Here is a 115,343-nt window from a genome sequence, read left to right on the forward strand (position 1 = left end):
CTCGCCGTCTTATTTACTTAATCGCGAAGTTACAAAAAACAATCACAGAACGGCTAGATTATATAGCCGATAAGGAATAAATTCAATTTTCCTTGTGCAATAATAGTTTATGGTTATTTTTTAACCTGTTCTATGATGCCCGTCAAACTTTAGTCGAATGCCTATTACAATTTAATTAGAAATTGAGGTAGAATGTCGGCAGTTCGATTTACCCAAGTTAAGTCAAAAAAAACTGATTATTTTTCCAATCTTCTTGTAAATAAGAGCTATTCTTATCTACCAGTTATAACCAGATAATCAGTACACAAATTGTACATTAAAAAAAATAGGGGATAAAACATATGGCTGATTCAAAAGCCTCGCTAAGTATTGACGGTAAAGAAATTGCCGAACTGCCTATTCTCAAAGGCACTGCAGGTACCGACGTAATTGATATTAGAACCCTGGGAAGCAATGGCTATTTCACTTATGACCCAGGCTTTTTAGCAACGGCATCATGTGAGTCATCAATCACTTTTATAGATGGTGGTAAAGGCGTTTTACAACATCGCGGTTATCCTATTGATAGCCTAGCAAAAGAAGCTGATTACTTAGAAGTTTGTTATATCCTGTTAAACGGTAATGCACCGACACAAACGGAATATGATGAGTTTAGAGGTGTTATCACAAACCATACTATGGTTCATGAAAAACTTGCTCACTTCTTCCATGGTTTCCTACCTGATGCGCACCCAATGGCAATGCTTTGTGGCGTTGTAGGAGCTTTATCATCTTTCTATCACAGCGATTTAGATATTACTGATCCTGAGCAGCGCAAACGTAGTGCTCATCGCTTAATCGCTAAAATGCCTACCATCTCAGCTATGGCGTATAAATATAGTGTTGGCCAACCTTTTGTTTATCCACGTAATGATCTTACTTACGCAGAAAACTTTTTACATATGATGTTCTCTGTACCTGCAGAAGAATATGTTGTTAGCCCAACAATTGCCAATGCAATGGATAGAATCTTTACCCTGCATGCAGATCATGAACAAAACGCCTCTACATCAACCGTACGTTTAGCTGGCTCATCTGGTGCAAACCCTTATGCTTGTATCGCTGCAGGTGTTGCTTCACTTTGGGGACCTGCACATGGCGGCGCTAATGAAGCTTGTTTAACCATGCTTGAACAAATTGGTAGCTTAGATAGAGTTGATGAATTTGTTGCTAAAGCAAAAGATAAAAACGATCCTTTCCGCCTGATGGGCTTTGGTCATCGTGTTTACAAAAATTTTGATCCACGTGCAACAGTAATGCGTGAAACATGTCATGAAGTACTTAAAGAGCTTGGTATTAATGATCCTTTACTCGATGTTGCTATGGCATTGGAAAAAGTAGCGTTAGAAGACCCATATTTTATTGAGAAAAAACTCTACCCTAACGTAGATTTTTACTCAGGTATCATCTTAAAAGCTATTGGCATTCCAACCAGTATGTTTACTGTGATTTTTGCTATGTCTAGAACTGTTGGCTGGATTTCACACTGGGATGAAATGTTATCTCAACCTGGACAAAAAATTGGTCGTCCTCGTCAAAAATATACCGGTGAAGTTGACCGTGAGTTTGTTTCCTTATCTAAAAGATAAAGTAGCCTAAACGCTTAAAGTAGGTTTTAAACATCTACTTTAACTCAAAAAGCGTATATTATTAGGTTAGTAACAAACCAAAAAGGTAGCATTTGCTGCCTTTTTTTTGCATTTTTTATCATACCTTGGCCAAGTTTTGGCAACAATTTACCATTGTTACCTAAGTATTTTCTCGCTAATCCATTTATTTATACGAAAAAGCGCTATCAATTTATTGTTTTTTCTTCTTGTCTGCCACAGTAAAACCACCAAAAATAGGTCAAAAAACACACAAAACAGCGTATTTCGACTATACTTTTTATTTAAAATAACAATAACTGGTATTCATAAAATAAATACTAAAAAGCTAATTTCATCGATAATTTACCTTAATAGGAGAATTTTTGTCGATACCCCTTAGGTGTTAGTCCGGTAAATCGCTTAAAAAGTTGTCTAAAACTGCTAATATCTTCATAACCCACAGACCAGATAATCTCATTAATAGCATCTGTTGTTTTCTCTAGTTTATCTTTTACCAGCTCAACACGAATTCGTTGCAGATAGTTCAATGGATTTTCATTCGTTGCCTGTTTAAACCTACGTTTGAAGGTGCGCGTCCCTAAACCCACTTTTTCCGCCAACTGCTCCATAGAGATATTATTTTTATAATGCCGTTCAAGCCAATCCTGCGCCGCTAAAATTGCTTTATCTTCATGTTTCTTCTGCGCTTTAAAAGAAACATAAGGTGACTGTTTTTCCCTGACGGGATCAAAAACCAGTAATTTTGCACAATCCGAACCGACTTCTTTGCCAATAAATCGTTCGATTATATGCAATGAAAGATCAATATAAGATAATGAACCTCCAGAGCAAATAATATCGCCGTTATCAATAATCAATTGTTCACAATCTAAACGGACATATGGAAAGACTCGACGAAATAAGTCGGCACTGCGCCAATGAGTAGTCGCTTTTTTCCCTGCAAGTAATCCTGTGGAAGCTAGAAGAAACGCACCGGTGCAAAAACTGGTGATCACTGTGCCCTGCTGCTGACAATAAACTAACCACTGCTTAATATGCTCTTTATCAGTGAGATCAATATCATCACCACAACAATCAATAACCACCTCAACAGAAGAAGATACCACAATAACATCAGGTGCATCTTTTGTGTCTAACAGCTGGGTAGGTTTTATTTCGATACCGTTATAGGCTGTCACTTTTTGATTATCTATGGTGACAATTTGACAATCTAAATTATCCACACCACCACCATATCGGCGTTTAATACAATAATTGGCGGTAGAAAATACATCTAATACCCCATATATAGCAGACACCATACAATGATCCGTAGCCAAAATTAATACCTTCATACTGTCTCCTAATTTTATTGCATACCAATGGCATGTCATGTCACTTTTAGCATTAAGTATGGCAAATATGCCACCATTAATTTTACGGTGCAAGGGTTATTATAACCTTATAGACAAAAGGCAATCATTTAATGAAGGATACTCTCATGATAAAAACTATTAGGTTATTTCAGCTTGTACATTCACTGGCATTAACAGCGTTATTTTTCTTATTGGCAATAATCCCATTTATTATTGTTATTGACGTCATTACAGCCTTTGTTGTTATACCGCTTTTATTTATTATATTGTCTGTAGTAAGTGTTATTATCGAGCAAAAACTGCTTTCTTTAGCATCAAAGCTCGCTGCCAGTAATAGCAACCAAGCATGTACCAATAAAAAATGCATACTTAGTCGCTGTTTTTGTTGATAACTCAGTGCATTTGTCAGCTAATTTACTTTTATAGAATCAAGATTACTCGTTATAATAGCGCCAATCTCTTTTTAAACTTCTATTCTTGGTAACTATGTCTGATTACTCGTTAAGATTCGGTGGTATTGCCCGCCTTTATGGTCAACCCGGCGCTGACATTCTTCAAAATTCACACTTTTGTGTTATTGGTATTGGCGGTGTTGGCTCTTGGGTAGCTGAAGCACTTGCTAGAAATGGCATAGGGCATCTGACATTAATAGACCTTGATGATATTTGTATTACTAATATAAACCGCCAAATTCACGCCTTGGATAACACGATTGGTGAAAGCAAAGTTGAGGTAATGGCAAAGCGCATCAAGCAAATTAATCCACAATGCCAAGTTTCTGTGGTTGAAGACTTTATCACTATCGATAATTTGCGTGAACTATTAAGTCATAACTATGATTATGTCATTGATGCGATAGACTCGGTTGATATTAAAACTCGATTAATTGCCCACTGCAAACGAAATAAATTACCCATTATCACTATTGGCGGTGCTGGAGGCCAAGTCGATCCTAGTAAAATAGCAATAGTAGATCTAAGTAAAACCTACCAAGATCCCTTACTAGCCAAGGTGAAAAATCAATTAAGACGTGAATTTAATTTTCCTCGGGCGGATTTAGCCAAGGTCAGCAAGCGAAAATTTGCCATTGATGCGGTTTTTTCCACCGAGCAGTTACGTTATCCCACTGATGTAGGCGGTATTTGCTTAGCAAAACCAGAGGTTTCTGAGGATAATAATTCGCCGATGCGTTTAGATTGCAGCGGCGGTTTTGGCGCAACAACCCATGTTACCGCAACGTTTGCATTTTTTGCGGTTGGTAAAGCAATCGAAAAGTTATTAAAAAAACACAGTTAATACTAAGCACAGGAAAGTGCTTTTATTTTATCTACAATCGCCAAAGCCCCATTGCCCCGAGATGGGCTTAAATGTTGTAATAGACCTAAGCTTTCAAAATAACTGTTAACATCTACAGACTGTATTTGTTGCTTAGTTTTATTATTGAAGGCCGCGAGTACAATCACTAATAAGCCTCGAATAATTTTAGCATCACTGTCTGCTTGAAAATGATAATGCCCTGTTACCGATGTTGATGCTTTTACCCATGCCAAACTTTCACAGCCATGAATCAATGTATGTTGGTTACGATAACATGGATCTAACCGCTCTAACTTCTTACCTAATAACATAATTTCTCGATGACGCGCATCCCAGCTTTTGATGTTCGAAAATTTTTCAACAATAGCGTCACTTTCAACAGTCGCAGACACCTCAAGGTTTGTTGTATTAACGCTTGTTTCTTGTTTTAGTATTTTTTTGAGCACATTGATAAAGTAATCAATTTCAGCAATAGTATTATACGGCGCTAAAGATACCCTTAAACAACCCGATATATTCAAATAATCCATTAACGGCATTGCACAATGATGACCACTGCGAAGGGCAATACCATAACTATCTAAACTGGATGCAATATCGTGATTGTGGTGGTCGTTAATAGTAAAAGCGATCACTGTTATATCAGGCGCTTGCTCAACAATAAACGTCACTCCGGGGATTTGTTGTAATGCTTGGTAACAGTACTGAGTTAACTGTTGCTCATAAGCAGATATTTCAGCACTATCATATTGGCGAATAAATTGGATACCTTGAGCAAAGCAGATAACACCTGCAATATTTGGCGTGCCGGCTTCAAACTTAAACGGCAGTTCATTAAAAGTAGTTTGCTCAGTAAAACTCACCGTTTTAATCATTTCGCCACCTGATTGATAAGGTGGCATGGCTTCAAGTATTGCTTGTTTGCCATAAAGTACGCCTACGCCTGTGGGCCCATACATTTTATGAGCAGAAAACACATAAAAGTCACAATCAAGTGCTTGAACATCAACCGGCAAGTGCGCAATGGCTTGTGCGCCATCAATAACGGTCAGCGCACCTACCGTTTTTGCTTTAGCAATGATGTCAGATATGGGATTGATTTTAGCCACAACATTCGACACATGTGAACAACAGACAATTTTCGCTTTATGGGTAAGTAACTGCTCAACCTGATTGAGATCAATTCTGCCATTAGCATCAAGCGGTAGTGTTTTTATTACTGCACCTGTTTGAGCCGCTATCAACTGCCAAGGCACAATATTAGCGTGATGTTCACTTACCGCAATGAAAATTTCATCTCCTGGTTGCAGTATTGTTTTGCCAAGAGTAGCCGCCAATAAGTTAATACTTTCTGTGGTGCCTTTTGTCCAAATAATTTCTTTACTACTGTTAGCATTAATAAAGTGTGCAACTGTTTCTCTTGCCTGCTCAAACGCTGCCGTTGCTTTTGCACTTAACCCATGAGATGCACGATGTACATTTGCATTTTTAGCTTGATAAAAGTCATGGTAGCTTTCAATAACACAAGCTGGTTTTTGCGTTGTTGCACCATTATCGAAATAAACTAAACCCGTTTGCTCTAGCCTCTCGTTTGTTAAAATAGCAGTATTTAACAAATGGTCGAGGTTTTCTTGATTGACAATCAAAGGAAAATGCTGACGAAATGTATTTGGTTCAAAAGGCTTCATTGATAATGTTCTAATTAAAAAAAATTGTAAATAATCATCTGGTTGTGCTTTGAAGCAGCCATAGATTAAAGTGCTAACATTATACCCTATCTTGTTAAAGACAAAAATTAATTCTAGCCAAAGCGATTAAACTAATTTTACTCCCTCTACTTTTACTCTATAATAAGAAATCAAGTACGATGGATTATACAAGAGGGTTATATGGCACTTTACTCATGGTTTACAAGGACAAACAAAAAACCAGTAATTAAACATGTAAAAACTAATAAAGCTTTAGTTAATAATGCTGAAACAGAAAAATATATAGAGCATTATACTATGTGGCCTACTGCAAAAATCAAACCGACAAATGAAGTAAATATGCCTAGTTTTGGTAAAGTATCATCTGAGCCATCAAATTCCGCACTGCCAATCAGCACCGAGTTAGCAATCGTTAAAAGTTAATTTTCCTTGCTCAATGTAGCTTTATCAGCAGGTATTAAATCAATATCAAAACTGAAGGTTAACGCAAAGGTTAGAACTGCCCTAAACGCGTTTTCTTCCGCCTGAAGTGATCAACTTCCCTCACAGCTGATTGCTTAAGCCAATAATGAGCTAGTGCTATGTTATCTTGTTTGAAATAGGCTAACGCAATATTGTAATGAAAACTCGGCATTAAATATTTCTGCTTATGGGTTTGCAATAGCTGTAAATACAAGGAGGGAAAATCTAATGCATAATATTGCAGTTTGGTTCGTTGGTACAAAGGTTTAAAAGCGGAAAAATTAACGCTGGTCCGTTCAGTAGTGTTATCACATGTTTGCGCAGTAAACAGCCCTACTTGGTTTTTAAATGCCTCTGGCGTTCCTAATTGCCAATATTGTTGCCCATGACTACTAGTTGTTGGTTGTAAAATAGGGGTAGTAGTTTTAATTTGTTTGCCCCAACTGATTTGCTTTAATACCCACTGACGTACAGCCACTCTATCGCCTTGATAGCGTTTTTTTAACACGGCAATATTAGATGAAAACGCCTCTTCTTGACTAGACTGACACCTTGCATGGTGTTCATTTAGGGGATACTCATCAACAAAGCCCAATAAGTGGCTAATTTCATGGGTAAACACATCAATGTTATCCTCTGCATCAAAATACAGAATACCTAAATGCACATTAGCGCCCCCTTGAGGTAACATTAGGCCAACGTAACGGGTATCTATTGTGTCTGCCAAGGCTTCCCAGCTCAGTTCATCACAAGAAATAGCTTTATTTGCTGTGGTAGAACAGTCAATGGCTGTTTTGGGTAGGTAGCGCACAGGCGTAAAACACAAGGAGCGACTTAATGGTTGCGTTTTAAAATCGTCTATCAATTGCTCAAGTGCGTTTAAATGTTTTAGATTGGTAGCAAATAACTGAATACTATTGTCGCAGCTGATCGAATCAGCATTTACAGCTACAAGCCTTTTTTCAAAAGATAACACCTGGTATTTTTTGATATTAGTTAGCAGTGCCTGGCCTGCAACTGTGGTTTGCAATTGCCCCTGATAATTTGCAATAAGTTGGCTTAGTTTGTTTAGATTTGCTTGATGAATAGTAAGTTGTATTTCTAACATTAATGCTTCATTGGCTAACGTATCAGTCAACTCTGTTGGCAATTGTGCTAAAACCGCTTGTGCTTTGTCGAACTGCTGCTGTTGAAAGTACAATTGAGCCAACGCTAAAAATGCTGGGTGATGGTTAAGTCGAATAGCATTTTTGTACCAAAAGATAGCTTGGACTGGCTGCTCTTGGTCATCCTTTTGGTAAACCTCTTGGTAAAATAGGGCCAACTGGTACGCTGCCTCTCCCTGAGTTTTGGCTAATTTTGTTGCCAATACTACCCACGGTTCACTGTGGACAACTGTTTGTTGCCAGGCCACACTAAGCGCTGTGAAGTTGTTTTGAGCCAAGGCATAATCAAATTGTGCCTCACTATAGTTTTGGCTGGTAACGAGCTTGGTTAGATGAGCATTTAAAAAAAATGAGCTTGATGATACCCCGATTAATAGGAATATCAGCAAACTCATCATCATTCTTTTATCTTTCATTTATGCGATCATTTATTCGGTGATTAAGTACAACCCTTAGCGCAGCAAAATGTTCTTTATTGAGGAGTGGTGGTGACTTTTTTAGTACGCATCAGATCTAATTCAAGTCTGGCATATCTATGTTCAACAAATTCGTAAACATTGGTACTTAAAGATAATTTAAAAAAGTTTACCGCAGCCCCATAATACCCCTTACGTTGATTGTATTTACCTAGATAGAAATACCCTTCACATAGGCGATCCGTTAATGCTTTATTTGATTGTACATTATGAGTTAACTCACTAATAAACTGCTCAGGTGAAATTTGTCCTAAATAAAGATAGATAATTTGTTTGGCCCAAGTACTTTCATTAACTAACTTAGCTCTTTGCTGCAAATTTTGCTTAGCTGATATAGCATCTAGCTCTGCCTCAGCTAAATATAACCATAACAAACGATACGGATCATCGCTTTGTTTATGATGAAAATCATTAAAGTCTTGTGCTGCTAATTCAGGTCTATCACCATAATACAAAGCAATACCTCTGTTTAAATGCGCATATTCGTGATCTGGCGCCAACTCTAATACAGAATCAAACTTTTCATAGGCCTGAGAGAATTCTTTTAACTGAGTAAAGTGAATCCCCAAAAAGTTATAGGCGTCTATCAAATCTGGCTTTAACTGCAAAGCACGGGAAAAGTCTAACCGCGCGAGGGAGCGTAACCCAACACTGTCATATAACACACCACGATCATAATGCAGTTGTGCACGTTGTTCATCAGTAATTTTTACACGGTTCATTACTTCCGATAAACGAGCTATGGCTATTTCACTTTTAATGTTAATCGCCAAAGGCTCTGCAATAACTAGCTGATTCAATGCCGATGAGTGAGCATTATTTATCAGCTTACCTTGAGATACACAACCTTGTGTAAGCAATGTTAGGCAAAGAACTAACAGTAACATGATAGGTTTACAACTACCTGTAGAGAAGAGTAGATTCACTAATTGACCTTAACAGTAAAATAATAGTAATGATTGTACTTGATATAAAAACAAAAAAGGAGCCATAAGGCTCCTTTTAATAGACTAAATTGTAAATTACTTAGCCATTATGTAAAACGATTACTCAGCAGCAGGCGTTTCTTCTGCTGGCTTGTCCATCGCTTCTTTAATACTTAAACGTACACGTCCTTGACGATCAACTTCTAATACTTTCACTTTTACTTCTTGACCTTCAGATAACACGTCACTTACATTGCTAACACGCTCTTCTGATATTTGTGAAATATGTACTAAACCATCTTTACCTGGAAGTACATTAACGAATGCACCAAAATCAACAATACGTACTACTTTACCTGTGTAAAGTGTGCCTACTTCAATTTCTGCCGTTAATGACTTAATACGATTAATAGCATCTTCAGCTTGCTCACCTGAGGTTGCAGCAATTTTAACAGTACCGTCATCATCAATTTCAATAGTGGTACCCGTTTCTTCCGTCAATTGACGAATAGTGGCTCCACCTTTACCGATAATATCACGAATTTTATCTTGGCTAACTTTCATCGTATGAATACGCGGCGCAAATTCAGAGATGTCATCTCTGTGACCTCCGATAGCTTCATCCATTACAGATAAAATATGAGTACGTGCAGCTTTTGCTTGGTTTAACGCAATTTGCATGATCTCTTGCGTAATTCCTTCAATTTTAATATCCATTTGTAGTGCAGTAATACCACCTGTCGTACCGGCTACTTTAAAGTCCATGTCACCAAGATGATCTTCATCACCTAAGATATCTGAAAGCACAACGAAGTTCTCGCCTTCTTTAACAAGACCCATAGCAATACCTGCTACAGAGGCTTTAATAGGCACACCAGCATCCATAAGAGCTAATGAAGTACCACAAACTGACGCCATTGAAGATGAGCCATTAGACTCAGTGATTTCAGACACAACACGTACTGCATACGGAAATTCTTCAATTGTTGGCATGACGGCTAACATACCACGTTTGGCTAAACGGCCATGGCCGATTTCACGACGTTTTGGAGAGCCAACAAAACCAGTTTCACCCACACAGTATGGAGGGAAGTTATAATGAAGCATAAATGCATCAGTTTTTTCTCCCATAATGGTATCAAGGCGTTGTGCATCACGTTGTGTACCTAAAGTAGCAGTCACCAGTGCTTGTGTTTCACCACGAGTGAACACCGCAGAGCCATGAGTACGCGGTAAAACGCCTGTCATAACGTCTAATGCACGGATTGATTCAGGATCACGACCATCAATACGAGGTGAACCTTGAGTGATACGACCACGAACGACTGTTTTTTCTAAGTCATGGAATAAATCTTTAGCTTCTTGAACATTTAATTCTGCATCTGCTTCAAGCAATTGCTCAAGCACTCCATTACGGATTTCAGCAATTTTTTCATAACGAACTGCTTTTTCAGTAATTTGATAAGCTTCGTTTACTTGAGCTTCTGAAAGTTCAGCAATTTTAGCCACTAACTCAGCATTTTTCTCTGGAGCAGTCCAGTCCCATGCAGGCGTGTTGACTTCAGTTTTAAATGCTTTAATGGCATCTACTGCAACTTGCATTTGCTCATGACCATATACTACCGCGCCAAGCATCACTTCTTCAGATAATACATCAGCTTCTGATTCAACCATTAATACCGCTGAATCTGTACCTGAAACCACTAAATCTAATTGGCTGCTTGGTAATTCAGATTGCAGTGGGTTTAGGATGTATTGACCATCTGTATAACCAACACGTGCCGCACCAACAGGACCGCTAAAAGGAACACCTGCAATGGCTAGTGCTGCAGAAGTACCTATTAATGAAATAATATCAGGGGCAATTTCAGGGTTAACTGAAACCACGGTAATAATAACTTGAACTTCGTTGTTAAACCCTTCTGGGAATAATGGACGAATTGGGCGGTCAATTAAACGCGCAATAAGTGTTTCTTCTTCTGAAGGGCGACCTTCTCGCTTAAAGAAACTACCTGGAATTTTACCCGCTGCGTAAGTACGCTCTTGGTAGTTAACAGTTAAAGGGAAAAAATCTTGACCTTCTTTGGCCTCTTTTTTTGCAACAACTGAAACAAATACACAGGTATCGTCCATGCTTGCCATGACAGCAGCAGATGCTTGACGAGCAATAGTACCCGTCTCAAGTGTTACGGTATGTTTACCGAATTGAAATTTTTTAGTTACTGGATTAAACATTTACTATGTTTCCTTAATTTTTTACGTTTTGTTTTTTAAATCAAAAACAAACACGCATTTATCTTTAATCAATCTGTACAATTATTTATTCACTTATACGCTAACGATATGGCTTAAGTAGAACAAAAAATTATACAGTTTGATTGATTATTTGCTTAATATTTTTCACGGCTGTCATACAAAAATATAGCAGCGTTAATATCAAGCAGGCATATTATACTGACCTGAACATTTTTTGCTAGCAACAATAGTGTCTTATGCTATTTTTGAAAACAAAAAAGGAGCCAATTGGCTCCTTTTGCTTAATAACTCATCAAAACGAGCTATTAACGACGTAGACCTAACTTACCGATTAAGGCAGTGTAACGTTCAACGTTTTTACCTTTTAAGTAATCAAGTAATTTACGACGTTGAGCAACCATACGTAGTAAACCACGACGTGAATGGTGATCATGGATGTGCTCTTTGAAGTGACCTTGTAAGTGGTTGATTTGTTCAGATAACAAAGCAACTTGAACTTCTGGTGAACCAGTATCACCTTCTTTTTGAGCATATTCAGCAACAATTGCTGCTTTTTTAGTAGCATTTAAAGACATTATAAATCCTTAGTGTGAACACTCTTTTTCATCAAGAGAAAGAGTTAAAATAACAACCCAAGCCAAACACTAATCCAGCCGAGGTTACGAAAGAGCGCGTATTCTAACAGGCAACAGTTAAAATGCAACCACTATCGACCCCCTTATTTCGCTTATGGGTTAACAACCACAATACGCTTAGGTGCTACTTGCCCAGAATCATCAATTATACCGACACCAATAAATTCAGCTGCATCATCATGCTCATCTTCGCCAATATAAACCTGCACATTACCGTCAGCAGGTGCTTGATAAGCTTGAACAGGATTTCCATGGCGTAAAAAGTGAGCTGACATCTCATCAACATACACTGCTGGCATCCCATCAACGGCACTTTGCATTGGCAATAATAAAGGGTCTAATAACTCTGAAGGACTTATTTCTTCTGAATTAGCCTGTTCAAGCAATGCTTCTAATTGAGGTAAAGTGACCATTTTATCGATTGGGTAATTGCCTACAGCCAACCTGCGTAGATCAGCAACGTGTGCGCCACAACCTAGCAATTCGCCCAAATCATCAACGATAGTGCGAATATAGGTACCTTTCGACACATGAATTTTCAGCTCTACTTCATCATGTTCAAAACGTAATAACTCTAAAGAATACACAGTAATATCTCGTGATTCACGCGGCACTTCAATACCTTCACGTGCATATTTATACAGAGGTTTACCTTGGTATTTTAACGCCGAATACATTGAAGGTATTTGCTGAGTAGTACCACGAAAACTGTCAAGTGCCTGGGTTAATTGCTCATTTGAAACCGAAACAGCTTTTTCACTCACCACGTCACCATCTGCATCACTGGTTGTAGTGCGAATACCTAATTTTGCTGTCACTTGATAACGCTTATCTGTATCAAGCAAAAACTGAGAAAACTTAGTACCTTCACCTAAACAGATTGGTAGCATACCTGTGGCTAGCGGATCTAACGCCCCTGTATGTCCTGCCTTTTGAGCAAAATAGATTCTTTTAACCGCTTGTAAAGCATGATTTGACGACATTTCATAAGGTTTATCTAATAATAACACGCCATTAATTGGACGGCCTTTTCTACGCTTTGCCATGCTTTATTCGCTCTTTTCACTTTCGTCTGTTGCCTCATCCCCATGATCATGGTGGTCACTGGCAATAGCTTTATCTACTAATGCGCTCATGCGCACACCTTCAGTCATTGAACTATCATATACAAAACGTAAATGCGGCATAATGCGTGCACGTAGGCGCTTACCTAGCAATGAACGAATATAGCCTTCTGCTTCAGCTAATACTTCAAGCGATGCTTTAATTTCATCAGCATTATCGTTAAAAAAAGTCACAAACACTTTTGCATAAGCCAAATCACGGGTTACTTCTACCGCTGATACTGTGGTCATACTCAAGCGAGGATCTTTGATTTCACGCATCAGAATAACAGCTATTTCTTTTTGGATTTGCTGACCAACACGGTCAGTACGGGCATATTCTCTAGCCATATAAAACTCCTAACAAAAACGGAGGCTAAGCCTCCATTTCTATTTAAATATATTTTTGAAACATTTTCTATCTATTGCTTTAGATTGAAGCTAATTACTTTGAGAGCAAAAAGGAAGCACGGAGTTGACGAACGTCAATGAGTACTTCCGATGCAGCTATCGGCGTAATGAGCAAAAATATTAGGCTATAGTGAACGTTTAACTTCAACTGTCTCAAATACTTCAATTTGATCGCCTACACGAACATCATTGTAGTTTTTAACACCGATACCACATTCTGTTCCGTTACGTACTTCTTGTACATCGTCTTTAAAGCGACGTAACGACTCAAGCTCACCTTCGTAAATAACCACGTTTTCACGTAATACACGAATTGGTGCACTGCGCTTAATTGTACCTTCTGTCACCATACAACCAGCAATTGCGCCAATTTTAGGTGATTTAAATACATCACGTACCTGAGCAAGACCAATGATTTCTTGTTTAAACTCAGGCGCAAGCATACCACTCATTGCTTGTTTAACTTCGTCAATTAAAGCATAAATAACACTGTAGTAACGAAGATCGATGTTTTCAGATTCAATCACTTTACGTGCTGAAGCATCTGCACGGACGTTAAAACCAACAACAATTGCATTTGAAGCAGCAGCTAAGGTTGCGTCAGTTTCAGTAATGCCACCAACACCCGAGCCAATAATTTTCACTTTTACTTCATCAGTAGATAGTTTCAATAATGAATCTGAAATCGCTTCAAGTGAACCTTGAACATCAGATTTAAGCACTACGTTAACTTCAGAAATTTCACCTTCAGCCATGTTAGAGAACATGTTTTCAAGTTTAGACTTTTGTTGACGAGCAAGTTTAACATCACGGAATTTACCTTGACGATATAAAGCAACTTCACGTGCTTTTTTCTCATCTTTTACTACTGTTGCTTCGTCACCTGATTGTGGAACACCACTTAATCCAAGGATTTCAACTGGAATTGAAGGACCCGCAGATTGAATTGGTTTACCATTTTCATCACGCATCGCTCGTACTCGGCCATATTCTAGACCACAAAGTACTATATCACCTTGATTTAGCGTACCTTCTTGTACAAGTACTGTAGCTACAGGGCCACGACCTTTATCAAGTTTAGACTCGACTACAACACCACTTGCCATTTTATCAACAACCGCAGTAAGCTCTAACACTTCTGATTGTAGTAAAATTGAATCAAGTAACTCATCAATACCTAAGCCTGTTTTAGCAGACACATGACAGAATTGAACATCACCGCCCCAATCTTCTGGGATAACATCATGTTGCGATAATTCGGTTTTCACTCTATCAGGGTCAGCTGTTTCTTTATCCATTTTGTTTACAGCAATGATAATTGGCGCTTCAGATGCTTTCGCATGTTGAATGGCCTCAATTGTTTGTGGCATAACACCATCATCAGCTGCAACCACAATAATAACAATATCCGTTGCTTTGGCACCACGAGATCGCATAGCTGTAAAAGCAGCATGGCCTGGCGTATCTAAGAAAGTGATCATGCCATGACCGGTTTCTACATGATAAGCACCAATATGCTGTGTAATACCACCGGCTTCACCATCGGCTACTTTCGCTTCACGAATATGATCAAGTAGTGATGTTTTACCATGGTCAACGTGACCCATAATGGTAACAACTGGAGCACGAGTAATTGCATCACCTGCATCGCCTCGATCCGCTAATACCGCTTCTTCAAGTGCATTTTCTTTAACTAAAACAACTTCAAAACCCATTTCTTCTGCAACAAGTGCCGCAGTTTCTTGGTCAATTACTTGGTTAATGGTTGCCATTGCACCCATTTTAAACATGGCTTTAACAACTTCAGCACCTTTCTTAGCCATTTTATTGGCTAATTCCGCAACAGAAATAGTTTCACCAATGCGGATATCTTGTTGCTTAGTTTCAACTGGTTTAGTAAAACCATGTTTTAAACTCTGCGGGGCTGATAATGTCGCCTTACGGTTACCGCGGGTATTTTTAGCACCGCGAGCCGCATTTTTATCTTGAGCCGCTTTTTTCTTCTTGCGACGTCGGCCAGCGCCTTCATCTGCCGCATCTACTTTGTCTTCAGCTTCTTGCGCATAAACTGAAGAAGTAACATGAACGACTTCTTTTTCTTTCGCTTTGCGCTCTTCTTCTTGAGCTTTCCAACGCGCTTCATTTTCTTCAGCTAGTTTTCTTGCTGCATCAGCTGCTTCTTTAGCTTCAGCTTCAATTTTTGCTGCGGTTTCTTTTTCTTGTGCTAAACGAAGTTTCTTCGCTTCTTCACTTTCTTCAACCTTAACCACAGGTGCTTTATCAGCATTTTTAGCTTTATCTGCTGCAGCTTGTTTTGCTTTTTCAGCTGCTTCAGCTTTTGCTTGTGCTTTACGCTCAGCTTCAGCTTCAGCTTTAACCGCTGCAACTGCTCGTGCATTTTCAGCTTCTTTTGCTGCTAATTCTGCTTTTGCTGCCGCTTCTGCCTCTGCTTTGGCTTGAGCCTCAGCTTCGGCTTGTTGTGCCGCTTGAGCCGCTTGTTGCTCTTCAATATCACTACGTTTGACATAAGTACGCTTTTTACGTACTTCAACATTTACCGATTTAGCTTTACTGCCGTGCCCCATGGTCAAAGTTGACTTAGTTTTACGGTTAAGTGTCAGTTTGCTAGGTTTAGCTGCTGAATCATCGCCATGTTGTTTTTTCAAAAAGCTCAATAATGATTCTTTTTCTTCTTGCGAAATAGCATCATTTTCCGATTTATTCACGCCTGAGTCAGCCAATTGGCTCACTAAACGCTCCACCGGTGTGCCAATTTCTTTGGCAAGTTCTGCTACAGTTATATCTGCCATATACACTATTCTCCCGGTGCTATTTATTCTTCGTTAAACCAACAAATGTTACGTGCGGCCATTATTAGCTCACCCGCTTTGGTTTCAGTTAATTCTTCAATATCGCTAATTTCATCAATGCCTTGCTCTGCTAGATCTTCTAGTGTGCAAATACCTCGGCTTGCTAACACAAAGGCTAAATGACGCTCTAAGCCCTCAAGTGCTAATAAATCAGCGGCTGGCTCTGCGCCTTCTAACGTTTCTTCACTAGCCAATGCTTGTGTTGTTAATGCTTCTTTAGCGCGTTCACGTAATTCTTCGATAATTTCTTCAGTTAAGCCATCAATTTCTAGCATTTCAGCCACTGGAACATAAGCAATTTCTTCTAGTGAGGTAAAACCTTCATCGCTTAATAAGGTGGCAAAATCTTCATCAAGGTCTAATTTTTCAATAAACAAGTTTAATATCTTGTCATTTTCAGCCTGATGCTTTTCTTTCATATCAGCTACTGTCATTACGTTTAGCTCCCAGCCAGTTAACTGACTAGCTAAACGAATATTTTGACCACTACGACCAATCGCCATGGCTAAATTACTTTCTTCAACAGCAATATCCATAGTGCCTTTGTCTTCATCAACAATAATTGAGGCAACTTCGGCCGGTGACATGGCATTAATAACATATTGTGCAACGTTATCATCGTATAACACGATATCTACGCGTTCACCACCTAACTCTGTCGATACTGCTTGTACACGTGAACCACGCATACCTACACAAGCACCTACTGGGTCAATTCGCTTATCATTGCTTTTCACCGCTATTTTAGCGCGTGAACCAGGGTCACGAGCGGCCCCTTTAATTTCAAGCATTTCCTCGCCAATTTCAGGCACTTCTACACGGAAGAGCTCAATTAACATTTCAGGTTTGGTTCGGCTAACAAATAACTGTGCACCGCGTGCTTCTGGCTTGATTTCATATAACAAGCCACGCACTCTGTCGCCAGGTCTAAAGCTTTCTCGTGGTAACATATCATCACGATATATGATCGCTTCTGCATTATTACCTAAATCTAAGATTACGCTTTCACGACTCGACTTTTTCACTACCCCTGTAACAAGCTCACCCACTTGTTCTTGGTAAGCTTCTACTACTAATGCACGTTCAGCTTCACGGATCTTTTGAACAATCACTTGCTTAGCTGTTTGGGTAGTTACTCGGTCAAACTTAACAGATTCAATTTGTTCTTCAACATAGTCCCCTGCATTCAATTCTGGGTCATCGTACTGTGCAGCTGCTAAAGTAATTTCAGCATATGGATTTTCCATATTCTCATTACTTTCTTCAACCACTAACCAACGACGAAAAGTATCAAATTCGCCTGAAATACGGTCAATACAAACACGTACGGCAATATCACCTTCATACTTTTTCTTGGTAGCAGTTTCTAAAGCGGTTTCCATTGCTTCAAATATACTTTCTCTAGGTAATGCCTTTTCATTTGATACTGCATCAACAACCAGTAATATCTCTTTACTCATGTCTTTTTAGCCCTAATTTTTGGGTAATCATTCTCTTAAATTGCTGCATTGTATAATCAAGGCAACTTAAAGGAGAACAGTTACTGCTATTAAACTTATCTAGTTATTTTACTTACAATTTTCGTACAAAATTTTTACTTAGTTTAAAGTTGAGCAACCAGGTTTGCTTTATCAACATTGCTCAAGGAAAGCTCGTAATCAATACCGTCAACGTCTACTATCAAGGTATTGTCTTCTATAGCAACTAAGGTTCCTTTAAATTTTCGGCGACCATTTAAGGGCATAGACAATTTAACATTGACGATTTCTCCAACCACAGCTTTAAAATGAGACATTTCAAATAATGGTTTATCAATACCCGGTGATGAAACTTCTAAATTATATTCACTACTTATTGGGTCTTCGACATCTAAAATAGCGCCTACTTGGCGACTTACTTCAGCGCAATCATCGACATTAATGCCATTTTCATGATCTATAAACAAACGTAAAACTGAATTATTACCCGCGCTAATAAACTCAACACCAAGTAACTCTTTGCCGGTTTCTTCCACTGCAGGGCGAAGCATGTCAGTTAGTTTTTGTTCAAATTTAGCCAATCGTTTTCTCCTGTTTTATTTAAAAACTAGTTTAAATAAAAAAATTAAGGTACAAAAAAAGGGCATATAGCCCAGCATATTTTTTGCTGTGTGTTTTGTGTTTAATACTTATTATTGTGAAGAAAATAAAATCAAAAGTACTAAATACAAAAAAACCCCATAATAGGGGTCTAAATCACTGACCCCATACTTGTGTATTAACAATAGGTAGTCAACACAAAAGTACCAATAACAAGAATAGAATCTGATGAAATTCTCATAACTGAGTCAATCTGCAAATTCTTCAGTGACATCTTGCTAGCTGCTTAATTTCAACAGAGTAAATTAAGCAGTGCGTATTATATAAGGGCGAAAGCATAAGCGCAAGCGCGATTGGCAATTATAGTGAAAAAACACGCGGTAATTTTAATAGAATATTGCTCGATAGCTAAGAAAAATTAACTTATTTTTTACAATAAGTTAGTATAGATCGAACTTTCGTGCTATAACCTTTTTATAGATGTAATTTTTTAACTTTGGCGTGCTTTTTTATTTTTTTGGAGCAACTTTACTTAATATGTATACATTTCCTCAGTTACTATTACGACATGCGCTATTAGCGACCATTTTCATTATGTCAATTAGTGCGGCGTCATTATATTCATTATCGTTAGTACTTGAAGATAAAGCCGCTGCTCACGCGAATACGTTACCGTTATTAACTAATATTGCCGAATATACTGGTGATGAATTAGCCTATACTAGAAAAATTGGTGATGCACTCCAGCAAGCAACAAACTATCAACGTTTAACTATTACTAATTATGCAGGTAAAACTTTGTTTAACTTTAAACAAAATGACCCTGGCATTTCAATCCCTTTTATTACACCCGAACCTAAAAAAATAACATTAAGTAGCCCAGCGCTAAAAATAGAATACCAACTCAATTATGCTGTTGAATCAGGCCTTGTATTTACTATGATTCAGGCAACGGTTGTTTTATCACTGTTGCTCGTCATTCTTTCTGCAACCTTGAGTACTAAACGCTATAAAAATGTCTTCAAATTATTTGGTCAACAAATTAAAAGTGACTTTTCGTTGATAAAACTCAACGAAAGTGACAAAAAGTCCTCCGACAACTCTGCCGTTAATACGTTAGATATTCCTGAGCTTAAACAAGGTATCAGTGATATAAAAACATTCATCGAACAACAAATTAATAAAGCAAGCTCATTAGAACAAGAAGCTTATGTTGATCATTTAACCCAACTTGATAACCGTGGTCGCTTTGTACAGTTTTATGAAAGCCAAGTAATTCAAGACAGCCCAGTAAAATTTGGTGTTTTAATTATTACTCGCTGCTCCGAACTACAAACCATTAACCAAATACACGGCTACAAAGAAGGTGACAATTACATTCTGCAAGTAGCTCAATTGATGAAAAAAGCCGTTACTGCCTATCCTGATGGTAAGTTATTTCGTCTAAACAGTTCTGATTTCGCCTGTATTTTACCTAATATTGCTTTAAAAAAAGCAGAATCATTAACGCAAGAATTTACCGCTTTGTTCAATGAATATCAGCATAGTTCAGATCTCGATTCTGTAGCCTATTCTGGCTTAGTTGCCTTTGATAAGTCAAAACCATTAGGCGAGCTTCTTGCTCTAGCTGATACAGGTGTCAGTATTGCTCAAACACAAAGCTCAAATTCTTGGTACGCTCAAAAAGATACCGATCTTTTACAGCAAAATAGCAGTAATTATGGCAACCAAAATTGGCGACAAGAAATTGATAGTGTTGTAGAAAACCAACGTGTGACCTTGTTACTTCAGCCTATCATTCCCAGTGGGCGTAATAACAAAGTTTATGGTGAGGTGCTTGCTCGATTCTTGAATTCCAATGATGAAATGCTGCCTACCGCATCGTTTATTGCAATGGCTGAAAAACTCGATAAAATCATTGCCGTTGACAAACTTATTATTGAAACGACCATAAAAGCTATTATTAATAAAAATATGTTCGATCATAGATTTGGCGTCAATATCAGCTCGCGAAGCATCAGTAACGAACATTTTATGATTTGGTTAGAGCGTCAATTATTACGTGAACCTAAGGTCGCCACACGGCTCGTGTTTGAAATAACAGAGTATGGTTTACAACAAAACATTAAAACCAGTAAACGTTTAATTGAAATGTTACACCGCGTAGGCTCTAAAGTAACCGTTGAACGTTTTGGTGTTGGTTTAACCTCTTTTAAATTCTTTAGAGATTTAACGCCTGACTATATCAAAATGGACAGCTCCTATACCCGTGATATTGATGATGATAAAAACAACCAATATTTCTTACGTTTAATGGTAGATTTAGCCCATAGGTTAAGTATAAACGTATTAGCAGAAAGTGTTGAAAGCCAAGAAGAGAAGCACACCTTAGAAAAGTTATTTATTGACGGTTGCCAAGGTTTTTATATTGGCAAACCTCAACCTATTTGATTTATGTAAAAATTAGTTTCCTATCAACCGAGTTTAGCTTAACAACTCGGTTTTTTTTAGCTTTTTTCAAATCCCCTACTCACTGTAGTGTTGTTATATGTCCTAAAAAAAAGGATAATAGCGTTAATATTATAAAATTAACGCTCTGATATAAAACGCAAATGACCGATTACATTCTGCTTCTTATTGGCACAGTACTAGTAAATAACTTTGTATTGGTGCAATTTCTTGGCTTATGCCCTTTTATGGGAGTATCGTCTCGCACTGAAACAGCTATAGGAATGTCATTCGCCACCACCTTCGTAATGACGCTTGCATCGTTACTGAGTTATTTAGTAACTACTTATATTTTAGCTCCCCTGAATCTTGAATACCTCACCACCATGAGCTTTATTTTGGTCATTGCCGTGGTTGTTCAATTTACAGAAATGGTCGTACATAAAACCAGTAGCAATCTATATCGTCTACTTGGTATATTTTTACCCTTAATTACCACCAATTGTGCTGTACTTGGCGTTGCTTTATTAAACTTAAGGTTAGAGCATAATTTCTTTGAGTCTATTGTTTATGGCTTTGGCGCAGCCGCCGGCTTTTCTTTAGTGCTAGTAATGTTTTCAGCTATGCGTGAAAAATTAGCCAATGCCGATGTACCAACGCCCTTTAAAGGTGCCGCTATTGCAATGATTACAGCCGGTTTAATGTCTTTAGCCTTTATGGGCTTTTCTGGTCTAGTTAAAATTTAAGGTAATAATACTCATGATAATTAACAATTCCCAGGCATCCCAATTAGTATAATGAATATTTTAATTGCCATTCTTGTTTTAGGACTTATTGCAGCTCTTTTTGGCGCCTTATTGGGGTATGCTTCAGTGCGTTTTCATGTTGAAGGTGATCCCATTGTTGAGCAACTTGATGCCCTACTCCCCCAAACCCAATGTGGTCAGTGTGGTTATCCCGGTTGCAAACCATATGCTGAGGCAGTTGCCAACGGAGAAGCAATCAACAAGTGTGCGCCTGGTGGTGAAGACACCATTAAGAAAATTGCTGATCTAATGGGCGTAGAAGCTGAACCTTTAGATGAAAATCATGAATCCGACAAAGGCCCTAAGGTCGCCTTTATCATTGAAGAAGACTGTATTGGCTGTACCAAATGTATTCAAGCCTGTCCTGTTGATGCTATTTTAGGGGCTGCAAAACAAATGCACACCATACTTATTGATGAATGTACAGGTTGCGATTTATGTGTTGCGCCTTGTCCGGTAGATTGTATTGAAATGCGCCCCATCCCAGAAACCACCCAAAATTGGCAATGGGACTTAAATAAAATTGCTGTGAAGCAACTGGATTAGGAGAGTAAAGGCACAGTGGATTCTATATTAGAGCGCATCAATCAAAATAATTTTTGGCAGTTTCATGGCGGTATACATCCGCCTGAACAAAAAGCAATAACTGCTGCCAAACCTATTAGACAACTGCCACTCCCTAAGCAGCTGATATTACCTTTACAGCAACATATTGGCCGCCAAGGTGACTTAAAGGTCAAGGTGGGCGACAAAGTATTAAAAGGTCAAGCGCTTACTCGCAGCTCAAACCCAATGGCAGTGCCGATACATGCGCCTACTAGCGGTACAATTAGTGCGATAAAAAAATCTGTTATTGCTCATCCGTCTGGTTTAGAAGAGCTATGTGTATTTATTGATGTTGACTTTGAAGATACATGGCGAAGCAGAGACATTTGCCACGACTTCACCCAGCTTACCCACCTCCAGTTAATTAAAAAGATTGCAGATGCTGGTATTGCAGGTATGGGAGGTGCCGGTTTTCCAACCCATATAAAAGTTAATACTAAGCCCGACATTAATTTTTTAATCATTAATGCAGCTGAATGTGAACCGTATATCACTGCCGATGACTTATTAATGCGTGAACAAAGCGCTGCAATTGTTGACGGAATAAAAATACTGGACAAGTTGCTTGAACCTGCTTTTATATTAATTGGTATTGAAGATAACAAGCCTCAAGCGATTAAAGCATTACAACAAGCCACCAGAGATATTGACAAAATAAACGTCTGTGTACTACCCACTAAATATCCTATGGGTGGTGAAAAGCAACTAATCAAAGTATTAACCGGTAAAGAAGTCAAAAGCGGTGCTTTGCCAATTCATTCAGGTATTGTGGTACAAAATGTTGCCACGTGCTTTGCTATTAGTGATGCTGTTATTCATGATATCCCCTTAATCAGGCGTGTTGTCACTCTAACAGGGCAAGCTTTAAGTAAACCACAAAATGTTTGGGCTTTATTGGGAACACCGGTGAGCTATTTGCTCAAACAAACAGGTTTTACCAGTGAAACCCTAGCTGAGAACACAGCAACTAAACAGACAGCTCCACCGGTAATAATGGGTGGTCCATTAATGGGCTTTAGTCTACTTAACGACTCTGTACCCATTGTTAAGACGAGTAATTGTATTTTAGCACCCAGCAAAAAAGAGATGCCAAGTGCCTTTGATAACAATTCTAACGAAGTTGAATGTATACGCTGTGGTCAGTGCAGTGACGTCTGCCCTAGCCAACTTTTACCCCAAGAGCTGCAATGGAGCGCTAAAGCAAAAGACCATCAGCAATTAATGAAACTTAATCTATTTGATTGTATTGACTGTGGCGCTTGCGCTTACGTTTGTCCGAGCCAAATTCCATTGGTACAATATTATCGAGTTGCGAAAGCAGAAATTCGTCAACAACAACAACTTGATCTAAAAGCTGACAAAGCAAAAGCACGCTTCGAAGCCAGAAAACTTAGATTAGAAAAAGAGAAAATTGCGCGCGAACAAAAACACAAAAAAGCGGCTGCTGCCCGTAAAGCAAGCATGAATAAAAAAGCAGCAGATGGCAGCACGGCAAGTTCAGCAATAGCTGCTGCACTTGCGCGGGTCAAAGCTAAAAAGGCCGAAGCACCTGACTCCACAGAGAACACTAAACAAGCTCCTAAAGATGATAAGTCACAGGTGAAAGCAGCTATTGAAAGAGCTAAAGCTAAGCGACAGGCTAAAAATAATGATGCTGAGCTGCCAACAGCCACGAATGAAAAGACTGACAACGAGCAAGCTCCTCAAGATGAAAAATCACAGGTGAAAGCAGCTATTGAAAGAGCTAAAGCTAAGCGACAGGCTAAAAATAATGACGCTGAGTTGCCAACAGCCACGAATGAAAAGACTGACAACGAGCAAGCTCCGCAAGATGAGAAATCGCAAGTAAAAGCGGCTATTGCTAGAGCTAAAGCTAAGCGACAGGCTAAAAATAATGACGCTGAGTTAACTGCTTTAACCAATACAGAGACTGAGAGCACCTGTGTTGAAGCGCAAGATAACACCCTTAGCCAAACAAGTGATGTCGAGTCAACCTTAAACAATGAGCCACTTTCATCAAACTCAGTAGCCAATGATAAAGATGACAAGAAAGCTAAAATAGCTGCAGCGGTAGCAAAAGCTAAGGCCAAGGCAAACCGTAAACAAGGAAAAACGACTCAGAAAGCGGCATCAGCAAAAGATGGTACAACGCAACCAACCGATAGCTTAGATAAAAAAGCAAGAGTTGCTGCAGCGGTCGCTAAAGCAAAAGCAAAGGCTCAAGCAAAAAAAGAACAAACCAAACAACTGAAATCTACCAATGAAGAAACGACATAATTATGGCATTTTGGATCGCAAGCTCACCCCATAACCACAGCCAAGCAGAAACGTCATCGTTAATGCGTTTAGTTATTTATGCTGTTTTACCCGGAATTTTTGCCCAATGGTATTTTTTTGGTTGGGGCAATATGGTTCACATTGCCTTGGCTGTTACCACCGCCATAGTATGTGAGTTTATTGTCTTATCACTAAGAAGCAATAAAAGTCATATCAAAAAACAACTTTTTGATGGCAGTGCCATACTTACAGCAATATTACTTAGTATCAGCCTACCTGCCATAGCGCCCTGGTGGATATCTGTGCTCGGCACGGCTTTTGCTATTTTAGTGGTAAAACAACTATATGGTGGCTTAGGACATAATCCATTTAATCCTGCTATGGCTGCTTATGTAATGTTACTGATTTCTTTTCCAATACAAATGACATCATGGCAACCCCCTTTAGCATTAATGACAATAGATTTAGATTTTAACAACACTATTGCTACTATTTTTACCGGCTTTACCTCTGAAGGTTATTCTGTAGAGCAATTGAGAACCAATATCGATGGCTTTACCATGGCAACCCCTTTAGATACTTTGAAAACAAATTTAGGGTTAGGGTTAATTGTTTCTGAAACTATCACCACCACTATATTTACCAATAACTTACCGTTCGGGCTAGGGTTTGCTTATGGCTGGGAGTGGATCAATATTGCCTTTCTTGCTGGAGGTATAGTGTTAATTGCCAAAAAAGCAATCGCTTGGCAAACCCCCGTAAGCTTCTTATCCAGTTTATTTATTTGTTCTTTTATCGCTTATGCTATCAGCCCTGATAGTAGCGCATCGACCTTATTTCAATGGCTAACAGGTGGCTGCATGTTAGGTGCTTTCTTTATTTTAACTGATCCTGTTACGGGTGCTACCAGCACTAAAGGAAGAATGATTGTAGGTGCTCTTGCCGGCTTATTAGTGTATTTAATTCGCAGTTATGGCGGTTATCCAGATGGCGTTGCCTTTGCGGTATTGGTGTGCAACATGTCTGCTCCCTTAATCGATCAATATACACGGCCTCGTACCTATGGGCATTCTATTAACCAGCAGCCTACTGCTATGCCAGACAGTAAAACCACTCAGCAACGGGAGTCTAAATGATGTCAACTCCCTCACCAGATAAAAAGTCAGCTTTTGCTGTTCCAATACAAAAAAACAGCCAAATACTAGCCATTTTTGCCATTGTTTGTACAGCAATTGTTGGCTTAGTGTATGAGCTGACCAAAGACAAAATTGAAACTCAAGCACAGTTACAATTATTGAATACACTCCACAGTATTATTGAACCTAGCCGCTACACTAATGATATAACTAAAGATTGTGTGATTGTAAGCTCCCCCTTACTGATAGGCTCTAAACAAAATGCTGCACCGCAAACAGCCTATATTGCTAGAAAAAACGGTAGTGCGATAGCCGTTGCCATCACGAGTAATGCGCCTGATGGTTATAATGGTGTTATTGAACTTATTATTGCAATCAACATGGACAATAGCGTCAGTGGTGTACGCGTGTTAAAACATCAAGAAACACCAGGACTAGGCGATAAGGTTGAACTGAGAAAAAGTGATTGGATCACAAGTTTTAACGGCAAAAAGTTATTATCTGACAACGATAGCCGTTGGGCTGTTAGTAAAGATGGTGGTATGTTTGATCAATTTACCGGTGCAACCATAACCCCCCGTGCAGTAGTAAAAGCAGTGAAAAATGCCGTTTTATTTTTTAAAGATAACCAGCAATCATTATTAACCCTTAATAACAGCTGCAAGGCAGAGGTCGCTGAGCCACAGTCAGTAGTTGCAAATAACAAAGATGAGGCAAGTAATGCACAATAATGATGAAAGCCCAATAAACCAATCACCTGAGCTTGATACTGACATAGCAGCACAAACGGCAGAAAAGGCACTAGCTAAACAAGCACTCAAAGCTGAATATAAAACCCTTGCTATTCAAGGTTTGTGGAAAAACAACCCGGGGTTAGTGCAGCTTTTAGGGCTGTGTCCATTACTGGCAGTAACAGCAACTGTAACTAATGCCTTAGGATTAGGGCTTGCCACATTATTAGTATTAGTGTGCTCAAATGCGACGGTTTCTGCTGTTCGTCATTGGGTACCGAAAGAAGTACGTATTCCTATTTTTGTTTTAATCATCGCATCGTTTGTAACTTGCGTGCAGCTGTTAATGAATGCCTATACTTATGGTATTTATCAATCGCTAGGTATTTTTCTACCGTTAATTGTTACCAACTGTGCCATTATTGGCAGAGCTGAAGCCTACGCGTCTAAAAACCCTATCGCGCAGTCAAGTTTTGACGGCTTGATGATGGGCTTAGGTTTTGCTCTGGTGCTACTTGTGTTAGGAGCTATTCGTGAAGTGTTAGGTCAAGGCACCTTGTTTGATGGTGCAAACTTACTACTTGGTGAGTGGGCTAGTGTATTGCGAGTAGAAGTGGTGCAATTAGACTCTCAATTTTTATTAGCTATTTTACCACCAGGCGCTTTCATCGCAATGGGCTTTATTATTGCTTTAAAAAATGCCATTGATGCCAACGTAAAACAACGCCAACCTAAAGCACCCGAAGCAACGATTGAACGTGTTCGCGTTAACTTTGACTCGTGATCTTTTAACTAGCCAGTGTAAAGCAGCCCAATAGAGAAACGTCATGAACAAAGAGAAACGCTTAGCCATACTAACTCGATTACGCGATGCTAACCCTGAGCCAACCACAGAGCTAAATTTCACCAGTTCATTTGAGTTACTCATAGCGGTATTACTTTCTGCACAAGCAACTGATGTTGGTGTGAATAAAGCCACAGCTAAACTTTATCCCGTTGCAAATACCCCACAAGCAATTCTCGATTTAGGTTTAGACGGTTTAAAGTCGTATATCAAAACCATAGGTTTATTTAATACTAAAGCAGTGAACACCATTAAAACCTGTCAAATGTTGGTTGATTTACATGGCGGAGAAGTCCCTGAAGACAGAGCCGCACTTGAAGCCTTGCCCGGTGTCGGCAGAAAGACAGCAAATGTGGTACTTAATACTGCTTTTGGCTGGCCGACAATTGCGGTCGACACCCATATCGACCGCGTTTCAAACCGCACTAAATTTGCCATGGGTAAAAACGTGGTTGAGGTTGAAAATAAGCTTCTAAAGGTAGTTCCTGCTGAATTTAAAGTGGATGTACACCACTGGCTTATTCTTCATGGTCGCTACACCTGTACAGCACGTAAACCTAAATGTGGCGCATGTATTATTGAAGATTTGTGTGAGTACAAAGATAAGGCTGAATAGAAAAATATCTATTCTAGTCTTTTGGATAATCTATAATCGCTGCGTGTTTATCTTTTAGTGCCTGCTTATTCTGAGCAATAGCATCATTAGCATTAAATTGGCTTTCAATAAGAATAGGCAAAAGTGTCCCTACCTTTGCCTATGACTTGGATGGCTCAGTAAAATTATGAAGTTACGCTACTTTTCCCTTTAACCAAAAATTCGCCGTTCGATAGCTTTGCGTTTGTGTTGTAAGCAGGGCCATTACTACCTATAAACACGGGGAAAAGTCAATGTGAACTTTATTTATATTTTGGTAAGCATAAAATTTGCTTTCCGTCATTATTAACTCATTAATTGACGTTTGAATCACAACTATGAGATAAAGGACTTAACAATTTTCCATTATTCAATTTACTGCTATGATTAGTTAGTAATTACTGTACTTTACTATGCAACTGAACTTTACTATTTCATTACCTGTATTAATGTGCAAACTTCACCTTTACGGTGACAAACAGCCCTGTGGGACAATTTAGCGAGAATGTCATCTGCCACCAAATGCGTTGAAGTCGAAAACTCAAAAGTCGCCAATTTCTTTATAAACGCTCGCTCCTCTGGCGTATTTTCAATCGTCAGTTTTACGAGCATTATTTATATCATCGTTCTGGGCCTCACCTTTAAAGATCTATATAACTATATGGCCCCATGGATAAATATTTCCCAAGCGATTGGTGTAGCGATAATTGTACTTAACCTAGCGATTTACTACCGAAAACAAAATGTTCCCTTTGCGGCAGGTATTTTGCTTTTTTGTATGTTTGCAATCCATATGGTGAATGTGACATTTGCAGGCGGTATCGATACCGTTCACTACGCATGGATTTTTATATTCCCGGTTCTTGCAGGCGGCACAATGGCTTGGCGCGGCCAATTATTCTTTTGGTTTATTTGCATGCTTGGCACAATCTACTATTACATTTGGCCTGAGCAAATGGCCGAATTACCGTACGAAGGTGATTTAGAATACACACTTGCCACTCGACTTGTCTGCATCACTATTTTTAGTTTGGTAATGCTCACTTACCACTTTACACTTCGTGAAAAGATGGATCACGTTCACAAGGCGCTCAAACTTGCAACCTTTGAGGGTGATTTATTCGCAGGCGTCTTCAACTCTAGGGCCCAGAGCGTCATATTGGTTGATAGTAACGGCACTATCGAGCGCGCAAATGCAACCACTCATACCACATTTTCCTTTAATGATAGTCATCTTATTGGCCAACATATTGGTATTTTATGCGAGCATGCTGACCGCTTATTTGACACCAATCGACAACATCTAAGCGGACAAGAATTAGAAATTAAAACCCATAAGGGGAACAGTCTCTGGATAGAATTTACCTCTATTGAAGTAGAAGATGAAATTGGCAAGCGCCATACTCTGCTTACCATAGAAGACATATCGCAACGCAAGCGCTTTGAGTCCAAATTATCACACCTTGCTCATTTTGATCATCTCACCAACATTCCTAATCGCCTGATGATCCAAGATAAAATAAAAGAAATGATTGAAGAAGACACCACAGCCTCTTTTTATGTCATTTTCATCGACCTAGACAAATTTAAAGATATCAATGATATGCTTGGCCACGAAGCAGGTGACAAGGTACTTCTAGAGGTAGCTAGTCGGCTTCAAACCAATATTCGAAGTGGAGACTTTATTGGTCGCTTTGGTGGCGACGAATTTATACTGCTAACCCGTTCAGCTACCACTGAAGAAGAAACCAAGCAATTGATAAAAAGTTTGCAGAAAATACTAGCGCTACCTATTTATTATGAGAAAACTGAAAGTGTGGTGGGCTCTACAGCAGGTATATCAAGTTATCCAACCGATGGGCAAGCGGGCAATGACTTAATTCGTAAAGCAGATGCCGCCATGTATCGCACGAAAAAAAATCATAAAGGCGCCTTTTCATTTTACAACGTTCAGTATGACGCAGACTTACAGCGTAAACTGCACCTTAACTCTGCATTGAGAAATGCGATCAGCAATAATGAATTGAGCCTTTTATTTCAGCCTATATTTGACCACCACCAGCAATTATTAGGAGCTGAAGCATTAGTCCGTTGGAAGCACGGTGAGTATGGCGCTATAAGCCCTGATGAGTTTATTCCTATTAGTGAAGAAAACGGTCAAATTATTGAAATTGGCTTATGGGTGCTAGACCAAGCTTGCCAGGTTTTAAAAGAATGGCAAGATGAAGGCCGATTTGATCTCACAATGTCGGTAAATATTTCTTACAGACAGATTGTTGGCACTACCTTGGTAACCAGTATCGAAAATGCGCTAAAAAAACATGCTCTGAAAGGCGATAAACTCATATTGGAATTAACAGAACGCGTCATTGCTGAAGATTTAGACCTAGTCAATCAGAACCTGACTTTGCTAACCGCAATGGGCGTCCGCTGTGCAGTAGATGATTTTGGTATTGCCTACTCAAGTCTAAATTACCTACAAAAAGTCGATTTTGATATACTTAAAATTGATCGAAGCTTTGTTGATGGCATTGTGGATGACGAAGACTCATTAAATTTATGTAAAGGCATACTGTCTATGGCTCACAGCCTTGGCCTGTTGGTCACCGCAGAGGGTATCGAAACCGAAGCTCAGTTTAATTTATTGTGTTCGTTAGGGATAGATAAATACCAAGGATTCCATCTCGCGCGACCAATTGAGCGACGTAAGTTTTCAGAATTATTCACTTAAATCTACATGTGCGAACACATTGTTCATAGTTAATAACAAGTTAAAGAGATTTGATTTACACATATTATTGATCCTTTTTTACAAAACATCATGTTTGCTTGTTCTCGCTCTAGCTATTCAGTATTCACTTTTAACAAAAGAGTTAGTTCTTTTGTAATTGCTTCTTAACGATGTAGATAAAACATAATGGTTTTGGAGGCACTAACTATGCCTCCAAAATAGTCATGTTTTAATTCTAAAAAATTTTAACTTCCAAATTGAACACGAATACCGGCATTAACAGTAAAGCCGTCATTACGTGACCAAATATCTGTGGTCCAACGGCCGCTTGGAGCTTGCATTGGTAACAACAACGACTCGTCTTTTGTTTGGCGTACGTTAAGTAGGTTTTCTGCATTTAAGAAATAACTTACTTTGCCAACGGTAATTTGACCAAGTAACCCTAAATGCCAATATGCATTGCTTTTGTCGCGATGAGGGTTTCCTTCTAAGTGTTGTGTACCTGTGTAATAAGCCTCAAATCCAACGAGGTGGCTACCGTGTTCTTCCCACATAATAACAGCACCTGCCGAGTGTTTTGGCGTAAGTGCCAAAGGCGTTCTGCCAATACCTGATTGGCTGTGTTTAGTGGCATCGGTGTATAAGTAACTACCCGTTAGTTTGAGTTCACGCCAGCGATAACGAAGCAACAATTCAGCGCCACGAATCTCACTTTTACCTGCGGAATTCACCATACCCACTTGTTTGTCGGAAGCGTTGATATATGGAGCATTCAATTCAAGTTCTGTAACATTTTCAACATCAGAGGCAAACAAAGTCACACTAGTTTCAATACTGTCCATTAGGTAACTAATGTCAATAGACGCGGTAGTCGCCTGCTCTTCTTCAATGTTTTCAAAGGGTGCTAATCGCGATAAACCGGCGTCTTCAATATCTTCAACAAAGGGCGTAGGAGCAAAAAAACCTTTCCCATAAGAGCCACGAATAGTCAAATGTTCAGGACTATACAGCATAGAAATGCGCGGGCTAATTTGTGTACCATATTCACTGTGCCAATCAGCACGAGCACTCATTGACAATGAAAGTTTATCAGTTGCCTCATAATCAACTTGCGAGAATAAGCCCGGCACTTGGAAATTGTAGTTAAACTCTGAAAAATTACCGGAGTCAAAACGATCTGATTGGTAAGCAACACCCACTAGCCAAGCGGAAGTATCACCATAGCCTGACACGCTAGATTCAAGTAGGTAACTTTCATGAATATCTTTTTCTTGTATCAAGCCATTTACATGGTCGTGCTCTTGACGCATTGCCGAGCCACGTACATTCAGGTTAAGTACCTCACCTAGTGGTTGATCAAATATAAAACCACTATCAAGCCTTAATGAATCTTGACTTTGTATAAATGGATTACCGTTAGGTACTGTTGCCCCTTCTACGGTTCCTCCTTCTCGCTCTTCTTTCATAGCGCCAAACGTGAGATATAGGTTGGCACCATCTTCGCTCTCCCAATAAACTCGAGGGCGAATAGTTGCACGTTGGTAAGCGGCCATATCAAGCCAGCCGTCACTATCTAAATCTTGTTGCTCTTGATTGTGCAAACCAGCAGTTAACGATGCGCTGATTACATCATTAATCGGCGAGGAAAAATAGCTAGTGATATCTTGCCCATTTTTAGATGTTGCATTCAATAACACTTCGCCTTCAACTTCATCTGATGGGGTTCGAGATATTAAGTTAATTACTCCGCCAAGTGCTGAGCCACCATACAGTGATGATGCTGCTCCTTTAATGATTTCAACATTGGCAAGATCTGTCGGAGGAATTTGCAATAAACCAATAGAGGCCGTTTGACCACCATATAGCGGCAAACCATCACTAAGTAACTGTGTATAACGTCCGTACAAACTTTGTAATCGTATATTGGCACTGCCTAACGCCGGCGATGTATTCTGCACCCGTACTCCGCCAGTTTCGGCAACCAACATAGAAATATTACCAGGGCGCATTAAGGCTTTTTCTTGAATTTCTTCGCCATTGATGATCTCTGTACGGGTTGCTGACTCAGTCACAATTCGACCCAGGCGTGATGCGGTTACTTGGATCTTTTCAATCTTATCTTCGCCATGCTCATGATGGTCGTCGTGTTTCTCACCTTCACCAGCGTAAGAAATTGAAGGTGCTAACAGCACCGCAAATGTTATTTTAGAATATTTATTAAGCATTTTTACCTCTAATAATGCTAAAAACTGTGAAACTTTCACAATGAGTAAAGAAATTATACTGTTGTATAGGATTTGAGAGTTGGTGTGCTATGTGGTGAAAATTGGAGGCCGATAAAGCGATGCGGCAATAAAATATGTTGCTTTGGTTGCAAGTGTCAGTAGCGGATCGCTTAGAGCCATTGACTCTGTCAAAGGAAGATTGTTATCTATATACGCAATAGAAGCACATGCGTTCGCAGGGCAAATACATTGGTTTTCACAACACTCTACTTCACAACAATCATCATCTAATGCGTTGACGCGATCATTAACAATAATATCCACTTGTATTTTTGTAAAATGTTCTGAAAGAGTGGTATTTGACGAGATGAAATGATCCGCCATAGTTTGCCCTACAAAGGCAACCAAGAGTGTTATGGTAAGCAGCAATTTCAACAAGGATTTAGGCATATATAATTCTTATAAAATTCGCGCATATTGTAGATGATTTCAGCGGATAAATGAAGATAGAATAAAACATATTCCTTACTAAAAATAGCTGGTATCCTATAAACTTGATAGGTAGCTTCATGACCTTTAGGTTGGCCAGCAATAGCTATGAGCACCTATATAAACCAAACAAAATTTTCTGTGGGTAAACATACTAGAGATTGAGCAGAAATTACTTAAAGTGGTAGCTGCTGTGTTTAAACAAAAGATTAAAATCTAATATTTGGCTTAAGAAAATGAACGATAGTCTGATTACTATTTGGAATGCAAACTTTAGTGGGGCTACATCAACAGTGGTAATTCCCGATAGTTGCCGCGATTTGATAGTCAAAACCTTGGAAAATGAAAAACCAAATTGGTTAGTTTCACCACTCTACGATCGATCTGAACTTGTTCAGATCGAAACAAGCTGTAATTATACTGGGTTTCGCTTAAGTCCCGGTACTGAAATTAAAGAGCGTGAGTTATTAAACTATATTGAAAAAAAACAGCCCTATGTAGACGAAGTGAGTAATTTTTTAGAGGACTTTATTTCTACCCACAGCGCTATGAAGGAAACACTAACATGTTTTGCTAATGAGATGGGGTCGGTAAAACAAATTGCTGCTCAACTTGGGGTCAGCACCAGAACATTGCAACGACTCGTTTTTAGTAAAACCAAAAGAACACCTGGCTATTGGTTGCAATTAGCCAGGATTAGAAAAGCGGCCAGAAGTTTAAGCCAACATGTTTGCCTAGTTGATGTTGCGGAGAACTATGGCTTTGCTGATCAATCTCATATGAATAGAGAGTTTCAACGCTGGTTTGGGTTAACACCGTTACAGGTATTAAATTCTCCGGCTATACTCAGACAGCTAAATGACAAAGGCTATGCCTAAGAAGCGACAGGCGTACAAATTTCAACTAAAAAGCCATTGTTCTCGGTTACATAAGCTATTGTCTGCCCCCAAGGCATATCCGTAGCATCCTGCACGAGCAAAGCCCCCGCTTCAAGTGCTTTAGACAGTGCCATCTTTACATTATCCGTTTCAAAAGCTATCTCAAAAGAAGGGGCTTTAAAATTAGGTTTAGCAGGATTTTTTCCTAGTTCTTTCATTAGCTTGAGAGATGAAAATGAAAGTGTCGTATTACCTGTATCTAATTCTCCATAATCGCCACTCTCATGAAGCATTTTCTTTTTAAGGCCAAAGGCTTTTTCATAGAAACTGAATGTTTCAACAACATCATCCACATACAAGATTGTATATTTAAATTTCAAGGTGTTACTCCTTATTGGTTAAAGTACAAGCAAGCATATAGATTGATAATCAACCTGTCTTGAACAATTACGACAAAAGTTAAATTAAGTGTTCACCTATGACCGTAATAAAATCGGCTGGAGAACACTTCTGTAGTGGCGCATATTTAACGCCTTTTAAAGAGCCAACAAACATGGGTAAAATTGTACTCGGTGGTAAGAAAAAGCTTATACCTGTGTTGCACATAGCCTAAATGTGATTATTGCAATATAAAATTGGTATTCATCATTGGCTTATTATTCACAGCCGCTATAATTACCTTCGATGTAATCTCAAATGTGGTTCATGTAATATTGATGGTTATACCCATTTAACACAATAATTGAGTTAATTAATTTGACAACAAAGGCAGAATAATGAAATTTTTACACAGCATGATTCGTGTACATGATCTTGACGCGTCATTAGATTTTTTCGTCAACAAGTTAGGTTTAGTTGAAGTGAGACGTAAAGAAGTACCAGAAGGAAAATTCACCTTAATATTTTTAGCCGCAGCTGTCGGTGAAGCAGAAATAGAATTAACGCATAATTGGGGCTCTGAAGAACTTTATGATAATGGTCGCAACTTTGGGCATTTAGCATTTGAAGTAGAAGACATCTATCAAACATGCCAAAAATTACAAAACAGTGGGGTTATTATTAATAGACCACCGCGTTGTGGCCACATGGCGTTTGTGAAATCACCTGATAATATTTCTATTGAATTATTGCAAAAAGGTGGAGCCCTTTCTCCGCAAGAGCCATGGTTAAGCATGAAAAACACTGGCACTTGGTAAACCAAGAGCCAGTAGTTACTATACTTGTTAATAACAAGAAGCGTTACTGAGCTAACGCTTCTTTTAATGCCGCCAAACACAGTAACACGTTCTCATTGCGGGCGGCATACCCCATTAAACCAATTCGCCAAGCCGATCCAGAAAATTGCCCTAACCCGGCACCTATTTCTAAATTATATTCATTTAACAAAAACTGACGCACTTTCGCATCATCAATGCCTTGGGGGATATGCACTGCGTTCAATTGTGGTAAACGTTCATTCTTAGGTACAATAAAATCTAAGCCAAGGCTTTGTAAGCCCGTTGCAAGCTTTTCATGCTGGGTTTGATGGCGCTGCCAACTATTTTCTAACCCTTCATTTTGTAATACAACTAATGATTCATGCAACGCATATAAAGAGTTAACTGGTGCCGTGTGATGATAACTACGTTTGCCTTGGCCTGACCAATACTCCATAACTAGCGATTGATCTAAAAACCAACTTTGTACCGCACTACTTCGGTTTTTAATGACACTCGCAGCTTGCTCACTAAAACTTACGGGTGATAGCCCAGGAACACAAGATAAACATTTTTGACTACCAGAATAAACCGCATCAATACCCCAGTCATCAACATTTAATTCAACACCGCCTAAGGAGGTAACTGCATCAACAATAGTTAAACAGTTATGTTTACGCGCTATTTCACATAATACTTTTGCATCAGAAAGCGCGCCGGTTGAGGTTTCAGCATGCACAAATGCAACAAATCTAGCCTGCGGCGTTTGTTTTAAAGTATCTTCAAGGGCTTGTGGATCAACCGCTCTACCCCATGTACCGTCAACTACCACTACGTTAGCACCGATACGTTGAACATTTTCAATCATACGTGCACCAAACACACCGTTTCGACAAACTACCACAGTATCATCAGGCGTAAGTAGATTAACGAAGCACGCTTCCATGCCTGCCGAGCCTGGCGCGGAAATAGCCATGGTATAAGTGTTTTTTGTTTTAAATGCATACTGCAATAAAGATTTAACTTCATCCATCATGCCAATGAATGTTGGGTCAAGATGGCCAACTGTTGGTCTCGCTAATGCTGATAAAACACGAGGGTTAACATCTGAAGGGCCTGGCCCCATTAATGTACGTTGTGGCGGAATAAAAGATTGAATTGTCATAATAAACTCACAATAAAATATGGCTAGATAATATCACCATAGCACTTGAATATATATTTAGTAAATTTATCATGATTATCTCAGTTATTCAGTGTAAAAATATTATAACAAGTCACTCGGTAGCTGTTATCATGCTAGTTAACTTACATTCCCTCGTATAAAAGCAACATTACGCATGGCTCTAAAAGCAACTATTTATAAAGCTAGCATTGAACTGGCTGATATGGATCGTAATTATTACGATTCATTACAACTTACTTTAGCTCAACACCCATCAGAAACAGATCAACGATTGATGGTCAGGTTAATATGCTTCATTTTAAATGCCCATAACGATTTAAAATTTGGTAAAGGTGTAAGTGATGAAGAAGAAGCTGCACTGTGGCAAATTAATTACAGTGATGAAATAGCTTTATGGATTGAGTTAGGACAAATAGATGAAAAACGTATTAAAAAAGCGTGTAATAAAGCACAGCAGGTGAAACTGTATTGTTACGGTTCAAGTGTTGACACTTGGTGGTTACAATCAAAAAACGCCTTAAATACGTTTTCTAAGCTCACCATTGAACAATTTACTACCGACACCACCGATGCGTTAACCAAACTACTAAGCAGAACTATGGAATTTCAATGCAGTATTCAAGATGGTCAATTATGGCTTAATTGTGGTGATAATACACTGTTAATAGAAACAACCACCTTAAAATCGGCAACATGATTATTGTTAAATAAGAAAATTAAGCAGCGATCACCTCTAACGGGCAGCGCATTTGAAATTCAATCTTATTTTTACCCTCAATTTGAAAGCCATGACGTAAGTACAGTCCCCTTGCAGGGTTTTTCAGTAATACATTTAAGGTGATAGGCAGCTGTAATTGTAATGCTCTTTTTTTTACCACTGTGAGTATCTTACTACCTATGCCCTGCCCTTGGTATTCAGGCAGTATTTGTAACTGCTTTATATGTAAGCTTTTCTCTTCACCTTTAAGTGATACAACACCAAGTTTCAATAAGCCTATGGGTTTTCGCTCACGTAAGATTATATGCGACTCATAGTAACTGTCTTTTACACGCTCAAGGTGTTGTTCATTGGTTAATTTTATTTTAGCCCGAGCTAAGTGTTTAGCCATTGATTTTTTTCTTAGTTTAAGCAAAAAATCTAAGTCTTCGTGTTTTACCGCTCTAAAGCCAATGGTAATTTTCATTTAAATGATTGGAGAATTGATACGTTAATATAAGATAAGTATAACAACATTTGTCTTAAATAAAATTAGCTCACGCTAAATCAGATAAGTGAATACGCAGGGGTATTAAATGAGATCAAACAAATAAGTTATTACAATTATGAGCAAAACAACAATGAGTAAAACTTTAAACTTGGTCATGCTACTTTTTATTACATCACTTTGCGTTATTTTAGGGTAATTGTTAGTAGGTAGTTCTTTCTCGTTATTCAAGCAAGCTTGTTGTTTTTTGCTTATTCCTGGTTGAGTTTGTAAGTTATTATCAAAGGTGCTTGCATTAAGAATAGATGTTAACTCTGACATATATTCACTCTGTTCTATTTTTTCTTGAAAAAAATCTTGACTGATCCTTGAAATAGCATCATTTAATTGATTATACAATCTTGAACTTTCAGAAGTCTGGCTTTCATATGACTCATTTTTGATAATGATGATTGAGACATTATCCTTTGCCCCTTTTTCAAGTGTTTTTTGAAGTAAGTTATCGATAGCTGCTTGTGAGCATTGGTCTTGTTGTAGGATGCTATTTATTTCGGCATCATTTAATTCATTTGTTAAGCCATCGCTACATAGTAGAAGACTATTGCTGATATTTGCAGGAATTAATACATGATCAAAATATATTTCTTTGTGCGCTCCCACCGCCCTAGTAATCACATTTGACAACTTACTTTCCGCTGCTTCTGTTTTAGTAATTTGTCCTGCTTTTAGCAATTCTTCAATATGGCTATGATCCCAGCTTATTTGTTCAACATGATTCTTTTCAACTTTATATCCCCTAGAATCCCCTGCCCAAAGTAATACGCCAACCCCCTGACAAACAGTATATAGAACAATAGTAGAACCGATAGCTTTTCCATTCAATGTAACCTGTGAGTAATGCTGTAAGTCGCTATTAACCTTACTAATAGTAGCTTCAATTTGTAAAACCCTTTCAGCTAAAGTGTTGCTCAATTTCAAATTATTAAATGCGGCCACAAGCGCCTGACTTGCTTTGTCTCCTTGAGCATGTCCCCCCATACCATCGGCCACCAGCCATATCTTATCTACATCTGAGACATATATTGCATCTTGATTGACTTTTCGCTTAACGCCGACATCAGTAACGGAAAAACTACGCCAAAAATCTGTCATGTTTCTTCAGTTCCTCTTAAGAATGATGAAAAAGTCTCAACGGGTGGAAGATCGCTAAAATAGCGTTTTCTAGGAGTAAGTCCAACGCCACCTGAAGTCCACCATAACGTAATTTTCACTTTTTGCATGGTTAATAAGCTTTGTAAAAAAGTATCATTGCAGCGACTTAAATCATTTAAATCGTTGTCGATAATAGAGCCTATTTCTGCATATGAACAAGGGGGATAATGCGCCATTCCATAATATGAACTATCCCTACAAGAGGAGTATAAGTCATCTAACACTTGTTGAATTTCATCTAAGTTTGGCTTTTGTTTTTCTAACAGGCTTAAAACAAACTCTTCTACTTGTTTATGGTTAGCATCTAACTGCCTGGCAACAATAAAAGGATTTACCTGTGCGTCAAGTTCACAAATGACACTAAATGGGTAACAGCGTCCAGCTTTATCAACACTTGGCATCATAAAGCCCGATAAGACTTTGTCACAAACTGTGTTCTGACTGATAACAAAGCGCCATATAGGGCTATTAAAATAAAGCTGTTGCCATTCACTCCCAATCTGAGCTCTCGAATTTTCAATGGATTGCAAAAACCAATTATCCAGGTTTTTTATTATCTCAGGAGAAACATTTCGTTGAATGAAATCACCATAACTTGGTAGCTTGCCAAAGTATCCAACTTTCATGAATTATCCTTAAAAACGTCGCATACATTGAAACTGAGAGAGAAGATCGAAAACTAAAGGGTTGGCACCATGCTCAGCTTTTATCTCGTAAACCGCACTGTAGTTTTCAGCAGATAGCGTGACCTCAATCTTATTATTACTAATTTTTTTGATATTAGCTTTATCTAATAATCTAAATAAGGCAAAAGGACCATTTTCATGGATGATAGCTTCACTGCCATCTTTTCTGAAAAAGGTATAGGCCACACCTAAATCGGGATTTGCTGTAGGCCAAGTAATTTTAGTATTACTTGCCCTACCAAACTGATAGCCAAACCGTTTACCATAATGGTTTATTTCAAATTTTGCTGCTTTAGTGTCAAGAAAAATAGGTTTTAAGATAAGACTTAAATTCGGCACCCGCTCATCTATTAGGAACAGAGAGCTTTTAATACGATCAATTAGCTCAAAATACCGCAACACAGCATCAGATAAACCATTTCCTTTAGATTTTCGGTTTTTCCATCGCCAAGGATATGAACTGGTATTAACGAGAGATTTTATATTTTGATTGAAAAATTCAATTAAAATACCAGAATTAGAAAATAACTCTGACATTTCATTTAAAGAGATATTTCTTAGCGATTCCTTATTAAAAGGATAACTACTTTGCGTTAGATCGTTACAACGTGGCATAACTTCCTGTTGCCATAAAGTGACAATCTGTTTAACTTTTTCTTTTCTTATCAAATAATCAACATTACCATCAATTTCACCCAACCATTGACTAAGAGGAAGCGGCTGCTTAAAAGCAAAAGTGCGCAGAGGCTCCATTACTTTGTTTATCTCAAACGCGTCATTTGATTCGCTCAACTGAGATAACTCCAGAGCCAATTTAGAAAAAATAGTCGACATTTTTTCATATATGACTAGCTTTTTATCTTGACTCATAAGCTCGTGTAACTTGCTAAATTGAGACGATATAAATAATTCAGGCGAATCAGAAGCTCTTAAGCTTTTGAGTTTTTGAACACGGTTAAGTTTTGCTGTATAACGCCCAGAAGCATTACCTACTTTTTTCAGTAAGTCTTCATTTTGTAGCTGCGTATAAGTTGAAACTGTTTCCAATAAATATATAATCGGAGAATCTACCGCACTTGACACATTTAAACTGTCTATCCCACCTTGAATACTATCAAACTCACTGATACTAACTTTAGCTAAGACGCGTTTCCATTGTTTAACATAATCATTGGAATACACTTTGATAAGATCGCGGGATAATTTGTCTTTATCTGGTTGATTACTACTCCCTAAGATCCACTCCTCATTTGATAACTTTGTTATATATTGAGTAAGTAACTCAGATTTGATTTCCTTAAACGTTTCTGGAGAATAAAAATTTGAAACCCCTTCTAACTTAGTGCTGAATACACTTTGCCACTCTGTACCTGCTAACTGGGACATAGTCATCATATGGTCATTATGGCTATTATAACTGTGTTTAAATTGCTGATAATATAAATCTATTAGTGAGCCTTTATTAATATAACGTCGAGAGTTGGCTATCAGTTGTTCATTAAGGGTGCCGGCAGGGATTTCATCCTTAACTAACCGTTCAAAGTGAGCTATAAGATCGCCTTTATCTTCTGCTGTAAGGCTTCTGTCATTATTGAGAGAATTATCGAACCAATTAAAAAGGAACGCTTCATCTCGTCGCTCTTTATTCCCTAACATCAAATAGGCTTTAAGCGCTAAGTAATTATTCTTAGCGCCATTTTTTTGAATTAAATTATTTTCAATTTTTTTCTTTACGTAAGGTAAAAGTACCATTTTGAGTAAACGAGTGTAACTGGCATCAAACGCTTCATGTAGTGCTGTGGATTGGTCTAACCCAAATCCTGAGAAACTTGCTTCTTTTTGTTCAACTAACAATTGTAAATTTTTGGAGAAACCACCTAAGGCCGGCAAATAGCTTTTAATATCTGACTTTAATGAAGAATTTTGATATTGGTCTTGCCAGTTTTTTACAGCCAAAATACTAGCATCGATATTTTTAACATTATTCTGATAGCTAATATACCAGGTAATTAACAGTGATAAAGTCACAACGGAGGCCGCTAATATTATCGATTTTGCAATAACACCTTTTCGACGCTTATAACCTGCTAGCACACCAAATTGTTCAGATTCAGGAAAAATAACTTTTTGTAGCAAATCCGTGATGAAATAACTTCGTGAATCATTATTCCACATAACTTGAGCTGTACTTTTAAGTCCAAATTGTTGAGAAAAATTCGCCATTATTCTATCAATGGGTGCGCCTTGTTGGGTACCACTTGTAAAATACAAACCTCTTACAATACCGTTTGTACTGGTCGAGTCTTGTGTTGAAAGGTGTTCTACTAGGTTTTGAAGGTTTTCTTTAAGTGAAGCCAGCTGATTCGTATAACTATAGATTAAAAATTTTCTATTATTATCTCTTTCAAGCTCCATTCTAGGCCACTGACGCCGAGACAGTGACTTCATTAACTCATCAAATTGAAATGAAAATTGCTCAGCAACATTATTCTCGTTCTTTTCATAGTCAAAGGTAATTCCAAATGTTTGCTCTCTCTCTTTATGTGAGAAACTTTCATAAAACTCATTAAAACCTGCCAACATATCACATTTAGTTAAAATAATATAAACAGGTAACTTAGTACCAAAAAATTCGTTTAATTCTGATATTCTATTTTTGGTTTGAATTAATTGTTGCCCTATTTCAAACTCATTCATAGTGAGCAAATCAGAAATACTAAAGCTTGCAATAACACCGCTGATGGGCTTTTTACGGTACTTTTTTATTAGTTTTAAAAAGTTATTCCAACCTGACTCATCGACATCCTTGTGGCTATCTCTTGAGGTATACCTGCCTGCGGTATCAAGAAGTACAGCTTCATCTGTGAACCACCAATCACAATTTTTTGTTCCACCAACACCTTTAATGGCTTGATTAGAAAATTTTTCAAATAATGGAAATTTGAGACCAGAATTAGATAAAAGTGTAGTTTTTCCACAACCCGGTGAACCAATAATCATATACCAAGGTAAATCAGTAAATGAATTGCCGTTACCTTTTTTCTTTTTATGAAGAATACTAAATGCTTGCTCAAACTTATTTTTAAGCTCAACTGATTCAGCACTAATTACCTCTTCTATACCGTTATCGTCAGCGATATCTTCAACCATATCTTGTTGGAGTTTAGCTGCACGATGGTAAGTTACAAGCTTAAAGATAGCAAAAACAAGGAGAACTAAAACAATAGCTGTAATTCTTGAACTTACTTCAGCCAAAGGATAGTAACCAGCAAACGCAAAATATGGGCCGGTAAACCATACTAGAATTGAAATAAGAATGATTATTATAAAAGGTACAAATAATGAGCTTTTAACTATTTTTTTTATCCATTGCATTATTGTTAATTTCCTTTCATCACTAAAGTAATTTCCACACGGCGATTTAAGCTTCGGTTATACGCGGTCTCATTATTGATGACTGGCTGTGTATCCGCCACACCTCTTGTAACGATGCTATCAAGTTGATTATTTGATTTCCGGAGCCAGGAAGCGATAGCCTGAGCTCTTCTACGAGAAATCACCCAATTAGAGTCGGGCTTACCTGTTGAGTCAGTGTGGCCTATCACTAAAACACTATCAGAATATGGCTTAATAGCATTGACCAATTTATTTACATTTGGTAAAGCATTTTCATTGACCTGAGTATTGCCTGAGCTGAACAAAGTGGTGTTGCTAAACCTAATCGTTACCATATTGTCACTGTTGACAATAACATCAAGCATTTTATCTGATATCTCAATTGACAGAACTTCACGTAATTCTTTTAAAACTTGAAGTGAATTTTGAGGTTGCTCCTTAACGTTTAGAGCAAAATCCTTCCAACCTACCGACTCCAAATTTTCATATACAGGGTCAACTTTCGATTGTAAGTTGAGTAAAAACCCAATATAGGCGCCAGATAAAATAAATAGAAAGACAAAGACGTAAACAAAGAGGGGAATATTAGTTACTGAATTCTTTTCCTTTGCACTGATCCCTTGCCATTTAGGTGATAAATCTGGAAAGACAGGGCGGCATTGGCTAATTTGGTGATAAATAGATTCTCCAATATTAATAAGTTCATTGTTTCTTTGATGAGAAACTCGGTACTTGCCAGAAAAACCGATTGCAATACATAAATAGCAAAGCTCAATTAGATCTATGCTACGTTGTGGTTGCTCTAATAATTTATTAACAATCAGAAAAAATTTCTCTCCTCCCCATGTTTCATTATGGTATTTAACCAGAAGCGTTTGGTGACTCCATTCACTTTCACTGCCCCATGGCGTTGATAAAACGAGTTCATCGAGCAAGCAACAAATGATATATCTAGACGTTAATACAACCTCTTTGCTAACACCACTTTCAGTTAATGAATTAGTGTACTTTTCAATCAATAACTCAACATCTTTTCTAAGTGACACTATTGTTCTATTAGGCTCCAATGAGCGGATGTTACCAGCTAACACTAGTATTTCATGACTTAAGGATAATAAAATATTTTCGCCCTTAGGAACTCGAATATTACTCTGGTTGTATTGTTGTGAAGATACATTAGGCTGAGAAGGTACATTATTACCATTACCTGGTGTTGCTTCGTTAACATTGGTACGCCGACCGCCAGGGTTTGGAATTATCATTGTACTTGATAAGCCATCATCATCATCATTCATTCACCTGCCCCCCGTATAGCCCAGAGCTCCATTGATAAACCTGGAAAATTAGTACCAATATGAATTGCTATACCGCCAGAATTAACGAGTGCATTCCAATATTCACCTTTAGGTATTAATTCAAAATAGACAAAATTCCTTTGGTAAGGGATTTCTCGAGGAGCTACAGCAAGGTTATTCAACAAAATGCCCGGTAACTGCACATTAACCAACTCTTTGATTTGTTCAACAGCACCAATTTTAACCTGTGAAGGGAAGTATTTCCTTATTTCTTCTGGTTTGATGTCTGCGCTGACAGCTAGAATAAACGAGCCTGAGTTAAATACTGTTTTGTCTGCAACTACTCCTACCCTAATGCCGTATTTTTTCTCTACCAGAGGAATATTTATTGAGTTTTGCTCTAAAACAATACTAAAAATTTGTCGTAATTCATGAATAATAGTATCGAAGATAGCTGTTAAGTTATTATGATCATAAAGCGGTAATTGCGGTGATTGTTTGTCCGCTTTAATAAAAGTCGACATTTCAGCTATTAAAGAGGTTAACTGTAAATAAACATCAAGAGGATGGATACATTCTGTGTTTTCAAAATACCGAATTAATGGCTGATTTCTATTGAGTGCTTGTAACATTAGAAAATCTGTTACTTCTGTTGTAGTTGCCTTTCCTGCGATAGTCACTCTCGCGGACAACGAATCAATTCTATGATTTATCAAATTAACTAATTCAGATAAAAAGCTACGAAGGTAAAAATTACTTTTAACATTGATATAAGGAGGAATAAAATTTTCTTTTAAACTTACCTTACCACTTGAAGAGATATTTTCGATAAGCCCAATTGGAATACAGCTAAATTCATCTAGGTTATCTAATTCAGTTAACAGGCAAAACTTATAGCCTGACACCTCAATCGATTGTTCAAGGTTTGAGTGTCCAGAAACATCTCTGACATTTAACTCTTCAACGAAATAGCGATAACTCTTATTATCATCTGAATCTCTACAAACCTCGGTATTACCATGATGTCTAATATTAAGGCACAGATAAACCATTTTGTTTAGCAAAGCATCTGTAACATCTAAAGCCAGTGGCACGCCGTCAATCTCGGGGATATTAAAGTAACTGCCATCAGGCAAAACACCCGTAGCAGAATTCACACAAATTTTACCGGTATTAAGGTGAGAATTATCAATAACTATAGAGCCAATTCCCCAGTGGTAAACATTAGCAATTTGAGACGTATTTCTAATTTGACTATCAAAATAGCGAGACTGTTGTTGAAAATGTTGGGGCTGAAGTAACATTCCTTCAGACCAAACGATACGTTTTTCCCAACTCATAAATATTCCTTTTTAACGTTAATCTTTTACAATTCGATGACTCGTACCGATAATGTATCAACTTTAATTTCGATCCCAGAATCATTCCAAAAATGATTATCAGGAACAGCAATAACTGCTCTCCAATTAACCATATCTATACTTCTATACCCAACAGCAATACCAAGATATTTAACATTCTCAGATATTTCTAATTCGACTGGATTATTAGTGCCAGGGTGCACCAAATATTCATTAATACTAATAAACTCGGCCCCTAAAGCAGTATGTACATTATCAAATAAAGCCTCATAAGGTGCATTTTGAAAATTCACCTTATTTGACAATTGATAAACTCGAACAAGTACAGGTGATGGTTCGCCATTAATATTAGGGTTGATATCTTCACTCGCTGTGATTTGATATTTAAAGTCAACATTGCTTTCACCTTGTTGCATTGAGCAGCCTGAGCTTAGTACAACGAGGATAAAAGTAATTATAAATATAGATGGTGTGCGCATAAAAGTAGCCCTTATTTCAAATTATCTTTAATACTATCAATTTGTGCTTGGTATGTATCGGCAAAATATTTGCTCAGCACATCATTCAGATTTTGTCTTACATTACTCGCAAGAGCTTTTTGTTTTTCGGAATAAAGCTTCCAAGCTTTAGATGACGTGTTTAGCCCCATAAAGCTTTTACCTAATTGAGCAGCCTCTAACTCAATTTTCTCAGGCTCTAGTTCATTTAGAATACCATTTAATGTTGCTTGTAAACCAGCGAGAAATGCCATTTGGTGTGATTGAATATCACTAATGGCTTCTTTATAGGAACTTTGAACATCCATATATCCGGCTTTCTTTTTCAATAACAACATTTCTAATGAATCACTTGGATCAATTGAAAACTTTAACGGGTTGTTGGATCTAGGTTGGATTGATGTTAAAGACAGTCTTGACTCTTGTTTGAAAACAGTTCGACCATTTAGCAACGACATTAGCCCTTTGGTTGACGATAAGAGAACGTCCGCAATTTCCTTAGCAAAAACCTCTTTATCAACACTATGCAAGTATTGATTTGGTAATTCTAGGTGTCTGTATAAAGTTTCAAAAAAAATGTCAGGTGCTTTATTTTGTATTTCTTCAATCGCTACAGCAGGTGGCGCATCCTTTAAAGGAACATCTTGTTGTTCATTACTAGTAGCAAAATTTGTGGGTTCTTTAATCGTCTTTTCTTCCTTAGAGAGTTCTTCATTTTTTGTAGGAACAACTTGATCTAAGTGTACTTCTTTTGGTGGAATAGCAATTTCTTCAATAGACTCTTTTTGTGTCAAGTTCTTTTCTTCCATTAGCTGTGAAAAAGATTTCTGTGCTAAAGGATTATCGCCATTTGCTAGGTCGTCTAAAACAGAGACTTCTTCCTTGCTATTTGCTTCCCTGTCAATGTCTTCATTAGATATCGCTGGCATAATGCCAGATAATTCCCAATCTAGCGGAATTTCATCACTTTTACTTTGTTGGTAAAGATTAGCATCATTTAACGCTTCACTTTGGGTTGAAGCAAATGATTCACCACCAAATGTGATTTCTGGTTGTTCGGGCACTCTGTAGTCAGAAGAGCTGACTTTTGATTGGGGCTCAACATCATTGACTGGATTATCTAAAATATCATTTAAGCCCAGACTTTGAGAGTGTTCATTAGCACCAGAAGCATTATTTTGAAACGAAAGTGGATCAAAATCATTGTTACTTTTTTCTGAAGGTTCAGCCCCCATCACTAAATCTAATAGGTCATTATTGGAACTTGATTGCGAAATATCGCTATTTAAACTTATGTCATCGACGACAATTTGATACTCACCAATGATCAGTAACTCGCCAAGCTTCAAAATATGACTGTTGCCACTACCGAGTAAATTACCAGTATTATTTATAAAAATACCGTTGGTACTTGTATCTGAGACATAAAATTGATTATTCTGAAAAAATATTTCTGCGTGCTTTTTAGAAATAAACCGTTCTTGATCAAATAATGTCCAATCACATAAATCTGATCGGCCAATAGAACCACCCTGGGATGAAAACTCAAACTGTTTAAGGTGTTGACCATTGTTTTGGGAAGTTAGCTTCAAACGAAGATGAGCCATAAGAGTAAAAACCTATTTTTTTGTTATTTTAATTTATTAAATAACCACATGTTTTTGTATATATCTAGATAGAGTATTATAAATAAAAAGATTGTCAAACAAAGCGACTAACAAAGTTGTTTTTTGGCTATATATAATTTTAATTGTAGACTAAACTATAGTTAACTTTATTAAATAAGGATTTTAAAATGCCTCCAGCAGCTAGATTAACAGATATGCATGTTTGCCCAATGGTAACGCCAGGTACACCGCCTATCCCTCATGTTGGCGGACCTATTGTTGGCCCAGGCATACCCACTGTTTTAATTGGCATGATGCCAGCTGCCACTTTAGGTGACTCTTGTGTTTGCGTTGGTCCTCCTGACACGATTGTTATGGGTTCCACTACCGTGATGATTGGAGGGAAGCCTGCGGCCCGTTTGGGTGATCCTACCGCTCATGGTGGTAAAATTGTTGTGGGATGTCCTAATGTGATGATTGGAGGTTGATCATAGTGTCTAAAATACTGCTACCCTATTTTTATCAATAAAAAATTGTGCTTACAAGTAATAGATCACAACATAAAACTTGTACTAACAATCAGGGTTGGAATCTAGTCTGAAAGAATATTGGATTTTAATACAAAAATGATCGCGCCAATGATAGAAACAACAAACATAATAACCATAAAATAGGCTAACAAAGGAACGCCTTTAGCAGTGATAAGTGCTGCCTCTGCATGATTTGTGGGGTTGTAATAAACATTAACCTTATTACCCTTTAAATATTTTGTCATTAATTCGTCTGCTTCAGCCTTATTAACAACCATTTCTGGTAAGCCAGCCATTATTCTATGACCAGAGAATTCAACCTCATTAACGATATAGTTATATTTAACATGTACCTTGTATTCAATCGTACTGACGCTACCAGTTTCTTGTTGAAGGGGCCCGTTGTATAAAGTTTCAATGTTCGATTCTACAATATAACCACTGACATTATCCCAATTATCGCTACCTTTAAACTTGTGCAAGCCATAAGCAACTACACCTAAAGTCAATACAATTGATACTACCCAAAATAACATGTTCATTTTTTCACATCCTTTCTATTAACGGATAACAATCCATTGTTTGTTTATATTTGCAAAAAACAAGGGTATACCGTAAAACACTTCTTCATCAGTATCTTCAAATAGAATTGCTGGCGCTCCATCTTTTCTAGAAACCTGCACTATATGCTGCCTACCCACAATTGAAAAATCTAAATCGTCTATTGACACACTATGTAGTTTAAGACCTTGTATGCTTGTCATAAACTGCCATAATTCTTTTACCGCTGATTCAATTTGATTTAAGGGTTTACTCTCAAGAATTGCTTCATCTTGATATTTCAGTCGTAAAAATTTAAATGCCTCATCAAAATTTCGATTACGAATTAGGTCAGGTACATGCCTAATTAAATTATAGATTGATAACTTAGCACTCTCATCAACTGTCTGGATAGCACTTGTTTTGTACCATAATAACGATCCCAACGTTAATGGAATTATTTTATCAATTTTTATCGACCAATTGTATGGGAATGTCTGTTTCACATCAGTTAAAGGCCATTCAAAAATAGCAATTTCCTTAGCTATTTTGGGGGAATCTGAGCTTTGGTCATGAACAAAGAGAATCACTTGAGCTTCTTCAGTTTGATTTTCTTCTGAAACTACTTCTGGGTGAGTAAGTTGTACATGTAAAGAATTTTCCTTATGCATCAACCAGTAATTCACCGGGATCGTTTCTTGAATACCAAAGCCTTCAGGCTCTTCGACTAAGGGCACGCCATTTAAATAGACTTTAATCCCCAAGCCATTTGCTTTAACTTGAAGAAAATATTTTTCTTTCATTGCCTCTTATCCTATATAACCTATGTTTTGCGTGAGTTAAGAAAAATCGACCAATACACGCTTTTTGCCTTCCCAAATATTTTTGTCTTTTTTCCATAATTTCCATACTTTTGATTTACTTTTCGAAAAAATAACAAATGCCTTTGTTTTCACTGATACGGTAACCTCTATTGGTTTTAGCGCCAACTTAGGCTGGAAACTAAGTTCGTCTCCATTGATATTAAATTCATTTTCATTTGCAATGGTGACTTTTCCTTCACCTTTTAGTGCAATAGAAATAATGTAGTCACTGCCCGCTCTTGCAGTTAAAGATATAGCAAAGAAACCTTCGAAAGTACCAACAAGTTTACCGCTGCTCTTGGTCATTCCAGTCGTATAAACTTTGCGAGATAAACTACCTTGTAATTTTAAAACGACGCCAATTTCAGCACCAAAAATGATATCCGCAACATGCTTTGCTAACATCTTAGCAACAGGGGGAGGAACGCCAACCGCGCCGTATGCACAAGTCCCTAAACTAACCTCTATAGCTACTTTAAATCCAAATAATGGATCTAAGCCAGCTTCAACAAGCCATTCGTGATAAACTAACCAACTACCGCTTTCTTCAGCCCAAAACTGTTCTGCTTTCAAGTACCCTACAGGAGCATCAATAGTAGGTTTAACCTCTATAGGTGACCACGCAAAAGCTTTTTTAGCAAACGACTCCCAAGATTTATTAAATTTTTCAGAAATATGTTTTAATCCGGCAACTTTTACCGTGTAGCTGTATTTATCACTAGGGTATTGCTCTATTTTACCGGATTTGGAGCCTGCAACAGTTTGACCTTGAACAATGTAAGTTTCGGGCTTGGCTTTGCTAAGCTTTAATCTAGGTGTTGCCTTCTTTTTAGCATTAAAACTTTCAACTTCTAACGTTTCATTACGAGTTGCTCCCGCTTTCCACTCGCCGCTAAATGCACCACCGATTATCTTGATTTCTTCCTGACAACCTCCGCCAGATAAGAGTTTTATTGATATATTATCGCTACCACAATAATCTAAAGATTGCTCAATTTGTACATTGACGTCATCTGTTCCAAATGTTTTAGATTCTTTTATAAATTTTCCAGGTGACGCTACTATTTGCAAGATATTAGTTGAACTAGCTTTACGCCCATGCCCACAAGTTAATTCGAGTTTATCAATGGTACAAGGACATGGCTGAGCCGCGCTCTTAATTTTCTTTTTGTTTTTCATTTTCGCCATAACTACAGTCGATCACTTCTAATTGAATAATTGTTTCTATATTAAACACTTCAAATTTAATTATGAAATACAAACGTTGGGTATTGTGCAGGTATCATCAAATCGAGCTGTTCCAATTTTTCACTACCTAATAAATTATCATTATTAAGCACCTTTGCTGCCCAAGAGTGTTTTGTGTCAAAATTTATACCCAACTGAACAGCATAGACAATGAATGCCTGTACGTCATCTTCTGTGTCAATACCAAAAGCTTCTGCTTTTTCTATTGAATTAGCGATAAACATCTTAAGTTCAAATTCACTTTGATTCTCAATTGCATCAAAAAAGAATTCGGTCAGGAATGATATCATTCTACTTTTAAACCTTTCGATTGAAATATCTTGAAAAGCTTCTAATTGTGCTTCATTGATAGTTAACAAAAAACACCTCTTTTTGTTTTTTATTCTTAGGTTAAATAGGATTTCAAAATTTCCAGCATGTCAGGTATTAAAGTCTAAATTAAATACGTTTGTTTACTCTTGTATCCTAAATAAATTATTTAGTTAGTAAAAAAATGCTTCTTCGAGTAAGTCTTCCTCTCCCCAGTCAATACCGAAAAACTCGCCGTATGATTTTCTATTTGCTAATGACACACCTGCACATTTAAACATTGTATTTACCCATGCAGAACAATTGTTATTAGCTAAACTATATTTTATGTTCTCTGCTTGTGTTTTAACTTTAAAGGCTGTTGCCTGTTTTACTAAAGTTTCAGCCAACCGCTGCTCTGAACCTAACGGTGGTGTAACTCTATGCTTAGCTAAATCTAAATCAGAAAACCAACCTCTTTTCTTGGGATTTATAAATTCTCTAACTGACTGTACGTCTGAAGGTTCATTCTCCCGAAATTTCAAACTTCCGCCAACATTAAAGGCCCCTAATGTCATAAACTTGATTCCCTTTTCTTCTAGAGGCGAGAAAGGAGGTAGACCATAAATGGGGTCCATATAAATTAAAATGAATTGATGATTTCCTACAGGACTACTTGCTAAATCACGTGCGCACCAATGAACATTGAAAGTCATATTTAATCCTAATTCTTTAATTTAAAAACAAGCACAATATATGCACAGAAAGATGCTCCGACCAATGCAAATAATGTGTGTAATGACATCAAGCCAGAACCATCATCATAGTTTTGAGTCAATGATTGACTGTAAAGGTAGTAAAAGTAACCTGAAATAATAACAACTCCTCCCCAGAAAGAAGTATCAGGCAGTAGCGGAATATTAGGTAAAAATCGATTAAATAAGCAATAGCTTACGATTAAAGGCAGAATAAAAAAACTGGCTAGAGTTGCTATCGCAATAGTTTCTATATCCCGAGTAATGATTAAAATAGATAAAACGCCACCTATAAGTGCAGATAACAAAGCCCAAAACATAGGTATTAACAACGACAAAAATTGCATAATATAGTCCTTTTAAGTGTTATAAGTGCAAATGGCACATTAAGCACTAAATAATATGCTCCGCTGTTTTAAGTTCATCTTCAACAAGTTCGACAGCTTTTATCGTTTTATTTGATGAAGTAAATAAAAACTGATTTATCCCTTCATACAACTCATCATATTGTGATTTTTCTAATATTGGCAAAAACATTCCCATGACTCTTGGATCATAAAATCTGAACACCATATTCTGACCTTCAGGTGATTTAACCAATAATAATTTTCGAATCTGTTTTCTAAACGCTTTAAAGTCTAAATTAGAAGTTACAAATATATTCCAATGATTATCCCATCCCTGTGTAATTAGCCAATCAGTAAACGTAGAATCGCGATCAAGTAAGACCATATAGGGTGCAACTTCTTCCATATCAGGTTCTAAAGCACCACTCCATAAACAAACACTCTGAGGCTCCCAGTCATATATTTTAAAACGAAGCTCTGGACATGCAGCCCCATCTATAACTGCAAAGGTATTTAGCCCTTCAACAAATAAACGGTCTTTTATTTTATCAACTGCTACTTTATCTAGCATGAATTGTTCCTTTCACTTGCCTCTGATTAATGTATAAATTATTCAACAGCGACTTTCTACAAACTATTTGTTTGCTGCTTTTTTCGCTGCTTCGCATTGCTCACAAAAAGGGGTGCCATTTTCTGCTGCTTGTTGCATTACTTGGGCAGCAGGGCTGTAACTTGATGCTTGAATAGGCTTTAATTTTAGTTTCTCTTGAGTCGCTTTTTTCGCTTTTGGTACTTCAGTTTTTCCTGGTGCTGTAGCATTATCAGCAACAAGTGCTTCTTCAGCCTTATCGGGTGAAGCTGGCTTTGAAGGTTTTCCCGGGTTAGCCGATCCTGCAGCACCGCCACTGTTTATCATAATCATTGGGCCACTGATTGCCACACCACTTGGCCCAATCGAAATAAAACTAGGTCCAGCCTTAAGATTAATAGTCATACCAGCTTCTAGGTTGATGTTCATGCCACCTTTAAGGTCAACATTCATTCCACTTTTTAAACCATAATTCATAGCAGCTTCTTGCTTGATGTCTTGGCCAGATTTTAAGCTCTCGCTACCACCAATATTTTGATTCCGATCCCCACCAATATCGTAATTCTCATCAGTAGAAGTTTGTTGAATAAGGTTAGCATCATATATTTTATGTACATCACCAGTGATTTTGGTTAAGGCGTCGCCTTCTACTATTAAATTGTCATTTTCTTTAATTTGTTCAAAACGATTAGTTCCAACATTCAAATGGCGTTCGTTGCCAATCCATTCAAAATGGGTGTTTTTAACGCGTATATCCTGATTTTTTTCTGCGTGAATAAATATTTGCTCATTGTCTTTTTTGTCTTCAATACGAATTTCATTGAATCCACCACCACCTTGGCTAGAGCGTGTTTTTAAACCTGAACGTGTCGCATTAGATGGAAGTTCATAAGGAGGCATAGCAGAACCATTAAAAACACTACCAACGATAATAGGCCGATCAGGATCACCACCAAGAAAATCAACTAAAACTTCTTGACCTATGCGAGGTACTTGAATGTGTCCCCAATTTTTTCCAGCCCAAGTTTGAGCGACCCGCATCCAACAGGAACTTTCTTCATCTGCTTGAGCGTATCTGTCCCAATGAAAAAGCACTTTAACCCTGCCGTACTTATCTGTCCAAATTTCTTCCCCTGCTTTACCTACTACCATTGCAGTTTGCGGCCCAACCATTTCAGGCTTTTTAGCGCTGAGTTGAGTTCTAAAAGACACGTCTGAGGGTATTGCATCAAATTGACAGGTATATAACTGTGAATCATCACTTTTGTTATTTGATAAGAATTCATCCGATTTTAACGTGCAACGAAATTTAGTGATTAAATACTGCCCATTTTGGTCATCTCTAACATGATCAGTTAAGTTAAAATGCGCACCTGAAGATAAAGTTCTTACATTACTGCTTGCTTCTTTTGTGTCATAAGAAACATTTTCTTTTTCCATCAGCAAACGCGTGTAGTCAGTCCCTTTACCACGCTCTTTATATTTACCAGGGTAGTTGAACCTTTCCAACGAAGAAAGTGATGCTGTTTTAGGCATTGAAGATACAGCTTCTAAATTTTTCGAAGGTGTTTCGAAATCATAATCAGACAATCGCACACCGCCGCTTCTAATTCGACGAAAATTTTCCCAGCGGCTAACCCCTTCGATATTAAACTGGTTAGTTGTGTCCTCAGGCTGATAAAACGGTACATCACCAACATCAGGTAGCATCCCAACATCATCAACCATAACTAATGTATGCTTTCCGTTGGTATGCTCAAAGTAATAATATATCCCTTCTTGTTCCATAATTCGTGTAACAAAATTAAAGTCACTTTCATTAAATTGAACAACATACTCTTGGGGATCATAACTGCCTGATAATTTACTATCAAAATCTGAAAAGCCCAATTGTTCAAATACATCATTGATAATGTCAGGGTAAGATTTTTCTTGGAAGATACGGCAGTTTTCACTTAAATTAAGTAACCAAAACCATGGTCGAATCACCGCACCATACTTTGCATATCTATCCGTATTGGATAATTGAAAAAATTCAGAAACAAAACCATTAAAATAGCGAGCTTCTTCCTCTTCAGTTTCCAACCTAATAGTGACATTTTGGCCAATGAGATCATCAAGCGATATATTATCGTTTTCACTAATCAATTCGACTGTTATAGAAAAGGGTCGCCCTAGTTCTTCATCAATATCAGCTTTATATAAAGCTAATTCTTCATCGCCAAGAGGAGTTGAAATAGCAACTAAACGATGTTCTTGTATGGGCATTACTATCTTCCTTAATCCCTGAAACGATACTATATTCTGTTAGGCGTTAAATGATATTCTATTCATCTAATCCAATAACATCTAATCTAAATAAGTAGTTTGGTTATCATAGCTATATAAATACAATACCTATGCTTTAAATATTTATAATAGTAGTAGCTTAGTCATATTTTTTCTACTACTTGCGTATAAAGTTAAAATATAACAAAAAACATAAAAACTCAAAACATTTAGCACTCTTAAAGTGATTCATAAAACTAATCTTCTCTTGTTGCCGATAGTATGAATAAACTAATTTACGATCGTTCTTGATTAATCACTTGCAAAATAAAAAAAGCGCTACTAAACTGAAGTTCACCTAGTTGTTTGTTTATAAAGCACCTTATAACTACTTAACATTTCATATTTAAATATTGAAGAAGAAGAATATGTCACTTTGTTATCTAAATACATAATAAGAAAAACATGGATTATTTTTTATTAATAAGTCAAAAAGTAAGTGATGATTCACCATCAGGATCAAATCTTGAAGACGATTCAGAGTTTCAAAATTTCTTTTTTGAAGCTGAAGGCACGCCAGAAAAATATGATGGTCAAAATACCACACCAGCAGAGCCTCCAGAGTGGCGAAACATCAAGAAGACGGCACTTGAATACCTTAAATCTACAAAAGATTTAAAACTTGTTAGTGTTTTAGCACAATCGGTTTTGAACACTGAAGGTCTGCTTAAATTCGAAGAAATTCTCTCTGGTATATCAAATCTTATTATCGAACAGTGGGATACCGTTTACCCTCCTCTTGATGAAGATGATGGAGACCCAATTAGAAGGCTCTCTGCCTTGGGATATTTATCAGACAGTCGATTTATTATCAATACATTAAAAACAACACCGTTAGCAAAATCAAAACGGTTAGGTATTGTCAGCTTAAAAGATGTAGAACACGCGAGTAATTTATCACCTGATGATAGCGATTATGACCAAGCAATTTTACAAATTAAAGCAACGTTTAAAGATTGTGACCAAGAAGAGATCCTATCGGCTTCGAAAGCTATCAATAATTGCATTGAACATTTACAAACTATTAATGATACTTTTGAAAAAAATGCCTCTAATATCTATTCTGTTGACTTTACGAGCTTAATTAAAATTTTAACTCAAATGCAAAACGCGTATGAAAAGTATGCTGAAATTGAACAAGAAATAGTATCAACACCTAATAATAGCGATGATTCAAATATGGACTCCGTTGAAGAACAAAAAGCTAATTCACATACATTTAATCACTCGAAATTATCTTCGAGAAAAGATATAGAACTATGTATCGATCAAATGTGTGAGTACTTTGCAGAGTACGAACCTTCAAGCCCAGTCCCTTTATTACTTAAAAGATCAAAAAAATTATTACACATGAATTTCATTGATATTATGAAAGAAATTGCTACGGATGGTTTAGAACAAGTAAATAGCCTTGGCGGGATAGCTAAAGAAGAATAATAACGTAACAAATTAGAGTATAATTAGGAGAATAATAATGTCTGGAAGTGGTCAAAAATTTGTTGGTAGAAATAGAGCACCTAGAGTGCAAATCGAGTATGACGTAGAGTTATATGGTGCAGAAAAAAAAGTTCAAATTCCCTTTGTAATGGGAGTAATGGCCGATTTAAGTGGAAAATCAGAAGAGCCTTTAGCACCAATTTCTGAAAGAAAGTTATTAGAAATTGATGTCGACAATTTTGATGATAGATTAAAATCAGCAAAACCCAGAGTTCAAATGACAGTGCCTAATACAATCACAGGCGAAGGCAACCTAGCGGTTGAAATGAACTTTGAAAGTATGGACGACTTTTCACCTGCTGCAATTGCCAAAAATACTGATGGTTTAAAAGAGCTTTTAGAAGCTAGAACTCAATTAGCTAACCTTATTACCTATATGGATGGTAAAGAAGGTGCAGAAGAACTTATCGCTAAAGTATTGAAAGATCCTGCTTTACTTGCATCTTTAACTGCAGAAGCAAAACCTCAAGATGAGTCTGGAGAATAAATCATGGCAGAACAACAAACTAGCGAAGCTCTAGAAACAGCTTCCCAAGAACTAGATTCAAACACCTTTTCTTCGTTATTAAATAAAGAATTCAAACCTAAATCAGATCGCGCTAAATCAGAAGTTGAAAGTGCAGTAAATACTTTAGCTGGCTATGTATTAAAAGATGCAAATATTATTTCTGAAGATACAGTTAACTCTATTGAAGCAATCATTTCGCAAATTGATTCTAAGCTATCTGAACAAGTTAATTTAATACTTCATCACGAAGATTACCAGAAACTAGAAGGTACTTGGCGTGGACTGCATTACTTGGTCAATAATACTGAAACTGATGAAACATTAAAGGTCCGAGTTTTTAATATATCTAAAGAAGAACTGGCTAAAAATCTGAAAAAGTTTGAAGGTACAGCTTGGGATCAAAGCCCTGTTTTCAAAAAACTTTATGAAGAAGAATATGGTCAATTTGGTGGTGAACCATTTGGTTGTATTGTAGGCGATTATTATTTTGATAATAGCCCTGCAGATGTTAATTTACTCAGCAATATGTCGAAGGTTTGTGCTGCATCGCATTCTCCATTTATATCCGCAGCTTCTCCTTCTATGCTGCAAATGGATAGCTGGAGTGAATTAACCAACCCTAGAGACTTAACCAAGGTGTTTTCAACACCTGATTATGCTTCTTTTCGTTCTCTTCGTGAAACGGAAGATGCAAAATATATTGCATTGACTATGCCTAAGGTATTGTCTCGTCTTCCATATGGCGCTGCAACAGAGCCCGTAGAAGAATTTGACTTTGAAGAAGATACCTCAGGTTCGGATTCTGCTAAATATGCATGGACAAATGCAGCTTATTCTATGGCAGTAAATATTAACCGTTCATTTAAAGAATATGGCTGGTGTTCTAGAATCAGAGGAATAGAGTCTGGTGGTGATGTTCAAGGGTTACCTGTACACACATTCCCAAGCGATGACGGCGGTGTTGATATGAAGTGCCCAACCGAAGTAGCAATAAGTGACCGAAGAGAAGCTGAGTTGTCAAAATGTGGTCTAATGCCATTAATTCACAGAAAAAATAGTGATATGGCTGCCTTTATCGGTGCGCAGACTTTACAAAAACCTGCAGAATATGATGATAATGACGCTACGGCAAACGCTGCACTTGCTGCACGCTTACCCTATTTATTTGCAACTTGCCGGTTCGCGCATTACCTTAAGTGTATTGTTCGTGATAAGGTGGGATCGTTCAAAGAACGCGATGATATGCAACGCTGGTTGCAGTCATGGATTAATAAGTACGTAGATGGTGATCCTAAAAATTCATCAGAAGAAACAAAAGCACGCAAACCTATGTCTGCTGCTGAAGTAGTAGTTGAAGAAGTGGAAGGTAGCCCAGGATACTATAATGCTAGGTTCTTCTTACGTCCTCACTATCAATTGGAAGGTTTAACAGCATCATTACGTTTGGTGTCAAAACTTCCTTCAGAAAAACAATGATTTAAATTTATTCAATATTAAGGAGAGTTACAATGGCTGTAGATATGTTCTTAAAGTTAGATGGAATTGATGGGGAATCTGTAGATAATACACATGCTGATTCTATCGATATATTAGCATGGAGCTGGGGAATGTCACAAAGTGGAACTACCCATATTGCTAAAGGTGGTGGCGCTGGAAAAGTTAATGTTCAAGATGTTAATATTACAAAATATGTTGATAAATCAACACCTACATTAATGTCAAAAATTGCAACGGGAGAGCACATTCCTACTGCAACTTTGACTGTACGAAAGGCAGGTAAAGATCCTCTTGAGTACGTTGTTATCGTAATGGAAGATGTTTTGGTGTCTTCATTATCAACAGGCGGCTCTGGTGGAGAAGATAGATTAACTGAAAATTTAACACTTAATTTTGCTAGAGTTAAAACCTCATATGTTCCGCAAAAAGCTGACGGCACAGGTGATCCAGCTGTAGAGTTTGGTCATGACATAGCTAAAAACGTACCTATGTAAGTATAAAAAACCAACTTTGCAAAGTTGGTTTTTTTACCTTATATCGTTATCTGAAGATAGCGATATAAGGTAAAAAAACCAAGGAACTATGAGAATATGAATGCTGAAGGCTTCTTACGTTTAAATGATTTAGATTCATGCAAAAAAGCTTTGTTTGAAGAAATCAAAAACTCTCCAGGTGATATAAAATTGAGAATTTTCCTTTTTCAATTATCCTGTATTACAGAAGATTGGGCTCGAGCATCAGGGCAACTAGATGTCATTAGGGAGCTTGATGATTCAGCACTAGCGCTTGTAAATACATATACCCAGTTAATCGATTGTGAGAAAAAGCGACAAAATGTTCTACAGGGCAATATAAGCGCAACCTGTTTTGGCGAGCCTCCAACATGGCTAGCCTATTACATGCAAGCTTATCAAGAAGTCGTGGACCAAAAGTTTGATAATGCTATGGATCTTATTGCTAAAGGCGCTGAACTTGCACCACAAATCTCAGGTGTAATAGACCAAGAAAACCATTTTGAGTGGATTGCTGATGGCGATATGAGGTTTGGTCCGGCAATCGAAATCATCCTAAATGGTGGTTATTATTGGTTACCTATGGAAAATATCCGCAAGTTAGAATTCGAACCTGTAGAGGATTTACGTGATTTGGTTTGGCGGCCTGTTAACCTCACATTAAAAAATAATGGCACATTAATCGGCTTTGTTCCTGTACGATATCCAACAAATGATTTAACAACTGATACACATTTATTAGCAAAAACATGTGATTGGTCAGAGCCAACAAAGAATTTGTTTTTAGGAAATGGGCAAAGAATTTTTATTTCTGAAAATAAAGAGTTTCCTTTACTCAATATTTCATCAATAGAGTTTAATTTAGAGTAATGCCAGAGCTTTCTCAACAAGAAAGGTTGCAACTATCTTTATTAGATAGGTTAACTGACGATGAACCTTCACAAAGAACCGAATCAAGAGAAAAACGGGTGATTTCAGTGTCTCGCTTGCGTCAATTGGTCCAACGAGACATGACTTGGTTATTAAATACAACTTCAGCATCTTCAACCATAGATTTAGATGAATTTCCTGAAGTAGCAAGCTCTTCTGTAAACTTTGGTATAAAAGATTTAACCGGTTACTCTGGAGCAATGTTTAATCCAAAGCAAATTGAAAAAGAGCTGACAAAATGCATTAAAAATTACGAACCAAGAATAATTGCCAGTAGTGTTAGGGTTAAAGTTAAAGTTAACGAAGAAGAAATGAACAGTAATAATGTTGTTTTTGAAATTACGGGTGACTTATGGGCTCAACCTGTTCCATTACAATTATTTCTTAAAACAGAAATAGATTTAGAAGAAGGTAGTGTTTACCTGAGTCAATGGAATTAATTGAGCATGGATAAAAATTTTCTCGAATTTTATAATCAAGAATTAAAATTCATACGTGAGATGGGTGCTGAGTTTTCCAATGAGTATCCGAAAATTGCTGGTCGACTTGGACTAGATGGTTTTGATTGTTCGGATCCTTACGTTGAGAGACTTTTAGAAGGTTTCGCATTTTTATCGGCTAGAATTCATCAAAAACTAGACGCATCATATCCTAAATTTACTCAACATTTAATAGAACTGCTCTTTCCAACATTCCAACACCCTTCCCCTTCGATGTTGATAGCACAATTTGAACCAGATCTTGAAGAAGGAAGCTTAGCTGCTGGGGTTCCTATAAAGCGAGGAACAGCGCTGCATAGCCTGCTTGGAAAAGGAGAGCAAACCGCTTGTGAATATAGAACCTCTCAAGAAGTTACTTTGTTTCCTATATATATCGATAAAGTTGAATACCTAAACTCTCAAGAAATAGTTTCATATGTTGCAAAGAATAAATTAAATTTCACTCCCAAAGCCGGTGTTTTAATTAACCTTAAAGCTGCCGAAGGTCACTTGTTTAATGAACTGAATCTTAACTCATTGGATTTTCATATCAGGGGCTCTGAGTCATTTCCTTTATACTTATTTGAAACTATCTATAAAGGTTTTAAAGGATGCTTATATAAAACTGGCAAAAACTTTTGGCGAAGTGAAGAAGAAGAAACTTCTGTTCATGCTAATGGATACGATAAAGATGAGTCATTACTTCCTTATACTTCAAGACAATTTGATGGGTTTCGACTATTAAAAGAATATTTCCTTTTTGTTGAAAGGTTCCAGTTTTTATCAATTAAGAATCTAAAACCAACGATTAACTGCTGTAACACAGATGATTTCCAGTTAATTTTGCTGTTGGACCAACACGACCAAAGACTTGAAAAATCAGTCTCTAAAGATAATTTCGCTCTTTTTTGTACACCGGCCATCAATTTGTTTCCAAAAAAAGCAGATCGAATCAATCTATCGAAAGAAAAAAATGATTTCCATGTAGTACCTGACAAACTAAGACCGTTAGACTTTGAAGTGTGTTCGATAGAAAAAATTGAAGGCTTCAGTTCAGGAATAGAGCCAACTACCCAGTTTGCTCCTTTATATGGTGATACTGAATTAAGTGGTAAAAATTTAAAAAAGGCATTTTTTACTGTCAATAGAGAGACCAGGCGACTTAACGTCAACCAAAGAAAGTTTGGTCATCGATCAAGTTATATCGGGTCTGAATTATTTATTTCATTGGTAGATCCCAAAAATGCACCCTATTCAGATAATTTGCGTCAGTTATCTGTTAATACTTATTGTAGTAATAGAGATCTTCCCCTGATGATGCCTTTGGGCAAAGGTAAAACTGATTTTACAATTGAAACGGGCGCTCCTTGTAATTCGGTTCGATGTTTAGGTGAGCCCACAAGGCCGCAAACTCCGCCGACAAAAGGGAGTACGTCTTGGGATTTGATTAACCAATTATCAATTAACTTTCTCGGGATGTGTGAGAATAATAAAAAAGAAGCACTAAGTAACTTAAAAACATTATTAACATTGATGATGGATAAAAACGATTTTTCACAGAATAAACAGATAGATGGGATCATTAATGTCGATATTGAACGTATTACCCGTCGTTTACCGTTTGATGGACCCTTATGTTTTGGACGCGGTGTAGCTATTAAGCTATTGGTTGACGAATTAGCTTACGAAGGAAGTAGTGTCTTCATGTTAGGCATGGTACTAGACAAGTTTTTTGCGCAATATGTTAGTGTTAATTCATTCACCCAAATGGTGCTGATTTCATCAGAAAGAGGGGAGATTTTCAGATGGCCAATTCGAATAGGCTTACGAAATCCTATTTAGCTGACCTTGCTAGTAGCCCTGATTTATTGCATAAAGAAGGGTTTGCATCTTTAATTAGGTACTTAGAAGCCAATGCTCCTTTATCACCTAAAGTTGGCTATTCGTTGTCCCCTAAACAAGATTTTGCTCGTTTTGGTCAACAACCACTTTTACATTTTTTTCCTGCCGCTTTCTACGATATTAAATTATCTAAAGAAATTGGTGAATATAAGTTAACCAATAGCTACTTCGGAATGTTAGGGATAAATGGCCCTCTTCCTACTCATTTGACAGAGCATGCTATTGAGCGTTCTTATAAAGCTAAAGATCATACTTTTTCACATTTTTTAGATATCTTTAATCATCGTTTTATATCTCTTTTTTACCGAGCATGGGCAGATGCTGAGCCGAGTGTAAGCCATGATAGACCAAAAGATGATAAGTTTATCTCTCGTCTTTGCGCTATTTCAGGAAATAATGAAGCTCCCCTTAAAAGCAATTCTCCAAAGCAAATAAACCAATACCTTTCTGGTTTACTGAGTCACAAAAACCACAGTGCTAAAGTACTAATTCAAGCACTCGCTCAATACTTAAAAATGAATGTCGATATCAAGGAGTTTGTCGGTAAATGGTTAGACATAGCTTCAGATGAGCAGTTAACATTGGGAAATATTCATGGAAGCCTTGGTCAAACAACCCTGGGTTCACGAGTGTTTCAACGCATGTATAATTTTGAAATACTGATAGGCCCTATACCGTTCTCGTCATATGAAAAAATCATCACAGATACGGTTAAAATGAATGAAATTATAAGAATAACTCGTCAAGTTGTTGGGAATGAATATGACTTTTCAATAAAAATATATCTAGATATTAAACAAACCAAGCCAACAAAACTCGGAAAATCGGTGCTTGGACGAACATCTTGGTGTCAAAGTAAAGATGCACATTTACACCAAAACAACCCCGTTCTAAGTTACACAATAGAATGCTAACCCCCGCTAAAAGGAGTAATTGCTATGGCAGAAATTAGCCGCGTCAATTTATTTGGAAAACTTAACCCTATTGCTTATAAAGCTATAGAAAGTGCTACAGTGTATTGCAAACTAAGAGGCAATCCCTACGTAGAGTTAGTTCATTGGTTACAACAAATATTACAGTTACAAGATTCTGATTTACATAGAGTCATCAAGTTTTTTGATGTTAATCCTTCCTCGCTTGCAAAAGACTTAACTGACTCTTTAGAACAGTTACCCAGAGGAGCATCATCTATTTCGGATCTTTCTGCTCACATTGAAGACTCTGTTGAACGTGCTTGGGTTTATGGCAGTCTGGTCTATGGGGATTCAAAAATCAGATTGGCTTATTTAATTTTAGGTATGCTAAAAACTCGAGAACTCAAACATGCGCTTTTAAGTATATCCAAAGAATTTGATAAAATAAAAATAGAACAACTAGGCGATGAGCTACTTAGTATTGTTGAAGGTTCGCCTGAGGATCAAGCACTTGCTAGTGATGGTAGTAATCTAGGTAATGCTTCCCCAGGTGAAGCAAGTGCAGCAATTGCTCCTGCTGAAATGGGTAAACAAGATGCATTGAACCAATATACAACAGACTTAACTGAACAAGCCATGAATGGAAAACTCGACCCTATCATAGGTAGAGATGATGAAATAAGACAATTAATTGATATTTTGATGCGTCGACGTCAAAACAACCCTATTTTAACTGGGGAGGCTGGGGTAGGTAAAACAGCTGTCGTTGAAGGGTTTGCACACCGAATAAATAAAGGTGATGTTCCACCTGCATTGAAAGGAGTAAAATTGTTATGTCTTGACATAGGTTTATTGCAAGCAGGCGCTAGCATGAAGGGGGAATTCGAAAACAGATTGAAACAGGTTATTGAAGAAGTGAAATCTTCTCCAACGCCAATAATTATGTTTATTGATGAAACTCATACCTTAGTTGGCGCTGGCGGCGCTGCAGGTACTGGTGATGCAGCTAATTTATTGAAACCCGCTTTAGCTCGTGGAGAGTTACGTACTATCGGTGCCACCACTTGGGCTGAATACAAAAAACATATAGAAAAAGATCCTGCATTAACTCGACGCTTTCAAGTTGTTAAGGTCGAAGAACCCAGTGAAGAGAAAGCAATTTTAATGTTAAGAAATCTTTCAAGTGTATTAGAAAAGCATCATCATGTTGAAATGTTGGATAAAGCAATTGAGGCTGCTGTGAAGCTATCGCATAGGTACATCCCTGCAAGGCAATTACCAGATAAAGCTGTTAGCCTATTAGACACGGCTGCCGCTCGAGTAGCAGTTAGTCAGTTTGCAACTCCCGCAGAATTAGAAGACTGTAAACAACGAATCGAAAACTTAAAAGTTGAACAAAGCATTTTAGAAAAAGAAGCGGCAATCGGTATTGTCAATCAAAAGCGTATGGATAATATTATTGATTGTTTAACTTTTGAGACAAACCGAGAACAGGAGTTATCAGAAAAATGGCAACAAGAAAAAACAGTAGTAGATGCCGTTTTAGAGTCCAGAATCAAGTTACGTGAATTACTAGCGGAGCAAAAAGCATCAGAGTTAGATGACAGCATAACCAATATTGATAATACTGAAGAAATAAAATCAGTTCGTCAAACGCTAGAACAGCAATACCTAGATCTTGAAGCTTTACAAGGTGAAACCCCTCTTATTCTTCCTGCTTGCGATGAACAAGCAGTCGCCTCAGTTGTCGCTGATTGGACAGGTGTACCGGTGGGTAAAATGGTAAACGATGAGATCAATACGGTACTTGAACTCCCATCTATATTAAAACAACGTGTAATTGGACAAGATCATGGCATGGAGATGATCGCAAAACGCATTCAAACATCCCGTGCTGGTTTAGATAACCCTAATAAACCTATTGGGGTATTCATGTTATGTGGCCCATCAGGAACAGGCAAAACCGAGACAGCACTTGCACTTGCTGAAGCCTTATATGGCGGTGAGCAAAATGTTATAACGATTAACATGAGTGAATTTCAGGAAGCCCACACGGTTTCTACGTTAAAAGGCGCTCCTCCTGGATATGTAGGGTATGGTGAAGGGGGAATTTTAACAGAAGCGGTAAGACGTAAGCCTTATTCTGTAGTATTACTTGACGAAGTTGAAAAAGCTCACTCAGATGTACATGAAATTTTCTTTCAGGTTTTTGACAAAGGTGTGATGGAAGACGGTGAAGGAAGATCAATAGACTTTAAGAATACACTAATTTTACTTACCTCTAACGTAGGTAGTGACTTAATAATGAACATGTGTAAAGACCCTGACTTAATTCCGGAGCCTGAAGGTATCGCAAAGGCACTAAGAGAGCCACAACTTCAAGTGTTCCCGGCCGCACTCTTAGGGCGAATTGTGACTATTCCATATTATCCTTTATCTGATGAAATGATCAGTTCAATTACCCGATTACAATTAGACAGAATTAAAAAACGCATTGAAACTAGTCAAGGCATTGAGTTTAATTATGATGATGCTGTTGTTGAGCTAGTGGTTAGCCGCTGTACTGAATTAGAAAGTGGTGGGCGTATGATAGACTCTATTTTGACTAACACTTTACTCCCTGAAATTAGTAAACAATTACTGACTCACTTACTGGAAAGAACGAATGTCAATAAGGTCTGTATTTCAGTTGAAAAAGGTGAATTCATCTATAACTTAGAAGCAGGAGACTCTCCTAGTAAAGCACTATAACTTTTCTATATGTATTAGGTGAAGTGATTTAGTCTGATCACTTCACCTTTGACAATGTAATACAATTCAACAGATCAAACTACACTTTTTATAAACGCTTCTCTTTCATTTTTATTGGGTATTTTTTCTGCTAAAACTGTAATCAACTCTTCCTTGTTTCGATGTTTTTTTAAACTTCTATTCACTATCATTGCAGCCATGGGACCTAAATAAATAGCTAGACTCTCAATAATTAAAGCAAGCTTCTTTTCTGATAATTGATTTGGCAATACGTCAGCTGATGCACTTTTTTTCTTTATTTCACTGGCTGTTTGAACTTTTAAAACAATGCTGTTTTTTTCATATTCTGAATCAAACTTTTTAATAAAATCTATGCGCTGTTTGCTGTCAGAAATATGCTGAGCAAGCTTATTTATCATTTGGCTTAAATTTGTGCAGCTGGAAACAGTGCGCTTAACCAGTACCGATGATAATGGGCCGATATAACTTGCTAATGATTGTTCAACTTCGGTGAGAAGGTTAGCTTTATCTATCACTGATTTATTAGCATGCTCACGAGCATTATTTCTCATCACAGAGTCAACTATCATCGTTTCATTATCATCATTTAAAGGCAGTTGCAGCGGCATAAAATCATTGCTTTCACTTCCACCTTGTAATAATAATGACAATTCAGATGCAAAATCTTTCGCTGTTTGAAAACGATACTCAGCTTTTCTCTGCAACGCACAAACAAGGATATCTAACAAACTTTGCTGAAAAGCTACGGGAATATTGGCAGTGATCAATTGCTCTGTTAGGACATTTTTATCCATAAAACCTGTCACTGGCTTAACGCCAGAGATTAACTCCAAAAACACCAAAGCTGAAGCATAAATATCAGACCGCGCATCAACAACGTCCCCCCTCAATGCTTCAGGAGACATATAAATAGGAGTTCCGACCATATCACCAATGTTAGTCAAACTAGAGCTATCAATACGAGCTATGCCAAAATCGGCTACTTTAATCTGGCCATTATTAAGCTTGATGATGTTGGCTGGTTTAATATCTCTGTGGATCACGCCTTTTTCATGTGCATAGTGCAAAGCATTGAGTACTTCACAAATAATGTTTATCGAATCATTTACTGCTAAAGAGCCAAAGTTATTAAGAATAGAACTAACGTCTGATCCTTCAATATATTCCATCACTAGATAAGGCGTATCTTCAAATACGCCAAAATCGAAAACTGTCACTATGTTTGGGTGAAAACATCTAGCAGCAGCTGTAGCTTCTTGCTTAAATCTAGCTTTCATATCTTCCCATACATCTTGTTCTAAAAAGTGAGGATGTATAACCTTAATAGCTACCACTCTTTCAATGCTTTCATCCATAGCTTTAAAGACTTCACCCATAGCCCCCTTACCAATAGACGATAATATTTGGTACTTACCTATATATTTCATTACATCCTTTTCTTTATTAAAAGATTACAACAATCACGTTTAGATTGGCGTTTAGTTATCATCTTCTAATAGTGATACTGCATTTGCCAAACTTCTATGCATTCTGTTAAATGAATGGCCTAATGACGATATCTCATCATTACCTTTAACCAATAATTCTTGTGCATCTAAAGCACCTAAGCTAACTTCATTAGCTTTACTTGCAAGAGCTGTTACAGGACGAATAACCACATAATGAAGCATGATATTAATCACTATAATAATACCTATAAATACACTAATAAGCGACAACATAAAAGTTGAATAAGTTTGATTCGCTCTGTCAAGCGGTAAAGACATTGGAACAGAAACAATTTGTGCTCCAATCACTTCATTATGTTGCCAGCCAAAACCATTAGCATTACCGTATGTATCAATCATTGTACTAGGTGCTTCATCAGGTGTTGAATGGCAAGCTAAGCAGGCTTGGTTTGTGATTTTAATAGGAACACCTAAATATAGCATTTTTCCTGTTTCTGTTGTGCGCTCACCAACTTTTTCTTTGACCGAATCATGTCCCCTAAAATGATTAATGATATCGGTTTCCCAATCAGTTGCTCTGTCGGCAGGATTGGTTGGGTTTAACGTAGCTTCTTTATAGTTATAATCTGGATACTTCTTTCTTACCGTTGAAATATACTGACGTGCTGCATAGGCTGGTACAGTTTGTTTTATAAAAGAGCGTTGCTGTTGCATTGCTAACAAAGGCCTGATCTCACTTACCGTGTATTTTCTCACAGCTATGGCACTTTGCATCATTATTCTCGCTTCCTCCAAAACCTCTTTCCGCGCATTATCTTGAAGTAGCTTGTTAGCAAATACACTTACTATGAAGGCACCTACGAGCATAGCAATAATGAGCGCTATATTGAATTTCAATGTAAGTTTCATGATATTTTCTCATTTTAATTTTTAGTTATTGAAATAGGGCTTTAAAGGTGATTATTGTGATAAAGATGCACGTAAATCATTACATTTGCCCTGCAAGTTCACTATTTCTTTACTGTGCGGAAAAGGGAAAGAAACTTCTGTTGTTTTAGTTATTGGCCATGACGGCCAAAAACCTATTTTGATAAGTATCTTGGCTGTTCTAGTTAAGTCAAACTCATCACTAAAACTAGTTTGTATCGAAGTAGGTTGCTCAAGATTTGTAAAAAGTGAGGATACTTGAGTACCATCTTTTGCTAAAAGATATACCCCTGTCTCTGGGTAGCTTAAATCAAAATTTGAAGCACTTTGTAGTTCTAGCCCATTATCAGATAGCCAGACTTTAATATTGGTAAGTTTATAACCATCATCGAATTGTTCTGACTCATTCGCAAGTAAACAACGTTTGACGCCATTCGCTGGGCTTTTTGTATAATGCAATTGCCAACCATCTGACAAGATCAATGGTAAGTCATCCAATGTATTCAATAAAGGTATTTTATAAGCATAGTCATCTTTTGTAGACGATAAAGGTTGCTCTTCTTCTTTCTTGGTTTTAATTATAGACAAGTTACTCACTGGCTTATCTATTAAACTTGGAGCTTTGTAAATTGCAACTTTTTTACTTACCTTCACTTTGTCACTGGTATTTTTTTCACTAATCTTCTTAGAGTCAGCTAATTTTTTTGGGGAATCGGATGGGCCCGTCTTTATTTTGTTTCTTAAATCAGCAGGTGCATCAACTAAATTTTTGGGACTCTTCTCATCTTCAACAGATCTCAAGAGTGGAGTAGTTTGTTCAGGATCAACCGATTTGACTTTATTTGTGGACTTACAAGCTGATAACGATAAAGCGACAATACTAATACCAGCGTAGAAACATACAGATAAAACTCTAAAATTCTTTCTGTTCAGATATAAAAATACCTTGCTCATTTGCTATATCTACCCGTTTACTGTCATAAAATATTATACTAGTTTAAAATTCGCATTTTTTCACGGTAAAAATCAGCTTAAATGTAAGTACTCTTCTCTCTACATTGAAAAACTAATGACTATTTTATTCCGGCGCTAATATTCATGACTGTAGATAGCTTTTTAAAATTGTGTACAGGCAGCCACTAATTAACTCTAGCAGTGAAACTTATAAAGACTATTAGGGTTGTCGGCAAAGGAAGACAAAGTCTCATATGAAATTAACACGCTTTATCTTGTTTTAGAGTAAGAATATACTTCAGAGTACATTTGGCTTGCTTTTTCCCTGTTAATTTGTTGAAATCAATATAGTTATAGCCTTTATGATGTAATTATCCTATCAATTTCTTTCACTCAAATTAAAGTGAACTATTTAAAAATTTTTACTCATTCGTTATAAGAACAAAAATGGAAAAAATACTGTTCGCTGTTTTATTTTGTTTTTCACTCACTTTTTTGCCTTGTTACCTGGTAACATAAAAAGGCTTTAGGTTTTTATGTCTAGATTATTTTTTATATCCTTCATGTTGGTTTTTTCTGCACTTGCTTTTGCTAATGCCCCCTCCCACTGTGGAAACAATGCCCAAGCCTTAGCCTTGGTAAAATTAATTCAACAGGACAATGCTCAAAAACGCATAAATATTCGTTGTAATAAAATACTATCCGAGGCAGCTGAGGCTAAAGCTAACAAGATGGCTGAGTTTGGTTTAGTGGCGCATAATTTGGGAGGAAGTCCCAATGCAAGATTAGAAGCAGCTAACTATAAACTACCAGAGTATTACGGTAGAGACTTCAATAGTAATCAAGTTGAAGCGATTGCAGGAGGCTATTCAGATGCCGCCGAAGTCTGGGAAGCGTTTAAAAACTCAAAGGCGCATCGAACACATTTGTTAGGAGATCTTGATTTTTATAACGAACAAGATGAAATAGGTGTTGCTTTTGTCAAAAAATGGCAATCTCCTCATGTTGAATACTGGGTTGTATATTTAACCAAGGGGTATCAAAAAGATCAGTCTACCGCCACCGACTTTACTGAAATACCCAATAAGAGTTTGTTCATATTAAAACAAGAAAAAGCAAACAAATAATCACAAAATTCAGATTAGCTACTATATAAACTAATAACGTGATCAATGATAAGTGATAACTGAGCAATTCTAGGCAGTATATCGTTTTTACTGTTAATGAAAGCTATTGTTTAGTGGCCTTTTTTTGCACGGTCTTTGGTTATTTCCAAAGCGGTGAGAGCTGATAAATGAAAGCGCTTATGGGTAAATAAGCGCATTAAAATAATGGCGATTCTTGCAAGTACAGTTAATGATTTAGTAAATATTATCCTTTGTTGGCTATCCATTGATTAACATTACGATCTAATACTGCCATTGGTACAGCACCGCCTAGTAGCACAACATCATGAAACTCAGCGAGATTGAATTTTTCACCCAGTTTTGCTTTAGCATGCTCCCTAAGCGCTAATATTTTTAACATGCCTAGCTTATAGCCAAGTGCTTGGCCAGGCCAAGTAATGTATCGCTCAATTTCAGCAACCACATCCGATTCCGCTGAGCCAGTGATCTCACTCATATACTGTATCGCTTGCTCTCGCGTCCAGCGTTTATGATGCATCCCTGTATCTACAACTAAACGCACTGCTCTAAATAATTCGGCTTGTAACCGGCCTAAATCACCAAAAGGATCATTGTCATACAATCCTAATTCGCTAGCGACTTGCTCCGAATAAAGCGCCCAACCTTCAACATATGCATTATAAGGGGCGATACGGCGCAAAAAAGGCAAAGATGCTTGATCCATATTTAATGCTACTTGCCAATGATGGCCAGGATTTGCTTCATGATAAGTTAAAGTTTTCAAACTGAACTTAGGGTTTGCTTTCATGTCACGCAGATTAATCCAATAAATCCCGGGCTTAGAACCATCAACGGCTGGAGGGCTATACTGCCCCCCCGGTGCACCATCTTGAATTTCAACAGGGAAAGCGCGTACTTGTACTTCATAACTTGGCTTTGTTTTAAAGATGGGTGCCATTTTTTGGGTGATTTCGCTGATATAGCCATTTAGATCCGCTAACAACATCTCTCGCCCTGCTTTAGAATCTTGGTATAGAAAGCGTTTTTCATTATTTAACGCCACCATGCGCGCTCCAACAGTCCCTTGGGTATAACCTTGCTCGGTCAAAATACTGTGCATTGCCTTGCTGATACGTGTGACTTCATCTAAGCCAACTTGATGAATTTCATTCGCAGTTAATGCGCTGTCCCCTAGTTGGCGTATAGCTTCTTGATAGTATGCCTCTCCGTTAGGTTGTGCCCAAACACCAGCTTCTTTACGCGCTTTCATCGCTAACTGCGCTGTCACCTTAGCAATCGATCGATAAGCTGGATAAACTACCTTCGTTACTTTTTCAATAACCTGTTCAGTTAAGCTCTGTTTTTGTTGTGTTGACAGTGACGGTATTTGACTAATTTTATCAGTGAAATTAGTTACAAACACATGGTCTTTTGGCTCAACTTTGGTGAAGCCAACTAAATAACGTAAAGCCCCAGTTACCGTGCTTTTAGGAGGCAACCAGTTTTGTGCCGTATCAAACGCTAATTTTTCTTCAATACTAGCAATCATTTGATCAAACTTTTCAAGTCGTGCTATGTAGTTGAGTGCTTCTTGCTCTGTAGTTATAGCCTGATCATTTTGCATAATACGTGGTATATCAATCAATGGGCCATTGATTTGATTCACAATAAAGGGAGACAAACCCATCCAAACATCAATATAACCAATAGGAAAATCTTGGTGCCCTGCATAATATTGGGTAATACTCGACATAACTTGTTGATTGTCTATTGCGGTATTAGTGGCATTTGTTAACGTATAGTGGTTTATCTGACTTGATATCTTTGCTAACTCTTTACGTAGCTTAGCCTCATTTTCAGGGCTAAAATCTGCAAGCAGTCCTGCAAATTCTTGACCGACCTCCTCACTCGACAAACCATACATGGTGGCCTCTAACGCTCTTTGCTTAAAAAGCGTTTTGCTTGCTCGTGTATATAACTCAGTGATGTTTATTTCTGGTTGGTCTGCATCAAGGTGTACTTTTTTACTAGGTTCAGTGGTGCTTTTTTCTTCACTACTGTGACTACTATTCTCATTGCAGCCCATTAACGTTACTGCAGAGATCACAGCACAGGCGATTAGTGTTAATTTCATGGTTAACTCATTCTTATTTTTTGTATACAAATTAAAACAAATGCCACTTCAGTTGTAAATACACATATTCAATAATTGTATACAATTTAATATATGATATACCTCTGCCACTTACGACAGATATTTACTCTTAGGAAAGCACAGCATTTTTTGTTATAATCGCGCGCTTACTTTCTATTAGTAAGATCAGTAACAAATTTCCACTAAAATATTGAGCATTTCTATGAGTCAAACAAAATCACAAGCCTTATTCGATTACCCAAAATATTGGGCTGAGTGTTATGGAACAGCTCCTTTTTTACCTATGTCGCGTAGCGAAATGGATACCTTAGGTTGGGATAGCTGCGATATCATTATTGTTACTGGAGATGCCTACGTTGATCATCCAAGCTTTGGTATGGCGATTATTGGTCGAATGTTAGAAGCCCAAGGGTTTCGTGTCGGTATCATCGCTCAGCCTAACTGGCATTCAAAAGATGACTTTATGAAACTTGGTAAACCCAATCTGTTTTTTGGTGTGACCGCTGGCAATATGGATTCGATGATCAACCGCTACACTGCTGAGCGACGTATGCGCCATGATGATGCTTACACGCCTAATGACGAAGGTGGTAAACGCCCTGATCGAGCAGTAACAGCTTACACTCAGCGTTGCAAAGAAGCATTTAAAGGTGTGCCTGTCATTATTGGTGGTATTGAAGCTAGTTTACGTCGCATCGCCCATTATGATTATTGGTCTGATAAGGTTAGGCGTTCAGTATTATTTGATTCGAAGGCTGATTTATTAGTTTATGGCAATGCGGAGCGGCCGTTAATTGAAATCGCCCACCGTATAGCCCGTGGCGAAGAAGTAAAAAAAATAACTGATGTTCGTGGCAGTGCTTTTTTAGCTAACCATGCCCTTCCCGGCTGGAAAGGTATTGACTCGCGTGATATTGACAGGCCCGGAAAAATAGAGCCTATCGCTAATCCCTATGCTGAAATTTCACCCACAAGCTGCGAGCAAAATAAATCTCAAGTTAACGATGTTAATGCTGAATTAACCGATATAACCAAAACAGCGCAAGTAGTTGATATTTCTACGTCGACTTATACCAAAAATAAAACATGGCGCAAAAAAGATAAACCTTGGGAAAACACTTATATTAATTTACCGACTTTCGAACAAGTCAAAGAAAACAAGGTGTTGTATGCGCACGCTTCGCGTATTTTTCACCAAGAGGTAAACCCCACCTCTGCAAAACCTTTAATGCAAAGTCATGGCACACGGGTAATTTGGTTGAATCCACCTGCCAAGCCGTTATCACAAGATGAAATGGATGGTATTTTTGGTTTACCCTATATGCGTGTTCCCCACCCTAGCTATGGTAAAGCAAAAATTCCCGCTTATGACATGATTAAGACATCCATCAATATTATGCGTGGCTGTTTTGGCGGTTGTACTTTTTGTTCTATTACTGAGCATGAAGGTCGCATTATTCAATCAAGATCTCACGAATCTATTATTGCTGAAATTGAAGACATTAAAGTGAAAGTACCTAACTTTACTGGTGTAATATCTGATTTAGGCGGCCCAACAGCCAATATGTATCAGTTGAATTGTAAAAGTGAAAAAGCCGAAGCAACTTGTCGTAAGCCTTCATGTGTCTGGCCAACTATTTGTGGCCATTTAGATACGGATCACACGCCAACTATTGAACTCTACCGTAAAGCAAGAAAAGTAAAAGGCATTAAAAAAGTACTGATTGCCTCGGGTGTACGTTACGATTTAGCAATACAAGATCCTGAATATGTAAAAGAATTAGCCACACATCATGTGGGCGGCTATCTCAAAATTGCCCCTGAGCATACAGAAACGGGGCCATTAAATAACATGATGAAGCCCGGCATGGGTAGTTATGATAAATTCAAAGAAATGTTTGATCATTATTCAAAGGTTGCAGGTAAAAAACAATATTTAATACCTTATTTTATCTCAGCACACCCTGGCACAACCGACCGAGACATGGTTAATTTAGCCTTGTGGCTCAAGGACAATAATTTTAAGTTAGATCAAGTACAAAATTTTTATCCGTCACCGTTGGCAAATGCAACTACCCTTTACCATACTGAGCTTAATTCGCTGCGTAATGTCACCAGTAAAAACTTAGCCAAAGACGATGGTATAGTGGCTGTTCCTAAAGGTGCAATCCAACGTAGATTACATAAAGCTATTTTACGATATCATGATCCAAATAACTGGCCTGAAATACGTGCAGCATTAACTAAAATGGGATTAAGTCGCTTAATTGGTTCGTCGCCAACTTGTTTGGTGCCTAGAGAAACGCGTAATGAACAACGTAAGCTTCATGTTGGTAATCGCCAAGGCAAAAATAATGCTCAAGGTTTTAAAAGCAGTCCGGGACAACAAAGACATTCAGCACATAATAAACAACAATCAAAAAAAGGGTTAACCCGTTTTAGTGATAATCAATTTAATGAGCCAAAAAAAGTGTCTAATGGTAAACGTAGTGACAAAACTGAACACGTAAAAGCCGGCCTAACTGAAATATGGTCAGATCAAAGAGTCATCAAAAACAAAGGCAAAAATAAAAAGCAATAACAATTGAATATTAAGGCTTTTAATTTCCTCTTAGTGAGAATAAGAAAGGCTTAACGTTAAGGCATTAAAAATAGTGTGCCTGAAAGAACTAATAGACAAAACTAATTTAAGAGAAACAAAATACTATGTTAACAGCAAATAACATCACTCAACAATTTGGCGCAAAGCCTCTGTTTGAAAACATCTCACAAAAATTTGGTGGTGGTAACCGTTATGGTTTAATTGGCGCTAATGGTTGCGGTAAATCTACCTTTATGAAAATTTTAGGCGGCGATTTAGAGCAAACCTCAGGTAACGTTAGTTTAGATACCGGCGAGCGTTTAGGTAAATTACGCCAAGATCAATTTGCTTTTGAACAATACAGTGTCATCGACACAGTCATAATGGGACACACTGAATTGTGGGCAGTAAAAGAAGAGCGTGATCGCATTTATGCCCTACCTGAAATGAGTGAAGAAGATGGCATGAAAGTAGGCGATTTAGAGTCTGAATATGCTGAAATGGATGGCTACAGTGCAGAAGCTCGTGCTGGTGAACTATTAATGGGTGTTGGGATTGCAGTAGAACAACATTATGGTTTGATGAGCGAAATTGCGCCTGGTTTTAAATTACGTATATTACTGGCGCAAGCATTATTTTCTGATCCAGATATATTACTGTTAGATGAGCCAACCAACAACTTGGATATTCACACGATTCAATGGCTAGAAGAAACCCTAAATGCCCGCGACTCAACCATGATTGTTATTTCTCATGATAGACACTTCTTAAATAGTGTGTGTACGCACATGGCAGATTTAGACTATGGTGAACTTCGCGTTTATTCAGGTAATTACGATGAATACATGCTCGCAGCAACACAAGCACGTGCTCGTTTATTAGCAGATAATGCTAAGAAAAAAGCTCAAATTGGTGAATTACAAGCCTTTGTAGCAAGGTTCTCAGCAAATGCATCAAAAGCTAAACAAGCAACATCTCGAGCCAAACAAATTGATAAAATTCAATTAGATGAAGTTAAAGCCTCAAGCCGTAGTAATCCCTACATTCGCTTTGAGCAGGAAAAAAAGCTTTTCCGTAATGCGCTAGTCATAGATAAATTAAACAAATCTTTCGACGATGAGCCTATCCTTAAAAACATCTCTGCATTAGTGGAAGTGGGTGAACGCGTTGCTATCATTGGTGAAAACGGCATTGGTAAAACTACCTTTTTACGCACCATAATGAATGAAGTTGGATATGAGCCAACCTCAGGCGAATATACTTGGTCTGAAAACGTTAACATTGGTTATTATGCCCAAGATCACGAATATGAATTTGAAACCGATATGAATTTGTTTGAGTGGATGAGCCAGTGGCGCCAACCAACCGATGACGAGCAAACAGTACGTGGTTATTTAGGCCGCCTGCTTTTCTCTGCTGATGATATTAAAAAGAACGTTAGCGTACTTTCCGGTGGAGAAAAAGGCAGAATGTTATTTGGTAAATTAATGATGCAAAAACCCAATATTCTAGTGCTAGATGAGCCAACCAATCACATGGACATGGAATCTATTGAATCACTTAATATGGCATTAGAACAGTATGACGGCACTCTATTTTTTGTCAGCCATGATCGCGAGTTTGTGTCAACCATTGCAACCCGAATTATTGAATTAACCAAAGAAGGTTATGTTGATTTTGCCGGCACTTATGATGAGTATTTAGCAAGCCAATCATAAAGCTCAATAATGCAGTAAACTAATTTACCGGGTTACTGCATTCTCATTATCGAAAAGGAAAATCTATTGTTAAGTTACCGTCACGCCTTTCATGCAGGCAACTTTGCTGATGTATTAAAACACAGCGTTTTAACGCTTGTACTTGATTATATGACCCGCAAAGAAAAAGGGTTTTCTTATATTGACAGTCATTCAGGTGCAGGCATGTACCAACTGAGTGACCCTCAGGCTCAAAAAACAGGAGAGTATAAAAGTGGTATTGCAAAATTAATCAATCAAACCGACTTACCTGAAGCACTGCAGCCTTATATTGATTTAATTCAAACTTTCAACCCAGACAGTGAACGCAATGATTTAACCTTATATCCTGGTTCACCGGCTGTAGCTAAACACTTTATGCGCCGTCAAGACAGCACTCATTTATTTGAGCTTCACCCGACAGATATTCAGCACTTAACTAATTATTGTTACCGTTGGAAAAAAGCATTTATTAAACAGAGTGACGGCTATCAAGGGGTGTTAGGTTTATTACCACCACCTAGTCGCCGTGGCGTAGTGTTGATTGACCCCCCTTATGAGCTCAAAGAGGATTATCAAAAAGCTGTCAATACTATTATCAAAGCGTATAGTAAATTTGCTACGGGCACCTATATTCTCTGGTATCCTGTGGTAAAGCGTGAATTAGTGACTGAGATGAAGCATCACTTTACTCAACAAAACAGTAATAATAATGTTAAAAACTTATTACAAATCGAATTTTGTTTATCAGCCGATAGTGATGAATATGGTATGACAGGTACAGGCTTATTTATTGTAAACCCGCCATGGCAATTATCTCAACAAATGAGCCATGTACTTCCCTATTTAAAAGAAAAATTAGGTAATCACAATGCTAGCTTTTCTGTTTGCCAGTTAATTGAAGAATAGAAAAGCTGTTCGATTAAAAGCGATGTTCTGGCTATTAAGTATTTAGCAAAAAATAAGCAACAAACACGTTTTCTCTCTAATCTAGCAGTATTTAGGGAGGTTCTCATTCGACAAATACGAACATAACAAACCAATTATTCGAATATATATAAATAATTTGCCATGCTAAGTTAAGTTTAACTTGATATTTATTCGTAAGGAAAGCTTATGTTATGTCCACAATGCCAAGTAACATTAGAAGCAAGTAAACATCTAACTATTGAGGTTAGTCATTGCCCACAATGCAATGGAAGATGGTTAGAGCACGGGCTGTTAGAGCAAATAGTTGCACAAAGCATCACCCTTGAAGTATCTGAAAAAGAGCAAATAATTCAGCAAACCGAGGTTGATAAAGCCAAAGCTGAAAACGCTAAAAATGCTCAAATTCCTCCCCGTAAGCATCCCCACTTTTTATCTGGTGCATTTGATGTCTCTGACGATTGGTAGCAATAATCTCAGTTATTTAACCGCCGTACTGCTCATTGGTTGCATTAACGATTTCAAGTATAGCTGGATGCTTTAACCGCCGTTCAGGGGAAATAATATAATACTGCTCTTTTATTTCATTGGTTCTCCCTATAATTTCTACTTGATATTTTTCAGCCACATAATGTTCAATAAGTGTAGGGCTACTAAAAATACCACCGCCTGCTTGTCCAAAAGTTTTCATTAATGAGCTATCGTCAAATTCAGCCGCAATATTCGGGGATATATTATATTTTTCGAGCCATGATGATAAACGCGCTCGAACTGCTGTTTTTTTACTTTGCATCAACCAAGGCAGATCGTTTAAACATTGAGGAAACTCAGAGGTACAATTTTTCAGTAATGATTGAGCTGAAAAAAAGGTGAAATCACTTTCAATCAGTAAGTGATTATAAGCTTTAACATGACTCCCCAGTTGCAAAGGTTGGTCTGTTAAGATGCAATCTATTTTATTAATCGATAAGTCGGCAAGTAAACTCGTTTGATCACCTCCATAGCATATTAGCCTCACACGTTCATTCATAGTCAATACAGGGGATAATAATTGATGTGCCAAAACTGTGGGTATAACATCGGTTACTCCCACAGTAAACGTATGCCATTGATCTGGTTGTTTTCTTTTTAAAATATGCTTTACTTCATCACCTAATTGAAAGATTTCTTCCGCATAACTGAAAATTAATTGCCCCATTTCAGATAAATGAAATGTTTTACCTTTACGATCGAATAAGTTGATACCTATTTGTGCTTCAAAGCCGGTAATTTGCCCACTTATTGTTTGCGGAGTCAGGTTTAATCTAGCACTCGCTTTAGTGATACTTCCTTCTGTTGCCACAATATAAAAATAGAATAGATGATTAAAATTTAGTGGGCTCATATTGTTTAATATTCATTTTTTACGAAGATAATAGTAATAATATTCGAATTTACCATCAACAACAAGTGAGCTATAAATAATACACCGTTTACAAAGTGAACAACTATTTTACTGTAGCTTGTTTAGCAATATCTAGGTCTTAGCTTTAACTAACAAGTAAAAAGTATTTGATGATAACACTGACACGGGAGTCACTGATGAAAGTTACCATCGCGTCTGTTGGGGTTAAACTGAATAAGGCGTTAAAAACAAACGTTGAACGCAAGGTGCAATTGACCTTATCGAAGCTAGAGCCATACATCAGCACCATTTCAATCAAGCTTTCTAGTTCCATCGATACCCGAGGTATTAGTAACAACCATTGTCAACTGACTATTGCTGTCATCAATCAGCCAAACTTAGTGATTGAAGATACTCAAGCAGATATTGAATGCGTGTTAGATCGTGTATTACAAAAAGCTAGCCGAATGATAGAGCGACTAGTGGTTCACAATAAATAGGATAAAGGAGTACCAATGAAATACAGCATTAGTTTGTTTTTAACCTTAGCAGCATTTTGGTTACTCAATTCAGGTCACTATACTAATTTATTATTAATACTTGGATTGGCTTCTGTGGTGTTAGTATTGATTATTGCTCGTAGAATGGATGTAGTTGACCACGAGTCCCAGCCAATACATCTAACCCCCACCATTTTTGGCTACTATATCTGGCTAATTAAAGCCATAGTTGAAGCCAATATTACCGTGCTAAAACATATCTGGCTTGGCAATGACAGTATTTCCCCAACCCTAGAAAAAATAACCATCAGCCAACAAACAGATATGGGGAAGGTAATCTATGCCAACTCTATTACTTTAACCCCCGGTACCGTTGCTATCGATCTTTGTGACAATGAAATCATTGTACATGGCCTATTACGCCAAGATATTGAATCATTGAAATCCGGTGAAATGGATCGCCGAGTCAGCCAATTGGAGCGCTAATGTTAATTGCTGCCACTATCGCTATATTTGTTACCATGATCTTAGCAATCATCAGAGGGATTGCAGGACCTACGCTTTATGATCGTATTTTAGCGGTCAATATGTTTGGCACTAAAACCGTGTTACTCATCTCGTTATTAGGCTTTGTTATGGGACGGCCTGAGTTTTTAGATATTGCTATTGTCTATGCGCTCATTAATTTTATTAGTGTTATTGGCGTATTACGCTATTCAGATACTCACCAATTTAGGCACTCATCCGAAAGCGCTAACATTAATGAAAAGGAAATATAAATGGATGCTGTAATCATGATTGCTAGCGGTATATGCTTATTTATTGGCTGCTTTGTGTGTATTTCTGGCGGCATTGGAATATTACGATTTCCCGATTTTTATACACGAATGCATGCCGTTGGAGTCACTGAAACCTTTGGCACCAGTATGATATTAATTGGCTTAATGATAATCAGTACCGATTTTTTAGTATTTGCCAAGTTAGTTATGGTGTTGTTGTTAACCTTATTAGTTAGTCCTACCACTAGTCATGTGCTTGCTAAAGCTGCATTTCATAATGGCTTACTACCCCAAATAGACCAAAGAACTAGCGAACATAGTTCTCTTGAACCGATCAATAATAAGGAGACTAACTCATCGAATCCTTAATTGATATTGTCTTATTAACGCTATTGGTTGTGGTAGCTATCGCAATTATTCGAATGAAAGATCTGTTTGCTATTGTCATGCTATCAGGCATTTACGGGTTATTATCTGCATGTTTTTTTGTGGCAATGGACGCCGTTGACGTTGCTTTTACTGAAGCTGCTGTTGGTGCGGGTATTTCAACCTTGTTAATGTTGGTTGTTATTACTATGACTGGTCGTCATGAAAATAAAACTCGTCACAAACCTTTGTCTGCATTATTCGTTGTCATAATTACCGGTGGTTTGCTTATTTACGGTACCTTTGATATTCCTTTATTCGGCTCAGCAGATGCCCCTATTCATCATCATGTATCTCCCCGATATATTAATGACTCAGCTGCTGAAATTGGTGTACCAAACATAGTCACTTCTGTACTAGCAAGCTATCGAGCATTTGATACTTTTGGCGAAGTAGTCGTTATTTTTACTGCTGGTATTGGCGTATTAGCCTTGCTAGCAGTTGTTCGTCGCCCTGAAGATGAAAGTGAAATAGACTCAATAAATGATTCCATGCACGAACAGCACCTTATTATTCGTATTGTCGCTAAAATACTCATCCCATTTATTTTATTATTTGCACTTTATGTGCAGTTCCACGGCGACTTTGGCCCGGGCGGAGGCTTTCAAGCTGGAGTGATTTTCGCTGCTGCTATTATTTTATATACCATGCTATTTGGCTTAAGCACCGCACGTAAAGTAATCAACCAACCTTTTATACAATTAATAGCAGCTTTAGGTGTTTTGCTGTATGGCTGTGTAGGAATTGCCTCATTACTCAACGGCGGTAACTTCTTTGATTACAATGTATTAGCCAGTACTCCAATCGGTGGTCAACACCTAGGAATACTATTAATTGAATGGGGAGTCGGCTGTACCGTTGCCTCTGTGATGATCCTAATATTTTTCAACTTTGGTGGTCGAAGAGAAATGCAACAGCAAAAAACTACTCAACACAAAGCGATGCAAACCAAAGCAAAGCAAGATAGTCAAATTCAGGAGTTCTTATAATGTTATTAGGGCTCTTTAATGACTGGATTGTTATTGTGCTAATGATGATTGGCTTATATACAGTAATTGCCCATGGCAATTTAATAAAAAAACTGGTTGGGCTAACTATTTTTCAAACATCAGTGTTTATTTTTTATATTAGTATGGCAAAAGTATCCGGTGGTACTGCACCTATTCTAGCGGATGATATTACTAAGTATTCTAATCCATTGCCTCATGTATTAATTCTCACCGCAATTGTTGTTGGCATTGCGACTACCGCTTTAGGCTTGGCACTTGTGGTTAGAATTAAAGAAGCATACAACACCATTGAAGAAGAAGAAATTCAGCAACAAGATAATCAAATTCAAACCATGCTAACTCAGCAAACACCAAGTAAAGAAGATAACAATACGGGAGAGCAATCATGATTGCGCATCTTCCTGTTTTACAAGTTATTGTGCCTTTAATGGCGGCACCCATTTGTTTAGTGTTAAAGCGTCCTCAACTTGTGTGGTTATTTTCTCTAATTGTCAGTGGTATAGCATTTTTTATCAGTATTTTATTGTTGCAACAAGTTATCACATCTGGCGTCATCAGCTACGAATTGGGGGGGTGGCAAGCACCATGGGGTATTGAGTATAGAATTGATAAACTCAATGCGTTTCTTCTGCTGATTATTACAGCAATCAGTACCCTGGTTTTATTTTCTGCTCAAGCCAGCATTGAGAAAGAAATACCTAAAGATAAGCACACTTTATTTTATATTTTGTATCTATTATCACTCACAGGAATGTTAGGCATAGTTGCCACGGGTGATGCCTTTAATGTTTTTGTTTTCTTAGAAATATCATCGCTGTCAGCTTATGCTTTAATTGCTTTAGGTAAAGACAAAAGAGCGCTATGGGCTTCATATCAATATCTAATTATGGGTACAATTGGTGCTACATTTATCTTAATTGGTATTGGTTTGATGTACCAAATGACAGGTACGTTAAATATGGAAGATCTTTCCCAACGCCTGCCTGAAGTTGCACAAACCCGTACAGTTTTCACCGCTTTTACTTTTGTTATTGTTGGTGTTTGTTTAAAGCTAGCACTGTTTCCGCTACATTTATGGTTACCTAATGCCTATGCTTATGCGCCCTCAATTGTCACTGCATTTTTCGCTGCAACAGCAACAAAAGTGGCCATTTATTTACTTATTAGATTTACATTTTCTATTTTTGGGCTTTCCTTTTCTTTCACCGCCATACCATTGCAAACACTCTTTATGGCTTTAGGTTTGCTGGGTATAGTTATTGCTTCAACTTCGGCTATCTACCAAACTAATATCAAGCACCTATTTGCTTACTCAAGTATTGCACAAATTGGTTATATGATTGTTGGCTTTAGTATGACGAGTGTAACTGGCTTAACCGCCACCTTATTACACTTGTTCAACCACGCATTAATGAAAAGTGCCATTTTTCTAGCGTTAGCCGCCGTGATGTATCGGTTAGGTAATGTACAGCTGAGTAACTTTCACGGTTTAGGTCGGCAAATGCCGCTAACGATGGCCGCAATTGTAGTTGGCGGTTTAAGTTTAATAGGAGTGCCATTAACCGTTGGTTTTGTGAGTAAATGGTATTTGTTGGTAGCTCTCATTGAACAAGGTTGGTGGTTCGTGGCTGCCCTTGTATTATTAGGTTCGCTATTAGCCCTAGTGTATGTATGGCGGATTGTCGAAGTTGCTTATTTTAAAGAGCCGACTAACACATCTTTAGCAGTCACAGAAGCACCGGTGGTTTTTTTGATACCAGTTTGGACCTTGGTGATTGCTAATATATATTTTGGCATAGATACTCGCCTTAGTGTTCATGTAGCGCAAGCGGCGGCGATGAGTTTATTTGGGGGTGCGCCATGAGCCTTTCTTTAACTTTAATGTTGCAGCTCGCTATCATCATTCCTTTTATGGCGCCTATCGCGATTATTGCCACTAGGCATAACCAAAATCTACGTGAAGCCGTAACGCTCTCTACCTGCGTGGGCTTGATCTATTTAGTTGTAAATTTATATCAAGGCGTCATTTCAGGAGAAAATATTCAAGTTTTTTGGTGGGAGTTACTCCCCGATTTACATATCAGCTTTGCTATTGAGCCCTTAGGGATGTTATTTGCTGTTATCGCCAGCTTCCTCTGGTTGATAACAAGTTGTTATGCCATTGGTTATATGCGTAGTCATCAAGAAAAAAACCAAACCCGTTTTTATTGTTGCTTTGCTATCGCTATCGCTGCTGTTATTGGTCTTGCTTTTTCAGCAAACCTTTTTACGCTATTTATCTTTTATGAAGTTTTAACTTTATCTACTTATCCATTAGTCACACATGCCGGCACAGATAAAGCGAAAAAAGGGGGACGAACTTACCTTGGTATATTACTCACTACTTCAGTGGTGTTTTTATTGTTTGCTATTATCGGTACATGGCTAACTGCTGGTACTTTAGACTTTACCCCAGGCGGCGTTTTTTCTGATGAAGTTGATAAAAGCATAGCGAGTATTCTACTAGTATTGTTTATTTTTGGTGTTGGTAAAGCGGCCATCATGCCATTTCACCGTTGGCTGCCAGCGGCCATGGTTGCCCCCACACCTGTCAGTGCTCTTTTACATGCGGTAGCGGTAGTTAAAGCCGGTGTTTTTACCATTTTAAAAGTGTGCGTATTTATTTTTGGCTTAGATTTACTGGCTGTTTTACCTACCAGTCAATTTTTACTCTATTTAGCCGGTGCCTCGGTCTTACTTGCTTCAATTATTGCTATGCGCCAAGACAACTTAAAAGCAAGACTTGCCTATTCAACCGTTAGTCAATTAGGCTACATTACCATTGGTGCACTGCTTGCAACCTCATCAGGGGTACTAGGTAGTGCTATGCATATTGCTATGCATGCTTTTGGTAAAATTACCTTGTTTTTTTGTGCGGGTGCTATTTTAGTGACTTTACATAAATCCAACATTAGCGAAATGCGTGGTATTGGTCGCAAAATGCCATTAACAATGTTTGCCTTTTTTATTGCTAGCCTCAGTATTATCGGCGTACCACCAACCGGTGGAACCTGGAGTAAATGGTTTTTAATGATGGGCACAATTAACGCCGAGCAGTGGTTTTTGATGGTAACACTCATGTTGAGCTCTTTACTTAACATTGCTTATTTACTCCCTATCTCCTTTCACGCTTTTTTCCCCAATATCAAAAAGGCTAAAGACAGCACCGATGAACAAGGCAAATTATTTATATCAGCACAAATTCAAGAAGCACCGCTGCCATCACTGATTGCTATTGGAACTACAACGTTTATGTGCCTAGCTTTGTTTATTTACCCACAACCATTATTTGAGCTAGCTTCAGCTATTTTAACTTTTAGGGAATAACTCATGAAACACGAGCACAAGCATTTATTTGATAACCCTAATAATATAAAGCGTGTTTTACATATTCTTTATGGCTGCTGTGCGTTATTAGTAGTTTTAGACTTTGTGATCCATCGACACATTAGTCACCAATGGGAGAACCTTTGGGGCTTTTATCCCCTTTATGGCTTTGTTGGCTGTGTTGTTCTAGTCATTGTCGCCACCTGGATGCGAAAATTTCTTATGCGTGCTGAAGATTACTATGAAAAACAAGAACCAGATAAAGCAAATGAAGAAAATAAAATGATGACCAAGGTAGGTAGTAACCATGTGGATGATTGAAATCCCCCCCTTTGTACCTTTTTTTATTGGCGCCTTAATCATTGCATTTACCCGGGGTTCTTTGCGTGGTGTGCTAATGGTTGCTGTTCCAATAATAAGCGCATTACATCTATGGATGGTACCCGAAGGCATTCATTTACAATTTACTTTTTTTGATTACCAACTTATGCCATACCGCGTAGACAAATTAAGCATTATGTTTGGCTATGTTTTTCATATCGCGGCCCTGATTGGCATCATATACTCTCTTCACCTGCGCGATACGATGCAACAAGTTGCGGCAATGCTTTATGCTGGCAGTGCTCTAGGTGCGGTATTCGCTGGTGATTTATTAACCTTGTTTGTGTTTTGGGAGTTATTAGCATTTACATCTGTGCTGCTTATCTGGGCACGAAGAACCCAGCGCGCTTATATGGCTGGAATGCGCTACCTAATAATTCAAGTGTTATCAGGTGTTATTTTACTTGCTGGTACACTTTTATATGCTGGCAAACACCACACCCTAGCATTTGGTTATATTGGTTTAGATGGGGTCGGCAGTTGGCTCATTTTTATTGCGTTTGGTATCAAGTGTGCCTTTCCTTTTGCTCATAACTGGTTAACCGATGCCTACCCTGAAGCAACCGTTACTGGTACTGTTTTTCTTAGTGTCTTCACTACCAAGATAGCAGTTTATGCATTGGCTCGTGCCTACCCAGGCACTGAGTTACTGGTTTATATTGGTGCTGCCATGACCTGTTTTCCAATCTTCTTCGCTGTTATTGAAAATGATTTACGTCGTGTATTAGCTTACAGCTTGATTAACCAAGTTGGTTTTATGGTGGTTGGTGTAGGCATCGGCACTGCACTGGCAATTAATGGGGCGGTATCTCATGCCTTCAATGATGTGATATTTAAAGGCCTATTATTTATGTCAATGGGCGCGGTGTTACATATGACGGGCAAAATTAATGGCTCTGAATTAGGCGGGTTATACAAAACTATGCCTAAAACCACCATATTTTGCATTGTTGGCGCAGCGTCTATTTCAGCCTTCCCACTGTTTAGTGGTTTTGTTAGTAAGTCAATGGTGATGTCTGCTGCCCTGTCAGAAGGGTATGATTGGGTTTGGTTAATGTTGCTCTTTGCCTCGGCTGGGGTATTTCATCATGCGGGGATAAAAATTCCTTATTTTGCATTTTTTGCTCACGACTCAGGGATCCGTGCCACCGATCCGCCAAAAAACATGTTACTTGCTATGGCTATTGCCGCTTGCCTTTGTATAGCAATAGGGATTTACCCACAAGCATTATACGCTTTATTACCCTACGACACAGGCTATACCCCTTATGATGCAACTCATGTATTAGCTCAAACGCAGTTGCTGTTTTTCTCTGCATTAGCATTTGTTTGGCTTAATCTCAGAGGAATGTATCCACCAGAGCTAAAATCGACCAATCTAGACGTGGACTGGTTGTATCGTAGATTATTGCCCGGTGTATTACAAAAATCTTTTGCTGCTATATGGCAGTTTGATAACGCTTTCAGGCAAGCATTCATGATAAAGCTATCCCTTTGCTTTACGTATATCGCGCGCAAAAATAACCGCTTAAATGGCTTACTTTCTAGGAATTATCCCATAGGGAGTATGGCTATGTGGGTTGCACTGGTGTTAGCGACCTATTTATTACTCAGTTTTATTAAATAAATCGCATCGATGATTCTTTACTCAAATAGATTAACGTATTAGTCAGATTGCTTTGGCTTAACGCTAACCAAAAAAATGCCAAATAGTATGAGGCTTGCTGAAATAATTAACTCTGTAGTTACAGGTTCATTGATAAAAATAACACCGCCTAAGGCAGCAATTAATGGCACCGTCAATTGAGAAATAGCTGCTTGAGTAATGGTTATCTTAGTTAAAACGAGATACCACAGGCTGTAACCTAAACCAGAAGCAACTGCCCCTGATGCAACCGCATACCAAACACCTTCCCAGCTTAAAGAATAAAAAAACAGGCTAAACCACAAACATATTAAGGCGATAGGGATACAGCGAATAAAGTTTTCAGCCGTTAGCATGACCGGCTGTTGTGCATATCTTCCTAATAAGCTGTAAAACGCCCAAAAAACACCCGCGATAAGCATTAATAAAAAACCAACTAACGAAGGCTGAGTAGCACTAGGTAACATTAAATAAACAAACCCCGCAAATGATAGCATCACACCTAACCACTCTTTACTTGTTAAATGCTGCCCTTTAACAATACCAACGCCAATCATAAATAACTGCACCGTAGCAAATAATATTAATGCACCGCTAGCGGTATCTAAGCGCACATAGGCAAAAGAAAAAAAGACAGCGTACCCAAATAGCATGGCTGAGGATATCCACCCTTGGGTGTTTTTCAGGCTCATCACACTGCGTAGTTCAAATCGTTGATAAGCAACACGCTGTTTTCTAGATAAAAGAACGATCAGTGCCAACATAAAAGCACCTGATATCATCCTGATGGCAGTAAAGCCTGCAGGATCAATGTTAGAGTCACCTAATGCAAGACGACATAATACCGAATTAGCCGCAAAGGCAATCAAGGTTAAACATGTCATCACAACAGTGAGTAAGTATGATGATTTTTGTATTTTTTCTCTCATATTCTTATGGATAGTTTTCACCTATTTGTGTTGGGTTTTTCTTGCCTTTGATAAAAAACCCACTAATAACTTCTAATTCAATAAATTTTTGTAAACAATCATCTATCGATAAATCAGGTTGTTTGGCAATAGCCAACATAATCGCTTGTTCGAAAATTAGCTCATGATTAAAAGATTCTATCAAAGTATACTCACCTTCAGAAACTGACATTACTACTGTTTTTAGACCTTTTCTAAATAATAGTAGAAATGTGCTTTTGCTTTTATCAATGTCGATAAACTCATTTTCAGTATCTGGCGCAATATTATCCTGGTTGTTTTGCCATATTTCATCAATAGCATAAGTTGAACTTATTAGTTTTAATGACGGAGCTAAAGTAAATTTCAGTTTTGATATATCTTCCACAAGTGATAGTAAAGACCAATCAGTGCTATCAGCATCATTTGCTAATGAACTTTGATGAAATGCCCACTCTAAGCGCGCTATTTCACTTAAATAGGCTAGCGTTTTAGTATGTTCAAATTCAGATAGAAATAACGCAAATTCTTCACCGTAATCATCCATATTGCCACTTTGAGGCCAATGCAAATAAATATATCGTTGGCACGTGGCTTGAAAAAAAACTCTACCCACAAGTTTATCAATAACCGGATAAGTTAATGTTAACGATTGGGTGATATTTGCAATTGCACTGTTACGATATATCGTCAATAAGCCTTGTGCTGATATTCTGCTGGTATCAACATCTAATTCCAGTAGGCAGTTTTCATTGTTTAATCTCGGTGAAAGACAGTCATTAATAAAATTACGTTGTAGTTGCTTTAATGATGTTGTCTTATTCATAGCGTTCTATCACCACTAGGTTGATGAAGCACTTTATCAATAATAGCTTCTGCTTTGTATTTTTCATCGATTAATACTGACAATTCAGGGATATCGGTATCCCATTCAATGAGTGTTGGAATATTGCCAAAGCGTTCAATAGCTTGTGCGTATAGTTGCCAAACACTGTCATATACTTTGTGAGCATGGCTATCAATATACACATCTCTACCTTCAATTTGGCTAATGCTGTAACCCGCCAAATGTATTTCTTTAACTGCACTACGTGGTAGTTTATTTAAATACATTAAAGCATCAAAACCATGATTATGCGCACTCACATAAAGATTATTGACATCAAGCAACAAACCACAACCAGTCGATTTGCTTAATTGCCCAAGGAAATCCCATTCAAGTATGGTTGAGTCAACAAAAGTGAGATAACTGGATGGATTTTCAATCAAAAGTTGACGCTGCAGTACATCTTGTACTCGATTAATGTTAGCAGTTACAACATTAAAGGCTTCTTCAGTATAAGGAATGGGTAATAAATCTGGTAGATAGTGAACACCATCTGATGCGCTCCACGACAAATGGTCTGAAACCATACTAGGTTGAAGCCAATCAAGGGTACTTTTGATGTTCTTTAGATGTTGTTCTCTTACTGGGCAATCTACTTTTGCAGAGCCTAAGGACAATCCTACACAGTGTGCTGAAATAGGATAATCTTGACGAATCTTTGCAAGGTATTTCGAGGAAGTGCTGTCTTTACTAAAGAAGTTCTCTGTGTGAACTTCTAACCAAGGCACATCAGGTTTATTTTCAATAAACTCTTGAAAATGTCGATGTCGCAACCCTATTCCCACGCCACTTATTTTTTGCATGATGTATCAAGCCCTATCAGGTAAGAAATAACAAAGGCGCTATGTTTTATTCCTGCATTTGACAGAAGTATAAGCACCTTTTCTTAATATAAGACTATTTTTTTGCCGGCTTCTCTGCTTTTACCACACCACCAGTGATTTTTTCACAAGTCCCTTTCGGTAAATATACCCACTCATTAATGTCATCATTCACTGTGGCTTGTCCCGCACAATTGTGACTGCCATTTAACGCACCACAATCATTTTTACCTGCTTTAGCAATACCGGCACATTTTTCCCATGCGCTAGGTTGATTAGGTACCGCATTAGCTGAAGTAACTGTTAATGTACCAAGAGCTAAAATGCTAGTAATTGCTGCTGTTGCTATATTTTTAGTATTCATGATAATTCCTTCTTTATTTAGATGGAGCAAAATGCTTCAAACATAGAGACAGCAGTATCAAATAAAAACTTTCAAATAATATTATTCCTCATCAATATCATTATTTTCTATTTGTTGAGCCGACAGCGGTTTTTTGCGCTTAATAATGGGCATATCACCGACATCTTGAGCAACATGAAACACTTTTTTAGTGGTTTTCTTAGCTTTAGCAGCAGTTTTTTTATCTATGCTTGCTTCCTTCGTGTTAACAACCTTCGCTTTAGATTTTTTAGGTTTTAACCCTTTGAATTTAGCTTTAAGGCCCGCTATTTTCTCAAAACTGATGGTTTGAGCTAACAAGCCTTCAACATTTTTAAAACTTAGCCAATCTTTAGGACCGACAAAAGCGATGGCATCACCTTGACTGCCAGCACGACCGGTACGACCAATGCGATGAATAAACTCTTCGGTATGTTTTGGCATGTCAAAATTAATCACCAGCGAAACATTAACTAAGTCTAAACCTCTAGACGCTAAATCGGTAGTAACTAGAATTTTTTGGTGCCCTTTACTAAAGCCATCCATGATTTGATTACGTTGTGCTTGGTTCAATTCACCACTTAACGCCACTGCACTTAACTGTTGCTGAGTCAGTAAAGTAGCTAAACGCTCAGTATCACTTCGTGTCGCCGTAAAAATAATCACTTGTTGATAATTTTCGTGAGTTAATAAGTGTTGTAATAACGCTTCTTTATGCTCAAGGTTGTCAGCTAAGTAAAAACGCTTAGTAATATCTTTATGCTCAGTATAAGCACTGCCGATTGCTATTCGCTTGGGCTTTTTCAATAACGCATTAGCAAATTCATTTACTTGTGCATGATCAAGTGTTGCTGAGAATAATAAGGTTTGCCGTTTTCGGTGATCGGCCGCATTATTAATTTGCGTTAATTGTTTGGCAAAACCTAAATCAAGCATGCGATCAGCTTCATCAAGTATTAATAGCTCTAAACCGTTTAAGTAAAAATGCCCTTGTGATAGGTGATCGGCTAACCGACCCGGTGTAGCAACAATGAAGTGAGGGTCTTTTTCTAGCACTTTCACCTGATCGTTAAAATTTTCACCACCTAATATAAGTACCGCTTTAAATTGCGTATTCGCAGTAAATAAGCGCAATTGACTAAACACTTGTTTAGCCAATTCTCGTGTAGGCGTTAAAATAACTACACGAGGGTCTTTCTTAGACAAAGCTCGATTCTTAGTTAAGCGCTGTATGGCTGGTAAGATAAATGCTAAGGTTTTACCTGAGCCAGTTTTTGATGAGGCAATTAAATCATGCCCTTGCATGGCGGCAGGAATTGCTTGTTGTTGTATTTCAGTAGGTGCCGTAAAACCTAAGTGCTCTACCGTACTCATCAAACATCTATCTAAACCAAAATCACTAAATTGCACTTATATTAACTCCACTTTTTATCTTAACTAAATTGCTATAACTTATGAACATGCCGCATCAATGCAGGCTAAATTGTATCTATGCGTTGGCAATACGCTCTTCAACAACCACTAATGCTTGATCGATACGAGCAAGCACTTTGTCTTTATCAAGCAATGCTAGAGTAATATCAAGTGAAGGCGAGTTACCGCCGCCTGTGGCAGCAACACGTAATGGCATGCCCACTTTACCCATACCTACCGACAATTCCTCTGCGGTATCATTAATAGCAGCATGAATCAATGCCGGCTGCCACTGTGTTAACGCGGCTAGTTTTGCCTTGACTAACAACAATGGCTCTTTAACCACTGGACGCAAATGTTTTTTAACTGCTACAGCATCAAGTTCGGTGAAATCTTCATAAAAATAGCGTGAAATTTGTGCCATCTCTTTTAAAGTTTTTACACGATCTGCTTGTATTTTGACGATTTCAGCTAATGCTGGACCATTATCAGTATTTATACCTTCATTGTTCATGTGCCAAGCTAAATGGCTAGCCACATATTCAGGCTCAAGGGTTTTCATGTAATGTTGATTAACCCAGATAAGCTTTTCGGTATTAAAGCCAGAAGGCGCTCGGTTGCAATCTTTTAAGTCAAATAACTCAATCATCTCTTCTCGAGAAAAAATTTCTTTGTCGCCATGTGACCAACCTAAACGCACTAAATAATTCAATAATGCTTCGGGTAAGTAGCCATCATCACGATACTGCATAACCCCTACCGCACCATGGCGTTTAGATAAACGCTTACCATCATCGCCTAAAATCATTGGAATATGTGCATAAACGGGAATCTCAGCGCCTAATGCAGCAAGAATATTAATTTGCTTTGGGGTGTTTGATATATGATCGTCACCACGCACAACATGACTTACTTTCATATCCCAATCATCAACAACAACCGTTAGGTTATAGGTTGGTGTACCGTCAGAGCGTGCAATAATAAGATCGTCTAATTGTTCATTACTGATCGTTATATCGCCTTTAACCATATCGTTAATCACTACATCACCCGATAATGGGTTTTTAAAACGAATAACAAACGGTTTGTCCTCAGGATAATCTGTACGATCACGCCATAAACCATTGTATTTCTCTATTTCCCCTTTAGCCTTAGCTTCTTCACGCATGACTTCAACTTCTTCAGCGGTGCTGTAACAACGGTAAGCATTGCCAGTTTCAAGCAACTGGGCAATAACTTCTTTGTATCGGTCAAAACGTTTAGTTTGAAAATAAGGGCCATGGGTCCATTCAAGGTTCAACCAGTTCATACCATCCATAATAGCGTCAACAGAAGCTTGGGTAGAACGCTCTAAATCGGTATCTTCAATACGTAGTATAAAATCACCACCGTTTTTTTGAGCATACAGCCAGCTATATAAAGCAGTTCGAGCACCACCAACGTGTAAATAACCAGTAGGGCTAGGGGCAAAGCGAGTAGTTAAAGTCATAAATATCTCAACATCATAAATCTAAGCCGCCAAATAACAGCCTAGAAAGTAAATAAGTCTAAAAAATTGGCCGCATTTTATCATTGTGTGTGACTTAATTCACCTGTTAAGCGAATTTGTTTGCGACTAACATCGCTTCGACTGGATATATTTTGACAAGAATGCAGACAAAAACACCGGAATGTGCAAAAAGAAATCAAACAAGCACTTTTTTTAAAATAATTAGCAATTTTAATAGCTTTTATGTTGACAGCTTTTTGGAACTGCCTATAATACGCCCCCACAGAGACGGACGATTAGCTCAGTTGGGAGAGCACCGCCCTTACAAGGCGGGGGTCACTGGTTCAAGCCCAGTATCGTCCACCATACTTAATTAGTGAATTTTTTCATTGTATTAAAATGTGTTTCTGAAATAGATATAAACTGCGGAGTGGTAGTTCAGTTGGTTAGAATACCGGCCTGTCACGCCGGGGGTCGCGGGTTCGAGTCCCGTCCACTCCGCCACTTATATTTATTGAAACGGGTTCGAGTCCCGCTACTTGTGGCAAAGTGTAAAACTCGAAAATAGATATATACAGCGGAGTGGTAGTTCAGTTGGTTAGAATACCGGCCTGTCACGCCGGGGGTCGCGGGTTCGAGTCCCGTCCACTCCGCCAATTATATTTATTAAGGTTAGAGCACCTCAAAAACTCAGTATTAAGCAAGATTTTGCGGAGTGGTAGTTCAGTTGGTTAGCTTTTCATTAACATAAGCGGCCTGTCACACCGGATGGTTTTGTCGCGGGTTCGAGTCCCGTCCACTCTCAATATTGTGGGAAACTCGAAGATAAATATATACTGCGGAGTGGTAGTTCAGTTGGTTAGAATACCGGCCTGTCACGCCGGGGGTCGCGGGTTCGAGTCCCGTCCACTCCGCCACTTATATTTATCAAGGTTAGAGTACCGTAACAACTCATTTTTTAATGATACCCCGGACGATTAGCTCAGTTGGGAGAGCACCGCCCTTACAAGGCGGGGGTCACTGGTTCAAGCCCAGTATCGTCCACCATCATTTAGTTTCTAAAGTAAATCCCTGATTCATATCATTTCTGATATATATGGACGATTAGCTCAGTTGGGAGAGCACCGCCCTTACAAGGCGGGGGTCACTGGTTCAAGCCCAGTATCGTCCACCATCCTTATAAAAACTTCAAAACAACATAAAAATATACCTACAAAGTTAAAACACCTTCTACTCTTTACAACCCGCACCGTGTCACTGGTTCAAGCCCAGTATCGTCCACCATCATTATAAAAACTTCAAAACAACTTAAAACAACTACCTACAAAGTTAAAACACCTTCTACTCTTGACAACCCGCACCGAGTCACTGGTTCAAGCCCAGTATCGTCCACCATCCTTATAAAAACTTCAAAACAACATAAAAATATACCTACAAAGTTAAAACACCTTCTACTCTTTACAACCCGCACCGAGTCACTGGTTCAAGCCCAGTATCGTCCACCATCATTATAAAAACTTCAAAACAACTTAAAACAACTACCTACAAAGTTAAAACACCTTCTACTCTTTACAACCCGCACCGTGTCACTGGTTCAAGCCCAGTATCGTCCACCATCATTATAAAAACTTCAAAAAAACTTAAAACAACTACCTACAAAGTTAAAACACCTTCTACTCTTTACAACGCGATACTGTAGATTTTTAAATCTGCAATAAAAAATGCCTTATTTTCAATAATGAAAATAAGGCATTACTATCTAATTGACCAGGTGGCTAGTTATTTCTCAGCGATTAACGCTTGCTTGTTTTCGTATGAGATAACTAGTTTATCTTTCTTAACACCAACTTTTGCAATACCACCGTTGGCAAGCTCTCCGAAAAGTAATGCATTAGCAAACTCTTTCTTCAGTTGCTCTTGAATTAAGCGAGACATTGGTCGAGCGCCCATGGCTTTGTCATAACCATGTTCTGCCAGCCATTTTTTAGCTTCTCGAGTGAGCTCTAAAGAAACACCTTTCTCATCAAGCTTAACCTGCAGCTCAACAATAAACTTATCAACAACCTGTTGAATAACATCATTATCAAGGTGGTTAAACCAAACGATGTTATCAAGGCGATTTCTAAACTCAGGCGAAAAAACTTTATTGATTTCACTCATAGCATCTGAGCTGTGATCTTGTTGCTTAAAGCCAATAGATTGTCGCACGGTTTCTTGTACACCTGCATTAGTCGTTAGCACTAAAATAATATTTCTAAAGTCAGCCTTACGGCCATTATTATCAGTTAACGTACCATGATCCATTACTTGCAATAAAATATTGTAAACATCTTCATGAGCTTTTTCTATTTCATCAAGCAGCACCACTGCATGAGGGTGCTTCAAGACAGCATCGGTTAGTAAGCCACCTTGTTCGTAACCCACATAACCCGGAGGTGCGCCAATTAAACGACTAACCGCATGTTTTTCCATGTACTCAGACATGTCATAACGTAATAGCTCTACCCCTAAAATTTTAGCCAACTGTTTAGTTACTTCCGTTTTACCAACACCGGTAGGACCCGCGAATAAAAATGAGCCAACCGGTTTCTCGTCGTTGCCTAAACCTGCTCGAGACAAACGGATCACCGATGATAACTCATCAATGGCATGATCTTGCCCAAAAACAACCAGTTTTAAATTACGATCTAACATTTTAAGGTTGTCTTTTTCTGACGATGATACCGACTTTTCAGGGATTCTCGCCATTTTTGCCACAATAGACTCAATGTCAGTATTACTTATGGTTTTCTTTCGTTTAGAAGCCGCTACTAGTTGTTGCTTGGCGCCTGCTTCATCGATCACATCAATTGCTTTATCGGGTAAAAAGCGCTCATTTATATATTTAGCTGAAAGTTGAGCCGCAGCACGTAAAGCCCCATTGGTATAACGAATTCCATGGTGTGATTCGTATTTCTCTTTTAGTCCTTGTAAAATTTTAGTGGTATCGGCAATGCTTGGTTCAATAATATCAATTTTTTGGAAACGTCTTGCTAAGGCGCGATCTTTCTCAAAAATACTTTGGTATTCTTGATAAGTAGTAGAGCCTAAACAACGAAGTTTACCCGCTGAAAGTAAAGGTTTAATTAAATTTGAAGCATCTAACATGCCTCCAGATGCAGCACCTGCACCAATAATGGTATGGATTTCGTCAATAAATAAAATGGCATTATCATCATTTTCAAGATCCTTTAATAATCCCTTGAATCGCTTTTCAAAATCTCCACGGTATTTAGTACCTGCAAGCAAAGCCCCCATATCAAGCGAGTAGATTGTAGCATTACTTAAAAACTCAGGTACTTTCTCGGTAACAATTAAACTGGCTAAACCTTCAGCAATCGCTGTTTTACCCACACCGGCTTCACCCACAAATAAAGGATTGTTTTTTCTACGACGACCCAATACTTGTAATGTTCTTTCTAGCTCGCTATCTCTACCAATTAATGGGTCTATATTTCCTTTTTTAGCTTCTTCATTAAGATTAACTGAAAAATTCTCTATGGTGCGAGGCTCTTCTTCTGCAACTTGTTCACCATCCTCAATAGAGGCACCACTTTCGTGACTATTAATTTTTGCAATACCATGTGAAATGAAGTTAACTATATCTAAACGGCTAATATCAGCCTTTTTTAGGATGTATGCCGCTTGTGATTCTTGCTCACTAAAGATGGCAACTAATACATTTGCACCATTCACTTCATTTTTGCCTGAAGATTGCACGTGAAAAACCGCTCGTTGTAATACACGCTGAAAACCTAAAGTAGGCTGAGTTTCGCGCTCTTCTTCGTTTTCGGGTATGACTGGGGTTGTTTCTTGTATAAACTCCAGTAGGTTAGCTCGTATCTTGTTTAAATCAGCGCCACACGCGCCGAGTACTTCTATTGCAGAGGGGTTATCTAATAAAGCTAATAACAAGTGCTCTACTGTCATAAATTCATGACGTGACTCTTTGGCTTGGCGAAAAGCTAAGTTAAGGGAAATTTCTAAGTCTTTATTAAGCATAGGTACTCCAATTTAAATCCTTGCGAACTTTTCTGCTTTAATTCTAAGCCATAAAAGATCAGGCTTTTTCTAAAACACATTTTAACGGATGTTCATTTTCAAGTGCATAACGAGAAACTTGGTCCACTTTGGTCTCTGCGATCTCTGCAGTAAATGTGCCACAAAGCGCTTTGCCTTTAAAATGTATGGTTAACATTATGTCTGTGGCTTGTTCTGTTGTCTTATTAAAAAAACGACATAAAACATCCACTACAAAATCCATCGGTGTGTAGTCATCATTTAATAAATAAACATGGTATTCATGTGGTTTATCTACTTCATGGCTAACTTCGTCTTCAACAAGCTCTTGGCTGTCTATTAGCTCTTTCCAATTACTCATATCTTTATCTTAGTCTCTACTGATAATTTTTGCTGTAACTTTCTAACTAAAAAAAATGTTTTTTTTATAAAATCCACTTGACTAATCTCATATTTTATCTACGATTCAATAAGTGGCTATTTTTTAGCCGCGCGTCTCATTGTGTATATGCTTAATTATATCTCTATTTTAACGAGACTAAAATTAAATATAATAATTGATATTAAGCACGCATATAAAACTGAAGGATATAGAAGGAAGTAGATGTATGGCTCACGGTACAGTAAAATGGTTTAATAATGCAAAAGGGTTTGGTTTTATTCGTCCGGATAGTGGTGGCGAAGATATTTTTGCTCACTACTCAACAATTGAAATGGATGGTTACCGTACACTTAAAGCCGGTCAAGATGTCAATTATGAATTAAATGAGGGACCTAAGGGACACCACGCAGCAAGTATAAAACCAACAGATGAAGATATAGATTGATAGATATTTTCACTGTCACATTTTCTACAATATTGTAGCTTAACAAGCATATATTAACCTTGTATATGTTATATATATTGTAGAAAATATGAATTAACGCACTATATTTAACCTAAACCAAATAGCAAGGTAATCAAGTTCATTGAATACCCTGTATTAATTGGCAAGCTTAACCTTGGCTATTAGTCTAATTCTTCAATGGCAATACCAATCAAATAACAGCCTTCACACTCTTCCCCAATACGCACTACTTTACCACGCACATCAAGGGATTGTACCTGTTCAGAAGCTGAATCAAGCTTAACTTTGACTAGCGTCGACATTTCAATTGGTTGCTCAACTTCTATTGCCATTCCTGTCGCACTTAAATCCCTGCACGTTGCTGTTATTTGACTATTTGTTTCATCGTCAATAATAGTAACAAGCACTTCACTGTTTAACATCATGCGATAAAAGTTACGTTTATCATCAAAACTTATCATTTGAACTCCAATAGAATCACAAGCAGATAAGTTATTTATACTGAGCTTATGCTCCTGTGTCAAATAACTATGATATTCCGACTAAACTATATCATTTAAATGGTTCATTATTCGCTTTAATGAGATTGGCTGAGCTGTTCCTAAGTTTTGGGCAAATAATGAAATACGAAGCTCCTCTATCATCCATTTTATGGATAAAATGCTTTGTTCGATAGGTTTATCTTTTCGCTGCTTAGCTAAAACGCCTTGATATAAATCAGTTGCTTTAGTGACCTCTATCAGCTTTAACCTGTCTTGGTTAGGATCAATGGGCAGTTTTTCTAAACGTCGTAGAATACCTCTTAAATATCGAATGATATCGTCAAGCTTGTCAAAGCCCGAAGCACTAACAAAGCCTTTAAACACTAAGTTTTCACTTTGTTGTTTTATGTCACCATGAGCTTGAATAATATTAAGTGCCACATTTCCTTTTAACTTTTTAGCAATATCATGACGCAAGCTTAATGCTTGCTCAACTTTAATTGCCGCTGTTAATACACAATCTGAAATTTCAGCACGAACATAATCTCGTACTAAATCAAAATCATCTGCCGCTCTTGGTAGGTTAACCAGCCCTTTATCTTGCAGATATTTTTTTACTAAGAATACACAAGCACCCTGGATACAGTCTTGAAGCAAATCAGTAATCGAGCCAAAGGGGTTAAAGTACAAGCCTAACTTGGCTTTATTGGGCATTTTCTCTTGTAAGTATTTTAACGGCGATGGAATGTTTAATAATACAAGCCGGCTAATACCCAATAGCATGGCTTGCTCTGCTTGCTCTGCTTGTTCAAATAGCTCAACTGCAACGCTAGTTTTATGATCAACCAAAGCAGGAAAGGCTTTAATGGTCATATTCGCCACTTTCTTTTCATAGCCTTGGGGTAATTCACCAAAATCCCATTGGGTTAGTTTGGATTGTTCAATGCCTTTCTCTGCAACCTGTTTAATCGATGCTTTTACTTTTCCTTGTAGTTCTGCTTTTAACTGATTAAGATCACGCCCTTGCTTTTGTAGCTGCCCCTTTTCATCGACAATCTTGAAGTTCATGGTCAGATGTGCGGGCAATTCAACATTGTGCCAAACATCGTTGGGTAAGGTCACACCTGTCATACGTAATAATTGTTTTGCTAATACATCAACTAAAAGACCTTGATTTTCACTTATATTCTCTAAGCATGCTTGGGCATAGTTTGGTGCTGGCACAAAATTACGACGCAATGCCTTAGGTAGCGCTTTAATTAAGGCCACCACTAAATCATAGCGTAATGCAGGAATAAGCCAGTCAAAACCTTCGCCTTGGCATTGATTTAACAAGGCTATAGGGATTACCACACTGATACCATCATCAATGGCTCCAGGGCTAAAATGATATACCAATGGCAAGGTTAGATTGTTCTGCTGCCAAGTATCTGGATATTCTTTTGTTGATAGCTCACTGGCTGTTTCATTTAGTAAAAATGCTTTGGTAAAATTAAGCAATTTGGCCTGTGTTTGTTTTGTTTTTTTCCACCAAGCTAAAAAGCTTCGTTGGCAAATAACCGTTTCTGGTAACTTTTGTGAATAAAAGTCAACAAGCTGCTGCTCGTCAATTAAAAAATCTTTACGACGCGCTTTTTGCTCAAGGGCTTCAATGCTGGTCACTAATGCTTGGTTTTGTGCTAAAAATTTTTCTTTTATAAAACACTCGCCATTGACTAAAGCTTCACGAATAAATATTGCTCGGCAGGTGCTTGGCTCAATCACATTAAAGTTGATTTTACGTTTAACCACTATAGGTAAACCATAAAGGCTAACTTGTTCAAAAGCCATTACCGCCCCTTGTTTTTTCTCCCAATGTGGCTCACTGTAACTTCGTTTGATGAGATGCTGAGCTAATGGCTCAATCCACACTGGGTCAATACGGGCATTCATTCTGGCAAATAAGCGACTAGTTTCAACCAATTCAGCTGACATTAACCACTTAGGTGGCTTTTTTGCCAAACCAGAACCTGGAAATACAAAAAACTTACTGCCTCTGGCTCCCTTAAACTCTCTGTTTTCATCTTGATGACCTAAATGGCTCAACAAACCCGAAAGCAAAGCTTGGTGCACGGTCACTAGGCTGTCAGGCAGTGGCTGACTTTTTTTGCTTTGCGTGTTTGGCATAGCTTCATCAATAGAGAATTGGTAGTCCACTGATGTCAGCGCTATTTTTTGCTCTTTTAAGGTTAATTTAAGTTGGCTAAAGATATCTTGCCACTCGCGTATGCGCACATAAGACAAATACTCTCGTTGACACAGTTTTCTAAAGTGGTTTTGTGATAAACCTTTTTGTTGTTTAGTTACGTACTGCCAAAGGTTAAGTAAACTAATAAAGTCGGAATTTTTATCTATAAAACGATTATGTTTTTCATCTGCTGCCTGTTGTTTTTCATGAGGCCTTTCTCGGGGGTCTTGAATGCTTATCGCACTTACAATAATAAGTACTTGTTCCACACACCCTAGTTCTATGGCCGTTAGCACCATTTTAGCTAACCGAGGATCGATTGGGAATTTCGACAGTAGGCGCCCTGATTTTGTTAGCCGAGTGTGTTGCTTTGTGTGCTTTGTTCTTTTTTGTACCGCGTTATTATCAATAGCAGCTAGTTCTTCTAAGAGTTTAACACCATCATTTATATTGCGATTATCAGGGGCTTCAACAAACGGAAAATCCTCAATTTCGCCTAAGTCTAACGACAACATTTGCAAAATAACCGTTGCTAAATTAGTGCGCAAAATTTCAGGATCAGTAAACTCAGGACGATTTAAGAAATCATCTTCGCTGTACAGACGTATGCAGATACCAGAAGATACTCGCCCACATCTCCCTGCCCTTTGATTTGCACTTGCTTGTGAAATAGCCTCAATAGGCAAGCGTTGCACTTTGGTTCGATAGCTATAACGTGAAATACGTGCAGTACCTGGATCGATAACATACTTTATGCCAGGAACTGTTAAGCTTGTTTCAGCAACGTTGGTCGCGAGCACAATATTTCGCCCGGAATGTGGCTTAAATATTTGATTTTGTTCACTCACGGTTAAGCGGGCATACAAAGGTAAGATGTGGGTGTGTCTTAAGTTGGCCTTATTCAGAGCTGCCGCTGTATCTCTAATTTCTCGCTCACCATTTAAGAATATTAAAATATCACCTTGCTCGGCCGCTGGTAACTGCGAAAGCTCATCGACTGCATTTAGAATACCACTTATCACATCCTTGGCTTCAAAGGCCCCTTTGTTGGTCAGCGCTTCTTGCTCACGGTCCTTCACTGCGCCATCAAATAATGGACGATAGCGAACTTCAACTGGGTAAGTACGCCCTGACACTTCGATAATAGGAGCTGGATTGCCGTGTTGATCAGCAAAATGGTTGGCAAAACGCTGAGGGTCAATAGTAGCCGATGTTACAATAATTTTAAGATCGGGTCGTTTGACTAGAATTTGACGAAGATAACCTAAAATAAAATCTATATTTAAACTACGTTCATGGGCTTCATCAATGATAATGGTATCGTATTGACGAAGCAGTCGATCTTTTTGCATTTCAGCAAGTAAAATGCCATCTGTCATCAATTTTATATAGCTATGTTGACTAACCTGATCGTTAAACCTAACTTTATAACCCACTTGCTGGCCGAGTTTACTATTAAGCTCCTCAGCAATACGATTGGCTACTGTTCTCGCCGCTATTCTTCGTGGTTGAGTATGACCTATGAGACCATCAACCCCTCGGCCTAATTCAAGGCATATCTTTGGTATTTGTGTGGTTTTACCCGAGCCAGTTTCCCCGGCAATTATCACGACTTGGTGGTCACGAATAGCTTGCGAAATTTGCTCTGCATTATCGCTAATAGGTAAGCCTTCAGGATAAGTAATGCTTGGAAGATTCTGTAACTTTTGCTGTTTTTCATTAATCGACTGTTCGATTGCTTGTGCTGTTTTTTTAAGTTGTTTTAATTGTTGGCTAACTTTAGTGTCTTGATGGCTTTCAGATGAAGCCAATTGATTCATCATTCTTTTATGATGAATCAATTGCTTTTTCAACCAAAGAAAGTCAGCACGTTTTACCCGTTGCAAAGCATCAAATAAGTGTTGAATATTAGGGGGCTCTTTCGTTAATGTGCTATTTTCAATACAAAGCGTTTTATCTGATTGTAGACGAGGTTCTTTACTATTTTTTTTAGCGGGTATGGGATTTGACGACAAAATAAACTCAACTAATTCAACAAAAGGGAAACGTAGAAAAGTCTATTTTATCAGTTATAGTAAATAAATCACATCTGCATTAGCAAACTCTGCAATATATGATATGTACAACCGTTTAAGGTTATCATTTACTTAATAAGAGGCATGTGCCTTATCAGAGATTAGGTTTGCTCTGATATGTTTATCAATCGCATGTAACACATCATTGCGACAGATAGTGCCCAGTAAATTGCCGTCGTCATCTATCACCGGGTATACCTTAGGTTTATCTTTAAGCATTTGCTGACCTAACTCAATAATACTGTCGTAAGGTTTTACCGACAACACATCATTGCGCATAATATCACCAACATCAGCAATATGCTCTTTGTAATAAATGGTTTCGATCATTTTCGCTAACACATCACTTTCTGATATAAAGCCAATTAGTTTGCCATTTTTATCAACTACTGGACCGCCAGTTTGCTTAGTTTTGAGAAAGCGCAATGAAGCTTCTTCTACCGCCATATTTTTCGTAAAAGTAACTGGTGAAGCGTTCATATATTCATTTACATTGATACTTTGCATTTTATATCTCCTAAAATCAACCGCTTATCTACGCACTTTATTTAACTTTAGTTCGTGGACATTTTGTCACTGTTCTGTGTATAACCATTACTGATTTTTCAAGATTAAATAGGTAACATAATAAAATACAGTTTAATCATGCCATCCCTTCATAAATCTTTCATCAAAATACAAAAGAAGAGTTATTTACATTAGCCTTACTATTAATGTAGATAACTCTTTTGCAAAACACCACTTTTTCATGGGTTTATCTGAACAATATTCTCAAGTATCATTCGTTGAAAATTCTTTCGAGAAAAAAACAATGAGTCCGTTTGTAATTAGTAGTTAAACTTATATTTTGAATATAAGGTGGCAGCTTTTAACCATACTGGCCCAACTTTACCATCACCAACGGGGCTACCATCTAACAAAGTCACCGGTGCAATTTCTTTTGAAGAACTGGTAATCCAGATTTCATCGGCATTACGCACTTCATTAAGGGTTATAGTGCGCTCCTCCACGGTCAAAGCCCCATGCTCAGTTAAAATATCAATAACTAAACGACGGGTAATTCCGGGTAAAATTTGGTTATCTTGAACTGAAGTCGCAATAACCCCATCTTTCACAATAAAAATATTAGATGCACTCGCCTCAGTTAATTCGTGCTGGCGATTATAAAGTAGCACTTCATGGCTGCCCGCTTCGTAGCCTTGTTGAAAATGTAAAACATTACCAAGTAAAGCCGTTGATTTTATTTGGCAGCGTTGCCAACGTAAATCTTCGGTACTGGTCAAGGCATAACCTTTTCCAACGGTTGCTAAGTCCGGTTGTTTAGGGATAGGGATTTCAAAGGCCATGGCAAATACTGTTGGCTCAATATGCTTTGGAAACGCATGAAATCGTTTATTATCGGCACCGCGACTTACGTGTAAATAAATACCAAGTGGGCCTGCGCCGTTTTTATTACTTAACTCTTCACATAGTCTGTGCCACTGATTCTCACTCCAATTAAGTTCGATACCAATAGCCTTTAAACCATCATTCATTCTGTTGATATGGCCTTCAAACCCAACCATTTGGCCAAAATAAGAAGGAATCACTTCATAAATGCCATCACCGAATAAAAAACCGCGATCAAGTGGGGAAATTTTTGCTTCTTCAACCGGCATATACGTGCCATTTAAAAACACAGTGCTCATTTTAATTTTCCTGATAATTGTTTGACTAGTAACCTATCAAGGCTCTAATTCTCGAAATCAAAGCAATACCTTCCGATGCTGGAAGGCTATCTTCTGTTAATTCATTTTTACGGGTCACACCATCAACACTGCCTAAGCTAGAAACATACTTAAGAATTTTTTCAGGACAAGTTTCACTTAGTAAGTCTTGTTTTGACCAACGACTTAAAAAGGCTAAAATGCCATATACTCCCCAATTAGAAACATCACTTATAATTAATTCATCACACTGTGTAACAGCAGGAATTATATCCAGGGTTGATAAGAACGCTTTAACATTGCCCATACCTATTTCGTTGCCGCCATCACCAATAGCGATTGTTGGACAACACGCTTCATCCATAAAAAAATCAAAACAAGCAGCTTTAGCGCTAATATTTTCTCCTCGCATATTGTGATAACAGCCGTTTTCAGCCAACCCTGGACGCTCTATTGAAATAATAGCCTGAGGCTGATAATACGCTAAAGCGCGTCTTGCTTCTGCTAACCCTAGATCTTTTTTACCGATACTAATAACACAAATACGGTAGTCATTTTCAAAAGCGGTCGCCATAGGCGTGCCACAAACAAGAACTGGAGTAGCACCTAACAAGGCTAGCGCACGATATAAGATTAAGGCACCCACAGGGCCATCTGTTTCAAAAGTATTAACGACAGGAAAGCCGGTACCAATAAGCACAGTGCCTTGAATATTGTGTAATGCTCTCGCTGCACGCAAGCAATAGCCGGGTGTTAATTGAGGTTGCAAATCTTTCATGCCACGTAAGTTCCGCTCAACTAACATGTCTTCAATTTGCTCGCTCAATAATTGTTCATCTATCATCTTTTTTTCTTCTTATGGTCAACAGCAATTAACACAATGTAGTATAAAATCGATGCTTTATAAAACGGCTAGCAAACATCTAATATTGTTCGATTAAAGCGGCTCAAACTTAAGTGATAAAAATTGTGTGCTTGTTCCATACTGATTGGTTCGAAACGCACTTTCCCCCCTTGAGCTAATTGCCCTAATTTAGCAGCGTCTATAGACGAAACCGCACCAATTTTTGGATAACCGCCTATGGTTTGTCTATCATTCATTAAGACAATGGGCTGACCATCGGCAGGTATTTGCACCGCACCATAACAAATGCCTTCAGATAAAACACCATCGATATCACAGGCTATTTTTTTTCCTGTTAAACGATACCCCATACGATCAAAATGTTTACTGACTTGGTATTCACTAGAAAAAAATAAACGTTGTTGGTATGGTGAAAAATAATGCTGTTGATAACTGGGAATCGTGTGCAAAATCACTTCATCGTTATACTCAGGCCATAACTTTTCATTTAAAACAAGGTTATGCTTTCTCGTTCGACTTAGGCAAGGCAAAATATCATTGACTTGAAGCTTATCTCCTGTCAAACCTCCAATTCCCTCTCGGCACACGGTTGCAGTACTACCAAAACTCGATGTAACAGTAAAACCATCGGCAACCGCCAGATAACTTCGTACGCCTTGATTAGCAAAACCCAGTGCAATCTCATCGCCCGCTTTTATAGAATGACTCCGCCATAAGTCTTTTATTTGTCCATTGATAGTTAATGGCATAGTTGCCCCAGTAACCGCAATTGTAGTGTCAAGCTGAGCAACCAAAGTCAAACCGCCGGCACTCACTTCAATCGCGCTAGTATCTAACGGGTTTTCACATAAACGATTTGCCCAGTGAAAGGCGTGCAAATCCATCGGACCACCATTGGTTAACCCTATATTAAAAGCGCCATAGCGTCCTTGGTCTTGAATAAGGCTTAACACCCCTGATTGTTTTATTAAAAACCCGAGAGCTGAACTCATGTCGATGCTCCTAACTCTTTAGGGATTTCTCCGCTCAAGTCTAAAAACGCTTGTTTGGAAATTGCCTTAAACTTGACCTTATCTCCAACCTTTACTGGCATGCTAGGTCGGGCATTAGCATCAAACATTGCGATAGGACATAAACCTATGATATTCCAACCACCAGGAGAAACATTTGGATAAACTGCGGTTTGCTTATCTGCTATTGCAACAGCGCCTTTGGGTACTTTCATTCTAGGGGTGCTTAAACGTGGCGAAGCAATTCGTTGATCAACCTCCCCTAAATAAGCAAAACCTGGGGCAAAACCGATAGCATAAACATGGTATGTTTGATCTTGATGTATGTTGATAATTTGTTCCACACTCAAGTTTGTTCGCTGTGCTATCAATGCTAAATCTGGCCCAGATTCAAGCGAGTAATAAACAGGTAACTCAACCACAGTAGGTGGTGGGATATCAGCTAAGGTTTGCGCTTGCTCACCGAGGGTATGAAATAATGCTCGCAAATGATTTCGTATACTATGGTGATCTGTACTTTGTAAATTAAACATCACCATAATTGAAGCATAAGAAGGCACTAAATCAATAATATCTCTTGATAAGGCCGACTTCATTGCATTGCGTATACATTGCTCAGCTTGCTGTACTTGCAGTGCAACCTCACTGCTTGCATGATCTGCAAAGTAAATAATCAAGGCATTTTCACCGGCAATATGCATCTTTACCTTGTTTGCATCAAAACGGCACGTATCAAGGAGTAAAGTCATTAACCGATTAACTCCCTTATGGCTTCTATCGACTGCACGCCTTCAATATTGTCGCCATGCACACATAAACTATCAACCGCTAAGGTTAAGGTGTTTCCATTGAGAGTAGTCACACTTCCCTGCTCTTTAAGTTGCTTGACTTGTGCTAACATTTTTTCTTTATTATGCACAGCACCTGCTTTGCTTCGTGATAATAGTTTTCCATCATCGTCATAACATCTATCCGCAAAAGCCTCACCAAGCACTTCGACCTGGAAACACTCGGCATGTGCCTTGTGGTGCGCTATGTCTGGTGTTGCTTGCAGCATTAGTTTCAATGGTCGATAGTAATTACTTAACGCTAGTAATATAGATTCTCTCACCTGTGAATTCGCCATCATATCATTATATAAGGCGCCATGAGGCTTAACATATTCCAACTCAACTCCCATCGATTTAGCTACGCCATCGATAGCGGCAATTTGATAAGTGACAATTGCAATCAGCTCTTCGCTAGAGCACTTGATAGAACGACGACCAAAACCAACTAAGTCGGGGTAACCCGGATGAGCACCAACACTGACATTATTAGCTTTAGCCAGCGCCAAGGTTTTTTGCATCACTAAAGGGTCACCTGCATGAAAGCCACATGCAATATTCGCTTGGTCTATATGTGGCATCACTTGCTCATCTAGGCCCATGGTCCAATTACCAAAACTTTCACCTAAATCACAATTTAATTTCATCATACTTCCTTTTTTAATCAGTTACAGCACAGCTAAGCTCGAGTTTGCTATATCAGTTATTAACATTTTCCCTGGGCTGTGAGTGATACAAAATGGCGGTTTAGTTTGCTCTAATACCAATTGCGGGGTTACACCACATGCCCAAAATACTGGTACTTCGTTATCTTTAATAGTAACAGCCTCACCATAGTCTGGGTTATTAATGTCAGTAATACCAATACATTCTGGTTGACCAAAATGTATTGGTGCACCATGAACAGAAGGAAAGCGACTACAGATTTGGATGGCGCGAATAGCATCTTTAGGTTGCATAGGTCGCATACTGACAACAGTGTCGCCGCTAAATCGCCCAGCGGTTTTACAAGCGAGATTAGTGCGGTACATAGGTACATTTTTGTTTTCGCTGATATTTCGAATTTCAAGGCCATCAGCAATCAATGCCTCTTCAAATGAAAATGAACAACCCAAAACAAAGGTGACTAATTCATCAGACCAAAGCGACTTTATATCGGTTAATTCTTGTTCTAATTTACCGTATTTAAATAAGCGATACCCTGGGACATCAGTGCGAATATCAATATTTTCACCTAATTCTGGTAACAAAAAATCTCCTGCTTGGGCTGACATACCAATTAATGGACAAGGTTTAGGATTAAACAGACAAAACTGCAAAAAATCATCGGCCCAATCTTTTGGTAAAATAACAATATTGCCTTGAACACAACCTTGAGCAAAACCTGAAGTATTACTGGTAAATTCATTATAGCGAATTTGCTGACGCAGTTGGTAGGCACTCGTTTTTACCCGAGCAGAGTCGGTATGATTAACTGTCATAAAAATCACTTTTTAGCTTAGCTATAAAAAGAATATTATCATGGATCAGTATCAATAATACCACCTAGTTGTGCTACAAATTACAACCAATAAAAAGGTATACATAAAAGTGCATTGGAAGTTCTTTAACATGCTGATAAGTTTTGTTTCTTTACTTTAACTGTAACCCTATCACACGAGGAGACAATAACGGCTTCTGCGGTTATACTCTGCACATCTTAAAAAAATTATTCTATAACAATATGCTTAAATCATTATTTGTAACGCTGGTGATATTTTTCCTCGTCCCTAAAGCTTTAGCAAAAACGCAATCGTTTGATGATCTTTTTCAAGAGTGCTTATTTACCTCGATCAAAACTGCAAATAAGGACCAAACCTTAAAGCAAATAGAAAGTGATTGCGAAAAAAAAATAGCCAAAAAACACATGGGTGCTAAAGAGCTTGGTGCTATCTCTGAGCGTATGATCAAAGAAAGACAGTCTGCGTTTAACCCCTATGTGATCACACCTCACAAAATGAACTATATTTTGCCTGTTATTGTTACCAACGCACTTAATACAGAGGCTTATAGTGATTATTCAAACTGGGCTGAAAATATTAAAGATATTGAAGCAAAATTTCAAATTAGTATCAAAGTACCACTGTTCACAAGTACGTTTTTAGTTAAAGGTGATCAACTCTTTTTTGGGTTTACACTAGAGTCATGGTGGCAAATATATTCAGAAAATATTTCTCGGCCTTTTAGAGAAACCAACTATCAGCCAGAGTTTTTTTACTTTATCCCTACCAAATGGCACCCGTTTGATACCAATTCTGGTATTTTCTTCGGTTTAGAACATCAATCAAATGGTCGCTCACAGCTAATATCACGAAGTTGGAATAGAGTTTACGCAAACTTTCTTTTTGAAAAAGATAGCTTCGCTTTTTCATTTCGCCCTTGGTTTCGAATACCAGAAGGAGACGAGCCAACCACTCGTGATGTGATAGGTGATGACAATAGTGATATTACCAAATACATGGGGCATTTTGAGCTAGGTATGGCGTATGACTGGCGCAAAGATTACGAAATATCCCTAAAAATCAGAGAAAATTTTGCGAGTCACCATGGTGCTATCGAGATTGGCTTTACCTTCCCTTTATGGGGTAAATTACGAGGGTATGCGCAATACTTTAATGGCTATGGCGAAAGCTTAATTGACTATAACCATAAACAGCAGCGCTTTGGTATTGGCATTGCGCTCACTGATATTTTATAAACAGGTAGAGCTTAAAGTCGGTTACTAAATACCCTAAACATAACCCGCACCTGTAAAATGCCATCAACAAAGTAACCGTCCGCATTGCAACTATGGCACCTATGATGCTTTAACTACCAGTGCCCATAAACAGTACCCATAAACTTACGCGTGAAATTCTATAAAGTTAAACAAAACATTTATATGAAAATTGCAGTAATTAAAATATCAACTACACTAGTATGAGGAATATATATTTCAATCGAAATCTGTGCCTGTATTAAGGATAATCAATGAAACTATTAAACAACCTCGCATTTAAACAAAAACTTTTTTTATTAGTCCTCCTACCGCTTATTTGTTGTTTATATTTTGGCATACTCAATTTATTTCAAACCATTGATAATCAAAATAAGTTATCTGAAGGACAAGCGTTTCTTTCCCTTGCCTTAGTCAACAATGCACTGGTACATGAGTTACAAAAAGAACGTGGTATGACAGCGGTATTTATTGGCAGTAAAGGAAAAAACTTTGCTAACGAATTGACTAATCAGCGCCGCATAACAGATCAAGCCAATGGAAAAATGACCCAAGCACTTAACACTTTTGTCACACAAAACCGTGAAGTAAATGACATTATCTCAACAATTACCACACAACTTAATAAACTGACCTCAATGCGAAATAAAGTAGACAACTTATCTATTTCGCTTGGAGATGCACTGGGTTATTACACCAAACAAAATAACAAAATGCTAAGATTAACCGGCTTCTTTATTAATATCAGCCCTAAAGAATCGGTTAAAAGTGCACTTTCTTATTATAATTTTATTGAAGCTAAAGAGCGTGCTGGCATTGAACGTGCCGTTGCCAGTGGTGGTTTTGCCGAAAATAAATTTACAACCCAAGCCTATCAAAAATTTATTCGCTTAAATGCTGAGCAAGAAACTTATTTAGAACAGTTTTTATTAAATAGCTCGGTTCAATTGAAAGCTGATTTTAATAAAATAATGCAACATACCGCTGTTGTTGACGTAAAAAAAATGCGCAATCTTGCGATGCAACGAGGACAAAATGGTCCTTTTAATATTGATGCAGGTGTTTGGTTTGATAATGCAACAACCCGCATCAACCTGCTTAAAGAGATTGAAACGCAACAATCAAACAGTTTTATTCAAGAGATAAACCTACTGCTTGAACAAGCAAATATTGATCTTATCTATACCATAATTATCATTGTGTTAGCGCTAACTTTAACTTGTGTAGTGGCATTATCTATATTATCTAATTTGCTCAAGCAACTTAAAGAAATTTCTAACGCATTAAGCAAAGCCAAGAATCATCAAGATTTATCGGCTTGTGCTCAAGTGTTAAGCTCTGATGAGTTAGGACAAGTTGCAGCTGCCCTTAATGATACGCTTAAGACGTTTTCTCAAGCGATCGATCAAATTAGTCATAGCAGTATTGAACTATCAGCTTCCGCTCAACAATCTGCAAGTACAGTCAATAATAATTCAAAAAGCCTACAATCTCAGCGAGATGAAACGGCTCAGGTGGCTACAGCTATTGAAGAGATGTCAGCAACGGTTCAAGAAGTATCGCGCAATGCCTCTGATGCGATGACCGCCGCTCATAAAGTAAATAGAAAAGCGATTGAAAGCCAAACCGTTGTTGGTAATTCGTTGGGAACTATTAATGATTTGATCGATGAAGTTAATCAAATCAGCAGCCTTATTGCTGGTTTGCACACCACAAGTACTACTATCTCAAATGTTGTAGATGTTATTAAAGGAGTTGCCGAACAAACTAACTTGCTCGCATTAAATGCTGCAATTGAAGCTGCCCGTGCAGGAGAGCAAGGCCGTGGATTTGCTGTTGTTGCAGACGAGGTTAGAACCTTAGCACAACGAACTCAAGACTCAACGGTTGAAATAGAAACTATTGTTAATCAACTGCAAAAAGAAGCAAGTAACGCTAACACGGTAATTTCAGGCTCTCAACAACGAGCAAACAACAGTATAACCGAAACGCAAAAGATAGAATCTTCGTTAGCTGAAATTGTTGTATCTATTTCTGATGTCAGCTCGATGATTGAACAAATAGCCTCTGCCGCTGAAGAACAAGTGCATGTAACTCAAGAGATAAATCAAAATGTAAATGATATAGACGCTAAATCGCATGAAGTTACAGTAGGTGCTCAAGAGGTTTCACAAGTTGCTAACGATCAAGTCTCTTTAGCCAGTAAACTACAAGCATTAGCTGCGGGTTTTACAATTAATAAACTTATCAAGAACAGCTAGATTAATGGAGCTTTACTAAGGTAATACTATATGATTATTGTATTACCTTAGCCTAACCGCTTAAGCTAATCACTTTGACAAAATAAACAGTATAATCGACTTATTTAATTGCTTGATAGCGCTATTCATCATCACTTACCTGAGGTTGCTTTTGCCTTCTTCGTATCACTAAAAACGATATTAAAGCAATGATAATAATAATAGCATTACCCGCCACAATCATTATTATCGATTGCATTTCTTCTTCTTCTACCATTCGTTGCTGCTCAGCTTTGGCTTTAGCTAGTTGTTCCGCTTGCTCTGCCAACAGCTTAGCTTCATCAACTTCGATTAATTGTTCAACGCCATCTTCACCGAGCGTAGATAACAGACGCTTTTTGCTATTATCTTCTACATTAAAGGTGTACTCAGGTACAACTAATCTGAATTCTCGTCCCGTAATAGTTTTGCCAAAGGCCTTTAAGTTAATACGGTGAATCCCCGGCTCTGTGAAAGCAATGTCTTGAATTCGTAATGCTTGGTTTTCACCGTATTCATCATCCATAATGGCAAATGTTTCAATTTGCTTATCGGGAAAAGTAACCTCTCCTTGAAACACAACACTTTTGGGGTCAATATGAGTTTCATCAATATGTATCATTAAACGGTGCGGGTTACTGTCATTTTTTGATATTTTCTCACTAAAGCTGATAGGGGTTCTTTGCAAAATAATAGGTTTTTGGTGAAGCTCTCTCGTCATCATAGGTAACTTGATCACATAAACAGGTTGCCACTCACCTGCGGCAAAATTTAATAAGAACTCACCTGTGTATATATTATCTCCTGCGTATTCATCAAGATCTCGACCATCATCTCTAAAAGATGCAATTTTAAAGGCATCAGCACCAAAATTATCATAATCAGAATTATTAGTACTAAAAAAGTTTACATCCAATACGATAACCTTTCTAAAGTAAGGCATATCTATTTTGTTTTTACCGTTATAGAGTTTAGCTATCACCTTTAACGTTTCGCCTGACAAAATAATTTCAGGTAAGGGCTCAACCACCAAATTAATATCAGAAACGATTAATATTTTACTTTCAGGTAAAATATTACCTATCGCCTGCCATGGTCCAACCATAGGTTTCTTAATCACCACCATGTCATAAGTACGGTCATCATACCATTGCACCTTGTCACGGTCGTGATCATTAATACGCAATTTTTTACCGTCAGGTTGTACCAATATTACAGGTTTACTGCCTCGCTTTCGGAAGAAAATCAAGGTGATTTGATCAAGGGCAGCATCAATACGAAAGCGATTATCAAAATAAGGAATTTGATTGGTGATATTGTCACTTTGATGATAATCAATCTTATCTTTTGTGCTACTTTTTTGAACTGCGCTAGTCATACTTTGAGCTTTTGTCTCTTGTTGAGCACAAACAAAGCTTATATTAACTAAAAGCAGCATACATAATACTAATGACTTGGTAATGTCCAAAGTGGCTCTGCTCCTTTTTGTTTTACAACCTGTAATCTATCTTTATGGGCTTCTACTTCATCGGCAGTAGCCGTGATAACCTTTAATTTTTCTCGATCATTAGGCAAACGTCTGATCGTTTTTTCATCACCATTGCTATTTTCATTTACTGATAAATTAAAGGTTGATTGCTTTCGAGTCATTTCAATATAAACAAAAGCAAGCAGCTGTGCATCAATTAATGCCCCGTGATAAGTCCGATCAACTAACTTATCTACTTTATAAAAGCGAGCTAAATAATCTAACGTTTTAGGAGAGCCAAATTCATCTTTTGACGTTTTTAGGGTATCAATAACACTACAGATATCCCCTGTCATCGGTACTTTATTGCTAAAACGCTCACCTGCGTTTAATAATGAAAACTCATGATCCATAAAGCCAACATCAAATTTAGCATTATGAATGACTAGCTCACCACCGCGTATGAAATTTATAAAATCATCAGCGACTTGAGAAAAAATTGGTTTATCATCTAAAAACTCGTTGGTTAAACCATGGACATCAATAACCTCTTGTTCCATTTGCAACACTTGTCCGCGTGCATCAAGGGGTTTTATGTAAACGTGAAAATTATTTCCCGTCAGTTGTCTGTTTATCATTTCCACACAACCAATTTCTACAATTCTATGACCTTCTCTAGGGTTAATGCCGGTTGTTTCGGTATCAAGAATAATTAATCTTTCTTCTTGTTTGACATCAACTTTTGTTTCGTTTGTCTCTTGGGGAATCGTTACATTCACGTTAATCATCTCATTTGTTTAAAATTGGTCGTTCAGGATTTGTTATTTTCAGGTATAGGTTGTGGAAATTCTTCTAAATTAATTGAAAACCGCTCGCTTTTATAACATAAGGCTATTAATAATATAGTGACAACTATTTGCATAATTAACCACTGTAATGACAATAGCTGCCAATAAAAATACCCTACAGCATGAGTGAGCAAATCAAATAATAACGCGGTAATTAAAATTGCGCGACTATGCTTCCAGCATGATTGCACCCAGGCTGCAGCTTTTGGCCTGCGCAAACTAATAATCAATACCACAAATAAACCTACTGCA

At 37.9% G+C, this 115,343-nt stretch carries 101 protein-coding genes and 6 tRNA genes (1 of these 107 running past the window's edge); 51 read left to right on the forward strand and 56 right to left on the reverse strand.

Annotation, left to right across the window (positions count from 1 at the left end):
* Positions 1 to 341: 341 nt before the first annotated feature.
* Complete coding sequence (locus tag ABXG98_RS12575) at positions 342 to 1,628, forward strand: citrate synthase (protein ID WP_353539040.1); 1,287 nt, start codon at positions 342 to 344, stop codon at positions 1,626 to 1,628.
* Between the two features lie 368 nt (positions 1,629 to 1,996).
* Here ABXG98_RS12575 and ABXG98_RS12580 read toward each other — a convergent pair whose 3' ends face one another.
* On the reverse strand, positions 1,997 to 2,983 hold the full coding sequence (locus ABXG98_RS12580; RefSeq protein ID WP_353539041.1) for a GlxA family transcriptional regulator: 987 nt from the start codon (positions 2,981 to 2,983) through the stop codon (positions 1,997 to 1,999).
* 146 nt (positions 2,984 to 3,129) lie between these two features.
* Between ABXG98_RS12580 and ABXG98_RS12585 the strand changes: the two genes are divergently transcribed.
* Complete coding sequence (locus ABXG98_RS12585) at positions 3,130 to 3,393, forward strand: hypothetical protein (RefSeq protein WP_353539042.1); 264 nt, start codon at positions 3,130 to 3,132, stop codon at positions 3,391 to 3,393.
* Positions 3,394 to 3,490: 97 nt separating this feature from the next.
* On the forward strand, positions 3,491 to 4,300 hold the full coding sequence (tcdA, locus tag ABXG98_RS12590) for a tRNA cyclic N6-threonylcarbamoyladenosine(37) synthase TcdA (RefSeq protein WP_353539043.1): 810 nt from the start codon (positions 3,491 to 3,493) through the stop codon (positions 4,298 to 4,300).
* Positions 4,301 to 4,302: 2 nt separating this feature from the next.
* Here the strand turns inward: tcdA and ABXG98_RS12595 are convergent, their stop codons facing one another.
* A complete protein-coding gene (locus ABXG98_RS12595; protein ID WP_353539044.1) occupies positions 4,303 to 6,009 on the reverse strand; it encodes a SufS family cysteine desulfurase in 1,707 nt (568 codons plus the stop codon).
* 201 nt (positions 6,010 to 6,210) lie between these two features.
* Between ABXG98_RS12595 and ABXG98_RS12600 the strand changes: the two genes are divergently transcribed.
* Positions 6,211 to 6,453, forward strand: a complete 243-nt coding sequence (locus ABXG98_RS12600; protein WP_353539045.1) for a hypothetical protein — start codon at positions 6,211 to 6,213, stop codon at positions 6,451 to 6,453.
* Positions 6,454 to 6,523: 70 nt separating this feature from the next.
* Here the strand turns inward: ABXG98_RS12600 and ABXG98_RS12605 are convergent, their stop codons facing one another.
* The 9 genes from ABXG98_RS12605 to rimP all read right to left on the reverse strand — a co-directional run bounded on the left by ABXG98_RS12605 (position 6,524) and on the right by rimP (position 18,394).
* Entirely contained in the window at positions 6,524 to 8,074 is a 1,551-nt protein-coding gene (locus ABXG98_RS12605; protein WP_353539046.1) for a tetratricopeptide repeat protein, read from the reverse strand.
* Positions 8,075 to 8,130: 56 nt separating this feature from the next.
* A complete protein-coding gene (gene nlpI / locus ABXG98_RS12610; protein WP_353539047.1) occupies positions 8,131 to 9,060 on the reverse strand; it encodes a lipoprotein NlpI in 930 nt (309 codons plus the stop codon).
* Between the two features lie 120 nt (positions 9,061 to 9,180).
* Complete coding sequence (gene pnp, locus ABXG98_RS12615; RefSeq protein ID WP_353539048.1) at positions 9,181 to 11,295, reverse strand: polyribonucleotide nucleotidyltransferase; 2,115 nt, start codon at positions 11,293 to 11,295, stop codon at positions 9,181 to 9,183.
* Positions 11,296 to 11,621: 326 nt separating this feature from the next.
* Complete coding sequence (gene rpsO / locus ABXG98_RS12620; RefSeq protein ID WP_353539049.1) at positions 11,622 to 11,891, reverse strand: 30S ribosomal protein S15; 270 nt, start codon at positions 11,889 to 11,891, stop codon at positions 11,622 to 11,624.
* Between the two features lie 152 nt (positions 11,892 to 12,043).
* Positions 12,044 to 12,997: a tRNA pseudouridine(55) synthase TruB gene (truB, locus tag ABXG98_RS12625; RefSeq protein WP_353539050.1), complete on the reverse strand. Its 954-nt coding sequence runs from the start codon at positions 12,995 to 12,997 to the stop codon at positions 12,044 to 12,046.
* 3 nt (positions 12,998 to 13,000) lie between these two features.
* Positions 13,001 to 13,405 carry a 30S ribosome-binding factor RbfA gene (gene rbfA / locus ABXG98_RS12630; protein ID WP_353539051.1) on the reverse strand — a complete coding sequence of 135 codons (405 nt, stop codon included), beginning with the start codon at positions 13,403 to 13,405 and terminating at the stop codon, positions 13,001 to 13,003.
* 185 nt (positions 13,406 to 13,590) lie between these two features.
* Complete coding sequence (infB, locus tag ABXG98_RS12635; RefSeq protein WP_353539052.1) at positions 13,591 to 16,275, reverse strand: translation initiation factor IF-2; 2,685 nt, start codon at positions 16,273 to 16,275, stop codon at positions 13,591 to 13,593.
* Positions 16,276 to 16,298: 23 nt separating this feature from the next.
* Positions 16,299 to 17,795: a transcription termination factor NusA gene (gene nusA, locus ABXG98_RS12640; RefSeq protein ID WP_353539053.1), complete on the reverse strand. Its 1,497-nt coding sequence runs from the start codon at positions 17,793 to 17,795 to the stop codon at positions 16,299 to 16,301.
* A gap of 143 nt (positions 17,796 to 17,938) precedes the next feature.
* Positions 17,939 to 18,394, reverse strand: a complete 456-nt coding sequence (rimP, locus tag ABXG98_RS12645; protein WP_353539054.1) for a ribosome maturation factor RimP — start codon at positions 18,392 to 18,394, stop codon at positions 17,939 to 17,941.
* A 556-nt stretch (positions 18,395 to 18,950) separates the two neighbouring features.
* Here rimP and ABXG98_RS12650 point away from each other — a divergent pair.
* The 9 genes from ABXG98_RS12650 (at position 18,951) to ABXG98_RS12690 (ending at position 30,626) form a co-directional block, all read left to right on the forward strand.
* Positions 18,951 to 20,864, forward strand: coding sequence for an EAL domain-containing protein (locus tag ABXG98_RS12650; protein WP_353539055.1), 1,914 nt, complete (start codon positions 18,951 to 18,953; stop codon positions 20,862 to 20,864).
* Between the two features lie 161 nt (positions 20,865 to 21,025).
* The gene (rsxA, locus tag ABXG98_RS12655; RefSeq protein WP_353539056.1) at positions 21,026 to 21,607 is read left to right on the forward strand and encodes an electron transport complex subunit RsxA; all 582 of its coding nucleotides are present in this window, start codon (positions 21,026 to 21,028) and stop codon (positions 21,605 to 21,607) included.
* 51 nt (positions 21,608 to 21,658) lie between these two features.
* On the forward strand, positions 21,659 to 22,213 hold the full coding sequence (gene rsxB / locus ABXG98_RS12660) for an electron transport complex subunit RsxB (RefSeq protein ID WP_353539057.1): 555 nt from the start codon (positions 21,659 to 21,661) through the stop codon (positions 22,211 to 22,213).
* 15 nt (positions 22,214 to 22,228) lie between these two features.
* Positions 22,229 to 24,550 carry an electron transport complex subunit RsxC gene (gene rsxC / locus ABXG98_RS12665; protein WP_353539058.1) on the forward strand — a complete coding sequence of 774 codons (2,322 nt, stop codon included), beginning with the start codon at positions 22,229 to 22,231 and terminating at the stop codon, positions 24,548 to 24,550.
* 2 nt (positions 24,551 to 24,552) lie between these two features.
* Positions 24,553 to 25,686 carry an electron transport complex subunit RsxD gene (gene rsxD / locus ABXG98_RS12670; protein WP_353539059.1) on the forward strand — a complete coding sequence of 378 codons (1,134 nt, stop codon included), beginning with the start codon at positions 24,553 to 24,555 and terminating at the stop codon, positions 25,684 to 25,686.
* Entirely contained in the window at positions 25,683 to 26,417 is a 735-nt protein-coding gene (gene rsxG, locus ABXG98_RS12675; RefSeq protein ID WP_353539060.1) for an electron transport complex subunit RsxG, read from the forward strand. Before rsxD ends, rsxG begins: the two co-directional genes overlap by 4 nt.
* Complete coding sequence (locus ABXG98_RS12680) at positions 26,407 to 27,201, forward strand: electron transport complex subunit E (RefSeq protein WP_353539061.1); 795 nt, start codon at positions 26,407 to 26,409, stop codon at positions 27,199 to 27,201. The genes rsxG and ABXG98_RS12680 overlap by 11 nt, the downstream gene beginning before the upstream one ends.
* 43 nt (positions 27,202 to 27,244) lie before the next feature.
* Entirely contained in the window at positions 27,245 to 27,877 is a 633-nt protein-coding gene (gene nth, locus ABXG98_RS12685; protein WP_353539062.1) for an endonuclease III, read from the forward strand.
* 679 nt (positions 27,878 to 28,556) lie between these two features.
* Positions 28,557 to 30,626, forward strand: coding sequence for a putative bifunctional diguanylate cyclase/phosphodiesterase (locus ABXG98_RS12690; protein ID WP_353539063.1), 2,070 nt, complete (start codon positions 28,557 to 28,559; stop codon positions 30,624 to 30,626).
* A gap of 245 nt (positions 30,627 to 30,871) precedes the next feature.
* Here ABXG98_RS12690 and ABXG98_RS12695 read toward each other — a convergent pair whose 3' ends face one another.
* Positions 30,872 to 32,851, reverse strand: a complete 1,980-nt coding sequence (locus ABXG98_RS12695) for a TonB-dependent receptor plug domain-containing protein (RefSeq protein ID WP_353539064.1) — start codon at positions 32,849 to 32,851, stop codon at positions 30,872 to 30,874.
* Between the two features lie 87 nt (positions 32,852 to 32,938).
* Positions 32,939 to 33,301: a hypothetical protein gene (locus ABXG98_RS12700; RefSeq protein WP_353539065.1), complete on the reverse strand. Its 363-nt coding sequence runs from the start codon at positions 33,299 to 33,301 to the stop codon at positions 32,939 to 32,941.
* Between the two features lie 275 nt (positions 33,302 to 33,576).
* Here ABXG98_RS12700 and ABXG98_RS12705 point away from each other — a divergent pair, with 275 nt between their 5' ends.
* Positions 33,577 to 34,218 carry a helix-turn-helix transcriptional regulator gene (locus ABXG98_RS12705; protein WP_353539066.1) on the forward strand — a complete coding sequence of 214 codons (642 nt, stop codon included), beginning with the start codon at positions 33,577 to 33,579 and terminating at the stop codon, positions 34,216 to 34,218.
* On the opposite strand, the gene ABXG98_RS12710 is transcribed toward ABXG98_RS12705, so the two are convergent.
* Positions 34,215 to 34,598 carry a VOC family protein gene (locus tag ABXG98_RS12710; protein WP_353539067.1) on the reverse strand — a complete coding sequence of 128 codons (384 nt, stop codon included), beginning with the start codon at positions 34,596 to 34,598 and terminating at the stop codon, positions 34,215 to 34,217. The genes ABXG98_RS12705 and ABXG98_RS12710 overlap by 4 nt on opposite strands.
* Before the next feature lie 98 nt (positions 34,599 to 34,696).
* Between ABXG98_RS12710 and ABXG98_RS12715 the strand changes: the two genes are divergently transcribed.
* Complete coding sequence (locus ABXG98_RS12715; RefSeq protein WP_353539068.1) at positions 34,697 to 34,831, forward strand: hypothetical protein; 135 nt, start codon at positions 34,697 to 34,699, stop codon at positions 34,829 to 34,831.
* 163 nt (positions 34,832 to 34,994) lie between these two features.
* Positions 34,995 to 35,414, forward strand: coding sequence for a VOC family protein (locus ABXG98_RS12720; RefSeq protein ID WP_353539069.1), 420 nt, complete (start codon positions 34,995 to 34,997; stop codon positions 35,412 to 35,414).
* 43 nt (positions 35,415 to 35,457) lie between these two features.
* Here ABXG98_RS12720 and ABXG98_RS12725 read toward each other — a convergent pair whose 3' ends face one another.
* Positions 35,458 to 36,579 (reverse strand): pyridoxal-phosphate-dependent aminotransferase family protein, encoded by a 1,122-nt coding sequence (locus ABXG98_RS12725; RefSeq protein ID WP_353539070.1) that lies wholly within the window; start codon positions 36,577 to 36,579, stop codon positions 35,458 to 35,460.
* Between the two features lie 175 nt (positions 36,580 to 36,754).
* On the opposite strand from ABXG98_RS12725, the gene ABXG98_RS12730 reads away from it, so the two are divergent.
* Positions 36,755 to 37,297 (forward strand): YaeQ family protein, encoded by a 543-nt coding sequence (locus tag ABXG98_RS12730; RefSeq protein ID WP_353539071.1) that lies wholly within the window; start codon positions 36,755 to 36,757, stop codon positions 37,295 to 37,297.
* Positions 37,298 to 37,316: 19 nt separating this feature from the next.
* Here ABXG98_RS12730 and ABXG98_RS12735 read toward each other — a convergent pair whose 3' ends face one another.
* The 8 genes from ABXG98_RS12735 to tagH all read right to left on the reverse strand — a co-directional run bounded on the left by ABXG98_RS12735 (position 37,317) and on the right by tagH (position 47,859).
* Positions 37,317 to 37,784, reverse strand: coding sequence for a GNAT family N-acetyltransferase (locus ABXG98_RS12735; RefSeq protein ID WP_353539072.1), 468 nt, complete (start codon positions 37,782 to 37,784; stop codon positions 37,317 to 37,319).
* A gap of 105 nt (positions 37,785 to 37,889) precedes the next feature.
* Positions 37,890 to 38,957 carry a PP2C family protein-serine/threonine phosphatase gene (locus ABXG98_RS12740; protein ID WP_353539073.1) on the reverse strand — a complete coding sequence of 356 codons (1,068 nt, stop codon included), beginning with the start codon at positions 38,955 to 38,957 and terminating at the stop codon, positions 37,890 to 37,892.
* Positions 38,954 to 39,643 (reverse strand): type VI secretion system-associated protein TagF, encoded by a 690-nt coding sequence (gene tagF / locus ABXG98_RS12745; protein ID WP_353539074.1) that lies wholly within the window; start codon positions 39,641 to 39,643, stop codon positions 38,954 to 38,956. The genes ABXG98_RS12740 and tagF overlap by 4 nt, the downstream gene beginning before the upstream one ends.
* 9 nt (positions 39,644 to 39,652) lie before the next feature.
* Positions 39,653 to 43,078, reverse strand: a complete 3,426-nt coding sequence (gene tssM, locus ABXG98_RS12750; protein WP_353539075.1) for a type VI secretion system membrane subunit TssM — start codon at positions 43,076 to 43,078, stop codon at positions 39,653 to 39,655.
* Between the two features lie 5 nt (positions 43,079 to 43,083).
* A complete protein-coding gene (icmH, locus tag ABXG98_RS12755) occupies positions 43,084 to 44,394 on the reverse strand; it encodes a type IVB secretion system protein IcmH/DotU (protein WP_353539076.1) in 1,311 nt (436 codons plus the stop codon).
* Positions 44,391 to 45,734, reverse strand: a complete 1,344-nt coding sequence (gene tssK, locus ABXG98_RS12760; protein ID WP_353539077.1) for a type VI secretion system baseplate subunit TssK — start codon at positions 45,732 to 45,734, stop codon at positions 44,391 to 44,393. Before tssK ends, icmH begins: the two co-directional genes overlap by 4 nt.
* Positions 45,735 to 45,760: 26 nt before the next feature.
* Positions 45,761 to 46,234, reverse strand: a complete 474-nt coding sequence (gene tssJ / locus ABXG98_RS12765; protein ID WP_353539078.1) for a type VI secretion system lipoprotein TssJ — start codon at positions 46,232 to 46,234, stop codon at positions 45,761 to 45,763.
* Positions 46,235 to 46,245: 11 nt separating this feature from the next.
* A complete protein-coding gene (tagH, locus tag ABXG98_RS12770; RefSeq protein WP_353539079.1) occupies positions 46,246 to 47,859 on the reverse strand; it encodes a type VI secretion system-associated FHA domain protein TagH in 1,614 nt (537 codons plus the stop codon).
* Between the two features lie 188 nt (positions 47,860 to 48,047).
* On the opposite strand from tagH, the gene ABXG98_RS12775 reads away from it, so the two are divergent.
* Entirely contained in the window at positions 48,048 to 48,347 is a 300-nt protein-coding gene (locus ABXG98_RS12775) for a PAAR domain-containing protein (protein WP_353539080.1), read from the forward strand.
* A 104-nt stretch (positions 48,348 to 48,451) separates the two neighbouring features.
* Here the strand turns inward: ABXG98_RS12775 and ABXG98_RS12780 are convergent, their stop codons facing one another.
* From ABXG98_RS12780 to ABXG98_RS12815, 8 genes are all read right to left on the reverse strand, one after another.
* Positions 48,452 to 48,931, reverse strand: coding sequence for a DUF3592 domain-containing protein (locus tag ABXG98_RS12780; protein ID WP_353539081.1), 480 nt, complete (start codon positions 48,929 to 48,931; stop codon positions 48,452 to 48,454).
* Positions 48,932 to 48,949: 18 nt separating this feature from the next.
* Entirely contained in the window at positions 48,950 to 49,732 is a 783-nt protein-coding gene (locus ABXG98_RS12785; protein ID WP_353539082.1) for a hypothetical protein, read from the reverse strand.
* Positions 49,733 to 49,768: 36 nt separating this feature from the next.
* Positions 49,769 to 50,980: a hypothetical protein gene (locus ABXG98_RS12790; protein ID WP_353539083.1), complete on the reverse strand. Its 1,212-nt coding sequence runs from the start codon at positions 50,978 to 50,980 to the stop codon at positions 49,769 to 49,771.
* Positions 50,981 to 51,036: 56 nt separating this feature from the next.
* Positions 51,037 to 51,399: a hypothetical protein gene (locus ABXG98_RS12795; protein WP_353539084.1), complete on the reverse strand. Its 363-nt coding sequence runs from the start codon at positions 51,397 to 51,399 to the stop codon at positions 51,037 to 51,039.
* Positions 51,400 to 51,522: 123 nt separating this feature from the next.
* Complete coding sequence (locus ABXG98_RS12800; RefSeq protein ID WP_353539085.1) at positions 51,523 to 52,044, reverse strand: hypothetical protein; 522 nt, start codon at positions 52,042 to 52,044, stop codon at positions 51,523 to 51,525.
* Positions 52,045 to 52,052: 8 nt separating this feature from the next.
* Positions 52,053 to 52,430: a hypothetical protein gene (locus tag ABXG98_RS12805; protein ID WP_353539086.1), complete on the reverse strand. Its 378-nt coding sequence runs from the start codon at positions 52,428 to 52,430 to the stop codon at positions 52,053 to 52,055.
* A 46-nt stretch (positions 52,431 to 52,476) separates the two neighbouring features.
* Positions 52,477 to 53,001: a DUF4123 domain-containing protein gene (locus ABXG98_RS12810; protein ID WP_353539087.1), complete on the reverse strand. Its 525-nt coding sequence runs from the start codon at positions 52,999 to 53,001 to the stop codon at positions 52,477 to 52,479.
* Between the two features lie 63 nt (positions 53,002 to 53,064).
* On the reverse strand, positions 53,065 to 55,287 hold the full coding sequence (locus ABXG98_RS12815) for a type VI secretion system Vgr family protein (protein ID WP_353539088.1): 2,223 nt from the start codon (positions 55,285 to 55,287) through the stop codon (positions 53,065 to 53,067).
* Between the two features lie 465 nt (positions 55,288 to 55,752).
* On the opposite strand from ABXG98_RS12815, the gene tssA reads away from it, so the two are divergent.
* The 9 genes from tssA (at position 55,753) to tssH (ending at position 66,337) form a co-directional block, all read left to right on the forward strand.
* Positions 55,753 to 56,784 (forward strand): type VI secretion system protein TssA, encoded by a 1,032-nt coding sequence (tssA, locus tag ABXG98_RS12820; protein ID WP_353539089.1) that lies wholly within the window; start codon positions 55,753 to 55,755, stop codon positions 56,782 to 56,784.
* A 37-nt stretch (positions 56,785 to 56,821) separates the two neighbouring features.
* The gene (tssB, locus tag ABXG98_RS12825; RefSeq protein ID WP_353539090.1) at positions 56,822 to 57,331 is read left to right on the forward strand and encodes a type VI secretion system contractile sheath small subunit; all 510 of its coding nucleotides are present in this window, start codon (positions 56,822 to 56,824) and stop codon (positions 57,329 to 57,331) included.
* A 3-nt stretch (positions 57,332 to 57,334) separates the two neighbouring features.
* The gene (tssC, locus tag ABXG98_RS12830; RefSeq protein WP_353539091.1) at positions 57,335 to 58,828 is read left to right on the forward strand and encodes a type VI secretion system contractile sheath large subunit; all 1,494 of its coding nucleotides are present in this window, start codon (positions 57,335 to 57,337) and stop codon (positions 58,826 to 58,828) included.
* Between the two features lie 32 nt (positions 58,829 to 58,860).
* Complete coding sequence (locus tag ABXG98_RS12835) at positions 58,861 to 59,343, forward strand: Hcp family type VI secretion system effector (protein WP_353539092.1); 483 nt, start codon at positions 58,861 to 58,863, stop codon at positions 59,341 to 59,343.
* Between the two features lie 96 nt (positions 59,344 to 59,439).
* Positions 59,440 to 60,231, forward strand: a complete 792-nt coding sequence (locus ABXG98_RS12840) for a type VI secretion system accessory protein TagJ (RefSeq protein WP_353539093.1) — start codon at positions 59,440 to 59,442, stop codon at positions 60,229 to 60,231.
* Positions 60,231 to 60,731: a type VI secretion system baseplate subunit TssE gene (tssE, locus tag ABXG98_RS12845; protein WP_353539094.1), complete on the forward strand. Its 501-nt coding sequence runs from the start codon at positions 60,231 to 60,233 to the stop codon at positions 60,729 to 60,731. Before ABXG98_RS12840 ends, tssE begins: the two co-directional genes overlap by 1 nt.
* Before the next feature lie 6 nt (positions 60,732 to 60,737).
* The gene (tssF, locus tag ABXG98_RS12850) at positions 60,738 to 62,612 is read left to right on the forward strand and encodes a type VI secretion system baseplate subunit TssF (RefSeq protein ID WP_353539095.1); all 1,875 of its coding nucleotides are present in this window, start codon (positions 60,738 to 60,740) and stop codon (positions 62,610 to 62,612) included.
* Positions 62,576 to 63,586 carry a type VI secretion system baseplate subunit TssG gene (tssG, locus tag ABXG98_RS12855; protein ID WP_353539096.1) on the forward strand — a complete coding sequence of 337 codons (1,011 nt, stop codon included), beginning with the start codon at positions 62,576 to 62,578 and terminating at the stop codon, positions 63,584 to 63,586. The genes tssF and tssG overlap by 37 nt, the downstream gene beginning before the upstream one ends.
* 24 nt (positions 63,587 to 63,610) lie before the next feature.
* Positions 63,611 to 66,337, forward strand: a complete 2,727-nt coding sequence (tssH, locus tag ABXG98_RS12860) for a type VI secretion system ATPase TssH (protein WP_353539097.1) — start codon at positions 63,611 to 63,613, stop codon at positions 66,335 to 66,337.
* A 74-nt stretch (positions 66,338 to 66,411) separates the two neighbouring features.
* Here tssH and ABXG98_RS12865 read toward each other — a convergent pair whose 3' ends face one another.
* From ABXG98_RS12865 to ABXG98_RS12875, 3 genes are read right to left on the reverse strand one after another with little or no spacing between them, the layout of a single operon-like run.
* The gene (locus ABXG98_RS12865) at positions 66,412 to 67,785 is read right to left on the reverse strand and encodes a serine/threonine protein kinase (RefSeq protein WP_353539098.1); all 1,374 of its coding nucleotides are present in this window, start codon (positions 67,783 to 67,785) and stop codon (positions 66,412 to 66,414) included.
* Positions 67,786 to 67,836: 51 nt separating this feature from the next.
* On the reverse strand, positions 67,837 to 68,715 hold the full coding sequence (locus tag ABXG98_RS12870; RefSeq protein ID WP_353539099.1) for a c-type heme family protein: 879 nt from the start codon (positions 68,713 to 68,715) through the stop codon (positions 67,837 to 67,839).
* Between the two features lie 51 nt (positions 68,716 to 68,766).
* Positions 68,767 to 69,687, reverse strand: a complete 921-nt coding sequence (locus tag ABXG98_RS12875) for a hypothetical protein (RefSeq protein WP_353539100.1) — start codon at positions 69,685 to 69,687, stop codon at positions 68,767 to 68,769.
* A gap of 536 nt (positions 69,688 to 70,223) precedes the next feature.
* Between ABXG98_RS12875 and ABXG98_RS12880 the strand changes: the two genes are divergently transcribed.
* A complete protein-coding gene (locus tag ABXG98_RS12880; RefSeq protein WP_353539101.1) occupies positions 70,224 to 70,814 on the forward strand; it encodes a CAP domain-containing protein in 591 nt (196 codons plus the stop codon).
* Positions 70,815 to 71,058: 244 nt separating this feature from the next.
* Here the strand turns inward: ABXG98_RS12880 and ABXG98_RS12885 are convergent, their stop codons facing one another.
* Positions 71,059 to 72,948 carry a DUF885 domain-containing protein gene (locus ABXG98_RS12885; RefSeq protein ID WP_353539102.1) on the reverse strand — a complete coding sequence of 630 codons (1,890 nt, stop codon included), beginning with the start codon at positions 72,946 to 72,948 and terminating at the stop codon, positions 71,059 to 71,061.
* A 223-nt stretch (positions 72,949 to 73,171) separates the two neighbouring features.
* Between ABXG98_RS12885 and ABXG98_RS12890 the strand changes: the two genes are divergently transcribed.
* The 4 genes from ABXG98_RS12890 to ABXG98_RS12905 all read left to right on the forward strand — a co-directional run bounded on the left by ABXG98_RS12890 (position 73,172) and on the right by ABXG98_RS12905 (position 78,681).
* Positions 73,172 to 75,550 carry a YgiQ family radical SAM protein gene (locus tag ABXG98_RS12890; protein ID WP_353539103.1) on the forward strand — a complete coding sequence of 793 codons (2,379 nt, stop codon included), beginning with the start codon at positions 73,172 to 73,174 and terminating at the stop codon, positions 75,548 to 75,550.
* Positions 75,551 to 75,675: 125 nt separating this feature from the next.
* Entirely contained in the window at positions 75,676 to 77,268 is a 1,593-nt protein-coding gene (locus tag ABXG98_RS12895; protein ID WP_353539104.1) for an ABC-F family ATPase, read from the forward strand.
* Positions 77,269 to 77,334: 66 nt separating this feature from the next.
* Positions 77,335 to 78,195, forward strand: coding sequence for a 23S rRNA (adenine(2030)-N(6))-methyltransferase RlmJ (locus ABXG98_RS12900; protein ID WP_353539105.1), 861 nt, complete (start codon positions 77,335 to 77,337; stop codon positions 78,193 to 78,195).
* 207 nt (positions 78,196 to 78,402) lie between these two features.
* Positions 78,403 to 78,681 (forward strand): TFIIB-type zinc ribbon-containing protein, encoded by a 279-nt coding sequence (locus ABXG98_RS12905; RefSeq protein ID WP_353539106.1) that lies wholly within the window; start codon positions 78,403 to 78,405, stop codon positions 78,679 to 78,681.
* A gap of 16 nt (positions 78,682 to 78,697) precedes the next feature.
* On the opposite strand, the gene nhaR is transcribed toward ABXG98_RS12905, so the two are convergent.
* The gene (nhaR, locus tag ABXG98_RS12910; RefSeq protein WP_353539107.1) at positions 78,698 to 79,597 is read right to left on the reverse strand and encodes a transcriptional activator NhaR; all 900 of its coding nucleotides are present in this window, start codon (positions 79,595 to 79,597) and stop codon (positions 78,698 to 78,700) included.
* 197 nt (positions 79,598 to 79,794) lie between these two features.
* On the opposite strand from nhaR, the gene ABXG98_RS12915 reads away from it, so the two are divergent.
* The 10 genes from ABXG98_RS12915 to ABXG98_RS12960 are packed head-to-tail and all read left to right on the forward strand — an operon-like array spanning position 79,795 to position 87,686.
* Positions 79,795 to 80,097, forward strand: coding sequence for an HPF/RaiA family ribosome-associated protein (locus ABXG98_RS12915; protein WP_353539108.1), 303 nt, complete (start codon positions 79,795 to 79,797; stop codon positions 80,095 to 80,097).
* A gap of 15 nt (positions 80,098 to 80,112) precedes the next feature.
* Positions 80,113 to 80,583 carry a Na+/H+ antiporter subunit E gene (locus ABXG98_RS12920; RefSeq protein ID WP_353539109.1) on the forward strand — a complete coding sequence of 157 codons (471 nt, stop codon included), beginning with the start codon at positions 80,113 to 80,115 and terminating at the stop codon, positions 80,581 to 80,583.
* The gene (locus ABXG98_RS12925) at positions 80,583 to 80,876 is read left to right on the forward strand and encodes an MrpF/PhaF family protein (RefSeq protein WP_353539110.1); all 294 of its coding nucleotides are present in this window, start codon (positions 80,583 to 80,585) and stop codon (positions 80,874 to 80,876) included. The genes ABXG98_RS12920 and ABXG98_RS12925 overlap by 1 nt, the downstream gene beginning before the upstream one ends.
* Positions 80,877 to 81,245: a monovalent cation/H(+) antiporter subunit G gene (gene mnhG, locus ABXG98_RS12930; protein WP_353539111.1), complete on the forward strand. Its 369-nt coding sequence runs from the start codon at positions 80,877 to 80,879 to the stop codon at positions 81,243 to 81,245. It abuts the gene before it with no gap.
* 53 nt (positions 81,246 to 81,298) lie between these two features.
* Positions 81,299 to 82,291: a Na(+)/H(+) antiporter subunit B gene (locus ABXG98_RS12935; protein WP_502901560.1), complete on the forward strand. Its 993-nt coding sequence runs from the start codon at positions 81,299 to 81,301 to the stop codon at positions 82,289 to 82,291.
* Complete coding sequence (locus ABXG98_RS12940; protein WP_353539113.1) at positions 82,291 to 82,701, forward strand: cation:proton antiporter subunit C; 411 nt, start codon at positions 82,291 to 82,293, stop codon at positions 82,699 to 82,701. The genes ABXG98_RS12935 and ABXG98_RS12940 overlap by 1 nt, the downstream gene beginning before the upstream one ends.
* Positions 82,698 to 84,176: a monovalent cation/H+ antiporter subunit D family protein gene (locus ABXG98_RS12945; protein ID WP_353539114.1), complete on the forward strand. Its 1,479-nt coding sequence runs from the start codon at positions 82,698 to 82,700 to the stop codon at positions 84,174 to 84,176. The genes ABXG98_RS12940 and ABXG98_RS12945 overlap by 4 nt, the downstream gene beginning before the upstream one ends.
* Positions 84,173 to 85,678, forward strand: coding sequence for a monovalent cation/H+ antiporter subunit D family protein (locus tag ABXG98_RS12950; RefSeq protein WP_353539115.1), 1,506 nt, complete (start codon positions 84,173 to 84,175; stop codon positions 85,676 to 85,678). The genes ABXG98_RS12945 and ABXG98_RS12950 overlap by 4 nt, the downstream gene beginning before the upstream one ends.
* A 3-nt stretch (positions 85,679 to 85,681) precedes the next feature.
* On the forward strand, positions 85,682 to 85,999 hold the full coding sequence (locus ABXG98_RS12955; protein WP_353539116.1) for a hypothetical protein: 318 nt from the start codon (positions 85,682 to 85,684) through the stop codon (positions 85,997 to 85,999).
* Positions 85,986 to 87,686, forward strand: a complete 1,701-nt coding sequence (locus ABXG98_RS12960) for a Na(+)/H(+) antiporter subunit D (RefSeq protein WP_353539117.1) — start codon at positions 85,986 to 85,988, stop codon at positions 87,684 to 87,686. The genes ABXG98_RS12955 and ABXG98_RS12960 overlap by 14 nt, the downstream gene beginning before the upstream one ends.
* A 38-nt stretch (positions 87,687 to 87,724) precedes the next feature.
* Here the strand turns inward: ABXG98_RS12960 and ABXG98_RS12965 are convergent, their stop codons facing one another.
* The 6 genes from ABXG98_RS12965 to gltX all read right to left on the reverse strand — a co-directional run bounded on the left by ABXG98_RS12965 (position 87,725) and on the right by gltX (position 93,642).
* A complete protein-coding gene (locus tag ABXG98_RS12965; protein ID WP_353539118.1) occupies positions 87,725 to 88,633 on the reverse strand; it encodes a DMT family transporter in 909 nt (302 codons plus the stop codon).
* 4 nt (positions 88,634 to 88,637) lie between these two features.
* The gene (locus tag ABXG98_RS12970; protein ID WP_353539119.1) at positions 88,638 to 89,477 is read right to left on the reverse strand and encodes an HvfC/BufC family peptide modification chaperone; all 840 of its coding nucleotides are present in this window, start codon (positions 89,475 to 89,477) and stop codon (positions 88,638 to 88,640) included.
* Positions 89,474 to 90,340 (reverse strand): MNIO family bufferin maturase, encoded by an 867-nt coding sequence (gene bufB / locus ABXG98_RS12975; RefSeq protein WP_353539120.1) that lies wholly within the window; start codon positions 90,338 to 90,340, stop codon positions 89,474 to 89,476. The genes ABXG98_RS12970 and bufB overlap by 4 nt, the downstream gene beginning before the upstream one ends.
* Before the next feature lie 94 nt (positions 90,341 to 90,434).
* The gene (locus tag ABXG98_RS12980; RefSeq protein ID WP_353539121.1) at positions 90,435 to 90,722 is read right to left on the reverse strand and encodes a BufA1 family periplasmic bufferin-type metallophore; all 288 of its coding nucleotides are present in this window, start codon (positions 90,720 to 90,722) and stop codon (positions 90,435 to 90,437) included.
* Positions 90,723 to 90,803: 81 nt separating this feature from the next.
* Positions 90,804 to 92,150 carry a DEAD/DEAH box helicase gene (locus ABXG98_RS12985; RefSeq protein WP_353539122.1) on the reverse strand — a complete coding sequence of 449 codons (1,347 nt, stop codon included), beginning with the start codon at positions 92,148 to 92,150 and terminating at the stop codon, positions 90,804 to 90,806.
* Between the two features lie 79 nt (positions 92,151 to 92,229).
* Entirely contained in the window at positions 92,230 to 93,642 is a 1,413-nt protein-coding gene (gene gltX, locus ABXG98_RS12990) for a glutamate--tRNA ligase (protein ID WP_353539123.1), read from the reverse strand.
* Positions 93,643 to 93,932: 290 nt separating this feature from the next.
* Between gltX and ABXG98_RS12995 the strand changes: the two genes are divergently transcribed.
* The 6 genes from ABXG98_RS12995 to ABXG98_RS13020 all read left to right on the forward strand — a co-directional run bounded on the left by ABXG98_RS12995 (position 93,933) and on the right by ABXG98_RS13020 (position 94,816).
* A tRNA-Val gene (locus ABXG98_RS12995) sits at positions 93,933 to 94,008 on the forward strand.
* 61 nt (positions 94,009 to 94,069) lie between these two features.
* A tRNA-Asp gene (locus tag ABXG98_RS13000) sits at positions 94,070 to 94,146 on the forward strand.
* Positions 94,147 to 94,221: 75 nt separating this feature from the next.
* A tRNA-Asp gene (locus ABXG98_RS13005) sits at positions 94,222 to 94,298 on the forward strand.
* A 184-nt stretch (positions 94,299 to 94,482) separates the two neighbouring features.
* A tRNA-Asp gene (locus ABXG98_RS13010) sits at positions 94,483 to 94,559 on the forward strand.
* Positions 94,560 to 94,613: 54 nt separating this feature from the next.
* Positions 94,614 to 94,689: transfer RNA gene (locus tag ABXG98_RS13015), tRNA-Val, on the forward strand.
* Positions 94,690 to 94,740: 51 nt separating this feature from the next.
* A tRNA-Val gene (locus tag ABXG98_RS13020) sits at positions 94,741 to 94,816 on the forward strand.
* Positions 94,817 to 95,421: 605 nt separating this feature from the next.
* Here the strand turns inward: ABXG98_RS13020 and clpA are convergent.
* Together clpA and clpS are read right to left on the reverse strand one after the other, a co-directional pair.
* Complete coding sequence (gene clpA / locus ABXG98_RS13025) at positions 95,422 to 97,683, reverse strand: ATP-dependent Clp protease ATP-binding subunit ClpA (protein ID WP_353539124.1); 2,262 nt, start codon at positions 97,681 to 97,683, stop codon at positions 95,422 to 95,424.
* A gap of 58 nt (positions 97,684 to 97,741) precedes the next feature.
* Positions 97,742 to 98,062 (reverse strand): ATP-dependent Clp protease adapter ClpS, encoded by a 321-nt coding sequence (clpS, locus tag ABXG98_RS13030; RefSeq protein WP_353539125.1) that lies wholly within the window; start codon positions 98,060 to 98,062, stop codon positions 97,742 to 97,744.
* A gap of 247 nt (positions 98,063 to 98,309) precedes the next feature.
* Here clpS and cspD point away from each other — a divergent pair, with 247 nt between their 5' ends.
* Positions 98,310 to 98,528: a cold shock domain-containing protein CspD gene (gene cspD, locus ABXG98_RS13035; protein ID WP_353539126.1), complete on the forward strand. Its 219-nt coding sequence runs from the start codon at positions 98,310 to 98,312 to the stop codon at positions 98,526 to 98,528.
* A gap of 182 nt (positions 98,529 to 98,710) precedes the next feature.
* Here cspD and ABXG98_RS13040 read toward each other — a convergent pair whose 3' ends face one another.
* From ABXG98_RS13040 to ABXG98_RS13080, 9 genes are all read right to left on the reverse strand, one after another.
* On the reverse strand, positions 98,711 to 99,010 hold the full coding sequence (locus ABXG98_RS13040; protein WP_353539127.1) for a PilZ domain-containing protein: 300 nt from the start codon (positions 99,008 to 99,010) through the stop codon (positions 98,711 to 98,713).
* A gap of 81 nt (positions 99,011 to 99,091) precedes the next feature.
* Positions 99,092 to 103,201 (reverse strand): ATP-dependent RNA helicase HrpA, encoded by a 4,110-nt coding sequence (gene hrpA, locus ABXG98_RS13045; protein ID WP_502901561.1) that lies wholly within the window; start codon positions 103,199 to 103,201, stop codon positions 99,092 to 99,094.
* 204 nt (positions 103,202 to 103,405) lie between these two features.
* Entirely contained in the window at positions 103,406 to 103,840 is a 435-nt protein-coding gene (locus tag ABXG98_RS13050; protein ID WP_353539129.1) for a CBS domain-containing protein, read from the reverse strand.
* Between the two features lie 320 nt (positions 103,841 to 104,160).
* A complete protein-coding gene (locus tag ABXG98_RS13055) occupies positions 104,161 to 105,021 on the reverse strand; it encodes a D-amino acid aminotransferase (RefSeq protein WP_353539130.1) in 861 nt (286 codons plus the stop codon).
* 25 nt (positions 105,022 to 105,046) lie between these two features.
* Positions 105,047 to 105,883: a glutamate cyclase domain-containing protein gene (locus ABXG98_RS13060; protein ID WP_353539131.1), complete on the reverse strand. Its 837-nt coding sequence runs from the start codon at positions 105,881 to 105,883 to the stop codon at positions 105,047 to 105,049.
* A gap of 68 nt (positions 105,884 to 105,951) precedes the next feature.
* On the reverse strand, positions 105,952 to 106,896 hold the full coding sequence (locus tag ABXG98_RS13065) for a 5-oxoprolinase subunit C family protein (RefSeq protein ID WP_353539132.1): 945 nt from the start codon (positions 106,894 to 106,896) through the stop codon (positions 105,952 to 105,954).
* The gene (gene pxpB, locus ABXG98_RS13070) at positions 106,893 to 107,663 is read right to left on the reverse strand and encodes a 5-oxoprolinase subunit PxpB (protein ID WP_353539133.1); all 771 of its coding nucleotides are present in this window, start codon (positions 107,661 to 107,663) and stop codon (positions 106,893 to 106,895) included. The genes ABXG98_RS13065 and pxpB overlap by 4 nt, the downstream gene beginning before the upstream one ends.
* A complete protein-coding gene (locus tag ABXG98_RS13075; protein ID WP_353539134.1) occupies positions 107,663 to 108,388 on the reverse strand; it encodes a 5-oxoprolinase subunit PxpA in 726 nt (241 codons plus the stop codon). Before ABXG98_RS13075 ends, pxpB begins: the two co-directional genes overlap by 1 nt.
* Before the next feature lie 21 nt (positions 108,389 to 108,409).
* Positions 108,410 to 109,222, reverse strand: a complete 813-nt coding sequence (locus ABXG98_RS13080; protein ID WP_353539135.1) for a putative hydro-lyase — start codon at positions 109,220 to 109,222, stop codon at positions 108,410 to 108,412.
* A 242-nt stretch (positions 109,223 to 109,464) separates the two neighbouring features.
* On the opposite strand from ABXG98_RS13080, the gene ABXG98_RS13085 reads away from it, so the two are divergent.
* Positions 109,465 to 110,478 carry a phospholipase A gene (locus tag ABXG98_RS13085; RefSeq protein ID WP_353539136.1) on the forward strand — a complete coding sequence of 338 codons (1,014 nt, stop codon included), beginning with the start codon at positions 109,465 to 109,467 and terminating at the stop codon, positions 110,476 to 110,478.
* Between the two features lie 272 nt (positions 110,479 to 110,750).
* A complete protein-coding gene (locus ABXG98_RS13090; RefSeq protein WP_353539137.1) occupies positions 110,751 to 112,757 on the forward strand; it encodes a methyl-accepting chemotaxis protein in 2,007 nt (668 codons plus the stop codon).
* Positions 112,758 to 112,878: 121 nt separating this feature from the next.
* Here the strand turns inward: ABXG98_RS13090 and ABXG98_RS13095 are convergent, their stop codons facing one another.
* From ABXG98_RS13095 to ABXG98_RS13105, 3 genes are all read right to left on the reverse strand, one after another.
* Positions 112,879 to 114,153 (reverse strand): TIGR03503 family protein, encoded by a 1,275-nt coding sequence (locus ABXG98_RS13095; RefSeq protein ID WP_353539138.1) that lies wholly within the window; start codon positions 114,151 to 114,153, stop codon positions 112,879 to 112,881.
* Positions 114,154 to 114,221: 68 nt separating this feature from the next.
* Positions 114,222 to 115,031 (reverse strand): DNA polymerase III subunit epsilon, encoded by an 810-nt coding sequence (gene dnaQ / locus ABXG98_RS13100; RefSeq protein WP_353539139.1) that lies wholly within the window; start codon positions 115,029 to 115,031, stop codon positions 114,222 to 114,224.
* 23 nt (positions 115,032 to 115,054) lie between these two features.
* On the reverse strand, positions 115,055 to 115,343 hold the 3' portion of the coding sequence (locus ABXG98_RS13105; RefSeq protein WP_353539140.1) for a DUF2919 family protein. It continues 221 nt past the right edge of the window; only the last 289 of its 510 coding nucleotides appear in the window; its start codon lies off the right edge, out of view; the stop codon is at positions 115,055 to 115,057.

The organism is Colwellia sp. KU-HH00111 (assembly GCF_040362745.1).
Classification (GTDB): Bacteria; Pseudomonadota; Gammaproteobacteria; order Enterobacterales; family Alteromonadaceae; genus Colwellia.

Bases quoted from the DNA above. Each gene is read 5' to 3' on its own strand.
- ABXG98_RS12575 (WP_353539040.1), top strand. From the start codon at position 342: ATGGCTGATTCAAAAGCCTCGCTAAGTATTGACGGTAAAGAAATTGCC.
- ABXG98_RS12580 (WP_353539041.1), bottom strand. From the start codon at position 2,983: ATGAAGGTATTAATTTTGGCTACGGATCATTGTATGGTGTCTGCTATA.
- ABXG98_RS12585 (WP_353539042.1), top strand. From the start codon at position 3,130: ATGATAAAAACTATTAGGTTATTTCAGCTTGTACATTCACTGGCATTA.
- tcdA (WP_353539043.1), top strand. From the start codon at position 3,491: ATGTCTGATTACTCGTTAAGATTCGGTGGTATTGCCCGCCTTTATGGT.
- ABXG98_RS12595 (WP_353539044.1), bottom strand. From the start codon at position 6,009: ATGAAGCCTTTTGAACCAAATACATTTCGTCAGCATTTTCCTTTGATT.
- ABXG98_RS12600 (WP_353539045.1), top strand. From the start codon at position 6,211: ATGGCACTTTACTCATGGTTTACAAGGACAAACAAAAAACCAGTAATT.
- ABXG98_RS12605 (WP_353539046.1), bottom strand. From the start codon at position 8,074: ATGAAAGATAAAAGAATGATGATGAGTTTGCTGATATTCCTATTAATC.
- pnp (WP_353539048.1), bottom strand. From the start codon at position 11,295: ATGTTTAATCCAGTAACTAAAAAATTTCAATTCGGTAAACATACCGTA.
- rpsO (WP_353539049.1), bottom strand. From the start codon at position 11,891: ATGTCTTTAAATGCTACTAAAAAAGCAGCAATTGTTGCTGAATATGCT.
- truB (WP_353539050.1), bottom strand. From the start codon at position 12,997: ATGGCAAAGCGTAGAAAAGGCCGTCCAATTAATGGCGTGTTATTATTA.
- rbfA (WP_353539051.1), bottom strand. From the start codon at position 13,405: ATGGCTAGAGAATATGCCCGTACTGACCGTGTTGGTCAGCAAATCCAA.
- infB (WP_353539052.1), bottom strand. From the start codon at position 16,275: ATGGCAGATATAACTGTAGCAGAACTTGCCAAAGAAATTGGCACACCG.
- nusA (WP_353539053.1), bottom strand. From the start codon at position 17,795: ATGAGTAAAGAGATATTACTGGTTGTTGATGCAGTATCAAATGAAAAG.
- ABXG98_RS12650 (WP_353539055.1), top strand. From the start codon at position 18,951: ATGTATACATTTCCTCAGTTACTATTACGACATGCGCTATTAGCGACC.
- rsxA (WP_353539056.1), top strand. From the start codon at position 21,026: ATGACCGATTACATTCTGCTTCTTATTGGCACAGTACTAGTAAATAAC.
- rsxB (WP_353539057.1), top strand. From the start codon at position 21,659: ATGAATATTTTAATTGCCATTCTTGTTTTAGGACTTATTGCAGCTCTT.
- rsxD (WP_353539059.1), top strand. From the start codon at position 24,553: ATGGCATTTTGGATCGCAAGCTCACCCCATAACCACAGCCAAGCAGAA.
- rsxG (WP_353539060.1), top strand. From the start codon at position 25,683: ATGATGTCAACTCCCTCACCAGATAAAAAGTCAGCTTTTGCTGTTCCA.
- ABXG98_RS12680 (WP_353539061.1), top strand. From the start codon at position 26,407: ATGCACAATAATGATGAAAGCCCAATAAACCAATCACCTGAGCTTGAT.
- nth (WP_353539062.1), top strand. From the start codon at position 27,245: ATGAACAAAGAGAAACGCTTAGCCATACTAACTCGATTACGCGATGCT.
- ABXG98_RS12690 (WP_353539063.1), top strand. From the start codon at position 28,557: ATGGCCCCATGGATAAATATTTCCCAAGCGATTGGTGTAGCGATAATT.
- ABXG98_RS12695 (WP_353539064.1), bottom strand. From the start codon at position 32,851: ATGCTTAATAAATATTCTAAAATAACATTTGCGGTGCTGTTAGCACCT.
- ABXG98_RS12700 (WP_353539065.1), bottom strand. From the start codon at position 33,301: ATGCCTAAATCCTTGTTGAAATTGCTGCTTACCATAACACTCTTGGTT.
- ABXG98_RS12705 (WP_353539066.1), top strand. From the start codon at position 33,577: ATGAACGATAGTCTGATTACTATTTGGAATGCAAACTTTAGTGGGGCT.
- ABXG98_RS12715 (WP_353539068.1), top strand. From the start codon at position 34,697: ATGACCGTAATAAAATCGGCTGGAGAACACTTCTGTAGTGGCGCATAT.
- ABXG98_RS12720 (WP_353539069.1), top strand. From the start codon at position 34,995: ATGAAATTTTTACACAGCATGATTCGTGTACATGATCTTGACGCGTCA.
- ABXG98_RS12725 (WP_353539070.1), bottom strand. From the start codon at position 36,579: ATGACAATTCAATCTTTTATTCCGCCACAACGTACATTAATGGGGCCA.
- ABXG98_RS12730 (WP_353539071.1), top strand. From the start codon at position 36,755: ATGGCTCTAAAAGCAACTATTTATAAAGCTAGCATTGAACTGGCTGAT.
- ABXG98_RS12735 (WP_353539072.1), bottom strand. From the start codon at position 37,784: ATGAAAATTACCATTGGCTTTAGAGCGGTAAAACACGAAGACTTAGAT.
- ABXG98_RS12740 (WP_353539073.1), bottom strand. From the start codon at position 38,957: ATGACAGATTTTTGGCGTAGTTTTTCCGTTACTGATGTCGGCGTTAAG.
- tagF (WP_353539074.1), bottom strand. From the start codon at position 39,643: ATGAAAGTTGGATACTTTGGCAAGCTACCAAGTTATGGTGATTTCATT.
- tssM (WP_353539075.1), bottom strand. From the start codon at position 43,078: ATGCAATGGATAAAAAAAATAGTTAAAAGCTCATTATTTGTACCTTTT.
- icmH (WP_353539076.1), bottom strand. From the start codon at position 44,394: ATGAATGATGATGATGATGGCTTATCAAGTACAATGATAATTCCAAAC.
- tssK (WP_353539077.1), bottom strand. From the start codon at position 45,734: ATGAGTTGGGAAAAACGTATCGTTTGGTCTGAAGGAATGTTACTTCAG.
- tssJ (WP_353539078.1), bottom strand. From the start codon at position 46,234: ATGCGCACACCATCTATATTTATAATTACTTTTATCCTCGTTGTACTA.
- tagH (WP_353539079.1), bottom strand. From the start codon at position 47,859: ATGGCTCATCTTCGTTTGAAGCTAACTTCCCAAAACAATGGTCAACAC.
- ABXG98_RS12775 (WP_353539080.1), top strand. From the start codon at position 48,048: ATGCCTCCAGCAGCTAGATTAACAGATATGCATGTTTGCCCAATGGTA.
- ABXG98_RS12780 (WP_353539081.1), bottom strand. From the start codon at position 48,931: ATGAACATGTTATTTTGGGTAGTATCAATTGTATTGACTTTAGGTGTA.
- ABXG98_RS12785 (WP_353539082.1), bottom strand. From the start codon at position 49,732: ATGAAAGAAAAATATTTTCTTCAAGTTAAAGCAAATGGCTTGGGGATT.
- ABXG98_RS12790 (WP_353539083.1), bottom strand. From the start codon at position 50,980: ATGGCGAAAATGAAAAACAAAAAGAAAATTAAGAGCGCGGCTCAGCCA.
- ABXG98_RS12800 (WP_353539085.1), bottom strand. From the start codon at position 52,044: ATGACTTTCAATGTTCATTGGTGCGCACGTGATTTAGCAAGTAGTCCT.
- ABXG98_RS12805 (WP_353539086.1), bottom strand. From the start codon at position 52,430: ATGCAATTTTTGTCGTTGTTAATACCTATGTTTTGGGCTTTGTTATCT.
- ABXG98_RS12810 (WP_353539087.1), bottom strand. From the start codon at position 53,001: ATGCTAGATAAAGTAGCAGTTGATAAAATAAAAGACCGTTTATTTGTT.
- ABXG98_RS12815 (WP_353539088.1), bottom strand. From the start codon at position 55,287: ATGCCCATACAAGAACATCGTTTAGTTGCTATTTCAACTCCTCTTGGC.
- tssA (WP_353539089.1), top strand. From the start codon at position 55,753: ATGGATTATTTTTTATTAATAAGTCAAAAAGTAAGTGATGATTCACCA.
- tssB (WP_353539090.1), top strand. From the start codon at position 56,822: ATGTCTGGAAGTGGTCAAAAATTTGTTGGTAGAAATAGAGCACCTAGA.
- tssC (WP_353539091.1), top strand. From the start codon at position 57,335: ATGGCAGAACAACAAACTAGCGAAGCTCTAGAAACAGCTTCCCAAGAA.
- ABXG98_RS12835 (WP_353539092.1), top strand. From the start codon at position 58,861: ATGGCTGTAGATATGTTCTTAAAGTTAGATGGAATTGATGGGGAATCT.
- ABXG98_RS12840 (WP_353539093.1), top strand. From the start codon at position 59,440: ATGAATGCTGAAGGCTTCTTACGTTTAAATGATTTAGATTCATGCAAA.
- tssE (WP_353539094.1), top strand. From the start codon at position 60,231: ATGCCAGAGCTTTCTCAACAAGAAAGGTTGCAACTATCTTTATTAGAT.
- tssF (WP_353539095.1), top strand. From the start codon at position 60,738: ATGGATAAAAATTTTCTCGAATTTTATAATCAAGAATTAAAATTCATA.
- tssG (WP_353539096.1), top strand. From the start codon at position 62,576: ATGGCCAATTCGAATAGGCTTACGAAATCCTATTTAGCTGACCTTGCT.
- tssH (WP_353539097.1), top strand. From the start codon at position 63,611: ATGGCAGAAATTAGCCGCGTCAATTTATTTGGAAAACTTAACCCTATT.
- ABXG98_RS12865 (WP_353539098.1), bottom strand. From the start codon at position 67,785: ATGAAATATATAGGTAAGTACCAAATATTATCGTCTATTGGTAAGGGG.
- ABXG98_RS12870 (WP_353539099.1), bottom strand. From the start codon at position 68,715: ATGAAACTTACATTGAAATTCAATATAGCGCTCATTATTGCTATGCTC.
- ABXG98_RS12875 (WP_353539100.1), bottom strand. From the start codon at position 69,687: ATGAGCAAGGTATTTTTATATCTGAACAGAAAGAATTTTAGAGTTTTA.
- ABXG98_RS12880 (WP_353539101.1), top strand. From the start codon at position 70,224: ATGTCTAGATTATTTTTTATATCCTTCATGTTGGTTTTTTCTGCACTT.
- ABXG98_RS12885 (WP_353539102.1), bottom strand. From the start codon at position 72,948: ATGAAATTAACACTAATCGCCTGTGCTGTGATCTCTGCAGTAACGTTA.
- ABXG98_RS12890 (WP_353539103.1), top strand. From the start codon at position 73,172: ATGAGTCAAACAAAATCACAAGCCTTATTCGATTACCCAAAATATTGG.
- ABXG98_RS12895 (WP_353539104.1), top strand. From the start codon at position 75,676: ATGTTAACAGCAAATAACATCACTCAACAATTTGGCGCAAAGCCTCTG.
- ABXG98_RS12905 (WP_353539106.1), top strand. From the start codon at position 78,403: ATGTTATGTCCACAATGCCAAGTAACATTAGAAGCAAGTAAACATCTA.
- nhaR (WP_353539107.1), bottom strand. From the start codon at position 79,597: ATGAGCCCACTAAATTTTAATCATCTATTCTATTTTTATATTGTGGCA.
- ABXG98_RS12915 (WP_353539108.1), top strand. From the start codon at position 79,795: ATGAAAGTTACCATCGCGTCTGTTGGGGTTAAACTGAATAAGGCGTTA.
- ABXG98_RS12920 (WP_353539109.1), top strand. From the start codon at position 80,113: ATGAAATACAGCATTAGTTTGTTTTTAACCTTAGCAGCATTTTGGTTA.
- ABXG98_RS12925 (WP_353539110.1), top strand. From the start codon at position 80,583: ATGTTAATTGCTGCCACTATCGCTATATTTGTTACCATGATCTTAGCA.
- mnhG (WP_353539111.1), top strand. From the start codon at position 80,877: ATGGATGCTGTAATCATGATTGCTAGCGGTATATGCTTATTTATTGGC.
- ABXG98_RS12935 (WP_502901560.1), top strand. From the start codon at position 81,299: ATGAAAGATCTGTTTGCTATTGTCATGCTATCAGGCATTTACGGGTTA.
- ABXG98_RS12940 (WP_353539113.1), top strand. From the start codon at position 82,291: ATGTTATTAGGGCTCTTTAATGACTGGATTGTTATTGTGCTAATGATG.
- ABXG98_RS12945 (WP_353539114.1), top strand. From the start codon at position 82,698: ATGATTGCGCATCTTCCTGTTTTACAAGTTATTGTGCCTTTAATGGCG.
- ABXG98_RS12950 (WP_353539115.1), top strand. From the start codon at position 84,173: ATGAGCCTTTCTTTAACTTTAATGTTGCAGCTCGCTATCATCATTCCT.
- ABXG98_RS12955 (WP_353539116.1), top strand. From the start codon at position 85,682: ATGAAACACGAGCACAAGCATTTATTTGATAACCCTAATAATATAAAG.
- ABXG98_RS12960 (WP_353539117.1), top strand. From the start codon at position 85,986: ATGTGGATGATTGAAATCCCCCCCTTTGTACCTTTTTTTATTGGCGCC.
- ABXG98_RS12965 (WP_353539118.1), bottom strand. From the start codon at position 88,633: ATGAGAGAAAAAATACAAAAATCATCATACTTACTCACTGTTGTGATG.
- ABXG98_RS12970 (WP_353539119.1), bottom strand. From the start codon at position 89,477: ATGAATAAGACAACATCATTAAAGCAACTACAACGTAATTTTATTAAT.
- bufB (WP_353539120.1), bottom strand. From the start codon at position 90,340: ATGCAAAAAATAAGTGGCGTGGGAATAGGGTTGCGACATCGACATTTT.
- ABXG98_RS12980 (WP_353539121.1), bottom strand. From the start codon at position 90,722: ATGAATACTAAAAATATAGCAACAGCAGCAATTACTAGCATTTTAGCT.
- gltX (WP_353539123.1), bottom strand. From the start codon at position 93,642: ATGACTTTAACTACTCGCTTTGCCCCTAGCCCTACTGGTTATTTACAC.
- clpA (WP_353539124.1), bottom strand. From the start codon at position 97,683: ATGCTTAATAAAGACTTAGAAATTTCCCTTAACTTAGCTTTTCGCCAA.
- clpS (WP_353539125.1), bottom strand. From the start codon at position 98,062: ATGAGTAATTGGAAAGAGCTAATAGACAGCCAAGAGCTTGTTGAAGAC.
- cspD (WP_353539126.1), top strand. From the start codon at position 98,310: ATGGCTCACGGTACAGTAAAATGGTTTAATAATGCAAAAGGGTTTGGT.
- ABXG98_RS13040 (WP_353539127.1), bottom strand. From the start codon at position 99,010: ATGATAAGTTTTGATGATAAACGTAACTTTTATCGCATGATGTTAAAC.
- ABXG98_RS13050 (WP_353539129.1), bottom strand. From the start codon at position 103,840: ATGCAAAGTATCAATGTAAATGAATATATGAACGCTTCACCAGTTACT.
- ABXG98_RS13055 (WP_353539130.1), bottom strand. From the start codon at position 105,021: ATGAGCACTGTGTTTTTAAATGGCACGTATATGCCGGTTGAAGAAGCA.
- ABXG98_RS13060 (WP_353539131.1), bottom strand. From the start codon at position 105,883: ATGATAGATGAACAATTATTGAGCGAGCAAATTGAAGACATGTTAGTT.
- ABXG98_RS13065 (WP_353539132.1), bottom strand. From the start codon at position 106,896: ATGAGTTCAGCTCTCGGGTTTTTAATAAAACAATCAGGGGTGTTAAGC.
- pxpB (WP_353539133.1), bottom strand. From the start codon at position 107,663: ATGACTTTACTCCTTGATACGTGCCGTTTTGATGCAAACAAGGTAAAG.
- ABXG98_RS13075 (WP_353539134.1), bottom strand. From the start codon at position 108,388: ATGAAATTAAATTGTGATTTAGGTGAAAGTTTTGGTAATTGGACCATG.
- ABXG98_RS13080 (WP_353539135.1), bottom strand. From the start codon at position 109,222: ATGACAGTTAATCATACCGACTCTGCTCGGGTAAAAACGAGTGCCTAC.
- ABXG98_RS13085 (WP_353539136.1), top strand. From the start codon at position 109,465: ATGCTTAAATCATTATTTGTAACGCTGGTGATATTTTTCCTCGTCCCT.
- ABXG98_RS13090 (WP_353539137.1), top strand. From the start codon at position 110,751: ATGAAACTATTAAACAACCTCGCATTTAAACAAAAACTTTTTTTATTA.
- ABXG98_RS13095 (WP_353539138.1), bottom strand. From the start codon at position 114,153: ATGACTAGCGCAGTTCAAAAAAGTAGCACAAAAGATAAGATTGATTAT.
- dnaQ (WP_353539139.1), bottom strand. From the start codon at position 115,031: ATGATTAACGTGAATGTAACGATTCCCCAAGAGACAAACGAAACAAAA.